This window comes from Rhodococcus spongiicola, assembly GCF_004011835.1.
Classification (GTDB): domain Bacteria; phylum Actinomycetota; class Actinomycetes; order Mycobacteriales; family Mycobacteriaceae; genus Prescottella; species Prescottella spongiicola.
In genome coordinates, this window is record NZ_RKLN01000001.1 from 632,834 (window position 1) to 748,176 (window position 115,343).

Annotated in this window: 104 protein-coding genes, 6 tRNA genes, 3 pseudogenes and 1 riboswitch (2 of these 114 running past the window's edge); of the genes and pseudogenes, 49 read left to right on the plus strand and 64 right to left on the minus strand. The window is 66.6% G+C overall.

The features are described from left to right. Together EF834_RS02950 and EF834_RS02955 are read right to left on the minus strand one after the other, a co-directional pair. Window positions 1–783 carry the 5' portion of a cryptochrome/photolyase family protein gene (locus tag EF834_RS02950; RefSeq protein ID WP_127945609.1) on the minus strand. 549 nt of this gene lie to the left of the window's left edge, so only the first 783 of its 1,332 coding nucleotides appear in the window; it begins with the start codon at window positions 781–783; its stop codon lies off the left edge, out of view. A 12-nt stretch (window positions 784–795) separates the two neighbouring features. Further along, window positions 796–1,458: an FCD domain-containing protein gene (locus EF834_RS02955; protein ID WP_127945611.1), complete on the minus strand. Its 663-nt coding sequence runs from the start codon at window positions 1,456–1,458 to the stop codon at window positions 796–798. Between the two features lie 397 nt (window positions 1,459–1,855). Here EF834_RS02955 and EF834_RS02960 point away from each other — a divergent pair, with 397 nt between their 5' ends. The 5 genes from EF834_RS02960 to EF834_RS02980 all read left to right on the plus strand — a co-directional run bounded on the left by EF834_RS02960 (window position 1,856) and on the right by EF834_RS02980 (window position 8,016). After that, a complete protein-coding gene (locus tag EF834_RS02960; RefSeq protein WP_235870967.1) occupies window positions 1,856–2,326 on the plus strand; it encodes a MarR family winged helix-turn-helix transcriptional regulator in 471 nt (156 codons plus the stop codon). A 141-nt stretch (window positions 2,327–2,467) separates the two neighbouring features. Then, a complete protein-coding gene (locus EF834_RS02965) occupies window positions 2,468–4,858 on the plus strand; it encodes a lysylphosphatidylglycerol synthase transmembrane domain-containing protein (protein ID WP_127945614.1) in 2,391 nt (796 codons plus the stop codon). A 151-nt stretch (window positions 4,859–5,009) separates the two neighbouring features. Next, complete coding sequence (locus tag EF834_RS02970) at window positions 5,010–6,089, plus strand: alpha/beta hydrolase (RefSeq protein ID WP_127945616.1); 1,080 nt, start codon at window positions 5,010–5,012, stop codon at window positions 6,087–6,089. Between the two features lie 243 nt (window positions 6,090–6,332). Then, a complete protein-coding gene (locus EF834_RS02975; protein ID WP_127945618.1) occupies window positions 6,333–7,412 on the plus strand; it encodes an alpha/beta hydrolase in 1,080 nt (359 codons plus the stop codon). 145 nt (window positions 7,413–7,557) lie between these two features. Then, window positions 7,558–8,016 carry a nitroreductase/quinone reductase family protein gene (locus tag EF834_RS02980; RefSeq protein WP_127945620.1) on the plus strand — a complete coding sequence of 153 codons (459 nt, stop codon included), beginning with the start codon at window positions 7,558–7,560 and terminating at the stop codon, window positions 8,014–8,016. Window positions 8,017–8,129: 113 nt separating this feature from the next. Here the strand turns inward: EF834_RS02980 and EF834_RS18435 are convergent, their stop codons facing one another. The 6 genes and pseudogenes from EF834_RS18435 to pdxH form a co-directional block, all read right to left on the minus strand. Continuing rightward, the gene (locus tag EF834_RS18435) at window positions 8,130–8,507 is read right to left on the minus strand and encodes an FKBP-type peptidyl-prolyl cis-trans isomerase (RefSeq protein WP_328590542.1); all 378 of its coding nucleotides are present in this window, start codon (window positions 8,505–8,507) and stop codon (window positions 8,130–8,132) included. Next, a pseudogene (locus EF834_RS18440) lies at window positions 8,502–8,852 on the minus strand (FKBP-type peptidyl-prolyl cis-trans isomerase); the annotation flags it as partial. The gene EF834_RS18435 and the pseudogene EF834_RS18440, both read right to left, overlap by 6 nt. Window positions 8,853–8,880: 28 nt before the next feature. Next, window positions 8,881–10,179 (minus strand): citrate synthase, encoded by a 1,299-nt coding sequence (locus tag EF834_RS02990; RefSeq protein ID WP_127945624.1) that lies wholly within the window; start codon window positions 10,177–10,179, stop codon window positions 8,881–8,883. Between the two features lie 57 nt (window positions 10,180–10,236). Further along, the gene (locus tag EF834_RS02995; protein WP_235870968.1) at window positions 10,237–11,169 is read right to left on the minus strand and encodes a carbohydrate kinase family protein; all 933 of its coding nucleotides are present in this window, start codon (window positions 11,167–11,169) and stop codon (window positions 10,237–10,239) included. Beyond that, the gene (locus EF834_RS03000; RefSeq protein ID WP_127945626.1) at window positions 11,162–12,442 is read right to left on the minus strand and encodes an MFS transporter; all 1,281 of its coding nucleotides are present in this window, start codon (window positions 12,440–12,442) and stop codon (window positions 11,162–11,164) included. Before EF834_RS03000 ends, EF834_RS02995 begins: the two co-directional genes overlap by 8 nt. Next, window positions 12,442–13,092 (minus strand): pyridoxamine 5'-phosphate oxidase, encoded by a 651-nt coding sequence (gene pdxH, locus EF834_RS03005; RefSeq protein WP_127945628.1) that lies wholly within the window; start codon window positions 13,090–13,092, stop codon window positions 12,442–12,444. Before pdxH ends, EF834_RS03000 begins: the two co-directional genes overlap by 1 nt. Before the next feature lie 287 nt (window positions 13,093–13,379). Between pdxH and EF834_RS03010 the strand changes: the two genes are divergently transcribed. From EF834_RS03010 to EF834_RS03025, 4 genes are all read left to right on the plus strand, one after another. After that, complete coding sequence (locus tag EF834_RS03010) at window positions 13,380–14,507, plus strand: citrate synthase 2 (RefSeq protein WP_127945630.1); 1,128 nt, start codon at window positions 13,380–13,382, stop codon at window positions 14,505–14,507. 86 nt (window positions 14,508–14,593) lie between these two features. After that, on the plus strand, window positions 14,594–15,712 hold the full coding sequence (gene serC / locus EF834_RS03015; RefSeq protein ID WP_127945632.1) for a phosphoserine transaminase: 1,119 nt from the start codon (window positions 14,594–14,596) through the stop codon (window positions 15,710–15,712). A 188-nt stretch (window positions 15,713–15,900) separates the two neighbouring features. After that, window positions 15,901–16,761 carry a septation protein SepH gene (gene sepH, locus EF834_RS03020; protein ID WP_206615161.1) on the plus strand — a complete coding sequence of 287 codons (861 nt, stop codon included), beginning with the start codon at window positions 15,901–15,903 and terminating at the stop codon, window positions 16,759–16,761. Window positions 16,762–16,766: 5 nt separating this feature from the next. Next, on the plus strand, window positions 16,767–17,480 hold the full coding sequence (locus EF834_RS03025; protein WP_127945636.1) for a DUF6928 family protein: 714 nt from the start codon (window positions 16,767–16,769) through the stop codon (window positions 17,478–17,480). A gap of 232 nt (window positions 17,481–17,712) precedes the next feature. On the opposite strand, the gene EF834_RS03030 is transcribed toward EF834_RS03025, so the two are convergent. The 3 genes from EF834_RS03030 to EF834_RS03040 form a co-directional block, all read right to left on the minus strand. Then, the gene (locus EF834_RS03030; RefSeq protein WP_408014450.1) at window positions 17,713–17,991 is read right to left on the minus strand and encodes a DUF2537 domain-containing protein; all 279 of its coding nucleotides are present in this window, start codon (window positions 17,989–17,991) and stop codon (window positions 17,713–17,715) included. Next, on the minus strand, window positions 17,988–18,794 hold the full coding sequence (locus EF834_RS03035; protein WP_127945638.1) for a TrmH family RNA methyltransferase: 807 nt from the start codon (window positions 18,792–18,794) through the stop codon (window positions 17,988–17,990). The genes EF834_RS03030 and EF834_RS03035 overlap by 4 nt, the downstream gene beginning before the upstream one ends. A gap of 90 nt (window positions 18,795–18,884) precedes the next feature. Continuing rightward, on the minus strand, window positions 18,885–20,069 hold the full coding sequence (locus EF834_RS03040; RefSeq protein ID WP_127945640.1) for a thiolase family protein: 1,185 nt from the start codon (window positions 20,067–20,069) through the stop codon (window positions 18,885–18,887). A gap of 108 nt (window positions 20,070–20,177) precedes the next feature. Between EF834_RS03040 and EF834_RS03045 the strand changes: the two genes are divergently transcribed. From EF834_RS03045 to EF834_RS03055, 3 genes are all read left to right on the plus strand, one after another. Beyond that, window positions 20,178–21,395, plus strand: coding sequence for an acetyl-CoA acetyltransferase (locus tag EF834_RS03045; protein ID WP_127945642.1), 1,218 nt, complete (start codon window positions 20,178–20,180; stop codon window positions 21,393–21,395). Between the two features lie 101 nt (window positions 21,396–21,496). Then, window positions 21,497–23,029: a carotenoid oxygenase family protein gene (locus EF834_RS03050; RefSeq protein WP_127945644.1), complete on the plus strand. Its 1,533-nt coding sequence runs from the start codon at window positions 21,497–21,499 to the stop codon at window positions 23,027–23,029. Window positions 23,030–23,038: 9 nt separating this feature from the next. Beyond that, window positions 23,039–24,043, plus strand: a complete 1,005-nt coding sequence (locus tag EF834_RS03055) for a winged helix-turn-helix transcriptional regulator (protein ID WP_127945646.1) — start codon at window positions 23,039–23,041, stop codon at window positions 24,041–24,043. A 66-nt stretch (window positions 24,044–24,109) separates the two neighbouring features. Here EF834_RS03055 and EF834_RS03060 read toward each other — a convergent pair whose 3' ends face one another. Both EF834_RS03060 and EF834_RS03065 read right to left on the minus strand, forming a co-directional pair. After that, the gene (locus EF834_RS03060; protein WP_127945649.1) at window positions 24,110–24,538 is read right to left on the minus strand and encodes an Rv0880 family HTH-type transcriptional regulator; all 429 of its coding nucleotides are present in this window, start codon (window positions 24,536–24,538) and stop codon (window positions 24,110–24,112) included. Window positions 24,539–24,573: 35 nt separating this feature from the next. Further along, on the minus strand, window positions 24,574–26,064 hold the full coding sequence (locus EF834_RS03065) for an NCS2 family permease (RefSeq protein WP_127945651.1): 1,491 nt from the start codon (window positions 26,062–26,064) through the stop codon (window positions 24,574–24,576). Between the two features lie 81 nt (window positions 26,065–26,145). Between EF834_RS03065 and EF834_RS03070 the strand changes: the two genes are divergently transcribed. Further along, complete coding sequence (locus EF834_RS03070) at window positions 26,146–26,391, plus strand: DUF2530 domain-containing protein (RefSeq protein ID WP_127945654.1); 246 nt, start codon at window positions 26,146–26,148, stop codon at window positions 26,389–26,391. Window positions 26,392–26,427: 36 nt separating this feature from the next. On the opposite strand, the gene EF834_RS03075 is transcribed toward EF834_RS03070, so the two are convergent. The 3 genes from EF834_RS03075 to EF834_RS03085 are packed head-to-tail and all read right to left on the minus strand — an operon-like array spanning window position 26,428 to window position 30,544. After that, the gene (locus EF834_RS03075; protein ID WP_127945656.1) at window positions 26,428–26,982 is read right to left on the minus strand and encodes a phosphatase PAP2 family protein; all 555 of its coding nucleotides are present in this window, start codon (window positions 26,980–26,982) and stop codon (window positions 26,428–26,430) included. Beyond that, window positions 26,979–29,720: a sacsin N-terminal ATP-binding-like domain-containing protein gene (locus tag EF834_RS03080; RefSeq protein ID WP_127945658.1), complete on the minus strand. Its 2,742-nt coding sequence runs from the start codon at window positions 29,718–29,720 to the stop codon at window positions 26,979–26,981. The genes EF834_RS03075 and EF834_RS03080 overlap by 4 nt, the downstream gene beginning before the upstream one ends. Next, window positions 29,717–30,544, minus strand: a complete 828-nt coding sequence (locus EF834_RS03085) for a DUF3027 domain-containing protein (RefSeq protein ID WP_235870970.1) — start codon at window positions 30,542–30,544, stop codon at window positions 29,717–29,719. Before EF834_RS03085 ends, EF834_RS03080 begins: the two co-directional genes overlap by 4 nt. Before the next feature lie 70 nt (window positions 30,545–30,614). On the opposite strand from EF834_RS03085, the gene EF834_RS03090 reads away from it, so the two are divergent. The 3 genes from EF834_RS03090 to EF834_RS03100 all read left to right on the plus strand — a co-directional run bounded on the left by EF834_RS03090 (window position 30,615) and on the right by EF834_RS03100 (window position 33,781). After that, window positions 30,615–31,433 (plus strand): glutaminyl-peptide cyclotransferase, encoded by an 819-nt coding sequence (locus EF834_RS03090; RefSeq protein ID WP_408014452.1) that lies wholly within the window; start codon window positions 30,615–30,617, stop codon window positions 31,431–31,433. 90 nt (window positions 31,434–31,523) lie between these two features. Continuing rightward, window positions 31,524–33,257 carry an MFS transporter gene (locus tag EF834_RS03095; protein ID WP_127945662.1) on the plus strand — a complete coding sequence of 578 codons (1,734 nt, stop codon included), beginning with the start codon at window positions 31,524–31,526 and terminating at the stop codon, window positions 33,255–33,257. A 26-nt stretch (window positions 33,258–33,283) separates the two neighbouring features. Then, window positions 33,284–33,781: a DUF2771 family protein gene (locus EF834_RS03100; RefSeq protein WP_235870971.1), complete on the plus strand. Its 498-nt coding sequence runs from the start codon at window positions 33,284–33,286 to the stop codon at window positions 33,779–33,781. Between the two features lie 75 nt (window positions 33,782–33,856). On the opposite strand, the gene EF834_RS03105 is transcribed toward EF834_RS03100, so the two are convergent. Beyond that, the gene (locus EF834_RS03105) at window positions 33,857–34,270 is read right to left on the minus strand and encodes a cold-shock protein (RefSeq protein ID WP_127945666.1); all 414 of its coding nucleotides are present in this window, start codon (window positions 34,268–34,270) and stop codon (window positions 33,857–33,859) included. A gap of 158 nt (window positions 34,271–34,428) precedes the next feature. Next, a pseudogene (locus EF834_RS03110) lies at window positions 34,429–34,823 on the minus strand (MarR family winged helix-turn-helix transcriptional regulator); the annotation flags it as partial. Window positions 34,824–34,917: 94 nt separating this feature from the next. On the opposite strand from EF834_RS03110, the gene EF834_RS03115 reads away from it, so the two are divergent. From EF834_RS03115 to EF834_RS03125, 3 genes are all read left to right on the plus strand, one after another. Continuing rightward, window positions 34,918–35,172, plus strand: a complete 255-nt coding sequence (locus EF834_RS03115) for a hypothetical protein (protein WP_408014453.1) — start codon at window positions 34,918–34,920, stop codon at window positions 35,170–35,172. 11 nt (window positions 35,173–35,183) lie between these two features. Continuing rightward, window positions 35,184–35,573, plus strand: a complete 390-nt coding sequence (locus EF834_RS03120) for a YccF domain-containing protein (RefSeq protein ID WP_127945668.1) — start codon at window positions 35,184–35,186, stop codon at window positions 35,571–35,573. Between the two features lie 298 nt (window positions 35,574–35,871). Then, window positions 35,872–36,071, plus strand: a riboswitch (cyclic di-AMP (ydaO/yuaA leader). 7 nt (window positions 36,072–36,078) lie between these two features. After that, on the plus strand, window positions 36,079–36,717 hold the full coding sequence (locus EF834_RS03125; RefSeq protein ID WP_127945670.1) for a transglycosylase family protein: 639 nt from the start codon (window positions 36,079–36,081) through the stop codon (window positions 36,715–36,717). Between the two features lie 91 nt (window positions 36,718–36,808). On the opposite strand, the gene EF834_RS03130 is transcribed toward EF834_RS03125, so the two are convergent. Further along, window positions 36,809–36,997, minus strand: coding sequence for a hypothetical protein (locus EF834_RS03130; protein WP_031937314.1), 189 nt, complete (start codon window positions 36,995–36,997; stop codon window positions 36,809–36,811). Between the two features lie 60 nt (window positions 36,998–37,057). Between EF834_RS03130 and EF834_RS03135 the strand changes: the two genes are divergently transcribed. The 3 genes from EF834_RS03135 (at window position 37,058) to EF834_RS03145 (ending at window position 41,807) form a co-directional block, all read left to right on the plus strand. After that, window positions 37,058–39,367, plus strand: a complete 2,310-nt coding sequence (locus EF834_RS03135; protein WP_127945672.1) for a helicase-associated domain-containing protein — start codon at window positions 37,058–37,060, stop codon at window positions 39,365–39,367. Between the two features lie 100 nt (window positions 39,368–39,467). Next, the gene (locus tag EF834_RS03140; protein ID WP_127945674.1) at window positions 39,468–41,126 is read left to right on the plus strand and encodes a DNA repair helicase XPB; all 1,659 of its coding nucleotides are present in this window, start codon (window positions 39,468–39,470) and stop codon (window positions 41,124–41,126) included. Between the two features lie 12 nt (window positions 41,127–41,138). Beyond that, window positions 41,139–41,807 (plus strand): DUF3239 domain-containing protein, encoded by a 669-nt coding sequence (locus tag EF834_RS03145; protein ID WP_127945676.1) that lies wholly within the window; start codon window positions 41,139–41,141, stop codon window positions 41,805–41,807. 39 nt (window positions 41,808–41,846) lie between these two features. Here EF834_RS03145 and EF834_RS03150 read toward each other — a convergent pair whose 3' ends face one another. Next, on the minus strand, window positions 41,847–42,059 hold the full coding sequence (locus EF834_RS03150) for a hypothetical protein (RefSeq protein ID WP_235870972.1): 213 nt from the start codon (window positions 42,057–42,059) through the stop codon (window positions 41,847–41,849). 532 nt (window positions 42,060–42,591) lie between these two features. Between EF834_RS03150 and EF834_RS03155 the strand changes: the two genes are divergently transcribed. Then, entirely contained in the window at window positions 42,592–44,175 is a 1,584-nt protein-coding gene (locus EF834_RS03155) for an alpha,alpha-trehalose-phosphate synthase (UDP-forming) (RefSeq protein WP_127945680.1), read from the plus strand. A 9-nt stretch (window positions 44,176–44,184) separates the two neighbouring features. Further along, on the plus strand, window positions 44,185–45,111 hold the full coding sequence (locus EF834_RS03160; protein ID WP_127945682.1) for a sigma-70 family RNA polymerase sigma factor: 927 nt from the start codon (window positions 44,185–44,187) through the stop codon (window positions 45,109–45,111). Here the strand turns inward: EF834_RS03160 and EF834_RS03165 are convergent. Then, on the minus strand, window positions 45,080–45,679 hold the full coding sequence (locus tag EF834_RS03165; RefSeq protein ID WP_127945684.1) for a carboxymuconolactone decarboxylase family protein: 600 nt from the start codon (window positions 45,677–45,679) through the stop codon (window positions 45,080–45,082). The genes EF834_RS03160 and EF834_RS03165 overlap by 32 nt on opposite strands. Before the next feature lie 129 nt (window positions 45,680–45,808). Between EF834_RS03165 and EF834_RS03170 the strand changes: the two genes are divergently transcribed. Beyond that, window positions 45,809–46,993, plus strand: a complete 1,185-nt coding sequence (locus EF834_RS03170) for a pyridoxal phosphate-dependent aminotransferase (RefSeq protein ID WP_127945686.1) — start codon at window positions 45,809–45,811, stop codon at window positions 46,991–46,993. Further along, window positions 46,990–48,006, plus strand: a complete 1,017-nt coding sequence (locus EF834_RS03175) for an AraC family transcriptional regulator (protein WP_127945688.1) — start codon at window positions 46,990–46,992, stop codon at window positions 48,004–48,006. The genes EF834_RS03170 and EF834_RS03175 overlap by 4 nt, the downstream gene beginning before the upstream one ends. Before the next feature lie 75 nt (window positions 48,007–48,081). On the opposite strand, the gene EF834_RS03180 is transcribed toward EF834_RS03175, so the two are convergent. Further along, entirely contained in the window at window positions 48,082–49,125 is a 1,044-nt protein-coding gene (locus EF834_RS03180) for a zinc-binding dehydrogenase (protein ID WP_127945690.1), read from the minus strand. Window positions 49,126–49,310: 185 nt separating this feature from the next. Next, the gene (locus tag EF834_RS03185) at window positions 49,311–50,393 is read right to left on the minus strand and encodes a 3-deoxy-7-phosphoheptulonate synthase (RefSeq protein ID WP_127945692.1); all 1,083 of its coding nucleotides are present in this window, start codon (window positions 50,391–50,393) and stop codon (window positions 49,311–49,313) included. A gap of 343 nt (window positions 50,394–50,736) precedes the next feature. Between EF834_RS03185 and metE the strand changes: the two genes are divergently transcribed. After that, a complete protein-coding gene (gene metE / locus EF834_RS03190; protein ID WP_206615162.1) occupies window positions 50,737–53,013 on the plus strand; it encodes a 5-methyltetrahydropteroyltriglutamate--homocysteine S-methyltransferase in 2,277 nt (758 codons plus the stop codon). Between the two features lie 13 nt (window positions 53,014–53,026). Here the strand turns inward: metE and EF834_RS03195 are convergent, their stop codons facing one another. The 6 genes from EF834_RS03195 to EF834_RS03220 all read right to left on the minus strand — a co-directional run bounded on the left by EF834_RS03195 (window position 53,027) and on the right by EF834_RS03220 (window position 59,934). Beyond that, window positions 53,027–53,908: an NAD(P)-dependent oxidoreductase gene (locus EF834_RS03195; protein WP_127945694.1), complete on the minus strand. Its 882-nt coding sequence runs from the start codon at window positions 53,906–53,908 to the stop codon at window positions 53,027–53,029. A 25-nt stretch (window positions 53,909–53,933) separates the two neighbouring features. Continuing rightward, window positions 53,934–54,509: a GNAT family N-acetyltransferase gene (locus EF834_RS03200; protein WP_127945696.1), complete on the minus strand. Its 576-nt coding sequence runs from the start codon at window positions 54,507–54,509 to the stop codon at window positions 53,934–53,936. Between the two features lie 225 nt (window positions 54,510–54,734). Then, window positions 54,735–57,164, minus strand: coding sequence for an ATP-dependent Clp protease ATP-binding subunit (locus tag EF834_RS03205; RefSeq protein WP_127945698.1), 2,430 nt, complete (start codon window positions 57,162–57,164; stop codon window positions 54,735–54,737). A 176-nt stretch (window positions 57,165–57,340) separates the two neighbouring features. Then, entirely contained in the window at window positions 57,341–58,123 is a 783-nt protein-coding gene (locus EF834_RS03210) for an IclR family transcriptional regulator (protein ID WP_127945700.1), read from the minus strand. 84 nt (window positions 58,124–58,207) lie between these two features. Then, complete coding sequence (locus EF834_RS03215) at window positions 58,208–59,035, minus strand: DUF6282 family protein (protein ID WP_127945702.1); 828 nt, start codon at window positions 59,033–59,035, stop codon at window positions 58,208–58,210. A 5-nt stretch (window positions 59,036–59,040) separates the two neighbouring features. Continuing rightward, window positions 59,041–59,934, minus strand: a complete 894-nt coding sequence (locus EF834_RS03220; protein ID WP_127945705.1) for a nitrilase-related carbon-nitrogen hydrolase — start codon at window positions 59,932–59,934, stop codon at window positions 59,041–59,043. A 159-nt stretch (window positions 59,935–60,093) separates the two neighbouring features. Between EF834_RS03220 and EF834_RS03225 the strand changes: the two genes are divergently transcribed. The 5 genes from EF834_RS03225 to EF834_RS03245 all read left to right on the plus strand — a co-directional run bounded on the left by EF834_RS03225 (window position 60,094) and on the right by EF834_RS03245 (window position 65,346). Further along, complete coding sequence (locus EF834_RS03225; protein WP_268960901.1) at window positions 60,094–61,107, plus strand: alpha/beta hydrolase; 1,014 nt, start codon at window positions 60,094–60,096, stop codon at window positions 61,105–61,107. 824 nt (window positions 61,108–61,931) lie between these two features. Then, the gene (locus EF834_RS03230; RefSeq protein WP_127945709.1) at window positions 61,932–62,579 is read left to right on the plus strand and encodes an ABC transporter permease; all 648 of its coding nucleotides are present in this window, start codon (window positions 61,932–61,934) and stop codon (window positions 62,577–62,579) included. Further along, on the plus strand, window positions 62,572–63,612 hold the full coding sequence (locus tag EF834_RS03235; RefSeq protein WP_127945711.1) for an ABC transporter ATP-binding protein: 1,041 nt from the start codon (window positions 62,572–62,574) through the stop codon (window positions 63,610–63,612). Before EF834_RS03230 ends, EF834_RS03235 begins: the two co-directional genes overlap by 8 nt. A gap of 56 nt (window positions 63,613–63,668) precedes the next feature. After that, on the plus strand, window positions 63,669–64,364 hold the full coding sequence (locus tag EF834_RS03240) for an ABC transporter permease (RefSeq protein WP_164874050.1): 696 nt from the start codon (window positions 63,669–63,671) through the stop codon (window positions 64,362–64,364). Between the two features lie 25 nt (window positions 64,365–64,389). Further along, window positions 64,390–65,346 (plus strand): glycine betaine ABC transporter substrate-binding protein, encoded by a 957-nt coding sequence (locus EF834_RS03245; RefSeq protein WP_127945715.1) that lies wholly within the window; start codon window positions 64,390–64,392, stop codon window positions 65,344–65,346. 79 nt (window positions 65,347–65,425) lie between these two features. Here EF834_RS03245 and EF834_RS03250 read toward each other — a convergent pair whose 3' ends face one another. Next, window positions 65,426–65,965, minus strand: a complete 540-nt coding sequence (locus EF834_RS03250) for a VOC family protein (RefSeq protein WP_127945717.1) — start codon at window positions 65,963–65,965, stop codon at window positions 65,426–65,428. A gap of 5 nt (window positions 65,966–65,970) precedes the next feature. Further along, the gene (locus tag EF834_RS03255) at window positions 65,971–66,852 is read right to left on the minus strand and encodes an oxidoreductase (protein WP_127945719.1); all 882 of its coding nucleotides are present in this window, start codon (window positions 66,850–66,852) and stop codon (window positions 65,971–65,973) included. Window positions 66,853–66,938: 86 nt separating this feature from the next. Between EF834_RS03255 and EF834_RS03260 the strand changes: the two genes are divergently transcribed. Further along, window positions 66,939–67,832, plus strand: coding sequence for a pseudouridine synthase (locus tag EF834_RS03260; protein WP_127945721.1), 894 nt, complete (start codon window positions 66,939–66,941; stop codon window positions 67,830–67,832). Between the two features lie 92 nt (window positions 67,833–67,924). Here EF834_RS03260 and EF834_RS03265 read toward each other — a convergent pair. From EF834_RS03265 to EF834_RS03300, 8 genes are all read right to left on the minus strand, one after another. After that, window positions 67,925–68,001, minus strand: a tRNA-Phe gene (locus EF834_RS03265). A gap of 56 nt (window positions 68,002–68,057) precedes the next feature. Beyond that, window positions 68,058–68,131, minus strand: a tRNA-Asp gene (locus tag EF834_RS03270). Window positions 68,132–68,189: 58 nt separating this feature from the next. Then, window positions 68,190–68,266 (minus strand) — tRNA-Phe (locus EF834_RS03275). A 56-nt stretch (window positions 68,267–68,322) separates the two neighbouring features. After that, window positions 68,323–68,396 (minus strand) — tRNA-Asp (locus tag EF834_RS03280). Window positions 68,397–68,445: 49 nt separating this feature from the next. Continuing rightward, window positions 68,446–68,518 (minus strand) — tRNA-Glu (locus EF834_RS03285). 114 nt (window positions 68,519–68,632) lie between these two features. Further along, the gene (locus EF834_RS03290) at window positions 68,633–69,289 is read right to left on the minus strand and encodes a TetR/AcrR family transcriptional regulator (protein WP_127945723.1); all 657 of its coding nucleotides are present in this window, start codon (window positions 69,287–69,289) and stop codon (window positions 68,633–68,635) included. Between the two features lie 590 nt (window positions 69,290–69,879). Further along, window positions 69,880–69,952, minus strand: a tRNA-Lys gene (locus EF834_RS03295). 174 nt (window positions 69,953–70,126) lie between these two features. After that, the gene (locus EF834_RS03300; protein WP_127945725.1) at window positions 70,127–70,705 is read right to left on the minus strand and encodes a hypothetical protein; all 579 of its coding nucleotides are present in this window, start codon (window positions 70,703–70,705) and stop codon (window positions 70,127–70,129) included. A gap of 170 nt (window positions 70,706–70,875) precedes the next feature. Here EF834_RS03300 and dusB point away from each other — a divergent pair, with 170 nt between their 5' ends. From dusB to phoU, 4 genes are all read left to right on the plus strand, one after another. Beyond that, on the plus strand, window positions 70,876–72,018 hold the full coding sequence (gene dusB, locus EF834_RS03305) for a tRNA dihydrouridine synthase DusB (RefSeq protein ID WP_127945727.1): 1,143 nt from the start codon (window positions 70,876–70,878) through the stop codon (window positions 72,016–72,018). A gap of 64 nt (window positions 72,019–72,082) precedes the next feature. Then, window positions 72,083–73,024, plus strand: a complete 942-nt coding sequence (locus EF834_RS03310) for a DUF5996 family protein (protein WP_127945729.1) — start codon at window positions 72,083–72,085, stop codon at window positions 73,022–73,024. Window positions 73,025–73,184: 160 nt separating this feature from the next. Continuing rightward, entirely contained in the window at window positions 73,185–75,173 is a 1,989-nt protein-coding gene (locus tag EF834_RS03315) for an LCP family protein (protein ID WP_127945731.1), read from the plus strand. A gap of 73 nt (window positions 75,174–75,246) precedes the next feature. Continuing rightward, window positions 75,247–75,936, plus strand: a complete 690-nt coding sequence (gene phoU, locus EF834_RS03320) for a phosphate signaling complex protein PhoU (protein WP_127945733.1) — start codon at window positions 75,247–75,249, stop codon at window positions 75,934–75,936. A 33-nt stretch (window positions 75,937–75,969) separates the two neighbouring features. On the opposite strand, the gene EF834_RS03325 is transcribed toward phoU, so the two are convergent. From EF834_RS03325 to EF834_RS03335, 3 genes are all read right to left on the minus strand, one after another. Then, window positions 75,970–76,683, minus strand: coding sequence for an ABC transporter ATP-binding protein (locus EF834_RS03325; RefSeq protein ID WP_127945735.1), 714 nt, complete (start codon window positions 76,681–76,683; stop codon window positions 75,970–75,972). Beyond that, window positions 76,680–79,421: an ABC transporter permease subunit gene (locus EF834_RS03330; RefSeq protein ID WP_127945737.1), complete on the minus strand. Its 2,742-nt coding sequence runs from the start codon at window positions 79,419–79,421 to the stop codon at window positions 76,680–76,682. The genes EF834_RS03325 and EF834_RS03330 overlap by 4 nt, the downstream gene beginning before the upstream one ends. A gap of 61 nt (window positions 79,422–79,482) precedes the next feature. Beyond that, a complete protein-coding gene (locus EF834_RS03335; RefSeq protein WP_127945739.1) occupies window positions 79,483–80,703 on the minus strand; it encodes an ABC transporter substrate-binding protein in 1,221 nt (406 codons plus the stop codon). 278 nt (window positions 80,704–80,981) lie between these two features. On the opposite strand from EF834_RS03335, the gene EF834_RS03340 reads away from it, so the two are divergent. Continuing rightward, on the plus strand, window positions 80,982–82,004 hold the full coding sequence (locus tag EF834_RS03340) for an endonuclease/exonuclease/phosphatase family protein (RefSeq protein WP_127945741.1): 1,023 nt from the start codon (window positions 80,982–80,984) through the stop codon (window positions 82,002–82,004). Between the two features lie 25 nt (window positions 82,005–82,029). Here the strand turns inward: EF834_RS03340 and pstB are convergent, their stop codons facing one another. The 6 genes from pstB to EF834_RS03370 all read right to left on the minus strand — a co-directional run bounded on the left by pstB (window position 82,030) and on the right by EF834_RS03370 (window position 87,966). Next, complete coding sequence (pstB, locus tag EF834_RS03345; RefSeq protein ID WP_127945743.1) at window positions 82,030–82,806, minus strand: phosphate ABC transporter ATP-binding protein PstB; 777 nt, start codon at window positions 82,804–82,806, stop codon at window positions 82,030–82,032. Between the two features lie 95 nt (window positions 82,807–82,901). Then, window positions 82,902–83,807 (minus strand): phosphate ABC transporter permease PstA, encoded by a 906-nt coding sequence (gene pstA / locus EF834_RS03350; protein WP_127945745.1) that lies wholly within the window; start codon window positions 83,805–83,807, stop codon window positions 82,902–82,904. 3 nt (window positions 83,808–83,810) lie between these two features. Beyond that, complete coding sequence (gene pstC / locus EF834_RS03355) at window positions 83,811–84,863, minus strand: phosphate ABC transporter permease subunit PstC (protein ID WP_127945747.1); 1,053 nt, start codon at window positions 84,861–84,863, stop codon at window positions 83,811–83,813. A 60-nt stretch (window positions 84,864–84,923) separates the two neighbouring features. Beyond that, window positions 84,924–86,042 carry a phosphate ABC transporter substrate-binding protein PstS gene (gene pstS / locus EF834_RS03360; RefSeq protein WP_127945750.1) on the minus strand — a complete coding sequence of 373 codons (1,119 nt, stop codon included), beginning with the start codon at window positions 86,040–86,042 and terminating at the stop codon, window positions 84,924–84,926. 226 nt (window positions 86,043–86,268) lie between these two features. Next, on the minus strand, window positions 86,269–87,189 hold the full coding sequence (mshD, locus tag EF834_RS03365) for a mycothiol synthase (RefSeq protein ID WP_127945752.1): 921 nt from the start codon (window positions 87,187–87,189) through the stop codon (window positions 86,269–86,271). Then, the gene (locus tag EF834_RS03370) at window positions 87,190–87,966 is read right to left on the minus strand and encodes a winged helix-turn-helix transcriptional regulator (RefSeq protein ID WP_127945754.1); all 777 of its coding nucleotides are present in this window, start codon (window positions 87,964–87,966) and stop codon (window positions 87,190–87,192) included. A 140-nt stretch (window positions 87,967–88,106) separates the two neighbouring features. Between EF834_RS03370 and EF834_RS03375 the strand changes: the two genes are divergently transcribed. The 4 genes from EF834_RS03375 (at window position 88,107) to EF834_RS03390 (ending at window position 91,273) form a co-directional block, all read left to right on the plus strand. Then, window positions 88,107–88,889: an LmeA family phospholipid-binding protein gene (locus EF834_RS03375; protein ID WP_127945756.1), complete on the plus strand. Its 783-nt coding sequence runs from the start codon at window positions 88,107–88,109 to the stop codon at window positions 88,887–88,889. Between the two features lie 344 nt (window positions 88,890–89,233). Then, window positions 89,234–90,067 (plus strand): sulfurtransferase, encoded by an 834-nt coding sequence (locus tag EF834_RS03380; protein WP_127945758.1) that lies wholly within the window; start codon window positions 89,234–89,236, stop codon window positions 90,065–90,067. 5 nt (window positions 90,068–90,072) lie between these two features. After that, the gene (locus EF834_RS03385) at window positions 90,073–90,378 is read left to right on the plus strand and encodes a DUF1416 domain-containing protein (RefSeq protein ID WP_127945760.1); all 306 of its coding nucleotides are present in this window, start codon (window positions 90,073–90,075) and stop codon (window positions 90,376–90,378) included. 295 nt (window positions 90,379–90,673) lie between these two features. Beyond that, window positions 90,674–91,273 (plus strand): FABP family protein, encoded by a 600-nt coding sequence (locus tag EF834_RS03390; protein ID WP_408014468.1) that lies wholly within the window; start codon window positions 90,674–90,676, stop codon window positions 91,271–91,273. Between the two features lie 68 nt (window positions 91,274–91,341). Here the strand turns inward: EF834_RS03390 and EF834_RS03395 are convergent, their stop codons facing one another. From EF834_RS03395 to EF834_RS03420, 6 genes are all read right to left on the minus strand, one after another. After that, window positions 91,342–91,644: a putative quinol monooxygenase gene (locus tag EF834_RS03395; protein ID WP_127945764.1), complete on the minus strand. Its 303-nt coding sequence runs from the start codon at window positions 91,642–91,644 to the stop codon at window positions 91,342–91,344. Window positions 91,645–92,088: 444 nt separating this feature from the next. Then, a complete protein-coding gene (cydC, locus tag EF834_RS03400) occupies window positions 92,089–93,816 on the minus strand; it encodes a thiol reductant ABC exporter subunit CydC (RefSeq protein WP_127945766.1) in 1,728 nt (575 codons plus the stop codon). Beyond that, the gene (cydD, locus tag EF834_RS03405; protein WP_127945768.1) at window positions 93,806–95,545 is read right to left on the minus strand and encodes a thiol reductant ABC exporter subunit CydD; all 1,740 of its coding nucleotides are present in this window, start codon (window positions 95,543–95,545) and stop codon (window positions 93,806–93,808) included. The genes cydC and cydD overlap by 11 nt, the downstream gene beginning before the upstream one ends. 13 nt (window positions 95,546–95,558) lie before the next feature. After that, entirely contained in the window at window positions 95,559–96,596 is a 1,038-nt protein-coding gene (gene cydB / locus EF834_RS03410) for a cytochrome d ubiquinol oxidase subunit II (RefSeq protein ID WP_127945770.1), read from the minus strand. Between the two features lie 9 nt (window positions 96,597–96,605). Beyond that, a complete protein-coding gene (locus EF834_RS03415) occupies window positions 96,606–98,111 on the minus strand; it encodes a cytochrome ubiquinol oxidase subunit I (RefSeq protein WP_127945772.1) in 1,506 nt (501 codons plus the stop codon). A 155-nt stretch (window positions 98,112–98,266) separates the two neighbouring features. Continuing rightward, complete coding sequence (locus EF834_RS03420) at window positions 98,267–99,127, minus strand: aminodeoxychorismate lyase (protein WP_127945774.1); 861 nt, start codon at window positions 99,125–99,127, stop codon at window positions 98,267–98,269. An 86-nt stretch (window positions 99,128–99,213) separates the two neighbouring features. Here EF834_RS03420 and ygfZ point away from each other — a divergent pair, with 86 nt between their 5' ends. The 4 genes from ygfZ (at window position 99,214) to EF834_RS03440 (ending at window position 102,329) form a co-directional block, all read left to right on the plus strand. Continuing rightward, entirely contained in the window at window positions 99,214–100,344 is a 1,131-nt protein-coding gene (gene ygfZ / locus EF834_RS03425) for a CAF17-like 4Fe-4S cluster assembly/insertion protein YgfZ (RefSeq protein ID WP_127945776.1), read from the plus strand. Continuing rightward, entirely contained in the window at window positions 100,341–100,985 is a 645-nt protein-coding gene (locus EF834_RS03430; RefSeq protein ID WP_127945778.1) for an MOSC domain-containing protein, read from the plus strand. Before ygfZ ends, EF834_RS03430 begins: the two co-directional genes overlap by 4 nt. Before the next feature lie 2 nt (window positions 100,986–100,987). Next, entirely contained in the window at window positions 100,988–101,941 is a 954-nt protein-coding gene (locus EF834_RS03435; protein ID WP_127945780.1) for an asparaginase, read from the plus strand. Window positions 101,942–102,128: 187 nt separating this feature from the next. After that, window positions 102,129–102,329: a DUF3073 domain-containing protein gene (locus EF834_RS03440; protein ID WP_127945782.1), complete on the plus strand. Its 201-nt coding sequence runs from the start codon at window positions 102,129–102,131 to the stop codon at window positions 102,327–102,329. A gap of 270 nt (window positions 102,330–102,599) precedes the next feature. Here the strand turns inward: EF834_RS03440 and purM are convergent, their stop codons facing one another. The 3 genes from purM to EF834_RS03455 form a co-directional block, all read right to left on the minus strand. After that, window positions 102,600–103,679, minus strand: a complete 1,080-nt coding sequence (gene purM, locus EF834_RS03445; protein ID WP_127945784.1) for a phosphoribosylformylglycinamidine cyclo-ligase — start codon at window positions 103,677–103,679, stop codon at window positions 102,600–102,602. Window positions 103,680–103,831: 152 nt separating this feature from the next. Continuing rightward, a complete protein-coding gene (gene purF / locus EF834_RS03450) occupies window positions 103,832–105,412 on the minus strand; it encodes an amidophosphoribosyltransferase (protein WP_127945786.1) in 1,581 nt (526 codons plus the stop codon). A gap of 179 nt (window positions 105,413–105,591) precedes the next feature. Then, entirely contained in the window at window positions 105,592–105,978 is a 387-nt protein-coding gene (locus EF834_RS03455) for a sterol carrier family protein (RefSeq protein ID WP_127945788.1), read from the minus strand. Window positions 105,979–106,060: 82 nt separating this feature from the next. Here EF834_RS03455 and EF834_RS03460 point away from each other — a divergent pair, with 82 nt between their 5' ends. Further along, window positions 106,061–106,498: a PPOX class F420-dependent oxidoreductase gene (locus EF834_RS03460; RefSeq protein ID WP_127945790.1), complete on the plus strand. Its 438-nt coding sequence runs from the start codon at window positions 106,061–106,063 to the stop codon at window positions 106,496–106,498. A 28-nt stretch (window positions 106,499–106,526) separates the two neighbouring features. Next, a pseudogene (locus tag EF834_RS18710) lies at window positions 106,527–106,580 on the plus strand (hypothetical protein); the annotation flags it as partial. Window positions 106,581–106,606: 26 nt separating this feature from the next. Here EF834_RS18710 and EF834_RS03470 read toward each other — a convergent pair. From EF834_RS03470 to purS, 6 genes are all read right to left on the minus strand, one after another. Further along, on the minus strand, window positions 106,607–108,388 hold the full coding sequence (locus EF834_RS03470; RefSeq protein ID WP_408014455.1) for an alpha/beta hydrolase: 1,782 nt from the start codon (window positions 108,386–108,388) through the stop codon (window positions 106,607–106,609). Window positions 108,389–108,410: 22 nt separating this feature from the next. Continuing rightward, window positions 108,411–110,690, minus strand: a complete 2,280-nt coding sequence (gene purL / locus EF834_RS03475; protein WP_127945794.1) for a phosphoribosylformylglycinamidine synthase subunit PurL — start codon at window positions 110,688–110,690, stop codon at window positions 108,411–108,413. Between the two features lie 489 nt (window positions 110,691–111,179). Beyond that, window positions 111,180–112,487, minus strand: coding sequence for a M18 family aminopeptidase (locus EF834_RS03480; protein ID WP_164874051.1), 1,308 nt, complete (start codon window positions 112,485–112,487; stop codon window positions 111,180–111,182). A gap of 40 nt (window positions 112,488–112,527) precedes the next feature. After that, window positions 112,528–112,878 (minus strand): VOC family protein, encoded by a 351-nt coding sequence (locus EF834_RS03485; protein WP_127945797.1) that lies wholly within the window; start codon window positions 112,876–112,878, stop codon window positions 112,528–112,530. 56 nt (window positions 112,879–112,934) lie between these two features. Beyond that, window positions 112,935–113,615 (minus strand): phosphoribosylformylglycinamidine synthase subunit PurQ, encoded by a 681-nt coding sequence (purQ, locus tag EF834_RS03490; RefSeq protein ID WP_127945799.1) that lies wholly within the window; start codon window positions 113,613–113,615, stop codon window positions 112,935–112,937. Then, window positions 113,612–113,848, minus strand: a complete 237-nt coding sequence (gene purS, locus EF834_RS03495) for a phosphoribosylformylglycinamidine synthase subunit PurS (RefSeq protein ID WP_127945800.1) — start codon at window positions 113,846–113,848, stop codon at window positions 113,612–113,614. The genes purQ and purS overlap by 4 nt, the downstream gene beginning before the upstream one ends. Before the next feature lie 141 nt (window positions 113,849–113,989). On the opposite strand from purS, the gene EF834_RS03500 reads away from it, so the two are divergent. Beyond that, the gene (locus EF834_RS03500) at window positions 113,990–114,637 is read left to right on the plus strand and encodes an MBL fold metallo-hydrolase (protein ID WP_127945801.1); all 648 of its coding nucleotides are present in this window, start codon (window positions 113,990–113,992) and stop codon (window positions 114,635–114,637) included. A gap of 40 nt (window positions 114,638–114,677) precedes the next feature. On the opposite strand, the gene EF834_RS03505 is transcribed toward EF834_RS03500, so the two are convergent. Beyond that, window positions 114,678–115,343: the 3' portion of a DUF2334 domain-containing protein gene (locus EF834_RS03505; RefSeq protein ID WP_127945802.1), read on the minus strand. It continues 39 nt past the right edge of the window; the window shows 666 of its 705 coding nt (coding positions 40–705); its start codon lies beyond the right edge, outside the window; its stop codon occupies window positions 114,678–114,680.

The window sequence follows — 115,343 nt, forward strand, 5'->3', positions numbered from 1 at the left end:
GTCCGCGTAGAAGTCGCGCCACGCGAGCTGACGCCGGTACTGTTCGGCACCACGTCCGCGCCGGTCGCCCAGGTCCGCCAGCATCGTGCGGGGATGGATGTTGCCGAACTTCAGGTACACCGACATGCGACTGGTCGTGTCGAGGTCCGGGCGGTCGCGTTCCCCGTCGTAGCGAACCAGATCGTCGGCGCAGAATTCTCGCCACCGCGCGAGCGCTGCTGTCTCACCGGCCGCGATTCCCGGCTGAGACGGCATCGGAACAGCCGCACGCAGATTCAGACCGCCGACGTCGTCGGGGTCGATCCACTCGAGCATATCGGTGCCGGTCCGGGCGGGGGCGCGCCAGCCATGTTCGAGCCACCGCTCGAACCACGGTGTGAACACCTTGTACGCGGCGCCGTTGTCCTTTCTCACCCGCCCCGGGCTGATCGCGTACGGCGAGCCCGTGGCCACCAACTCCACCTGTTCCGCCACCGCCGCGTCTCGCTTCCGGCCGTACGGCCCGTAGTCGGCGCTGACGTGCACTTCTCGCGCACCAACGATCTTCGCGACCCGCGGGACCACCTCGGCCGGATCGCCACGAACCACCAGGAGACGCCCCGACAACTGGTTGTCCAGAGCGGACAGGCTGCGGTACAGGAAGTCTCGCCGGGGGCTACCCGAGGGCCCGAGCAACCGGTCGTCCAGGACGAACACTGCCAACGCGCGCTCCCCCGCCACGCTCAACGTCGGCAGGTCGGCTAGGCGTAGGTCGCGCCGGAACCATACGAGAGATTCGGTCACGTCGCCTCCCGGTCACGCCTCGACCCCCGCGATCAGCAATGTCGTGGTCAACTCGATATGCCTGCGCAACTCGTCGACCGCGCGGTCGGCGTCACGATCGACAGCGGCCGCAGCGATGCGCGCGTGTTCGGCGTCGACGTCGCGGTCCGCCGACTTGTCGTCGCCGACACCCCAGCAGCGGTACACCTCCGACACATCCCTCAGGTTCTCGGCAATCCGCACCAGACGGGTATTCGGGCACGCCCGAAGAAGAACACTGTGGTAATTGCTGTGCGCCGACAACCACTCCTCGGCTACCCGCCCCTCGGCATCCACGGCCGGCGTCCGCGCAAGCGTGTGACGGGAATCGAGCACCGCCGACTCCCACTCGAGATCGCCGTGCGCAATCGAACGACGCAACACCTCCGTCTCGATGAAGACGCGGGTTTCAGTAAGTTCCAACAGGTCCAGCACAGATACCGGTACCACCCTGAAGCCCATCTGCGCCTCTGACACGGCGAGCCCCTGCTCGACGAGCCGTGGGAGCACCTCGCGCAAGACGCCGGTGCTAACGTCGTAACGCTCCTGCAGCCGACCGAAGGCGAGCTTCTCGCCCGGAGCCAGCGCGCCGCTGAGGATGTCGGCCCGCAAGCGCGCATGAACCCCGTCTGCGCGGGTGCCGCTCGCCTGTGCCATGCCGCAAGTACAGGCCGATCCGAAACGGGAGTCAAGTTTCGGAATTCCGTTGCATCTCCTCATAATTAGCTGAACTACCGATACAACTCCCGGCGACCGCCCCAAGTCACGGGGGGACTACCGACACACCAGCCGATTCCACGTCGGTCCTTGCGAAAGACACTGTTGGCTAACCGCTTTCGAGATACCAAGCCAATCATTGGCACTAATTCGCTATCGCTGGAATGCATTCCGATACCAGAGTCGGACCAATCGATGTCGGTACCCTTTGGCCGCGGGCTCGGGCGAGCGTTGCCACCATTGCAACGGACCTACAACCGGCGGCGAACGAGCTCGCAGCACCTTCCGGCCGATGCGAATCGGTGAACAATGTTCACAATGAACTAGCATCACCGCTATGTCCGTTCTGTCCGGTCATTCCGATCGCTACGAGGCCGAGGACGCGTTGGCACGCGCCTACGTGCTCACCGAGCACCTCTCCACGTCTCTTCAGTCGGGTACCAGGCTGTTCGGACTGACGACGGCGAGAATCCGGGCACTGCTTTGTGTCCTGGAGAACCCCTCGATGACGCAGCGTGATCTCGCAGCCAACCTGCGGTGCAGCAGACGACAAGTGACAGCGCTCGTCGACGCGCTCGAGGAGTCCGGCCACCTGCGCCGCGACCCGCATCCGACGGACCGACGCGCCCATATCGTCGCCCTCACCGAGCGTGGTCGCAGCGACGCGGACCGGATACGCCAGTTGCGGACGGACACCGCTCGACGCCTGTTCGGAGGGGTCCCCCCGCAGGACCTCGACGCCTTCGTCAGGGTCGCCGACAGACTGATCGACGATTACGCGAACTCGATCCCGCGGACTGGAGAGTGACGAGGATGTGCGGAACCGAAGTACTCGACGGGCACAATACTCAGGTGAGCGCAACCGCAGTGGTCGTGGACGAAGGTCCGGATGCGCCCGCTTCACTCGAACGCGGGCTGCACCCGTCCGGCATACGGTTGGTGACGACTCTTGCGAGTTGACGGACGCGAGATACCGGTCACCGGCAGTCTGCTGCAGCCGCTGGTCCGACGGACCAGCGATATCTTGCGCGTCTTCGTCGCCTTGATCCTGCTCGCGGCGGTCATCGCCGGCTCGCTGATCACCCGAAGTGAGTGGGAGGCGCTCGAAACGTCGGTGTCCAACATCGTCGGCATCCTGCCACCGGAGTTGTCGGATACCGTCTATCTGCTGTACGGCGTCGCGATCCTGGCGCTGCCGTTCGCGATCCTGATTCAGCTCATCGTCGGCCGACACTGGAGGCTGCTCGCGGGTTATGCGGCGGCCGGCCTCGTCGCGGGTGTGGCCCTGTCGTTCACCGGGTCAGGTCTCGCGGCCCCGCAATGGCACCTCGACGTCAACGCCCAGCTGAATACCTTCCTCGCCCAGTTTCTCGACGACCCCCGGTGGATCGCGATGCTCGCGGCGGTCCTGACGGTGTCGGGGCCGTGGCTGCCCAAACGCTGGCGCCGCCTGTGGTGGGCCCTTTTGCTGCTCTTCGCTCCCATACACCTGGTCGTCAGTTCGATCGTGCCCGCTCGTTCGATGCTGGGTCTGGCTGTCGGGTATCTCGTCGGCGCGATCATCGTGCTCGCGGTCGGAACCCCAGCCCTCGAGGTTCCACTCGTATCGGCGGCCGAGGCCCTCGAGCGCCTGGGGCACCGGATCACTGCATTTCGGGTGATCGCTCCCGCGGGCAGTGGACCCCTGATCCTCGGCGCGTCCCGCGACGGACAACCCGAGTTGGTCGTGGAGCTGTATGGAAAGAATCAACGCAGCCGCGGGGTGATACGTCAGGTCTCCCGATGGCTCGCTTTCCGCAGTAGCGAGAGCGTGCCGGCCCACGCCTCGCTCGCCCGTGCGGTCGAACACCGCGCGCTCATGGGCATCGCCGTGGCGGATCTGGATCTGGCGGCCTCCAAGCCGATGGCCGTCACGGCCCTCGACCGCGGATGGGAGATGTTCGTCCGGCCCTTCTCGCGGGGCGCCTCCCTGCACGCGCTCGTCTCGGACCAGGCACGTCCGCACGATTCCCTTCTCGAGAAGGTGTGGGGGGCGCTGGTCGACCTGCATGCCCGCCAGATCACACATGGCGATCTGCGGGCGTCGGAGATCCGGATCGACGACGGACGACCCCTGTTCGACGGCTTCACGCATGCGGAGCTCGGCGCGTCCGAGGCGCAGATCCAGTCCGATACCGCTCAACTGCTGCTGACCACCGCGTCGTTGTTCGGCGTCGAACCGGCCGTGAAAGCCGCGCTCGCCGCGCGCGGTCGCGACCGGGTCCTGGCGGCCTCAGGACGCCTCACGAAGTCCGCCATGCCGGCGCGCCTGCGCAAGCCGATCCCCGACTCCTCGGCGCTACTCGGAACGATCCGCGACGAGGTGACCCGCCAGACCGACATCGAGAAGATCACCCCTGAGCAGGTCACGCGCTTCACTCGCAATCAGATCATCCAGTTGGTCCTGCTGATCGGCCTGGTCTACGTGGCCTACCCGTTCATCAGCCAGGTCCCCGCCTTCCTCACCGAACTGAGGACCGCGAACTGGTGGTGGGCACTCGCCGGCCTGATCGTGTCCGCACTGACCTACATAGGAGCCGCGGCCGCGCTGTGGGCTTGTGCCTTCGAGCTGGTGCGGTACCGCTACCTGCTGATCATGCAGATCGCCAACACGTTCGCGGCGACGTCGACCCCGGCCGGTGTCGGCGGCCTGGCGCTCAGTGTGCGGTTCTTGCAGAAAAACGGCCTCGGAGCAGTCCGCGCGACGGCCGCGGTAGCCCTACAGCAATCCGTCCAGGTCATCACCCACGTCTCGCTACTCATCCTCTTCAGCGTCGCGGCCGGACGGGATGCCGATCTTTCCCACTTCGTCCCGAGAGGCACCCTGCTCTACCTCATCGTGGGCATCGCGCTCGGTGCGATCGGCACCTTCATGTTCATCCCCAAGGCGCGGCGCTGGCTGCGCACCGAGGTACGGCCGCAGCTCACCGAGGTGCTGGGATCACTGGCCCAACTGGCGCGGAGCCCGAGTCGGTTTCTGCTGATTGTGCTCGGCAGCGTGGGTACGACGCTCGGCGCTGCATTGGCACTGTGGGCCAGTGTCGAGGCGTTCGGGGGCGGAACCACGTTCGTAACGGTGACGATCGTGACGATGATCGGCGGCACTCTCGCGTCGGCTGCGCCGACCCCGGGCGGAGTGGGGGCGGTGGAGGCCGCCCTCATCGGTGGCCTGACCGCCTTCGGGCTGCCGGTGGAGGTCGCGGTACCGTCTGTCCTGCTGTACCGCGTCCTCACCTGCTGGCTGCCGGTGTTCTGCGGCTGGCCTACGTTGCGTTGGCTGCAGAAAAACGACATGGTGTGACCGCCACGTACCAGACAGTTCCAAAAGAGAACACCAATTTCGGACAACCAGTAGCAAAACCGGACATATAACCGATACCAAAAGTGATATACACATCCGGAGACCGTGGAGCTGACCGCTGCTCCCGGCCGACCATCGAAGGCGAGAAGGAATGCGTGTAACCAAGAAGCCCGGCCGGCTCAAAGCGTTGATCGGCGCCACCACGGCGACGGTCGCCGCGCTGCCCGCCATCTTCGGGGCCGGCATGGCCTCGGCGGAGACGCCGGCGCAAAGCGACGCTGAGCACATCGAGGCCTCCGCGCAGGAGAACGACGGCACCTACCTCGTGTCTGCGACGCCTGGCAGCACGACCAACAAGATGCGGCTGGTCGTCCGGTCCGCGTCGATGGGCCGCGACATCCCGCTCGAGGTCATCCGCCCCGCGGACACCTCGCAGCCGGCACCCACGCTGTACCTCCTCAACGGCGCCGGCGGCGGCGAGGATGCGGCGTCGTGGCAGCGGCAGACCGACATCGTCACCTTCTTCAAGGACAAGCAGGTCAACGTCGTCACGCCGATGCAGGGCGCGTTCACCTACTACACCGACTGGCAGAAGCCCGATGAGGCCTTGCACGGCGTCAACAAGTGGGAGACCTTCCTGACGGAGGAACTGCCGCCGGTCATCGACTCCGCGCTCGGCACCACCGGCGTCAACGCCCTCGCCGGGATCTCGACGTCGGGCACCTCGGTGTTCAACCTCGCGATCACCAAGCCCGGCCTGTACAACGCCGTCGGCGCGTACAGCGGCTGCGCCGGCACTGCCGACCCGGTCGGCCAGACCTACATCCAGATCGTGATCGGTGCCCGCGGCGACGCGGACATCGAGAACATGTGGGGCCCGGTCGACGGCCCGGACTGGATCGCACACGACCCGATCATCAACGCGGAGAAGCTGCGCGGCACCCCGCTGTACGTCTCGACCGCCACCGGCCTGCCTGGCCCGCACGACACGCTCGACAGCAAGGGCATCAACGGCAATATGGTGACCCTGGCGAACCAGGTCATCGTCGGCGGCATCATCGAGGCAGCGACCAACGAGTGCACGCACCGCTTGGCCAACCGTCTCGCCGAGCTGCAGATCCCGGCCAACTTCGACTTCAAGCCGGCCGGCACCCACTCGTGGGGCTACTGGCAGGACGATCTCCACAACTCGTGGCCGATGCTGGCCGAGGCGATGAACACCCCGGTGTAACTCGCACGACCTGACAGACACGACCTGACAGAAAGGGCGCCCCGGCCTCGGCCGGGGCGCCCTTCTTGGTTCTGGTGCTTGGTCCTGGTGATCCGGCTGGTCTACCTGACCTTCCCGTTCATCCAGCAATCTCGGACAACCTGTAGCAAATCGGGACATATAGCCGATACCGAAAGTGATATACACATCAGGACACCGGGGGGGCTGACACCTGCTCCCGTCCACTACCGAAGGCGAGAAAGCATGCGTGTAGCCAAGAAGTCCCATCGACTCAAAGCGGTGATCGGCGCCACCACGGCGACGGTCGCGGCACTGCCCGCCATCTTCGGGGGCGGCGTGGCCTCCGCGGAGACGCCGGCAAAGACCGACGCCGCGAACATCAAGGCCTCCGCGCAGGCGAACGGCGGCACCGAGCTCGTGTCCGCGACGCCTGGCAACGCAAGCAACAAGATGCGGCTGGTCGTCCGGTCCGAGTCGATGGGCCGCGACATCCCCTTCGAGGTCATCCGCCCGGCGGACACCTCGAAGCCGGCGCCCACGCTGTACCTCCTCAACGGCGCCGGCGGCGGCGAGGATTCGGCGTCGTGGCAGCTGCGGACCGACATCCCTGAGTTCTTCAGGGAGAAGCAGGTCAACGTCGTCACGCCGATGCAGGGCGCGTTCAGCTACTACACCGACTGGCAGAAGCCCGAGGAGGCTTTGCACGGCGTCAACAAGTGGGAGACCTTCCTGACGGAGGAACTGCCGCCGGTCATCGACTCCGCGCTCGGCACCACCGGCGTCAACGCCCTCGCCGGTATCTCGACATCTGGCACCTCGGTGTTCAACCTCGCGATCGCCAAGCCCGGCCTGTACGAGGCCGTCGGCGCCTACAGCGGCTGCGCAAGCACCATGGACCCCATGGGCCAGACCTACATTCAGATCGTCATCGCGGCGCGCGGCGCCGCTGATGTCGAGAACATGTGGGGGCCGATCGGCAGCGAAGACTGGATCGCACACGACCCGATCATCAACGCCGACAAGCTGCGCGGTACCGAAATCTACCTCTCGTCAGCGACCGGGCTGCCGGGGCCGCACGACACCCTCGACAGCGAAGGCATCAACGGCAGCATCCCCCGCCTGGCCGAGCGCGTGATCGTCGGAGGCATCATCGAAGCCGCGACCAACGAGTGCTCCCTTCGCATGGCTGGTCGTCTGGCCGACCTGCAGATCCCGGCTGTGGTCGATTTCAAGCCGGCCGGCACCCACTCCTGGGGCTACTGGGAGGACGACCTGCACAACTCGTGGCCGATGCTGGCCGCGGCGATGAACACCCCGGCGTAATTCGCACGACCTGACAGGAGGGGCGCCTCGGCTTCGGCCGGGGCGCCCTTTCGTCTCGACTCGGTGCACAGAGGCTTTGCCTCGAGTCGGTGCGCAGTGGTTCATACTGCGGTTGTCAACTGACGTCGAACGGAGGGAATCGGTCATGAGCTTTACCCATCCCCGCGGAACCCGAGGTGGACGGCAGCCGGGTGGACGCATGATTCGCTGGGTGAACAAGTTCGCGATGCGCAGCATACGGCGCAGCAGCGGGAAGTTCATGGGCGGGGACGCATTGGTTCTCACCACCGTCGGCCGCAAGAGTGGGCAGCCGCGCTCCACCCCCGTCAGCTGGTTCCAGGGGCTGGACGACAGTTGGGTCGTCGTCGCCTCCGCCGCCGGGGCTCGCTCCAACCCCGCCTGGTATCACAACCTGGCCGCGCACCCCGACCAAGTGACGATCGAGATGGCCGGACAGTCGATAGCCGTGACCGCACGGGAATTGCACGGCGAGGAGCGGGACCGGACATGGGAGACGATCAAGACGACCTATCCCCGGTTCGGTCAGTACCAGCAGAAGACCGACCGTCTCCTCCCGGTCATCGCCCTGACCCGCCGGTCCTGATCTTCGAGCCCCGCCGGTCCTGATCTTCGAGCCCCGCCGGTCCTGATCTTCGAGCCACGCAGGCCCCGCACCTACGAACGGTGCGGGGCCTGCCTGGCTCGTGCTGTCGACTGTCAGGTGTCGAGCAGGTCGATCACGAACACCAGCGTCTTACCCGACAGCTGATGGCCACCACCGGCGGGACCGTACGCGAGCTCCGGCGGAACCGTGAGCTTGCGACGACCGCCGACCTTCATGCCGGGGATGCCCTCTTGCCAGCCCGGGATCAGCCGACTCAACGGGAACTTCACAGAGTCGCCGCGCAGGAACGACGAGTCGAACACCTCGTTCGTTTCGTACTCGACCCCGTGGTAATGCACGTCCACGATCCCACCAGGCTGAGCCTCGGCGCCCTCGCCGACGGTGATGTCCTCGATCACCAGCTCGGCCGGGGCGGGGCCCTCGGACGGCGCGATGACCGGCGGCTCAGGCGGTACGACAACGTCGAGCAGGTCGATCACGAACACCAGCGTCTTGCCCGACAGCTGATGGCCACCACCGGCAGGACCGTACGCGAGCTCAGGCGGGATGGTCAGCTGGCGACGACCGCCGACCTTCATGCCCGGGATGCCCTCCTGCCAGCCGGCGATGAGCCCTTGCAACGGGAAGGCGATGGACTCGCCGCGGCTCCACGACGAGTCGAACTCCTCGCCGGATTCGAACTCGACACCGACGTAGTGCACCTCGACCTTGGCGCCGGGCGTGGCCTCCGGGCCGTCGCCGATGACGAGGTCTTTGATTACGAGTTCGGTGGGCGGGGGACCCTCCTGGAACTCGATCTCGGGCTTGCTGCTCATGATTTGTCCGATCGGTCGGGCGGAACGGTCAGCGGGCCGATAGGTCGACGTAGCCGCGCTGGGTGTAGCCGGTGTAAATCTGACGCGGACGGCCGATCTTGGTCGCCGGATCCTCGTGCATCTCACGCCAGTGCGCGATCCAGCCGGGCAGGCGGCCGAGCGCGAACAGAACCGTGAACATGCGCGTCGGGAAGCCCATCGCGCGGTAGATCAGACCTGTGTAGAAGTCGACGTTCGGGTACAACTTGCGATCGATGAAGTACTCGTCCGTGAGCGCCGTCTCCTCGAGGTTCATCGCGATCTCGAGGAGCTTGTCGTCGCCACCGAGCTTGTCGAGCACCGAGTGCGCGGTCTGCTTGACGAGCGCGGCACGGGGATCGTAGTTGCGGTAGACGCGGTGACCGAAGCCCATGAGCTTCACGCCGTCTTCCTTGTTCTTGACCTTGCGGACGAACTCCTTGACGTCACCGCCGCTGGCAGCGATCTCGTCGAGCATCTCGAGCACAGCCTGATTGGCCCCACCGTGGAGCGGACCCCACAGCGCGTTGATGCCCGCGGAAACCGACGTGAACAGGTTCGCATCGGAGGAGCCGACCATGCGGACCGTCGACGTCGAACAGTTCTGCTCGTGGTCGGCATGCAGGATCAGCAGCATGTCGAGGGCCTTGGCGACCTCGGGGTCGACCTCGTACGGCTCGGCCGGGAAGCCGAACGTCATGCGGAGGAAGTTCTCGACGAGGCTCAGCGAGTTGTCCGGGTACAGGAAGGGCTGACCGACCGACTTCTTGTAGGCGTAGGCCGCGATCGTGGGCAGCTTCGCGAGGAGCCGGATCGTGGACAGCTCGACCTGCTCCGGGTCGTCCGGGTCCAACGAGTCCTGGTAGTAGGCGGACAGCGCGTTGACCGCACTCGAGAGCACCGGCATCGGGTGCGCGTTGCGCGGGAAACCGTCGAAGAAACGCTTGAGGTCTTCGTGTAGCAGGGTATGGCGACGGATCCTGTCGGTGAATACCTCCAGCTGTGACTGCGTGGGCAGCTCCCCGTAAATCAGCAGGTAGCTGACCTCGATGAACGAAGAGCGCTCGGCGAGTTCCTCGATGGGGTACCCGCGGTAGCGGAGAATCCCCTTCTCGCCGTCGATGTAGGTGATAGCGGAACTGGTGGACGCGGTGTTGACGAAGCCCGGGTCGAGCGTCGTGTAACCCGTGTCGGCAAGGAGCTTGCCCAGCTCGATGCCGTCGTTGCCTTCAGTCGCCTTGGCGATGGACATCGTGTGCTCGCCACCGGGGTAGCTGAGTGTCGGCTTGTTGTCATTCTCAGCGGGCACGGAAGGATCCCTCTCAAACTCAGACCAGCGAGTAACTTCGTAGCGTTCAAGTAGAAACTAGTCGCCCGTGAGCTGCGATGCCCACGGAGGGTCCGCCCCAGGCCGCGAAACCGTGACCGCTGCGGCACGAGCGGCGAATTCCAGGGCGCCCTGCCATTGTCCCCCGTCGAGCGCCGCCACCGAAGTCCTACTGAGAAGTTCGTGATCGGCGAACCAGTGCAGTAGCGCACCGTGAACCGTGTCACCAGCACCGATGGTGTCCGCCACCGGTACCCCGCGCCCGGGAACCTGCACGTGCAGACGCGGAGTCCGCACGCTCAGCCCGTCTGCGCCATGCGTAGTGACGATCGCGGCGACGCCACGTTCGAGCCACTGCTCGGGCGTCGTCCCGTCCAACCCCTGCCCCAGCCAGTACACGTCGTCGTCGGAGACCTTCACGACGTCGACCGCTGACAACAGGTCGACGAAACGCCGACGGTAATCGTCGGGGAATACCGCAGGACGGATGTTCGGGTCGAGAACGGTCAACCGTCCCTCGTCGTGGCTGCGGCACAGCAGATCGGCATAGACACTCGCGCCGGGTTCGAACACGAGTGACAGCGTCCCGAACGACACCGCGGCTACCGACTCGGGAAGCGGACCGGGTCCGGTGACCAACCGATCGGCGGTGCCGTCGGCGTAGAAGGTGTAGCGCGCACTGCCGTCGGGGTCGATACCGGTGACCGCGAGCGTGGTGGGCTCGGGTCCACGCTGGACGAGTTCGACGTTCACTCCCGATGCGGTCAGTGCCGCGATCAGTTGCTCCCCGAACGGGTCGGTGGAGATGCGCGAACAGAAGCCGACCGGACTGCCGAGGCGTCCAACGGTCACCGCCACATTGAACGGTCCGCCGCCCAGACGAGCCCCGAACGTCTGGGCACCGGTCGGCACGAGATCGACGAGGGCCTCACCGCACACGGTGATCGTCGGGCAGATGCCCACCTCAGACACTCTCAGGCACTCCTTCTCTGCTGACGCGGTACCGCACGAATGCCGGGAAGGCCAGGACGGCGACGACGACTCCGACCACGACCAGGACGCCTCCGCCGGCCGCCGCGACCGCGGTGCCGAAGTAGTATCCCGCAACACCGTGCAGGACGTCGCCGATGCGTGGGCCACCGGCTACGACGACCGTGAACACCCCCTGCAGTCGTCCGCGCATGTCGTCGGTGGCCACTTGCTGGAGCATCGTGTTGCGCAACGCCATCGAGACCATGTCGACGGCACCACCGAACGCAAGGAAGGCGAGCGCGAGCCCCAGCAGGATCACCGACGTGCCGGGCTCGGAGAAACCGACGACGACCCCGAACCCCACCATCGCCAGGCCCCATAGCGCGACACAGACCACCACCGCCCGCCCCTGAAAACGGATCCGCGGCAGCCATCCGGAGAACACCCCACCGAGTACCGCGCCCGCCGACATCGCAGCGAACAGCAGACCGAGCGCGATTCCACCGTCCAGCGGGTCCCCGAAGGAGTCGTGGGCGATCTCCGGGAAGAGCGCGCGCGGCATACCGAATACCATCGCGACGATGTCGACGACGAACGACGCCAGCAAGATCTTCTGGGTCGCGAGGTAGGCGAATCCCTCCCCCACTACCCGCAGGCCGGCGCGGCGGGCCGGACCGGTCGGCGGCAGCGCGGGCAACTTCATCACCGCCCACAGTGTCGCGAGCAGTGCGATCGAGTCGATCAGATACACCTCGGCCAACCCGATCACCGGGATGAGGACACCGGCGAGCAGCGGTCCGGCAATGGCACCGAACTGCATCACCGTGATGTTGAGCGAGTTCGCCGCCGGTAGGTCCCGCGCCGGCAGCAGCCGCGGGATGATGGCGCTGCGTGTGGGCGAGTTGACCGCGAAGAACACCTGCTGCACAGAGAACAGAGACAAGAGCAGCCAGACGTTGTTCAGGTTCGCGGCGGCCTGCAGCCACAGCAACAGCGACGTTCCGATCAACCCGAGCGTCGTGATGATGATCAGTTTGCGGCGGTCCATGACGTCGGCGAGCGCCCCGCCCCACAGTCCGAACAGCACCAGCGGCACGAGGCCGAACAGACCCGCAAGCCCGACGTGGGCGGAGCTCTGCGTGATCGAGAAGATCTGCAACGGCACCGCGACGACAGTCAGCTGGCCCCCGATGACGGTGACGATGCCGCTGACCCACAGCCGCCGATAGTCGGGGTTGCGAAGCGGAGTGACGTCGGCGAGCAGTCCACCCATTACGGTTGCAAACGCTCGACCATCCACGCGTCGTCGATCAAGCGGGTACGGACGCGGTTGTGCATCCGGTTGGGTCGGCCCTGCCAGAACTCGACCGACTCCGGCCGGATCCGGAACCCACCCCAGTACGGGGGGACCGGGACGTCGGAGTCAATGGCGTGCCGTTGTCCCGCGTCGACGAGTTGGGCCTCGAGATCCGCACGCGACGCGATCGGCCGCGACTGCCGCGAGGCCCACGCACCCAGGCGCGAGCCACGCGGGCGGCTGTTCCAGTACTCGGCCGTGACCTCGGCGCTGGTGCGTTCCACGGGGCCCCGGATCGTGATCTGGTGAGCCAGTGGAATCCACGTGAACGTCACCGACGCATACGGCGTCGCGGTGAGTTGTCTGCCCTTGTCGGATTCGTAGTTGGTGAAGAACAGCACGCCGTCAGCGCCGATGCCCTTGCACAACACGGTCCTGGTGCACGGGTGGCCGTCGGCATCGACGGTGCCGAGCACCATCGCGTTGGGCTCGGGAAGTCCCGCCTCGACCGCCTGCTCGATCCACCTGCGTGCCAGCGCCACCCAACCGCCGTCGAGCCAGGTTGGCTCCAGATCAGGCTCGACGACGGGCCGTTCGGGCCCGATCTCGCCGTAGCTCGTCCTCATTGCGGAGAGATCGGAGCTCCGGGAACCTCTGCGACGGGAATCTGACGACACAGGTGCAGACGCTACTCCCGGGTACGCGCTGGCCAGGCCACCGGCAGGACCGGCTAGAGTTTGGGCTGTACCCGGCGACAGTCTTCGTTCCTCCCGGGTGAGCACAGGGAAGCACGAAATGCGTGGATGGGCGCGGACCAGTCGGACGGATCGCGGATCGAGTGGTCGAAAGCCGAATCAGCACAAGGCAGTGCGGCTCTCACGGGCGGCACGGGGATGAGGAGAGTCCAGGAGCAATGGCACCCAGCGCTGCAGTACCCGAGGATTTCGTCAGTGGCCTCGAGGGCGTCGTCGCCTTCACCACCGATATCGCCGAGCCGGACAAGGATGGCGGCGCACTGCGCTACCGAGGCGTCGACATCGAAGATCTGGTAGGCCGTCGGGTCACGTTCGGCGACGTGTGGGCGCTGCTGGTCGACGGCAAATTCGGTGAGGGCCTGCCTCCAGCCGAGCCGTTCCCGCTCCCCATCCACACCGGTGATGTCCGTGTCGACGTACAGGCCGGCCTTGCGATGCTTGCCCCGATTTGGGGCTACCAGCCGCTCCTCGACATCGACACCGATACAGCACGCGAGAACCTCGCCCGTGCCTCGGTGATGGCGTTGTCGTACGTCGCGCAGTCTGCGCGCGGCATATACCAGCCGGCCGTACCGCAGAAGGTCATCGACGAGTGCGGCACCGTGACCGCGCGCTTCATGACCAGGTGGAAGGGCGACCCGGATCCACGACACATCGAAGCCATCGACGCGTACTGGGTCTCGGCTGCCGAACACGGCATGAACGCGTCCACCTTCACCGCGCGCGTGATCGCCTCCACCGGAGCCGACGTCGCGGCGTCGCTGTCCGGCGCGATCGGCGCGATGTCGGGCCCGCTGCACGGCGGTGCCCCGGCCCGCGTGTTGCCGATGATCGAGGAGACCGAGCGCACCGGCGACGCCCGCGCGCTCGTCAAGGGCATCCTCGACCGCAAGGAAAAGCTCATGGGGTTCGGCCACCGGGTGTACCGGGCCGAGGACCCGCGCGCCCGGGTGCTCCGCGACACCGCCAAGCGCCTGAACGCGCCCCGATTCGAGGTGGCCGCGGCACTCGAGCAGGCCGCGCTCGCCGAACTTCGCGAGCGCCGCCCGGATCGCGCGATCGAGACGAACGTCGAGTTCTGGGCGGCAGTGATCCTCGACTTCGCCGAGGTTCCCGCGCACATGATGCCCGCGATGTTCACCTGCGGTCGCACCGCCGGATGGTGCGCGCACATCATGGAGCAGAAGCGTCTGGGCAAGCTGGTCCGCCCGGCCGCGATCTACACCGGCCCCGAACCCCGCACCCCCGAATCGGTCGAGGGCTGGGACCGGATTTCGGGCAACTAGAACCGCTGGTCGTCCGACCAAATCCGAGCACTACAGGCACCAGCACTACAGGCACGAGCACTACAGGCAAAGGACAACCCGCACCGATGAGCACACCGATCATCCCCGCCGACCTCAAGCCCAATGACGGCCGCTTCGGTTGCGGACCGTCCAAGGTCCGCCCCGAACAGTTGCAGTCCCTGGTCGATGTCGGCGCTTCGGTGTTCGGCACCAGCCACCGGCAAAAGCCCGTCAAGGACGTCGTCGCACGCGTGCGCTCTGGTCTGCGCGAGCTGTTCTCTCTGCCCGACGGCTACGAGGTCGTCCTCGGTAACGGCGGCACCACCGCGTTCTGGGATGCGGCTGCGTTCGGCCTGATCCGGGAGCGTTCGCAGCACTTCACCTACGGCGAGTTCTCATCGAAGTTCGCGGCGGTCGCAAAGAACAACCCGCTCATCGGTGACCCGGTCGTCGTCTCGAGCGACCCGGGTAGTGCACCGGAGATCGTCGCCGACGGTTCCGTCGACCTCATCGGATGGGCCCACAACGAGACCTCGACGGGTGTCGCCGTGCCGGTGACTCGTCCGGCAGGCTCGGAGAACGCGCTCATCGCGATCGATGCGACGTCGGGTGCCGGCGGTCTGCCGGTCAACCCTGCCGACGCGGACGTCTACTACTTCGCGCCGCAGAAGTGCTTCGCCGCCGACGGTGGCCTGTGGATCGCCCTGATGAGCCCGGCTGCGCTCGAGCGCGTCGCCGAGATCAAGGACTCGGGCCGCTGGGCACCAGATTTTCTGTCGCTGCCGATCGCGATCGACAACTCCACCAAGGACCAGACTTACAACACCCCGGCGCTGGCAACGCTGCTGCTGTTCGCCGACCAGATCGAATGGATGAACAGCAACGGCGGCCTGGACTGGACCACCGGCCGTACCAAGGACTCGTCGTCGCGCCTCTACCAGTGGGCGGAGGCCTCCGAGTACGCGACGCCGTTCGTCGCCGATCCAGCGTTGCGGTCTCAGGTCGTCGGCACCATCGACTTTGCCGAGTCGGTGGACGCCGCTCAGGTCGCGAAGGTCCTCCGGGCCAACGGCATCGTCGACACCGAGCCGTACCGCAAGCTCGGCCGGAACCAACTGCGGATCGGCATGTTCCCGGCGATCGATCCCGCCGACGTCACCCAGCTGACCAAGAGCATCGATTGGGTCGTCTCCCAACTCGGCTAGTTCTCACCCTCGGCAAGACACCTACGACTCAACGACGGCCGACTCACCGACGGCTGTGAGTCACTGAGGGCTGCGACACGCGAACGGGGAGACACGCGGTGTATGCGTGTCCTTCCGGGCTCGACCGTCACAGATGAATTACAGTCGATCTTGGAATGATCGCGGTAGGCGCGATGAGGAGGACGAACGTGCGAGAGCTGCGAGTGATCGGACTCGAACCGGGCGGCGCGCATGTGGTGTGTTCGGAGCCCGAAACGGGAGCGAAGTTCCGGATTCCGGCCGACGACAAGCTCCGCGCCGCTTCGCGCGGCGACATCGCGCGGCTCGGTCAGATCGAGATCGAGACGGACAGCCAGATGCGGCCCCGCGACATCCAGGCACGGATCCGCGCCGGCGCCTCCATCGAACAGGTCGCCGAGGAGTCGAGTGTTCCGCTTTCCAGAGTGGAGCGCTTCGCCTACCCGGTCCTGCTCGAGCGCTCCCGAGCCGCGGACATGGCCAAGGGCGGTCACCCGATCCTGCCCGACGGCCCGGCTGTAGACACCCTCGCCGAGATCGTGGGGCAGGCGTTTCGTGCCCGCGGCCATGACCTCGACGCCGCCGCATGGGACGCCTGGAAGGACGAGGAGGGCCACTGGGTGGCTCAGCTGCAGTGGCAGGCCGGACGCACCGTCAACGCGGCGCACTGGCGGTTCCAGCCGGACTCGCACGGCGGTAATGTCACGGCGCTGGACGACACTGCAACCCAGCTCGTCGATCCGGACTTCGGTCGGTCCCTGCGCGGGCTCGTGCCCGTTCCCCAGGACGGCGCGTGCGGTCTGGCCGAGTTCGAGCAGGACCACCAGGACGATCACGACGCAGCGGCAGAACCCCCGATCTCGTTGGCAGACGATGCCGTCGACGACGACATCATCGAGGTCGCCGACGGTGCCGAGCCCGAACCCAAGGTCGCGCCGCAGCAAACGCCCGGAAAGGACAAGCGCGGCAAGCCGGCCCTTCCGTCCTGGGACGACGTCCTGCTGGGCGTTCGGAGTAACGGACGCGGCTGACGCCGGTGTCGGGGGTCAACGCTTCCACGCTCTGGTACGTCGACGTCGACGATCCCATCGCCGCTCTGCGGGATGCGACGCCCGACCGAGACGCTGCACAGGCGCTCGCCGTCCAGTTGCACCCGGGTCTCGAAGTGACACGTCTTGGAGACGAATCTCTCTCCGAAGCAACGGAGCTCGAAGAGGGAGAGATTGTCGTCGGGTGTTTTGCCGGGGTCTCGATCGTCCGAACGGGCGAATCGCTCCCCCCGGCACCCTCATCTTTAGTCGAACACTGGATCGACCCGACCGGCTCCCGCCATACCTATCTGTACTCCTCGAGTTCTGTGACGGGAGTCGGTTCGTGGGGCGCGTTCGCGCACTGGGACGGTGCGGAACTCAAACGATCGTTCAGCGCCACACCGATTCACATCATCGAGGACCTCGGCCTACCCCAGGTGTGGGAGCGCCCGTTCTGGGCGGGCGAGCACCCCATGCAGCCGTCGGTCGACGTACTACCCGATCCACAGACACTGCCTTTCGATCCGGCCGAGTTCGCCGAGGCAGCCTCCCGTGCGTGGCTGGGTGAGGAGCTGAACCCTGCATCGATCAGCGTGTCCCGGTTCGCCATCTACCCCGCCGGCGATATCCCTGTGTCGGTGCAGCGCCTCACCGGCCGTGAGCAGACACGTCCGAAGCGGCGGTCGCTCCTCGCACGCCTGTTCCGCGACGGGCACTGAGACAGGGACAAACGAAACGGCCCAGCCAGGTCTGGAACCTAGTTGGGCCGTTCTCTCACTGTGACGGATCTAGTGGGCTTCGAGATCGGTTCGGGCGCCGAGTCTGTTGGCTACTTCCCTTCGTCTTCCTCTCGTCCCAGATACGCGATCACGGGTTTGCCTTCCCCGAGTGCAGATCTTTGATCGTCTTCCGGACTCCAGCGACGACGAGCGCGGCCCAGGCACTGAATGGTCAAAACGCGCCGACAAGCAGCGCGGTCCATCCGGACACCACTCCCACGGCCACACCGTAGACAACCCATCGCCACACCGGGGCGCGCCGCCACCGCCACAGGGTCGGCGCTGCACCGCCGACAACCACCAGGTTGAATCCCGCGCCGAGCAGCGGATGGATGTTCGCCAGAGCAGTACCGAACGCGACCACGCCGACGAGCGTGAAGATCGCGGCGAAGGCGCTGACGAGCAACCCCGTGCCCCACGGGGTCGGCTCGGCCTCGGTACCCACCGTCACGGCGCCGTCCGTGTACGTTCGTAGAACGCCATAGCCGCGGCAGTCGAGACATTGAGCGAGTCGGTGCCCGGTGCCATCGGGATTCGGGCACGAACATCGGTGGCTCGCATGGCGTGTTCAGTCAACCCGGGCCCCTCCGCACCGAGCAGAACCGCGACCTTCTCGCCGGTCATGGCGTGTGCAAGCGGTACCGCCGTTGGGTTCGGAGTCAGCGAAATCAGCTGGAATCCTCTGTCACGCAGAACGTTCAGACCGCGTGGCCAATCCGGTACCCTCGCAAACGGCACCCTCAGCACGTGCCCCATCGACACCCGCACCGCCCGGCGATAGAGCGGGTCGGCACACGCGGCACCGAAAAGGATTGCGTCCGCACCGAGACCCGCGGCGTTGCGGAACATCGAACCGATGTTCTCGTGGTCGTTGACGCCCTCGAGGATCGCTACCGTCCGAGCTTCGCGAAGGACATCCTCGAGGTCCAGCACGGGCGGACGGTGGGCCGCGGCCAGCACGCCCCGGTTGAGATGGAATCCGACCACCTCCGCCATGACCTCGGCGGAGGTTCGATAGAACGGTACGTCGACTTCCGTAAGGTCCTCGGACAGCTCACCGAGCCGTCGGTCGACCCCCAACAGACTGATCGGCGAGAACCGGGACGCCAGCATCCGCTGCGCCACCAACACACCCTCGGCGATCACCAACCCCTTGCCCTCGGGCAGGTCGGGTCGGCGGTCGGACGAGTTGAGATCTCGATAATCGTCCAACCGCGGGTCGGACGGGTCTGCGATGTCGATGACGTGAACCACGGATCTATCGTGCCGTATGCCGTCTGGCGGCGCGGTGGCCGTCGGTCCAGCCCACGCACCGGACCTGGCGGTTCGTGCCGGCCGGACGCATCATTCGAGTCGGCGCAACACGAGGGCCGATCCCAGCCCGAGTGCGGCCGGGATCGTGACAAGTGCATGCTCACCGTCGACTCGACGCAACGTGTCGAGCGCGGTGACGAGGAGGTTGCCACCGGTCGCGCCGAGCGGGTGACCGACGGCAAGGGCGCCACCGGTCGGATTCACACAACGGGGATCGAGATCGAACTCGCGCATCATCAGCAACGGACTGACCGCGAAGGATTCGTTGGCCTCGACGGTGTCGAGGTCCCGGGCCTCGATACCGGCCCGGCGCAGTGCATCCCGGGCAGCATCGATGGGAGCATCCAGCAACGGAGAACGGACGGCGCGATGTGAGACCGCCACGATCTCGGCGACGGGTCGGCAGCCGAGTCGGCTCGCTGCCGAAGGGTGCGCGATCACAGCCGCCGATGCGCCGTCCGCGAGTTGAGGTGCGGTCGCGATCGAGTGCAGACCCGCGGACGGGCGTTCGAGCGTCGGGATTCTTCGCTGCACCCGACCCCACCCGGCGTCGTCGCCGAACAGTGCCGGCAGCGCTGCAAATTGTTCGACAGTGGCCTCGGGGCGAGCCCCCTCATCTGCGGTGAGAAGCACGTCGTCGCCGGATCGGGCCGGGACCACCGCGTCCGAGGGCGACGCCTTCAACGCACGGTGATGTGATTCGACGGCCCAGGAGTCCAGGGCATCCCGGGTGATGCCATATGCGGCGGCGGTCGCGTCCGCCGACACGCCGATGGTCACGAAGCCGGTGGACTCCCCCAGGTCTTGATCTGTCGCGATCGCCGGGTCATCCGAGAGCAACGGCACCCGCGACATCGATTCGACACCGCCCGCGACGAGCACACCCGCCTGCCCGGCGACGACCTTCGCAGCAGCGGTCGCGAGTGCCTCTATTCCTGAACAGCACAGACGCGAGACGACGGTGCCACCGACCGTGTCCGGCCACCCGACTGCCAGAGCCGATGCCCGGGCGATATTGCCGGCCTGCTCTCCGCTGACGGTGCTCACGCCGAGGACAATCTCGTCGACGATCGACGGGTCGAGGGAGCGTTCGTCGAGCGCGGTCAGCAACTGCCCGAACAGTGCGTGTGGACGGATGCCGGCGAGCGAACCACCCTCACGCCGTACCTGGCCGCGGGGTAGTCGGACGGCGTCGTAGACCATTGCCCTCGTCATCGAGTCACCACCTCTGACCTTCCTCGCGAATTTGTGGCCCGTATCACTCTGTTAGTTGTAGTCTCGACCCAACGGAACCGCAAGACCTGCAGGAAGAACCCGGCTGACATGACTGTTGACACGATCCGAGTAATCGGTGGCTACCAGACGGACTTCGCCCGAAACCTCACCCGGGAGGGGCTCGACATCGCAGACCTCGTTCGCGAGGTCGTCGAGGGCACCCTCGCTGACGCCGAACTCGACGCCGACGCCGTCGGCGTCGTGCACGTCGGGAACGCGTTCGGCCAACTGTTCACGGGCCAGGGGCACCTGGGCGCCATGCCGGCGTCGGTGGTCCCCGACCTGTGGTGTGTGCCCGCGAGCAGACACGAGGGCGCCTGCGCGTCGGGGTCTCTCGCACTCCTGGCAGCGATGGCGGACCTCGAGTCCGGCCGCTACGACTGCGCCCTCGTGATCGGGGCAGAACTCGAGAAGACCGTGCCGACCGATGCGGGAGCTCGGCACATGGGCGCCGCGGCGTGGGTGGGACGCGAAGGGCAGAACGCAAAGTTCATCTGGCCGTACATGTTCGACCAGATCGCCGACGAGTACGACCGGCGGTTCGGTCTCGACGACCGGCATCTGTGGGCCATCGCGGAACTCAACGCGCGCAACGCCGGCCGCAACCCTCTCGCGCAGACCCGGCACTGGCAGCGTGACGCGGCATCGTTCAGCAGCGACCCGGTGGCCAACCCTCCTGTCGAGGGCCGCCTCCGCAAGGCTGACTGCGGGCCGATCACCGACGGCGCCGCCGGGGTTGTCCTGGTACGACCCGATCACCCTGCCGCGCAGCGGAGTCCCGCAGTGCAGTCGAAGATCCTCGGGTGGGGCCACCGGACAGTGGGACTTTCCTTGGCAGACAAACTCTCCCGAAGTAGCGGTGACAAGTACGTGCTCCCACATGTGCGCGAGACCATCAATGACGCGTTCGCTCGCGCCGGCATGACCGACGTCGGCGACCTCGACCTGATCGAGACTCATGACTGCTTCACCATCAGCGAGTACCTCGCCATCGACCACTTCGGTATCACTGCGCCGGGCGAGAGTTGGCGAGCCGTCGAGGAGGGCGCCCTCGAGATCGACGGACGGATTCCGGTCAATCCCAGCGGCGGCCTCCTCGGCGTCGGGCACCCGGTCGGTGCGACCGGTATCAGGATGCTTTTCGACTGTCACCGGCAGGTGACCGGCCGTGCGGACGCAAATCAGGTGGAGGGAGCACATCGCGCTGCAATGCTGAATATCGGCGGAAGTACGGCAACGACAGCAAGTTTCATTCTCGGACGCTGACACTCTCGGGCACTGACATTTTCGGACACTGACATTTTCGGACACTGACATTTTCGAACACTGACACTCTCGGATACTGATCGGCACAGGAGACGAAGAACATGGAGATCGAGGTACTCGGGCGCGCACTGACGACGCTACCCGCGGACGACGACCACCCCTACCGGACCGGAGCCTGGCGCCCCCAGAGCATCGAGCGAAGCGCCGACGCTCTCGAGGTCGTCGGGGAACTGCCGCCGGACCTCGACGGGGTCTACCTGCGTAACACCGAGAATCCGGTACACCCGGCACTCGACGGCAGGTACCACCCGTTCGACGGTGACGCCATGATCCATGCGGTCGGCTTTCGCGACGGAAAGGCGTTCTACCGCAACCGCTTCGTGAAGACCGACGGCTTCCTGGCGGAACAGGCCGCGGGAGGTGCTCTGTGGGCCGGCATCGCGGAGCGTCCGGAACGCTCGATCCGTCAGGACGGTTGGGGCGCACGCGGAAGGATGAAGGACGCATCCAGCACGGACGTGGTCGTGCACAACGGTGTTGCGCTCACGAGTTTCTGGCAGTGCGGCGACCTCTACCGGCTCGAACCGACGACGCTCGAGACCCTGGGCAAGGCGACCTGGGGCGGTCAGTTCCCGACCAGCCAAGGAGTGTCGGCACACCCCAAGGTCGACGACCGAACCGGTGAAATGTTGTTCTTCAACTACGGAACCGAGGCGCCGTACATGCACTACGGCGTCATCGACTCCGACGACCGTCTGGTCCACTACGTCGACATCGAACTGCCCGGTCCCCGACTGCCGCACGACATGGCATTCACCGACAACTACGCGATCCTCAACGACTGCCCGTTGTTCTGGCTGCCCGAAGCGCTCGCAGCGGGCAAGTACAGGCCGAAGTTCCATCCGGACATGCCTCTGCGGCTCGGCGTGATTCCACGGCGCGGAACGTCCGACCAGATCCGCTGGTTCGAGGCCTCGTCCACGTACGTCCTGCACTGGACCAACGCATACGAGAGCGGCGACGAGATCGTCCTCGAGGGCTTCCATCAGGAGTACCCGGAACCGGAGGACAACGGCGAGGGTGGGATCTACCAGCGACTGTTCCGGTCCCTCGCGCTCGACCGAATGGGCACACACCTGCACCGGTGGCGCCTGAACCTACGCACGGGCGAAGTACGGGAGGAACGCCTTTCGGAGACGGTGACCGAGTTCGGGATGATCAACCCCCACCATGCCGGTAGGCAGCACCGCTACACCTACTCCGCGACCGGCGTCCCCGGCTGGTTCTTGTTCGACGGTCTGGTCAGGCACGACACGCTCACCGGCCGCGAGGACCGGTACTCGTTCGGCGAAGGCGTCTTCGGTAGCGAGACGGCGATGGCTCCTCGCGTCGGCGGGAAGGGCGAGGACGACGGGTATCTGGTGACGATCGTGTCGGACGTCGACAGAGACCTGTCGGAGTGCTTGGTGTTCGACGCCGCCAACGTCGCCGACGGCCCCGTGGCGCGGATCCGGTTGCCGGAGCGCATATCCAGCGGTACGCATTCGACGTGGGCGCCGGGGGCGGACCTGCCGCACTGGCGGGCCTACGACGACCCCACGGTGGCGATGGGGTTCGATCGACCCGGACTATAGTCCTGAGAGATGCCCGATGAGCTTGCGCCCGATGCCGGACCGACGTCTCCGTCGGCCGGGCGCAAGCTCGACCCGGGCGGAGACAACGCGATCGCCGTGACGCTCGGCCTGCTCGGCGACGAGTGGAATCTGTGGATACTGCGTCATTCCTTCCAGGGCGCCAAACGCTACAGCGACTGGATGCGCATCGGCGGAATCTCGCACGCGGTCCTGTCCTCGCGGCTCGCGACCCTCACCGGGGCAGGGATACTCGACCGAATTCGTTATCGGGACAAGCCACCTCGGTACGAGTACCGCCGCACAGCATGTGGTCAGCAGTTGTGGTCGGTTCTGTTGACCGTGTGGTCGTGGGAGTTGCGGTGGACACCCGACGAGGGCGTCCTACCGCTCATGCGTCACATCACCTGCGACAGCCACTTCACCCCACTCCTGTTGTGCGCGTCCTGCGGCCGTCCCGCGGGCTTGGGCGACGTCGTCGCCGAGATGGGACCCAGCGGCGGATGGACCCGTAGTGTCCCCGCAGCAACGAGCCGACGTCGATCCAGCGGTGCCGCCCGTATGCCACGGGTGGTGCCGCAGACCATGGAACTGCTCGGCAACCGGTGGTCGGCCGCGATGCTGGGGGCCGCGTTCTTCGGCGCCACGCGCTACAGCGAATTCGCCGAGCGGATGCAGGCGTCTCCTACCATCGTGGCGGATCGACTGCGCACGTTCACCGAACTCGGCGTTCTACGCGAATGTCCCAACACAGAACGCGCCGACCGGGTGACGTACCAATTGACCGAGAAGGGCCGGGCCTTCTTCCCGGTCGTGGTGTCGATGATCGCGTGGGGTCAGCGCTGGTTCCGGGCGCCCGAGGGCGACGCGATCGCCTTCGCGCACACCACTTGCGGAGACGCATTCACTCCACGGCTGGCGTGCAGTGAATGCGGTCTCGAACTGGACGCGCCAACGGTTTCGGTGGAGAGCCGAACCACGGACGTTCCCCGCGGCCGGACACCGAATACCTTCTGACGTCGCGGCGGTCGGAACGAAAAAACCTGGGCCCGAATCTGTTCGAGCCCAAGTCACAACAGTCGGTCAGTCGTTCTCGACGAGGGACGTGAGGATGACCACGGCATCACGAAGGGTCGCGCGTTGCTCGTCATCGAGGTGTGACAGCTTCTCGGTCATCCAGGCCTCGCGAGCCTGAGTTTCACTTTCCATGAGGGCCTGACCCGCGCTGGACAGCGAAACGATGATCTGGCGCCCGTCGGTGGGATGCGGTGCGCGATCGACCAGTCCGAGATCGCCGAGCGAGGCGATGACTCGGGTCATCGACGGCGGCTGCACCTTCTCACGGGCGGCGAGCGCACCAGGAGTCATGGCACCCTCGGTGCTGAGTGTGGCGAGGGCCGACAACTGCGTCAGCGTCACCTGCGCATCGCTCCTCCGCCCACGCAGGTGTCGCGTCAAACGCACCACCGCAAGGGAAAGGTCGCTGGCAAGGGCGCGAGTATCCGATGTCACAGGTCCAAACAATACGGGAACTCGAGCCCTCTCAATCACGTAACGGCGTCAGTAATCGGGCCAACCGCGAAGTATGCGACGAACAGCACCGCGATAATCCACAACAGCGGATGCACCTTCTTGGCGTTCCCGCCCGCGGCCGCGATGGCCACATACGAGATAAACCCGACACCGATGCCGTTGGCGATCGAGTAGGTGAACGGCATCGTGACAATCGTGAGGAACGCCGGCAAGGCGATCGAGAACTTGCTGAAGTCGATGTCGCGAACCTGCCCGATCATCAACGCGCCCACCACCACCAGAGCCGGAGCGGCCGCCTCGATCGGGACCACCGAGTACAGCGGGGTGAGGAACATCGCGGCCAGGAACAGTACGCCGGTGACCACGTTGGCGAGACCGGTGCGCGCACCCTCGGCGATGCCGGACGCGGATTCGACGAACACCGTGTTGGACGACGCGGACGCGCCGCCACCGACGACGGCGCCGGCACCCTCGACGACGAGGGCCTTGCCGATTCCGGGCAGGTTGCCGTCCTTGTCGGCGAGACGGGCTTCCTTGCCGAGGCCGGTCATGGTGCCCATCGCGTCGAAGAAGTTGGCGAGTACCAGCGTGAAGACGAGCAGGCTCGCGGCGAGGACGCCGATACGGGTGAACGCACCGAACAGGCTGAAGTCGCCGACCAGGCTCAGGTCGGGCATCTGCGCGACGACGTCGGGTAGCGCGGGGACGCTGAGGTTCCAGCCCTTGGGATCGACACCCTTGGATGCCCCGATGTCGAAGACCGCCTCGAGGATGGCGGCCAGCACGGTGGTGACGACGATGCCGATCAGCAGGCCGCCGCGGACCTTCCGCACGACGAGCGCGCCCATGAGCAGGACGCCGAAAATGAATACGGCGGTCGGCCATGCGGAGATCGAACCCTCGATACCGAGGCCGACGGGGACGGTCGTGCCGGCGGCGTCCGGAACGCGACGTACGAAGCCGGCGTCGACCAGGCCGATGAACGCGATGAACATGCCGATACCGGCGGCGATCGCGGCCTTGAGCTCACGCGGGATGGCGTTGAAGACCGCGGTGCGGAAGCCGGTGACCGCCAGCGCGACGATGATGATGCCGTCGATGACGACCAATCCCATGGCCTCGGGCCACGTCACCTGCGGCGCGATCGACACCGCGAGCAGGCTGTTGATGCCCAGACCCGCCGCTATGCCGAACGGGTAGTTGGCGACGATGCCGAAGATGATGCTCATCAAGCCGGCTGCGAGCGCCGTGACGGCGGCGACCTGGGTGACCGGAAGGATGTTGCCGAGCACGTCCGTCTTCGCGGCGGCGTCATCGGCAGAGAAGCTCCCGAGGATCAGCGGGTTGAGAACGACGATGTACGCCATGGCCACGAACGTGACCAGGCCGCCGCGGACCTCTCGGCTGATGGTCGATCCCCGCTCGGTGATCTTGAAATAGGTATCGAGCAACCGCGAGGGTGTCGACTGCCTAGTGGGCTCGGGGGCATTCTGGGTGACCGCCATGTCGTTCTCGAGTCCAATCGCCGGAATGTCGGATTTCGTTCATGGCAGAGTAGGGCACCGAGGGCCGGGTAACTTACTCGTGTGACCGAGATCCATCGCACGACGCTCGTGGAACGCCTGTCCGACCCACGCCCGGTGGTCGCTGTCGGCACTCTCGCGTGGGTGCTGGCGACCGTCGTCGTCCTGCTGGCCGGAGAGCCCTGGAGCGGTGCGCTACCTGTCTGCTACGCGGGAACTGCCTTGGGGGTCCTGGGATTCGGCGTGTTCCTCGTTCAGCGAAGCGCAGCTCGACGCGGCAAGCGCGGCGCCCAGCGCGGGCTCGACTGAACGCCCCGGCCGTCGCGGTTCCAGCCGTAACGAACGTCACACACCGTTCGACCGTGTCACCGGCGCGCGGCGGCGTCGGACCGCCCAGATCCACAAACCTGCCCACACGACCCCGAAGGCCCAGCCGGCGAGCACATCGGTGAGCCAGTGGGCGCCCAGATACACCCGTGACGCTCCGACTGCGAGGGTGTAGCACGCGAGCAACACGAGGAGGCTGATCCGTCGCACGCCGGGGGTGACGAACCGCACCACGACTGCGCCGAGCACGCACGCGAGGATCGCGGTCATCATTGCGTGCCCGGACGGGAACGAGTAGGTGTCGAGCTCGACGAGCCGTGCCGACGCCGGCGGTCGCATTCGGCCGAACAGTAGCTTGAGCGAACTCATCAGCGCCCAGCCCGTCAGCATCGCGCCGGAAACCATCACGGCCTCGGCCCGGTGTTGCCGACGCAGCAGCAAGATCGTCACGACGGCGACGACCGCGAACACCGCGACCGTCCCGCCGCTGTGGGTGACCACGGTCATGATGTCGGTGAGCAGCGGCGCACGGTGTTCGAGCATCCACTGAAGCACCGACTGGTCGACCGTCATGATCCTTCCCCGACCTGCCACCGACGCAAGTGTGTGCGTCCCTCGTCGTCCACCCACCAGGGCACCGCGACATCACCCTCGACGGCGCCCCGTGTCCGGACGACGAGGGCGTCGTGGACGACGACGGGTCCGGTCGGTAGGTGCATCCCGAGCGCGGCACACGCCAGCACCGCTCCGGGTTCGCGGTCCCACGAGCTGACCTCCCCGTCTCCCAGGATCTCGGCGTCGATCGCGGTGGACGCGAGCGGCAGGTCCAGCAGATCGGCGAGCGCCGGAGCAGTCTCGAACGCGCCGAGCACGATCCGCTCTGGTGGGATGGCCGCTCCGAGGTGTGCCCGGTCGAGAACCAACGCGTCCTCGGGGTCGACGACGGTGCCGGCGAGACTGCGAACCCGCGAGGGCAGGATCAGCTCGTCGAGGTCCAGCACATGCCTCGACGCGGCAGCGCCGAGCAGCCGGTGCGTGCGAGCCACGACGTCGGGGGTGACGGTGCGCGTGGCATCGGCGAGCCGGTCCAGCAGGACACCGGCCAACTCGGTGTCGTCGATGACCGCCGGTGCAAGCGCCGCGGCCAGCGCGGGCGCGGCCGGGTGGTCGAGGACGTCGAGCAGACCGGCGAAGGTGTCGTCGTCGCGCGCACGCAGCACAGCCAGCGGTCGACCGTCGATCCTCGCGTGGCGGCGCAGCCACCACGCCGTGTAACCGTTGCGGTCGGCGAGCGCGGCTGCTGTCTCGGGGTCGTCGGCCAGCAGCGTGAGGGCCTGTGGCCACCGGCTGGGATCGACCAAGTCCAGGTCGCGGACCGCGACGAGCGTGTCCGGGTCGTCGTCGAGGGTGTCCCACCAGGCGTCCTCGTCGTCGAGATCGTGCTCGGGACCGGTGGGAAGCTCCGCGCGCAGCACCGCAAACCCCCAGCCGACACCGAGAGCGCGCAGCGGCTCCTCCCCCACTCGAGCGACCAGGTCGGCATCGACGGTGCCGAACGGCGAGTCCTCGACGAGGACGTCCGCGAGCGGTGCGCCCGGCAGCAGCAATTCATCGGCGGGCACCAGTTCGCCGTCGGCGGCCGGCAGCGGCAGCTCACCGAGCCACGCCGGTCTCGCGTCTGGCTCCGCGAGACCGACGAGCGCGAGCACGGCGGTCGCCAATTCGGTTGCCGTGGTTGGGTCGTCGTAGTCGAGATCCTCCATCCGCGCCTTCAGCGCCGGGTCGGACAGCAGGTCACCGGCAGTCGCCCGCTCGGCGCCGAGACGGTTCAGCAGCGGATGTGCGGCGCCGGGGTGGACCAGCCGCACCCAGTCGAGTGCCGTTCCGGCATTGCCCAGTGCGCCCCCCAGGTCGGTACCGGTGACGGTCGTCCGTGGCCCGGTGACGGTACGGCCGTCAGCGAGCGGAACCGGGATCGCCGCAAGTTCTTCCACTGCGATCGCATCTACGACGATCGGCTCGATCGCGGTGTAGAGCGCGTGCCACCACGACGGCTCCCGGTCATGCCCACCTAGGAGTTCGGCGATGCGTGCCAGTCCGATCCGGTGCACGTCGACGGCCGCGAGCGCGGAGGCGTGTCGCGGCCCGGACAGGTGCGGGTCGACGAGATCGGGCACGACATCCGCGAGGGCGCCGGCCAACTCGGGAGTCAGCCCGGAGACGATCGTGGCGCGAGCGGGCGCGAGGTCGCCGGCGCCGGCCGCCGGTAGCCACGCGTGGGTACGAAGTTCGCGGAGCAACGCCTCGCGCAGCACCGCGTCGACCTCGCTCCGGGCGAACCCCGGCAAGGGCACGAGGTCGGGGCGCTGGTCGCTCGGCAACGCAGCCGCGAAGTCGGCGTACCCACGGACCAGATCGGTCAGGCCCGTCCCGGGCAGGATGCGCCGACGGTCGGGCTGCATCGCGACGTCGGCGATCAGTAGCGCGGGGATGGACAATTCCTCGTCGGAGCGGGTCGGCGCCCGCAGCACATCTCCGGTCAACGGCTGTAGGCGCCCGTCGGCCACCGGCACCAGCCATCGCGCGGCCTTCGTCACGTACTGCCACCAGGTGGTGGGACCGATGGTGACCTCGATGAGCCCACCACCGAGATCGCGCTCGGTCCGGTGTAACCGCGCCCCGTCGATCTCGATCGACTCGAGGGCCGGCAGTTCGAGGAGCAGGTCGACTGCCTCGGCGGCGAACCCCGCGAGCACGGCGTCGACGTCCACGTCGGAACGCAGTCGCAGGACCACTTCGGAGTCGAACCCCACGGGTGGACGCTCGTCGATAGGCCACGCCAGCCGGAGCACCGGTGCGCCGGAGTCGGGAACCTCGAGTCCGGCAGAAGCGAGTTCGATGCGGGTGCGTTCCGACGAGAAGGCCAGCGAGCCGCTCGAGGAGCGCAGTTCGACATCGTCACTCACCGCGAGCACCGAGGTGAAACCGACCCCGAATCGCCCTACTCCTGTGGACTTTCCAGACGCTCGCAGGGCAACCAGGGCGTGAACTCCATCGCGGTCCAACGGTGCACCGGTGTTCGCGATGCTCAACACGTCGCCGTGCAGTTGTACCCGCAACTTGCCCCGCGCGCCGGCGGCCATAGCGGCGTCGGCGGCGTTCTGGGCCAGTTCAGTGAGAACGCGGTCGCGGTAGCCGGCACGGACGAGATCGGCCTCGGCTGCAACGTCTTCACGTAGACGGGTCGGCGAACCACGCCACGCAAGGAGCGTCCCCTCCCGGAGCGCGGCGGTATCGAAGGGGTCCGTCAGTTGCCCGATGCCGAATCCAGCGGGGGCTCGAGTTCGGTCGGCGTACCGGGCTCCGCAGGGGCCTCGTCGACCGCGGGTGCCTCCACGACCTCGACCGCGGCGTCGTCGTAGGCGTCGTAACGGGGCGTGCCGGTGCCGGTGGGCAGGGTCGTGTCGGAATGCGCGCCACAGCCGAAGGCCGCGTTGACCACGTGCCCGTCGGCGGCCATCTCGTTACCGCAGACACCGAACTCGGCTCGCAGCACCCCGGAGAGCGGCAGGTAGAAGCCGCACAACTCGCACGTCGACGGCGCGGCCTTCGCCATCTCCGAGTCGGGCCCGTACTCGCCTTCGCGCCAGCGTTGGGCGCAGTCGAGTCGGCCTTCCCGGCTCATGACCTGTTTACGTCCCAGCCCCACCTCGTAGGCGACCGCGTCGATCTCGGGGTCACCGGTGGCAAAGTAGCCAGGCACTAGGCGCGGATCGTTCTCCGGCGGTGCCAGCAAGTCTCCGGGAGAGAGGTCGCCGGGGCGGACCCGCTGGTTCCACGGCACCCAGTCGGGAGCCACGAGTGCGTCCGGTCCTGGAAGGAGCGCAAGCTCGCTGATCGTGACGTGATCGGAGTCCGGGGCGGCGGCCAGCACGACGGCCCACTGCCAGCCGTTGTAGCCAGGCAGCTTGGCCTCGAATCGGTGCGTGGCGGCGCAGTCGTCCTCCGCGGTGACACCGAGGTGATCACCCACACTGCCCTCGTTCAATTCGACGAGCGCCGCGCGGGCACGCTCGACCGCTCGAGCGAGTACGGGGCGCACGACGGCGTTCTCGGGAGACGACGCAACACTCACGGCATCTATCTTGCCGCACTCTGTCCCGCCTGCGCGCGTCCGGTCTGGTCGGGCCTGTCATGCTGGTTCCGTGAATCCCCGCCGCGCCTCACGCCTACTCGCGATCGCAGCGTTGTTTCTGACCGCCGTCTTGCTCGCCGGGTGCTCCGGGGGCTCCTCTGCCGCACCGCCGGCGGGCACGGTCATCGCCGAGCGCCTGCGGACGGAGATCATCCGCGAGCTGCCGCACGACCCGACCGCGTTCACCCAGGGCCTCGAGATATCCGGCGACACCCTCTACGAGAGCACCGGACGCGTCGGCCAGTCGTGGGTGCGGGCCACGTTGCTGGACTCCGGCGCCGAACTGGCGCGTGCCGACCTGATGCCGCCGTTGTTCGGGGAGGGCATCACGGTCACCGGGGACACGCTGTGGCAGATCACGTGGAAGAACGGGGTCGCGATCGCCCGCGACCGCACCACCCTCGCCCAGCAGCGGCAGGTCCACTACAACGGCGAGGGCTGGGGTCTGTGCGCGCAGGCTGATCGGCTGGTGATGAGCAACGGCTCGGACGCCCTGGCGTTCCGGGATCCCGTGTCGTTCGACGTGATCGGGTCGGTCGACGTCACGCTCGACGGACGACCGATCGACCGGCTCAACGAACTCGACTGCAATAGTGACGGTTTCGTGTACGCCAACGTGTGGACCACGGACCAGATCGTGAAGATCGACCCAACAACGGGTGTCGTGGCGGCGCAGATCGATGCCTCGAACCTCGAGGACGCGCTGCCGTCGGACCAACGCGATGGCATCGACGTCCTCAACGGCATCGCGCAGGTCCCCGGCACCGACCGGTTCCTCGTCACCGGGAAGTTGTGGCCGCGCATGTTCGAGGTTCGTTTCGTCTCCTGAACGGGCCGTGCACGGTTCTGACACGTCCGTGCAACAGGAAACAGACCGCCCGGGTCGAACAATGTCCACGGACTAGGCCAGAATTGGGGAGTGACCGGACCCCGCGAACCCCACGACGCGTACCGGCGTGGGCAGGAACCGGGCGGCCCCGCGCCTGAACGGCATCCCGGCTACGACAACTACCCTCCGTCACGACGCACCGCAGCGCGCCGGACGCCGCTGCCGCCGCTGCATCCTGTGAACCAGCCGCCTCGCTCGGTGCCGGGACGCAGCGCCGCAGCCCCGGGCGAAGGCGTGCCCCCGGGCGAAGGCGTGCCCCCGGGCGAAGGCGTGGCCCCGGGCGAAGGCGTGGCCCCGGGCGAAGGCACAGCCGCCGATGCCGACCGTGGTGCGCCGAAGCCACCGCCGATGCCCCGCAGGCTCACGGTCACGCGGGTCGCGGCGATGCGTAGCCGCGAGCTGACCAACAAGGGCATCGCCAGCTTCCGCCGAGCGGCTACTGCGGACGGCGCCGACAAGTCCGGGCTGACGGCGCTGACGTACGCGGTGATGGCGAACTTCGCGACCGATGCGACGATCGCCGTCGCGCTCGCCAACACCCTCTTCTTCTCCGCTGCGACGGGCGAGGACAAGACGAAGGTCGCCCTCTACCTGTTGATCACGATCGCGCCGTTCGCAGTGATCGCGCCGCTGATCGGCCCGGCCCTCGACCGGTTGCAGCGAGGTCGACGGATCGCGCTCGCGTCGTCGTTCGCGCTGCGGACAGTGCTCGCGGTCGTGCTCGTCTTCAACTTCGACAGTTGGGCGCTGTACCCGTGCGCACTCGCGATGATGGTGCTCAGTAAATCGTTCTCGGTGCTCAAGAGCGCGGTGACGCCACGCGTGCTGCCACCGGAGATCGACCTTGTGCGGGTCAACTCCCGCTTGACCGTGTTCGGCCTGGTCGGCGGCACGATCGGGGCCGGTGCGCTGGCCGCCGCGGTGGCCTTCGTGACCGGATCCTCGACCGGTGTGCTGTGGTTGACGGTGCTGGTCACCGCATTCGGGGCGTACCTGAGCATGCGGATCCCGGCCTGGGTCGAGGTCACCGAGGGTGAGGTCCCGGCCACACTGACCTTCCACGGCGACAACTCCCCGACCGAACTGATCGACGTCGGTACGACCAGCAAGCCTGGCAGGCGCCGTCAACCACTCGGCCGCGCGGTGGTCACAGGGCTGTGGGGCAACGGCTCGATCCGGGTCCTCACGGGCTTTCTGACCTTGTACATCGCCTTCGTCGCGAAGGCCAGCACCGGCCATGACGCGCTGATGCAGGCCGCGATGCTCGGTCTCGTCGGCGCCGCCGCAGCGATCGGCAACTTCGCCGGCAACGCGACCGGCGCCCGCCTCGAACTGGGCCGGCCCGCGGTCCTGGTGCTGCGGTGTACCGCCGCGGTGACGCTGGCCGCGATCCTCGTGGCGGTAACCGGTAACCTGCTCGCGGCGGTGTTGGCGGCGTTCGTCGCGTCGGCCGGTAGCGCGCTCGCGAAGGTGTCGCTGGACGCGTCACTGCAGCAGGACCTGCCGGAGGCGTCGATCGCATCCGGATTCGGCCGTTCCGAGACCGTCCTGCAGCTCAGCTGGGTGCTCGGCGGCACGCTCGGCGTCATGCTGCCGACCGACCTATGGGTCGGCTTCACGGTCGTGTCGGTGGTGCTCTCGATCGGCCTGATTCAGACGATCCTGACTTACCGTGGGGCGACCCTGCTTCCTGGCCTGGGCGGCAACCGTCCCGAACACGTCAACCCCGAGACCACCGTCGGCCACAACCGCCGCACCGACTGACCCGAGAACGAGAGACGAAATCGATGATGCAAGCCCGGACAAAGCAGATTCTCGCGCTGATCACAGCGGTGGTGGTGGTATCCGCGGCGGGTCTAGCAGGGGTCGTGGCCTACCTCGTCGGGAACGCGGAGGAGAGGCTGCCGACCATCACGGCGTTCGCGAAGCAGGAAACCGCGACCGTCGAGCCCGGCTTCTGCGACCAGATGCTGCGGTGCGCGGGACTCGAGGTCATCGAGCTCCCGGTACCGGAGGGTTATCCCTTGCAGCTGTCCCTGCCCGAGGAAATCGCGAACTCCGATTGGCGTCTGAGCGTCCAGATCGGCATCCCCGAGACGCGCGAGGTGTTCGAGGGCTACCAGGACTACAAACCCGGCGAGGCGTACGCGGTGACCATCCCCGGCGCCGAGGGCGAGCAGTTGATCGGCGCGATCATCCAGCTTCCCGCCCAGGGCGGGCTGGCGCCGGTTTGGGCCATCCAGACGGTGCCGCTGCCGGGCGGTGGAGTAGTCGTCCCGGCGTCGTAGTCCCACTTATCCGAGTCCACCAGCTATCCGACCACACACGGGAGCCCTCCGGTTTCGACCGGAGGGCTCCAACTTTCAGCTGTCGAGTTCGCGGGCGACCGCGCGCACCACCTCGGAGATCCGCTGCGCGGTCTTGCGGTCCGGGTACTTCCCCTTACGCAAATCCGGCTGGATCTTCGCCTCCAGCAACGTGATCATGTCCTCGACCATGCCGTGCAGTTCGTCCGGCGTGTGCTTCCGGGACGGGGCCGCGTCCCGGCGGGAACCGCCCTGCCGGACCGAGGGCGCCGGGCTGAGCACCCTCACACTCAGTGCCTGGGGACCGCGGCGGCCGGCGGCCATGCCGAACTCGACCCTTTGCCCGGCCTTGAGGCCCTCGACGCCTTCGGGCAACGCGGAAGCACGGACGTAGACATCCTCCCCTTCTTCCTGCGACAGGAAGCCGAAGCCCTTCTCGACGTCGTACCACTTCACCTTGCCGGTAGGCACCGCGTTCACCCGCTCATCTGAACTGTCGCACCCCGTTTGAGTGCGCGCGTGGATCATGCAAAACAACGCGCCCCACCTGGAGTGCGGGACGCGCGTGAGAGCCCAAGTATACCGGCAGCGGCGGAGGTCCGGCCCAGTACCGGTCGGTTGGTTGGTCTTCAGTCGGCGCCGTCTTCCCTTGCTACCCGGGCCAGTTGGTCGACGGTCGCGGACGGTCGACGCATGGCCTCGAGAATGGCGGAGAGTTCTTCGTGTCCGAGGACCTGAGCGAGGCGGCCGGCGAAGGCTGCGTGTGCCGGGTCGATCCGGGAGATCGCGCGGCGCCCGCCTGCGGTCGCCGTGACGAGTTCGGCCCGGCGGTGGGCCGGGTTGGGCTGGTATTCGGCCAGCCCGGCGTCGACGAGCAGGTCGGCGATCCGTTGCACCCTCTGCTGGGTGATGCCCATCTCACGAGCGATCCAGGCGACGGACAAGGGCTGATCCAGGACGGCCCGAGGATCTGCCATCGCGCAGCGGTCAGACCGGCCGGACGTGCGAGGCCCACGGCGACGGCGCACCCGAGAACGGTCGACAACTTCGCCGCCACAACGGACCCCGTGCCCCGGGGTACGGCCATCGCGCCAACGCTGGTGGCCTACCGTTGTGATGTGACGAACGGATCGAACCGCGCCGACACCAGCGCACCCGCAGCCAGCGCATCCACACGGCCGGGCAAGGGGTTGCTCTATCTCGCCCTCGGCTGTTTCTTCGTCGGGATCGCTGCCATCGTGGCGATCTTCTTCGTCCACGCGCTCACCGACGGCGCTCCCGGCCTGACGCTCTACCTGCTCACCCTCGCCTGCCCGCTCGGATTCGTCCTCGCGGTCGCGTACGCCCTCCGTTCCGGCCGTCGCAGTCGCTGAAAGGAACGACCATGCGGATCCTGCTGAACATCATCTGGCTGATCTTCGGCGGCCTGTGGCTCGCGCTCGGTTACTTCGTCTTCGGCCTGCTCATGTGCGTGCTCATCATCACGATCCCGTTCGGCATCGCATCGTTCCGCATTGGCCTCTACGCGCTCTGGCCGTTCGGCAAGACCGTGATCGATAAGCCGACGGCGGGTGTTGCGTCGCTGATCGGCAACGTCATCTGGCTGATCCTGGCGGGTATCTGGCTGGCGATCGGCCACATCGCCTCCGCCATACTGATGGCGATCACCATCATCGGCATCCCTCTCGCGATCGCGAACCTGAAGATGATCCCGGTCTCGCTGATGCCGCTCGGCAAGGAGATAGTGGACGCGGGATCAGATCCCCGCAATTAGACCTCCCGGCCTGCCGCCTGAATATTCCGAAATGTGGGACACACCTGTCCGATTTTACTGTGATCTCCTTCACATAACGTAGTGATAACGACAAGGTGTCGGACTGTGACCAAATCTCCTCACGGCACGTCCACCTGCGGTGATGGCTTCCTGAGTCGGTTTCAATATCCCCACTCCCTGTGACCGACCTCGTTATCAACTGGTGACATTCGGCCCCAGATCGTCGTACCGTCGGTTCCGGCCGGTACCTCGGCCACGTCCGGACCTTCCGCGCCAAACCCCGTCCAGTGGGTCCGGAGGCAACCACGAACCATCCATGGACGGGGACGGGGGACCCAAAGGTCCTCCGGGAGTCCCGAGGAGGGACACCCCGAGGCATCGGGAGAGCGATCTCCCTAGGGGTGAAGCCGAAACCGCTACAGCAATGAGCGGCAAGGCCGGGCGACCTCTCAGCCCGAACCCGACAGCTGACCTCGTAGGCGCGTGCGGAGAGGAACGGATCGACATGAGCGGACGTCATCGCAAACCGACCAACACCGGTCGTACCGTCGCAAAGGTCGCCGTCACGGGCGCCATCGTGGGCGCGGGTGGCATGGCCTTCACCGGCACCGCGGCCGCCGCCCCCGATTCCGACTGGGATCGCTTGGCACAGTGCGAGGCCGGCGGCAACTGGGGCATCAACACCGGCAACGGCTACCACGGTGGCCTGCAGTTCTCCCCCGCCACGTGGAACGGTCACGGCGGCGGAGAGTTCGCCCCGACCGCCTACCAGGCCACCCGCGAGCAGCAGATCGTCGTCGCCGAGCGGGTGCTCGCCAACCAGGGCTGGGGCGCGTGGCCGTCCTGCTCCTCAAAGCTCGGCCTCACCAGTGCGGCGACGCAGCGCGACGCCCCGGCCACCCCAGCCCCGGCACCCACCCCTGCCCCGGCCCCGGCCGCTGAGCAGGCCCCGGCTCCGGCCGCCGATCACCCGGCGGCTGGCGTCTTCAGCCAGATCGACTCGCTCATCGACGCCGCCAAGGAACGGGGCATCGCGATCGACCAGCCGGTCCTCGACACCTACGAGGCCGCGAAGTCGTTCGACCTGAGCAAGCTGAACCTGCAAGACATCGCCGGCAACATCGCGAACGCGTTGCCTCGCTGACCCGAAACAGGCTGACCCGAAACACGGGCTGACCCGAAACGCAGAAAGGGCCCCTCACCGACGGTGAGGGGCCCTTTCGTATGCGCGTATGTCAGCGGTTGATCACGGTGTGCGGGTGCACGTACGGCAAGGAGTCCACCGGGAGCGGGAACTCCGTCTCCTCGCCGAACGGCGAGAGGTTCCCGGCACGGCTGGACGACAACTCCGTAACCGCGTGATCTCCGTCCGCGGTTTCCGGCCACCCTGGATCGACATAGCGCTTCTTCGAATTGTTAGCCACGCGCCCATTTTGGCAGGAGCCCGCGCCGTGGTACACCCCAGGTCATTAATCTCATAGTCGATGACCTCTACGCATGGCACCGAGGGCGGCTCGGGAACCGCGCACCCAGGGATGGCACCGACCCTGACCGACTGGTTGACCGACCGCACGGATGCCGAACTCACTGAACTGCTGCGACTGCGTCCGGACCTGGCCGTGCCCCCACCTGCGACCTGCGCCGTGCTGGCCGGCCGCGCCGAGCAACGAGCCTCGGTGATGCGTGCCGCCGACACGCTGAACACACTCGAATTCGGCCTGCTGGAGGTCCTGTCACTCGAACAGGCCGACCAGACCCCCGTGGCGCGCAGCCACCTGGACGACGCCTTTGCAGATCGCGCATCGAAGAAAAGCCTCGACAAGGCGCTGTCCCACCTGCGCAGCCTCGCGCTGGTGTGGGGCGACGGCGGCCGTCTCCGCATCGCGCGGGCCGCGGCCGACGCATTGCCCTGGCGGACCGGCCGCGCCCACACCGGAACCGACGCGATGACCGAGACCGAGATCCGGGCTGCGCTCGCAGAGATCGAACCGAGCGAGCGCGATCTACTGACCACACTCGCCCGGTCGTCGCCGCTCGGCCGCACCCGCGACGCTGCGCCCGGGACCTCACCGGACCGGCCCGTCCAACGTCTGCTCAGCCGCGGACTGCTGCATTGGATCGATGCCGAAACCGTCGAACTGCCGACTCAGGTGGGTCAGGTGCTGCGCGACGAGGCCGTCTACGATCCCGCGTCGCCGACCCCGCCACCGTTCGCCGGGCGCAAACAGAAGCTGACCGACGTGAACGCTGCGGCGGCCGGGGAAGCGATGGAACTGATCCGGCACTGTGAGGACCTCGTCGCAGCGCTCGGCGACGCCCCGGCACCAGCCCTCAAGGCCGGCGGTCTCGGTGTGCGGGAACTGCGGCGGCTGTCGAAGGCTGTCGGGATCGACGAGGCGCGGATCGGCCTGCTCCTCGAACTGCTCGCCGGCGCCGGTCTGATCGCCAGCGGGATCCCTGAGCCCACGCCACCCACCGACGTCGACGAATACTGGGCGCCGACGGTTGCAGTCACCGGATGGCTCAGCGCCGGCACCGCTCGCCGCTGGGCGACCATTGCCGGGGCCTGGCTGGCATTGCCGCGTCGGCCGTGGATGATCGGCAGCCGCGATACCACTGACAAGCCGATCTCCGCGCTGTCCGAGGAGGTGCGGGCCCCCGGTGCACCGCAAGAGCGCAGGTTCCTGCTCGAACTGCTCGCCGACGCCGGGGCGCGGGACCTGCCGGCGAGCGAGGCGAGTCGGCTACTGGCATGGCGACGCCCCCGCTGGGCGGGCCGACTGGGTCCGCACATCGTCGAACGCATGCTCGACGAGGCACGAACACTGGGCCTGGTCGCGCACGGAGCACTCAGCTCCCCGGGCAAAGCACTGCTGCACGGCGGCGATGCAGTGGCCGAATTGGACGCGGCCCTCCCCGAGCCGATCGACTACGTGCTCGTGCAGGCCGACCTCACCGTCGTCGCACCCGGACCGTTGATCCCGGAACTAACCGAGCAGATCACGCTCGTGGCCGACGTCGAATCCGCGGGAGCGGCGTCGATGTACCGGATCAGCGAGTCCAGCATCCGCCGCGCGCTCGACGCCGGACATACCGCGTCCGAACTGCAGACGCTGTTCGCGACCCGGTCCAAGACCCCTGTCCCGCAGTCGCTGATCTACCTGATCGACGACGTCGCCCGCCGGCACGGCCGGCTCCGGGCCGGGGTCGCGGCCTCGTTCATCCGCTGCGAGGACCCGGCACTGCTCGCGGAGGTGCTTTCCTCCCCCGTCGCCGACCAGCTCGCTTTGCGCTCCCTCGCCCCGACCGTCGTCATCTCTCAGGCCCCCCTCGGGGAGGTCCTGGCTGAGCTGCGGGCCGTCGGATTCGCCCCGGCCGGCGAGGACTCGAGCGGCACCCTGGTCGATCTGCGCCCGCGCGGGGCCCGGGTTCCCACCCCGCGGACGGCACGGGTGCGCGCGCCGGCGGTTCCCACCGACGAGCAGCTCGAAACGCTGGTGCGGTCGCTGCGTGCCGGGGATCGGGCGGCGGAGTCCCTCGGGTCCTCTGGACCATCGCTACGCAGCGACGGCACCCGCGCCTCGACCGCGGCGACGATCACGCTGCTGCAGACGGCGACTGCAGTACGTCGACAGGTCACGATCGGCTACGTCGACGCGCAGGGTGTCGCGTCGCACCGCATCGTCCAACCGGTGAGTGTCGGTGGCGGGCAGCTGGACGCGCTCGATCCGACGACCGGTGAGACGCGCCGCTTCATGCTGCACCGGATCACGTCCGTCGCGCTCACGGACTGACCGTCTCGACGAGCGATCTCTTCCGACCGAGGCAGGCCATATGGCAGGACGCCACCGTCGCCTGGACAATGGTTTGGTTACCGTCTGTGAGGAGGCGCAAGTGACCGACGGCCCGCTGATCGTCCAGTCCGACAAGACGTTGCTGCTCGAGGTCGAGCACGAGCGTGCCGATGAGGCGCGACAGGCGATCGCGCCGTTCGCCGAACTCGAGCGCGCCCCCGAACACGTTCACACGTACAGGATCACCCCACTCGCACTGTGGAACGCCCGCGCGGCCGGACACGACGCCGAGCAGGTTGTCGACGCCCTCGTGACGTTCTCCCGGTTCGCCGTGCCGCAGCCACTGCTGGTCGACATCGTCGACACCATGGCCCGCTACGGCCGCCTGCAACTGGTGAAGAACCCGGCGCACGGCCTCACCCTGGTCAGTCTCGACCGCGCCGTGCTGACCGAGGTGACCCGACACAAGAAGATCGCCCCGATGCTCGGCGCGAGGATCGACGACGACACCGTCATCGTCCATCCCAGCGAGCGCGGTCACCTCAAGCAGGTGCTGCTCAAGATCGGCTGGCCGGCCGAGGACCTCGCCGGCTACGTCGACGGCGAGGCCCACCCGATCGACCTCGCCTTCGAGGAAGGCCACTGGCAGCTGCGCGACTACCAGAAGATGGCGGCCGAATCGTTCTGGGCCGGCGGCTCCGGTGTGGTGGTGCTGCCCTGCGGTGCGGGGAAGACGATCGTCGGCGCGGCGGCGATGGCCGAGGCGAAGGCGACCACCCTGATCCTGGTCACCAACACCGTCGCCGGACGGCAGTGGAAGCGCGAGCTGATCGCGCGCACCTCGCTCACCGAGGAGGAGATCGGCGAGTACTCGGGCGAGAAGAAAGAGATCCGTCCGGTCACGATCGCGACCTATCAGGTAATCACCCGCAAGTCGAAGGGTGAGTACAGGCACCTCGAGCTCTTCGATTCCCGCGACTGGGGCCTGGTGATCTACGACGAGGTGCACCTGCTGCCTGCACCGGTGTTCCGGATGACCGCCGACCTGCAGTCGCGCCGCCGTCTCGGTCTCACCGCGACGCTGGTCCGGGAGGACGGGCGCGAAGGCGACGTGTTCTCGCTGATCGGGCCCAAGCGCTACGACGCCCCGTGGAAGGACATCGAGGCGCAGGGGTGGATCGCACCGGCGGACTGTGTCGAGGTGCGGGTGACCCTGACAGACGCCGAGCGAATGGAGTATGCGACCGCCGAACCGGAAGAGCGCTACAAGTTGTGTTCGACGGCGCACACCAAGATCGCGGTCGTGAAGTCGATTCTCGACAAGCACCCGGACGCGCCCACCCTCATCATCGGCGCGTATCTGGACCAACTCGAGGAGCTGGGCGAAGCCTTGGACGCCCCCGTCATCCAGGGTTCCACGCGAAGCACCGAACGCGAGGCGCTGTTCGACAAGTTCCGAGCAGGCGAGATCCAGACGCTGGTCGTGAGCAAGGTCGCGAATTTCTCGATCGACCTGCCGGAGGCATCGGTGGCGGTGCAGGTGTCGGGCACATTCGGCTCGCGACAGGAGGAGGCACAGCGGCTGGGCCGACTCCTGCGTCCGAAGCATGACGGCGGTCAGGCACACTTCTACTCGGTGGTCGCTCGGGACACGCTCGACACCGAGTACGCCGCCCACCGTCAACGCTTCCTTGCCGAGCAGGGCTATGCGTACCGCATCACCGACGCCGACGACCTGCTCGGCCCGACCCTCGGATAGGACCTCTCACCCGTGCGACGCTTCGAGTTCCCGGTCGACAGGCATCACGCCAAAGCAGTAAACGAGACCATCGGCGACATCCGGCACCTGCAGTGGTCCGCGGCGCTGATGGCTGTCCTTCTCGGCGCCGGGTCGGCATGGCTGTTCGTCCTGGGTCGGCCCTGGTCGTACATCGTGGGAGTGGTGCTGGCGATCTGCGCGCTGACGTCGCTGTTCATGGTGGTGTGGACCCCTCGCAAGGTGGGGAGCGTCGAAGACCTGTACGCGAAGGGCGAGTTGGTGCCAGCGGTCGTCTCGGAGATCCACCCCCGCGGCTACACCCTGCTCGCGCTGGTCGACATCGCCAAGCCCGACACCGCCAAGCCGCACTACGCCCTCGTGGCCCGCACGGTCCGGGCGCTGCCGGGCAAGGGGTACAGCGTCGGAGCGCGGATACCATCGACGTCGGTGCTGGGTGACCGCTCGACCCGCTCTCGAGGCGAGACGTATCAGATGGCGAGCATCATGCCGATCGCGTGGGGCACCCGCGACAGCAAGGTCCTCGCGCAGGCCGCGTCGCAGATCGACGGTGTCGAATGGAACCTGCTGAGCGAGAACATCTCCAGTTCGAAGAAGGTGCGCACGTCGGACGGGCAGTTCGTGCTGCTCGATCCGGCCGACCTCCCCGACGAATTGCATTGATGGGATTCGTCGTTCGGGACTCCCGCAGCGGCGAACCCCTCAGATCATCAGCGCCGCAAGGCTGACGCCACCGACGCTTATCAGGCCGACCGTCACCGCGAGGGCCACCGACCCCATCAGGATCAGTGTGGCCAGGGCCGGCACCACTGCGACCACGAACATCAGGGAAGCCCACCACAGCACCGTCCGGACGGAGTTCGATAGCCCAAGATCCAAGTCCCGCAACATGCTCGTCTGGGCAGTACTGGACATCGGCTGTGTAATCGACCCATTCGCGCGGAGTTCCATGAGGTGACCTCCAGTCAGGGGGTCACCTCAGTGTCTCGCACTTCAACGGTTTTCGCAGCACAGTTTCCCGAGGAATTCCGCATTGTCCGCTCTGTCCCGTTCGCCACACGGGGCGAACCGCGTTGAACCGCGGACGATCTCATTGCACTTGTCAATTGGACTGGAATGCGCGCGCTCTGGCTGGATACCGCGACAGGCGCATGCAAAGACAATGCTGCCCAAAGCTTTTCCCTACCACTCTGAGCGCCCGCGACGTGTCCCGTGCCGGACACGTTTGGGCGTGGGAAAGTTGCCGGAACCCCGAATCGTTGATACAACAACTCTATTCCGACAACTGGAGATCTTTCCGGTCCCGTCGGAAGGCGTGGGTAGCCTCGCCAGCGGTCATCCCGATAGGTTCGCCGATTTCCGGAGGGATTCGGGCACTCGGCTTGCGGATCCCGCGAGCGAGGATTCGCGCCGTCCGAGGACGCACCGACCACGGGAGAGTCGCTCGATGATGGATCTGTCCGACCAAAGCGCCACCGTCCTGTCCGATTTCGTCGTCGTGGCCAACCGGCTCCCAGTCGACATGGTGGAACGATCCGACGGCACCACAACGTGGCGGCGCAGTCCCGGTGGACTGGTGACCGCTCTCGAACCGGTACTTCGCAGACGGAACGGGTGCTGGGTCGGATGGCCGGGCGTTTCCGATCGCGACGTCGATCCCTTCGTGCATGACGGTTTGCGCGTGCGCCCGGTTCGCCTCGATGCGCCGGACGTCGAGGGCTTCTACGAGGGCTTCTCCAACAGCACACTGTGGCCGCTGTACCACGATGTCGTGGTGAAACCGACGTTCGACCGGCACTGGTGGGCGGTGTACCGGGACGTGAACCGTCGTTTCGCGCACGCCGCCGCGTCCGCCGCCGCGCCCGGGGCGACGGTCTGGGTCCACGACTACCAGCTACAGCTGGTCCCGCAGATGCTCCGCGAACTGCGCCCGGACGTCACGATCGGGTTCTTCCTTCACATCCCGTTCCCACCGGTCGAGCTGTTCGCTCAATTGCCGTGGCGAAGAAACGTCATGGAGGGCATGCTCGGCGCCGATCTGGTCGGGTTCCACCTCCCCGGTGGGGCCCAGAACTTCGTCGTCCTGGCCCGGCGGATGCTCGGTCTCGAGACCGCCCAGGCCGGGGCTGGGCGCGGTGAAGTCCGGCACGAAGGGCGGACCGTACGGGTCGGCGCCTTCCCGATATCGATCGACGCGGCCGACATGGTCGAGCGGGCCCGCAGCGAATCGGTCCGCCGGCGGTCGCAGGAGATCCGCGAGGATCTCGGCAATCCGGATCACATCCTTCTCGGCGTCGACCGACTGGACTACACCAAGGGCATCGATCTGCGTCTGGATGCGGTAGGCGAGCTGTACGACGAGGGCCGACTCGATCCGAGCCGCACCGTGATGGTCCAGCTCGCGACTCCCAGCCGCGAACAGGTCGAACAGTACGCACTCATGCGGAACTCGATCGAGACGCAGGTGGGACGCATCAACGGCGACCACGGCCAGCTCGGCCACCCCACCGTGCACTACCTGTACCAGCCGGTGGACCGGGACGAGCTGATAGCCCTTTACGTCGCGGCCGACGTCATGCTGGTCACGCCGCTGCGGGACGGCATGAACCTCGTCGCCAAGGAGTATGTGGCGTGCCACCCAGACCACGACGGCGCGCTGGTGCTCAGCGAGTTCACCGGTGCCGCCTCCGAGTTGCGTCGGGCACACCTCGTCAATCCGCATGATCTCGACTTGGTGAAGAACACGATCGTCGCCGCTCTCGAGCAGTCGGACGAGGAGCGACGGAACCGGATGGCCGCACTGCACGCTCAGGTGACCACGAACGACGTGCATCGTTGGGCACAAACATTTCTCGACACCCTCGCCGCTACGAGCGAACAGGCTCCACCCCGGGGACGCGAGGACGCATCCCCCGCATGGCAGATCCCGTCGACAGCGCCGTTCTCGTCGAAGGAGTCTCGCCTCGACGCCACCGCCGCGGGACGGCTTTCCACGCTGCCTCCGTACGAGCCGGACCCGACGCCGTCGTAGGATCGTGACATGGGTGTCGCGACACTGGCGGACTCGTTCGAGGAGCACCGAAGTCACCTGCTGTCCGCGGCGTACCGCCTCACCGGAAGCGTCAGCGACGCTGAGGACGCCGTGCAGGAGACGTGGCTCCGCCTCGCCGATGCCGACGTCGCAACCATTCGTGACCTCCGGGCATGGCTGACAACGGTGGTCGGGCGGATCTGCTTGGATCGACTTCGGTCCGCCGCGGTCCGCCGCGAGAACTACGTCGGACAGTGGCTGCCTGAACCCATCGTGACCGACGTGGCGCCGTCCAGGTCTCCAGACCCGCTGGATTCCGTTGTCCGCCAGGAGGACAACCGCATGGCGGCGATGGTCGTCCTGGACACGCTCTCCCCCGACCAGCGAGTGGCCTTCGTTCTGCACGACGGCTTCGCGATCCCGTTCGGAGAGATCGCAAAGGTTCTGTCGATCAGCGTGCCCACTGCGCGACAACTCGCGTCCCGCGCCCGCCGGGCGGTGGCAGATGCCCCGCCGCCGGTCTCGGAGACAGAACACGCCGAGGCCGTCACGCGGCTGATGGCAGCGCTGTCGAGCGGCGACCTCCAGGCCGTTCTCGCCGCACTGCACCCGGATGCGGTCACGGTCGGCGACGCAAATGGCACCACCACCACCGCTCTCAACGTGATCACCGGGGCCGACCGCTCGGCTCGCTTCTTCCTGGGCCTGGCCCGCAAGTACGGACTGGAGACGATCCTCGGCGCGGTCCCGGTGCTCGTCAACGGCCGACTCGGGTTCCTCAGCCCCAGCTCCCCCGGCGACGAGACCCACCCCGGTATTCCGGGGCGGGTCACCGCCTTCACCGTCCACGACGGCCGCGTCTGGGCTGCCTACGACATCGCGAACCCGGAGAAATTCGGCGGGATCAGGATTGCCGCTCCGCCTCGGATGCGGTAGATGCGTCCCACGGCACCCGGCACGCGTCACCCGAGTTGAAGCCCTGGTCGTGGATGCCCAGTGCCGAGTTCATACGCGCACGCATGTTCTCGAGCGCGATCTGATACGTCAGCTCGACGACGCCGTCGCGTCCGAAGCGCCGCTCGAGGTCGGCCACCTGCTCGTCGGTCGCGCTCGTCGGGGTCTCGGTCATCGCGTCCGCGTATGCGATCGCGGCCCGCTCGTCGTCACTGTAGAGCGGGGACGTGTCGTACTCGCCGATCTGCTGCAGTCGCTCCACGTCGAGACCGTCGAGACGCTGCAGCATGGCGCCGAAATCGATGCACCAGGAGCAGTCGACGGTCCACGCCACCCGATAGACCGCGATCTCACGGATGTTGGGGGCCAGCACCGTCGACGCCTTCTGTGCGCCCATCTCGTGACGTGCCGAGACAGTGAACAGCTTGCGATGATTGGCGAGCACGGCGAACGGTTCGGGGACCTCCCCGAACTGCCGTCCGGCGTACCAGTACGCCGCCTTGACCATCGGTCCGGCCTCCTGCGGGCTCACCGCTTGAATTCGAGCCATGACTTCCTCCATCGTCCGCGTCAGGTCGGCCCGCCGGTTGCGTGCCGTCTACTCCGTAGACGAGACAGCACCGGAGAACGTGACACCGCCGAGATCGTGGGCCATCTGGGCCCTCGCTACGCTGGACAAATGCCCTCAGCGCCCCGTTCCCGTACCGTCTCGCGACTGCAACCCTTCGGGTCCACGATTTTTGCCGAGATGACGGCCCTCGCCACCGAGCACGATGCGATCAACCTGGGCCAGGGCTTTCCCGACACGGACGGTCCGGAGTCGATGCTCGAGGCCGCGCGGCAGGCCATCGCCGATGGTCTCAACCAGTACCCGCCGGGGCCGGGCATGCCGGTGTTGCGGCACGCGATCGCCGCCGACCGGCTCGCGAGGTACGGGATCGCCCACGACCCCGAGCGCGAGGTGCTCGTCACCGTTGGGGCCACGGAGGGCATCAGCGCCGCAATTCTCGGGCTTGTCGAACCCGGCGACGAGGTAGTGCTCATCGAGCCGTACTACGACTCCTACGCGGCGGCCGTCGCGCTCGCAGGCGCGACCCGGCGATCGGTGCCGATGGCGCGGGACGGTGACCGCTTCGCACTCGATCTCGATGCACTGCGCGCCGCGGTGACCCCGAAGACCCGGATGCTGGTGGTGAACTCACCGCACAATCCGACAGGCACGGTGCTCACCAGCGCCGAGATGTCCGCGGTGGCGGAATTGGCTTGCGAGCGCGACCTGCTCGTCCTCAGCGACGAGGTGTACGAGCACCTCGTATTCGACGGCCGTACCCACACTCCGATGGCTTCACTGCCCGGCATGTACGAACGCACCGTCACTGTCTCCAGCGCCGCCAAGACGTTCAGCGTGACCGGCTGGAAGACCGGATGGGCGTGCGGCCCCGGCGAACTCGTCGACGCCGTGCGCGCCGCGAAGCAATTCATGTCCTTCGTGGCCGGTGGCCCGTTCCAGCCTGCGGTCGCACACGCGCTCGAGCACGAGCAGGCGTGGATCGTTGAAATGCGCAACGGATTGCAACGCAAGCGCGATCTACTGGCCTATGCCCTACGTGACGCCGGATTCGGCGTGTACTCGGGCGGAGGCACCTACTTTCTCTGCGCGGACATCACGGGGTTCGGCCTCCGTGACGATATCGAGTTCTGCAGGACGCTTCCCGAACGCGCTGGGGTGGCGGCGGTTCCGCTCAGCGTGTTCACAGACCACCCCGATCAGTGGAATCACCTGGTGCGCTTCGCCTTCTGCAAGCGGGACGAGGTCCTGGTGGAGGCAGCGAAACGACTGGGCCGACTGGAGGTGTCTGGGTGAGCCTGGCAACCATCCCGTCGGACTTTCTCCGACGCTCACTGCGCCTGGCCGAGGCAGCGGGTGCCGACTTGGCGTCGACGCTCGACACGTCCGGTATCGACGTGGCCGCGCTCGACGACCCCCGGGCGCGGCTGACCCCGGAACAGGTCACTGCCGTCACCCAGGCCGCCTGGCAGATGACGGACGACGAACTGTTCGGGCTCGGTGCGGCGCCGGTGCCGCGCGGGACATTTCGGCTGATCTGCCTGGCACTCATCCACCGACCCGACCTGGGCAGCGCGCTCGAGCGGATGGCAGACGTCACCCGTGCCCTCCCGGTCCCGCCACTCACGCTCGTTCACGGCGAGGATTCGACGCGGCTCGAGGTTCGCGTGGACGTCCGCGGCGACGTCTATGCACCGGAGTTCGTCGACGAGGCTTTTCGGCTCGTCACCGATTTCGAGTTGATCCTGCTGCACCGCTTCGCAGCCTGGCTCGTGGGTCGACGCTTGAAGCTGCGCTCGGTGCTGATCCCCTACCCCGAGCCCGAACCGCAGTTCGCGAAACACTACGACGCGATCTTCGGCGTGCCGGTGACATTCGGCGCGCCGGTGGCGTCCCTCGAGTTCGACAACGCCATTCTGCGAGCTCCGATCATCCAGGACGAGCGGAGCCTCGCGGAGTACCTGCGCGAGTCCCCGAACCTCTTGTTGTCCGAACGTGACTACGAGAGCACGGCGTCGGCGCAGGTTCGTCGAGTGCTGGAGATGGGAGTTCAGGGTCGCACCTGCACCGCGGAAGAGATCGCGGAGATGCTGTCGATCAGCGTCCCACACCTGCGCCGGCTGCTCCGGCAGGAGGGAACGTCACTCAACCATCTGCGCGAGGAAGTACTGCGCGACGCCGCGATCGCAGCGCTCCGTCGCGGCGAGCCCGTCGACGAACTGTCCGCCCGGCTGGGCTTCTCCGAGCCGAGCGCGTTCCGCCGAGCGTTCAAGCGATGGACGGGCGCGACGCCCGGTGCCTACCGCTAGACGCCACCGCACCGCATATTGCATGGGCGGGTCCCGGTCTCGGGCAATGACAGGACCCGGCCCATGCGAATCGACTCAGGGCTGCACGAGGATCCGGATCGGATTGCCTTCCTGGGTGCGCAGCTTCTCGATGCCCTTCGCGACGTCCTCGAGCGGGACGATCTCGCTGACCGACCGGGACAGGTCGAGTCGACCACGGGACACGAGTTCGGCGAGGGTTTCGATGTCCGCGTTCTTGTAGCCGAGGTGCCCCATCACTTGTTTCCTCGTGAACGCCAGCGCCGCGCTCGGACCGGCTGAGACTTCCTCGCCGCTCATCCCGACCACGATCAGGCGCCCACCAAAGTCGAGGCAGCGAAGCGCCTGCTCCGACGTGACCTTCAGGCCGACCGAGTCGAACGCGACGTCGAGGAGTCGGCCACCGAGGGCCTCGGCCACCTTCTGAACCAGGTTCTCGTCCCGTGAGTCAAATGCGTAGTCCGCGCCGAGTTCGAGCGCCCGCTCCCGCACTGCAGGGTTGATGTCGAACGCCAGGATCGGGGACGCGCCGACGACGCGCGCCAATTGGACGATGTGGGTGCCGATTCCGCCGACACCCCAGACGCCGACAGCTTCACCGACGGCGACCTCGCCAGTACGCACGACCGCACCGAACGGAGTGGACACGGCGTCGGCGAGCAACGCCGCCTGCTCCATGGACACGTTGTCGGGAATCTTCGTCAGGCCGACCGCCTGGGCTACCGAGTACTCGGCCCACGCACCGTCATAGGCGAAGGCCATCAACTGGATATTCAGGCAGTTCACGATGTCACCGCGACGACAGCTGCGACACTTCATGTCCGGTCGGCCTGCCGCGAGGATCACCCTGTCCCCGATCTCCCAGCCCTCGACCCCGGGCCCGAGCTTCGCGATGGTGCCGGACGACTCGTGTCCCTGCGTCACGACCGGGACGAGGGCGGGGAAAATGCCGTCGAGCAGGCTCAGGTCGGAGTGGCAGATCCCGCAGTAGGCGATCTTGACGAGCACCTCGCCGGGGCCGGGTTCGGGGATCGGGACATCCTCCACCACATTGGTTTTCGTATCTGCATGGAATCGCGCCGCGCGCATCGTCTCTGCCACCGTGTGGTCCTTTCAAAGCCGTGAGAACGGCTCATTCGAAGAACGCGCGCGGCCCACGGAAGTGCGCGTTCCACGGAGCCGAAGGGTCCGAACGCTCCAACCCTACGCCGAAGCGGTGCTGCTCCACGGCCCCGGCCGCGGAGCAGCACCAAGGAGAGCGCGACCGCGCGTCCGTCGTCCTCGAATCACGCGCCCTGGCGGCGGGAGGCGACGGCCTCGGCGAGACGCTCGAGCGTCGCCGCGGTGGTGTTCCAGTCGATGCATGCGTCGGTGATCGACTGACCGTAGGTGAGTTCGTCGCTGCGCCCGAGGGTCAGGTCCTGGCGTCCGGCCTCGATGAAGCTCTCGAGCATGATGCCGACGATGTCCCTGTCACCGGCCGCGACGCGCTCGGCGACGTCGGCGGCGACGTCGACCTGCTTGTTGTGGTCCTTGCGGCTGTTGCCGTGGCTGGCATCGATGACGACCCGCCGCGGCAGATCGGACTTGCGCAACCGCGCCATCGTGTCAGCGACGGTGGCGGCGTCATAGTTAGGCCCATCGGTGCCGCCGCGCAGGATGACGTGGCAGTCGGGGTTGCCGACGGTTTGGATCAGTGCTGCCTGGCCCTCGAGGTCGGTGCCGGGGAACACGTGGCTCGCCGCCGCGGCGCGAACGCCGTCGACGGCCACCTGGACGTCGCCCTCGGTGGAGTTCTTGATCCCGACGGGCATCGACAGCGCACTGCACAGCTGGCGGTGAACCTGGCTGGCCGCGGTGCGGGCGCCGATCGCACCGTAGGTGACCAGATCGGCAATGTACTGCGGCATGATCGGGTCGAGGAACTCGCAGCCGACGGGCAGGCCGAGTCCGGAGATGTCGAGCAGCAGCTTGCGACCGATCCGCAGGCCGGTGTTGATGTCGTAGGTGCCGTCGAGGTGCGGATCGTTGAGCAGCCCCTTCCACCCGAGCGTGGTGCGCGGCTTCTCGAAGTAGACGCGCATGACGATCTGCAGGTCGTCTCGCAACTCCTCGGCCTTCGCCGCGAGTCGGCGCGCGTAGTCCATCGCTGCCTCGGGGTCGTGAACCGAGCACGGGCCGACCACCACGATGAGGCGGTCGTCGCCCCCATCCAGGATGTTGATCGTGTCGGCACGCCCGGAGCGAACGGTGGCCGTTGCCACCTCGTCAGGGGTGTGCTCGGCACGCACGACGGACGGCGCCACGAGCGGGCTGATGCTGACGGTGCGCTGATCGTCGAGGCGCTGGTCGTTGGTGAGAACTGTCATCTCGGTTCGGTTTCCTATTCTCAGGCCGACCCTCGAAGACTTGAAGAATCCCAGCGAGCCGGCCCGTCATCCGGCTCTCGGGTGGGAGATTGTCAGCGCGCGGTTACGCCGACCGACCCACCCGGGGCCGGCCTGGTAAACCAGAAATAAGTCGCTGACACGCGGCCCACGTTAGCGGGTCCGGTTCGGCCACGCACCATCACCCCCGGCGAACGAGACAACGATCACAGCATCCACACGAGGTCACGATCGCTTCGTGATGGACGAGCGAGGGTCGACCGGCGCCTATGCTGGGCGGTGCAGATGGTTCGGCTGGCGCGGCCATGAGCAACCGGAGAGCAACGTGACCCTCGCTTTCACCGCAACCGTGCTGGGCTCCCCGCGAATCGGGCCCCGTCGCGAACTCAAGAAGGCCGTCGAGTCCTACTGGGCCGGGAACCTCGACGCCTCTGCGCTCGAGTCGGTCGGCAGGGACCTGCGCCGACGGACCTGGACCGAGCTCGTCGACGCCGGGATCGACTCTGTCCCCGTCAACACCTTCTCGTTCTACGACCAGATGCTCGACACCGCCGTGATGCTCGGCGCGTTGCCCGAGCGGGTCTCCGGGATCGACAGCGAGTTGGATCGTTACTTCGCGGCCGCTCGCGGCACCACGACGATCGCGCCGCTCGAGATGACGAAGTGGTTCGACACCAACTACCACTACCTGGTCCCCGAGATCACCCCCGCCAGCCGGTTCACGTTGAACGCGGCGAAGGTGCTCGGTGAGGTCGAGGAGGCCCTCGCGCTCGGCGTCCCGGCGCGCCCGGTCGTGATTGGACCGGTCACCTTTCTCCTGCTGTCGAAGTCCGACGACCGCGCGCCCCTGGACCACCTCGACGACGTCGTGCCGCTGTATGCGGAACTGCTGGGACTCCTCGCCGACACCGGCGTGAAGTGGGTCCAGATCGACGAGCCCGCACTGGTCGCCGATCGCACGGCAGCCGAGCTGGAAGCGACCCGCTCGGTGTACGACCGACTCGCCGCGCTGAACCATCGTCCCGCGATCCTGGTCGCGTCGTACTTCGGTGATCTCGGTGATGCGCTGACCGCACTCGTCGAGACCGGTGTGGAGGGCATCGCCGTCGACCTCGTCGCCGGCTCACTCGACCACGTCGTCGCGACGCCGGGAATCGAAGGCAAGCACATCGCCGCCGGTGTCATCGACGGCCGCAACGTCTGGAGGAGCGATCTCGACGGCTCCCTGACTGCCCTCGAAACCCTCCGGGATCGTGCAGGTTCGGTAGCGGTTTCCACATCGTGCTCGCTGCTGCACGTGCCCTACACCCTCGACGGCGAGAACGGACTCGACCCCGCACTCCGGTCATGGCTGGCCTTCGGTTCCGAGAAGATCCGTGAGGTTGCGACGCTCGCGACCGCCGTGCGCTCGGGACATGCCGCGATCGGTGACCAACTCGCCCAGTCCCGTGCCGCGGCCGAGACGCGCGCCTCCGACCCGCGACTGCACGACAACGCGATCCGCGCACGGCTCGCCGCACTGACGGATTCGGAGCGCAGCCGGACCCCGGCACCGGACCGTCGGACCGCACAGGATTCCGAGTTGTCCCTGCCGAAGTTGCCGACCACCACGATCGGCTCATACCCGCAGACGACCGCGATCCGAGTGGCACGCGCAGCCTTGCGCAAAGGTGAGATCGGCCAGGCGGAGTACGTGCGCCGGATGCGCGCCGAGATCGCCGACGTCGTTGCACTCCAGGAGGATCTGGGGCTGGATGTGCTGGTCCACGGTGAGCCGGAGCGCAACGACATGGTGCAGTACTTCGCCGAGCAGTTCGACGGGTTCTTCGCGACCGCGAACGGTTGGGTGCAGTCGTACGGCAGCCGGTGCGTCCGCCCACCGATCCTCTACGGCGACGTGCGCAGACCGAAACCGATGACCATCGAGTGGATCTCGTACGCGCAGTCGCTCACCGACAAGCCGGTCAAGGCCATCCTCACCGGTCCGGTCACCATCCTCGCCTGGTCGTTCGTTCGCGACGACCAGTCCCTGGCGGAGTCGGCCGACCAGATTGCGCTCGCGATCCGTGACGAGACCGCCGACCTGGAGACGTCCGGAGTGAGGGTGATCCAGGTCGACGAGCCCGCGCTGCGCGAGTTGCTGCCGTTGCGCGCCGCCGACCAATCCGCCTACCTGGACTGGGCCGTGGGCGCGTTCCGGCTCGCGACATCTGGCGTCGCCGACACGACCGCAATCCACACCCATCTGTGCTACTCGGAGTTCGGCGACGTCATCGGTGCAATCGCGGGACTGGACGCGGACGTCACCTCGATCGAGGCGGCACGGTCGCACATGGAGGTCCTCGACGATCTCAACGCCGTCGGCTTCGACCTGGGCGTCGGCCCCGGTGTCTACGACATCCACTCGCCGCGAGTGCCGTCGGTCGACGAGATCGCCGGTTCGCTGCGGGCCGCATTGGGGGCCGTGCCGGCCGAACGCCTGTGGGTCAACCCGGACTGTGGCCTGAAGACCCGCCGACGAGCCGAGGTCGAATCGTCACTGCGCAACATGGTGGACGCCGCACACTTGGTGCGCGCCGAGCACGGTTGGATCTCGACCTGATCGAGGTGGACGCCTACTCGCCGGCCAGTCCGGCGCGACGACGAGTCGCCTCGGTGATCGAGCACCAGTCCTGATCGGCCTGCCCGTGGGCGAGGGCGTCGAGGAACAGATCCTCGAGGACGCTACCGAAGGGCAGGCCCAACTGGGCCTCGCGGGCCTGGGACAGTGCCAGCCGAACGTCTTTGAGCCCCAACGCGAGCCGGAACCCGGCCGGCTCGTATCGGCGCTGAGAGATCATCTTGCCGTAGCCACCGTAGACCCTGCCAGGGAAGAGGCTGTCATTCATGACTTCCATCAGCAACTCGGGCGAACCGCCGACCTTCTCGGCCACCGTCGTCGCCTCGGCCATCGCCTGAATCGCATTCGCGATCAGGTAGTTTCCGAGGATCTTCACGGTGTTCGCCTGCTTGGCGTCGTCCCCGACCCGCCAGGTACGACGCCCGATCACGTCGAAAAGCGGGGCGACCTCATCGATCGCACCGGCATCTCCTGCGGCGACCACGGTCAGTTCCCCCGCCTCCGCCACCTCGGGCCGGCCGAACACCGGAGCCGCTACGTAGGAGACGCCCTTTTCGTTCAGAGCGGCCTCGGCCTCCGCGGACATGCCGGGACTGACGGTGGCCAGATTGACGTGCACCGAACCGTGTTTTGCGGCTCGCAGCGACGACGTCGACAACACCGAGTCCGCGAACGCCCGATCGTCAGCGAGCGAGCTGACCACGACGGACTTGTGCAACACGGCGGACAGGTCAGGCGCCTCGGACGCTCCGGAATCGACGACACTCGCCGCCTTGCCGGGGCTACGGTTCCACACCGTCACGTCGTACCCGGCGCGAGCGATGTTGCGCGCCATGGGACGCCCCATCCTGCCCATTCCAAGGAATCCGATGTCCACGGCAACCTCCGGCCCGAAATCGCGGTCACACGGTTGGATCCACTGTAGCGCCGTGAGATGGACAAGGTGCACCGTGATCCGCTGCCGGAATGCCCTGATTCAGGTCCAGCACCATCGTCCCGGGCAGGGTGTCGCCGCCTGCATCCACGAAGCCCAAGGATTCGTACAAATTCCTTGCAGGATTGCCATCCTCGACGCTCAAACTGACACCCGCGTTTCCTCGACTACAGGCGACCGAGATTGCATCGTTCATGATTTCCCTGCCCAACCCCGAGCCACGTACAGACTCCTGTACACATACGCTCAACTCACCGATCTGGGGTTTCACGAATCCGTAGCCGGGATCCTCCGAGGGCAAGAAGACTATCCACACCACGCCAACCCAACGGGCGCGATGAAATGCAACTACTCCGAAGTCGCCCCGTTCCGGGACCACTGTGGCGTAGTGCGCGAACTCGGGGTTCGAAAGAACGTCGCGTTCGCGGAACCGCGCTTCGTTCCAATTGAGATTGATGAGCGTGGCTTCGAGGAGGATCGCCTCATCGCCCGACCGGAGGTCACGCTTCCGCAGTCCGAGTCGACCACTAGCCGAATTCGACATCCAGGTTCCTCCCGCAGCGGAATTCTCATCATCGTGGACCGGAGATACCGGCAACCGACTCGACCTCCATGGTGCGGAGGTTGTCGGCGAAACCTTATACGTCTCCGGTTCGATCCAGGTCGCCGCCAAGAACGGACGAGACGATCAGCAATTCGAACCGCGGATACGACGAAGGGCGGGACAGGTGAATACGGCCCACCTGCCCCGCCCCGACGGTCTCGCCTATCAGCTGACGACGAGATCCAGTTCGTCGTCGGTGACCTTGACCGTGATCCGGCCGCCGGCGTCGAGGACGTCGTCGAGCAGCAGATCGGCGATCCGGTCCTCGACCTCACGCGCGATCGTCCTGCGCAGCGGGCGCGCCCCGAACTCGGGCTGGTGCCCTTGCTCGGCGATCCAGTCGACCGCATCGGGTGTGAACTCGATGTCGATGTCCTTGGCCCGCAGACGGTCCCGGCTCTCGCTGAGTAGCAGATCGGTGATCAGGTGCAGCTGCTGGGCCTCGAGCTTGCGGAAGATGACGATCTCGTCGATCCGGTTGAGGAACTCCGGCCGGAACGACTCTCGCAGGCGGCCCATCACCCTGTCACGCAACGGCTTCTCGGCCGCAGCGGCGTCGCCAGTGGTGAAGCCCAGTGCTCCACCCTTGCTCGAGATGATGTCCGATCCGAGGTTGCTGGTCATGATCAGGACGGTGTTCTTGAAGTCCACCGTCCGTCCCTGACCGTCGGTCAGCCGTCCGTCGTCGAGCACCTGCAGCAACACGTTGAACACGTCGGGGTGTGCCTTCTCGATCTCGTCTAGCAGGATCACCGAGTACGGGTGCCGTCGTACCTGTTCGGTGAGCTGGCCGGCCTCGCCGTAGCCGACGTAGCCGGGGGGCGCCCCGACCAGCCGGCTCGCGGTGTGCCGCTCGCCGAACTCACTCATGTCGAGCCGCAGCATCTTGCTCTCGTCCCCGAACAGCGAATGAGCCAACGCCTTCGCGAGCTCGGTCTTGCCGACACCGGTCGGACCCAAGAACAGGAAGCTGCCCACTGGTCGACGCGGATCGCCCATACCGGTCCGGCTGCGCCGCACCGCCCGTGCGATCGCCTCGACCGCGTCTTCCTGCCCGACGACTCGCTGGTGCAGCTCGTCCTCGAGCCGGCGCAGGCGTTCCTTCTCCTGCCGCGTCATCTGGCTGGCCGGAATCCCGGTCGCCCGAGCGACGATCTCCGCGATGTCGTCCGCGGTCACCGATGGTGTCTCGACAGCGATTTCACCTGTACGCGACTCGGCAAGACGCTGCTCGACCCCGGCGATCTCGTCACGCAGGTGCGACGCACGCTCGTACTGCTCGGCCTCGACCGCGGCTTCCTTGTCCTTCTCGAGCCGCGTGATCCGCTGCAGCAGGGCTTTCGCACCCTGGCCGGATACGCCGATTTGCAGTCGCTTTCGTGCTCCTGCCTGGTCGAGCAGGTCGATCGCCTTGTCCGGCAGGTAGCGGTCAGCGATGTAGCGCGACGACAGATCGACAGCGGCCGCGATCGCCTCGTCGGTGTACTGGACACGGTGATGGTCCTCATATTGCTCACGCAGCCCGCTCAGGATCGCCTTGGCATCGTCGGGAGTCGGTTCGTTTACCGTCACCGGCTGGAACCGCCGTTCGAGCGCCGGATCCTTCTCGACGTGCTTGCGGTATTCGTCGAGCGTGGTCGCGCCGACGACGTGCACCTCGCCGCGGGCCAGCCTCGGCTTGAGAATGTTACCGGCATCCATCGCGCCCTCGCCGCCGGCTCCTGCACCGACGATCGTGTGGAGCTCGTCGATGAAGACGATCAACTGACCGTCCTGTGAGACGATCTCGTCGACCGCCTTGGTCAGCCGCTCCTCGAAGTCACCGCGGTAGCGGGTTCCGGACAGCATGCCCGCCAGATCCAGCTGAACGATCTTCTTGTCCGCCAAGGCCTCCGGAACGTCGCCGCTCACGATCCGCTGCGCCAGTCCCTCGACGATGGCGGTCTTGCCGACACCGGCCTCTCCAACCAGGACCGGGTTGTTCTTGGTCCGTCGGGCCAAGATCTCGATGGCCTGCTCTATCTCCCCACTGCGGCCGATGACCGGGTCGACGCCGCCCGAGCGGGCGCGTTCGGTCAGGTCGGTACCGTACTTGTCGAGAGTGGGAGTACTCGAATCTTGCTGCGGCATGTCCGGACCCGAAGCAATCGCGGACTGCATCGATTCCGGTGTGACCCCCGCCGACGCCAGGACACGTCCCGCGGTCGAGTCACCACCCGAGACCAACGAGAGGAAAATGTGCTCGGGGTCGATATACGTCGAGCCCAGTGAACGAGCGATCTGGTGGGCCTCGAGCAGAGTCCGACGGCCTGCGGCCGTGACGGTCGGTGCGGTCGACACCGCTTCGCGACCTCGCGGTAGGCGCGCCTCCGCACTCTTCGAGATCGCCTCCGGATCTCCACCCACGCGCTTGACAATGTCACGCACAGGGTCCTTGTCCGCGGCTACGTACAGGATGTGCAGCGCGTCGAGACTCGTATCGCCCCGGCCGGCAGCGAACCGCGCGGCGTCCGCCATCAACTGCTGAGTGTCGTTGCTCATGAGACGGGTGATGTCGATCCGGCCGGACCGTTCGGGCCCGAAGAATGCCTGCATTCCGCAGCCTCCTCCAAGATTGAGTCTGATTGACTCATGGAACATGCATCACGGAAATTCAATTCCCCGTTCGAAAAGGTGTGAGAGCCACCACAACCGGCGCACCACCCGTCAACCGCGAGCACGCGCAGCGCATCCGCTCCCACAGATGGCGGTCGGTACGCAGATCCCAAGGCTCAGGCAACCGTGCCTTCCCCGGCTTCTTGCAGCAGCTGGGAGATGGTGTCGGCGGCGGCGCGCACCTCGCGACCCACCTTGTCTCGACCGCGCCCGAGCCGGAACTTGGGAGCGGAGACGTTAACCGCCGCAACGACACGGCCCCGCGAGTCGACGACCGGCGCCGCGGCCGCCACCAGACCGGCCTCGAACTCCTCTTCCGACCACGCATAACCCTGCCTTCTGGCGCGAGCGAGACGGGCGAGCATCTCGTCGATGTTTCGGGGGGACGCCGGTCCTGTCGGCTCGAACCGCGCGTCTTGCAGCAGTTGTCGGACCGCGGCGTCCGAGTGGCCCATCAGCAGGGCGTGCCCCGCGGAGGTCGAGTGCACCGGAGACGATCGCCCCACCCAACCGATCACCTGGATCATCGAGGGCCCATCCTCCGACAACACGGTCAGTACGTGGTCGCCCTGCAGCACCGAAAGGTGCGCCCGTTCGCCGATCCTCGACACCAACTGGCGCAGGATGGGGGCGGCGATGTTGACCAGCCGGTGGTTGCCGGCCGACTCGGCGAGCGTGAACAGCCGCCAACCGAGCCGATACGCGAGCGTCTCCGGGTCCCGATCGACGAATCCGGCCTCAGCGAGGGTCTTCAGCGACCTCGACACCTGGCTCTTTTCTCGCCCCACCGCCCGCGCGACCTCCCCGACCCTCAGGCTGTCACCCTGGCTACCTGCCGCTCCCAGAGCGATCAGGATGTCGAGCGCTCGCTGCACACTCGTCGACGCTTCACTTGCCATGGTCGCCACTATGCGACACCGTGGCAACAGGAACAACTTCTGTTGCAGATAGTGCAACGCTTTCGAGAAGGCAGAGGTCGCATGTCAGGGCGTGACCAGCGCCTCCGGGATGTCCGACGCGCAGCCGATCAAGGCGCTACGGTCGAGCCCCTCCGCGGCGAGCGCTTCGATCAGCATGAGCAATGCCTCCGGCGGCGGGGGACTGTCCGGTTGCCCCGCGTCGGAGGACAGGATGGTTCGGTCGTACCCGACCGTGCGCACCAGCGCCGCCAGTCGGGCGGCGTCCATGCCCCGCTGATGGAGTAGCTGGAAAGCGGTGATCTCGGCGAAGGCCCCGTGCTCGGTGAACGCCACAGCCTCGTGGGCACTCATCGCCGGGACTGTGTACGACGGGTGCGTCAACAGCAGACGCCGCACCCCCGCGGCCCGGGCTGCCGGGATCAACCACGCGACCTCCTCTGTGCTGAGATGTCCGGTCGCCAACACGGCATCTGCCTCGGCGATCAGATCGAGCACCTGGAGCACCCGCTTCTCGACAGAATCGTCCACCGGTGGAATCGCGTAGGTCGTCGCGTCGAGGCCAGTGCGGGCGCAACACAGCCGCGGCAACCCGGCGGCATGCTGCGTATGGGCGTCCGCGGTGGGCATCCAGATCACCCGCGCCCCCATCATCAAGGCCGCTGCGACCGCCGCCGGGTTGATTCCACCGACGTGATGGTTGAGCGCCTGACCGCCGTAGACTTTCAGTCCGAGTCCGGCGTTGGCGGCCTGCGCACGGCCGGCGGTGCCGTCGTAGTGCCCCTTCAGAACGCAGCCGGAGAACCCGGCATCGGCGTACCAACGAAGAATCTGGGCGTCGTCACCACTGCGCTCCCAGACATCAGGGGCGGCGTGAACGTGCAGATCAAACATCTGAATCAAACATTGATGTTGGTCGCGTGAGTTCGCGAAAGCTCGATCGGGAAACGAGGCGCGACGCCGCTCAGAGCGTCACCAGCCTCGCGGATCAACCGTTGCACCTCGTGTTCGATGAGGCCGAGGCGTGCCTCGGCGATCAACGGCACCTCCTGCCGACGGCGCCGCGCAACCGGCACCTCGATTTCCCTCACTAGTAGGTTCGGTTCCCACAGTGGAGCCTCCGCGACAGTTCGCCCATCAGGGTCGATCACTCGAGATCCGCCCCAGAAGGTGGCGCCGTGCTCGTCACCTACCCGATTGACGAACACGACCCAGCATTGCTGCATCCGCGCAATGAAGGCCATCAACCGACACCAGTATTCGATGATGTCGTGCGAATCGGAGCCGAGGACGGCGGCACTGTTGGTGGGCACGAGCAGCACCTCGGCGCCATCCTGCGCTGCCAGCCACGGTAGGGCGGGCTGCCACGCGTCATTGCAGATGAGTGTCGCTATACGGCCGAAGCGGGTGTCGAAGGCTCGCATGCCCTGGCCGGGACTGCTGCCCTTGCGCTCCTCCCACACCGCATAGTTCGGCAGATACAACTTGCGGTGGACGAAATGCGTTCGGCCACCTGAGAAGTATCCAGCCGAATTGTAGGTGCGGACGCCTCCGTCCTCGTAGAACCCGGCTACCACGTCCACCGCACCGGACGAAAGCTCAGCGATTCGCGAGTCGGAGGAAGAAACCGCGCGCTCGGCGGCCTGCGCTAGCGGATTGCCGTGCAGCGACAACTCTGGGAAGACGACCAGATCGGCGCCGGCGGCCGTAGCCTCCGCGACAGTACTTCGTGCGAGGGCCAAGTTCTTCTCGATGTCCCCCCTACAGTCCACCTGCGCCAATGCGATCCTCACGAAATCAACCTCCTCACTTGTCGTATTGGCACCCATGTATGGCATCGCCGAGGGCTATACACAATGCTCGTTGCTGAGTCAGCAACGCTCAGCACGTATATCCGAGTTGCGTATACAGCAACGATGATTGTCCGAGAGGCAACGCGCCCCCCACGATGAGTGACGAACACGATCGCGGCCTCATCGGAACACCGGGTTCGCACCGACGACACCCTTACATCCCCTCGAGCGTCGCCGAATCAGGAGAAGACTCACATGATCATCCGGCCCCTACCCTTCTTCAGCAGCGGAAGCCGCCTCGACGCCGACCTGCACCTGCCCGACGACGACGGCGCGGGCGCCCCGTACCCGGTGGTGGTCGCTGCGTCCGGATACCAGGGGCTCAAGGTCATCCATCCCGAACGCTTCGCCCGCGCCCTCACTCCCCTCGGCTACGCCGTGCTGGCCTTCGATTACCGCGGCTTCGGCCAGTCCGAGGGAGAACGTGGGCGTTTGCCACCGCAAGACTGGGCCGAGGACGTACGCGCTGCGGTCGACCGCGTCGCCGCTGTGAAAGAACTCGACGCAGACCGCATCGCGCTGGTCGGCTGGGGACTCGGCGGCGGCGTCGTCGTCGCCGAGGCAGCTGAGGATCCTCGCGTGCATGCAGTGGCCTGCCTCAACGGGGTCGCCGACGGCACTCGTTCCACCCGCAATATGCACGACGAGGAATCCTGGAACAGACTGCTCGAGCGGATCGACGCCGATCGCGGGCGCCGCGCCGAGTACGGACGCTCCGAGATCACTTCACCTTGGGACATCGTCCGCCTCGATCTCGACGGTCAGACCGACACATACGTCGGCGACGAGTTGTACAAGGCGCCCGGGTTCGGTTCCGGTGTGAGCCTCGAATCGGCGGACATGCTGCTGCGGTTCAGCCCCGAGCGGGTCGTCGGCCGAATCGCACCGCGCCCGATCCTCATCATCCACGGCGATCAGAACGAGCTGCACCGCCCGGAGGAAGCACAGTCGATGTTCGACCATGCGAACGAGCCGAAGCAACTGGTGTTCCTCGAAGGTCACGGCCACACCGAGTTCATGTTCGACGACCATCCGACGTTCAAGCGGATCGTCGATACCCTCGACAAGTTCCTGACGAACGCTCTGCAGCCTCAGCCGCCCACGGCGGGCTGACCCCACCGACCGAGTGGGTCACGTGAGACGCACCTACCCGCGCGACCCACTCCACCACTCCCCGGTTCGCCCCGAGGGTACGCACCGAGTTCGGCCGCTCCGGATACCAAGTGAGTATGTGTCTGCCGGGAGACCTATCGTCGGGGCGGAGCCCGGACACAGCGCCCCTTCCGTTGCCGTAGGTGACCAACACCCTCCCCGCTGTGGCCCCGGTCGTCGGCGACAGCATCGTCCGTGCGGACGGTTTGTGCTGCTCGCACCAACTCGCAGATCTCGCCGACCGCCGTGGCCGGCAACTGGCACATTTACCGGTGTACCGGTTTCTGCGCCGCGCATGGGTGTCCTCGGCGGACAGATCCGACAGAAGGGACAGAAGGTCTAGGCGTTGTAAATCACCCGTATCCCAACTGTTGCACTCTTTGCATCACATCATGGCCTTTGTTTACACACGAAAGTTAGCCTCATCACATGATTACCGGACCGGCGCCGGGCAGGAGCAGCGAAGATCATCGCTGCCTTCGAGGCGCTGGCGGTCGACGTGTCGATCACCGAACCGCACGGCGTGCCTGTTTCGGGGATCGCACGAGCGGCCGACCGCGATAGGACAACATTCCAGCGTTCGCACGGCACGTGAGCACAGCCCGCGCGAAGTTCACCCGAGTACGCCTGCGACACCAGCGAGCCTGAACCAGCTTTGCGTTCCATCATCGGACCACGAGGAGACATGATCATGCGAATCTCTTCGGCTTCCGTTCGGCGGCCGCCTTCCGTCAGGACTCCCATAACCGGCGTCGACGTCGGTTCCCTCGCTGGCGAGCGGTGAGATGAGTCTGTTCGAGTACATCTCCGACAACGCTCTACGCCTGGCGTTCCTGACTCAGCAGCACATCGAGTTGGTGCTGCTCAGCGTCGCCATCTCGGCAGCGATCGCTATCCCCCTCGCGTTCATCGGCGAACGCTGGCCCGTCGTCCGGAACGTCATGCTCTCGACCACGGCCACGATGCTGACGATCCCATCCTTCGCTCTGTTCGCGCTCATGATCCCGGTGCTCGGGTTGGGCATCGCACCCACGATCGCGGCGCTGGTGATGTTCGGGATGTTCCCAATCCTGCGCAACACGATCACCGGTATCGAGAGCGTGGACCCCGCCGTCGTCGACTCCGCCCGCGGGCTCGGCATGGACGGGAGACGGCGGATGCTCACGGTAATCGTTCCCCTGGCCTGGCCCGTGATCCTCAACGGCATCCGTACCGCCACCATCATGCTGGTGGCCACCGCCGCCATCGGAGCGGCCGTGCGAGGCCCTGGGCTCGGCGAGCTCATCTTCCGGGGGCTGTCCCGCATGGGTGGCGCGAACGCCCTCAACGAGGCGCTAGCCGGAGTGCTGGCCATCGCGCTCGTGGCGCTCGTCCTCGATCTCGTCTTTCTCGCCATCTCCAAGCTGACGACGCCCCGAGGTATCAATGTCTGAGCACACCTTCGCCGGAGCCGACACCATGATCCATCTCGATCAGGTGACCAAGCAGTACCCGGGACAGGACCGCCCCGCGGTCTCCCCACTGACGATGGAGATCGAGAACGGCGAGTTCGTGGTTTTCGTGGGCCCATCCGGCTGCGGGAAGACGACCACGCTGCGGATGATCAACCGTCTCGTCGAGCCGACCTCCGGTGATATCTGGATCAACGGCCAGAACGTGACTCACGCCGACGTCAACGAGCTACGGCGGGGAATCGGCTACGTGATCCAACAGATCGGACTGCTCCCACACCTGACGATCGCCGACAACATCGGGCTCGTCCCCAAGCTGCTAGGTATCCCGAAAACCGAAAGGCGCAGCCGTGCAGCGGATCTGCTTGATCTCGTCGGACTAGACCCCAAGACCTACGCGACCCGATACCCGCGGCAGTTGTCGGGCGGACAGCAGCAGCGCGCGGGCGTGGCCCGAGCACTCGCGGCCGATCCGCCGATCATGTTGATGGACGAGCCGTTCGGCGCCGTCGACCCGATCGCTCGCGAGAAGCTGCAGGTCGAGTTCCTGAAGCTGCAGGAGAAGATCCGCAAGACCATCGTCTTCGTCACCCACGACATCGACGAGGCACTGCGCCTGGGTGACCGCATTGCGATTTTCGATGTCGGATCTCGCCTGGCGCAGTTCGACACACCACTCAACGTCCTCACGAACCCGGCCGACGACTTCGTTCGCGACTTCGTCGGCGCCGGCGCCTCGGTTCGCCGCCTGTCGTTGTTGACCGTCGGTGACGTCCTCGCCGGAACCGTCGACGACGACCACTCGATTCCGTTGCACGACGCCGTCCAGGTGACGCTGAAAAGCACCGTCCACCAAGCGCTCGAACTAGTGCTGTCCGCTCGCGCCGACGGCGTGTGCGTCGTCCCTGATCTCGTGGTCGACGGCTCTTCCACCGAACCAGCGGGATCGACGAAGTTCATTGCACTGCAGGACCTTCTGATGACGGCATCCAACACCCCCGGCGACCCGCGATGAGCCTGAACGCCCTCGACTATTCGACCCGGCCGCGCAGGTCCGCATCACGGTGGATCATGCCCATCCTCATCGTCACGCTGGTCGCTGGGACGTTGATCTACACCCAGGTGGCCGACCTGGACTCGAGCGAGGCCCGCAGCCTCGAGCTGTCGCGGATCCTGCTCGATCTGCGTCAGCACATTCAACTGGTCGCAGTCTCGACCTTCTTGACGATCGCCATCGGCGTACCTCTCGGAGTGATGTTGACGCGGCGCAGCGCCCGCCATCTGAGCGCCCCGATCCTGGCCGTCGCCAGCGCCGGCCAGGCGATTCCGTCGATCGGACTGCTGGTGCTCCTGGCCATCGTATTCGGCGTCGGCTTCAAGATGGCCGTCGTCGCGCTCGTCGTCTACGCGTTGCTGCCGGTGCTCCGTAACACGATGGTCGGAATCCGCCAGGTCGACCCGGCGATCGTGGACGCGGGGCGCGGGATGGGGATGAACTCGTGGGAGATCCTCCGCGGGATCGAACTCCCCCTGGCGACGCCCGTGATGCTCGCCGGTATCCGGGTAGCGCTCATCCTCAATGTCGGTGTCGCCACCCTCGCCACCTACACCAATGCGGGCGGACTCGGCTCGATCATTGCGGCCGGGATCCACCTCAACCGGCTACCCGTGCTGGTCGTCGGAAGCCTGCTGACCATCGCGCTCGCCTTGACCGTCGACTGGGCGGCCTCGATCGCCGAGCAAATGTTGCGGCCCAAGGGGATCTGATCCAGGAGGAAGGACCTGACAACCCATGTTCACGAAGGCATTGTCCGCAGGGGCTGTTGTCCTGTCCCTGACGCTGAGCGGTTGTGCCCTGACCGCCAACAGTCCCGCGGAAGTTTACGGCACCGGCGGCGGCGGGGGCGTACTCGACGGCGCCAAGGTGACCGTCGCGTCGAAGGCCTTCACCGAACAGCTCATCCTGTGCGAGATCACGGCTCAGCGCCTCGAATCGCAGGGCGCCAACGTCAATCGCGTCTGCGGGATGACGGGCTCGAACACCGTCCGCGCCGCCGAGGTCAGCGGCAACGTCGACATGTCCTGGGAGTACACCGGCACCGGGTGGCTCACCCATCTCGGAGAACGGGAAGTGATCACGGATCCAGAGGAGCAGTACACCAAGGTTCGTGATGAGGACCTGGAGCGCAACCAGATCGTCTGGCTACCCCCGATGCCCGCGAACAATACCTATGCCGTCGCCGTCAAGACCGAAACCGCGGCGCGCCTGGGGCTCGAGACGCTCTCCGACTATGCGAACCTTGCCAAGTCCGATCCGAACGCCGCGCGGTTCTGCGGTGCGTCAGAGTTTCTCGGACGTGACGACGGATGGCCGGGACTGCAGCAAGCGTACGGATTCTCGTTGCCCCGCAACGACATCGCAGAACTTGCCGACGGCGCCATCTACAATGCCGTCGCCACGAACAACCCGTGCACGTTCGGTGAGGTCTTCGCGACCGACGGTCGTATCCCGGCACTCGGACTCACCATACTGACCGACGACCTCCACTTCTTCCCCGTCTACAACGGTTCACTGACGGTGCGTGAGAGCACTCTCGACGAGTACCCGCAGATCGCGCCGGTCATGGCACCGGTGAGCGCGCTACTCGACGACGAGACGATGCGCCAACTCAACGCGTCGGTCGACGCCGACGGCCGTACCCCCGAGGAAGTCGCGGGTACCTGGCTGCACGAGCACGGTCTCGCCTGACCGGCTCCTCGGTGACCGGTACCTCAGGCGTCGTGGATCGCGATCACCGGACCTCCACCGCTTTCGAGCCGGCTGCGGGTCATCCGCCGGCGCGTGCCCTACGCACCCGCTCCCACAGATGACGGTCGGTGCGCGGTCCCCCGTGGGTGTCGGCACCATAGCGCGCGATCTCAGCGTCGATGTCCAGCGGACGCGTGGGCGGTTGCGCGGAAACCAGTTCGTCGACCACGAGTTCATCTGGCACCAGCCAGCACACCTCGAACTCGATCCCGTCCGGATCGCGCCCGTACACCGCCTTGGTGGAGGAGTGGTTGCTCGCCCCGGTCAGCGCATCGGCGGCGCGCAGGCGGTCCCGTATCTCGGCCAGACCGGCGAGCGTGTCGATCTCCCACGCCACGTGGTAGAGGCCGACGTTGCCCGCTGTCACCTCGCTGGTCGGATTCTGGCTCTGGAACAAACCCAGATCGTGGTCGTTTACCGAGTCCGGCGCCTGCAGGAACACCCCACCGGGAAATCCGCCCGGTAGCTCGGTGAACCCCAGCACATCCCGGTAGAAGGCCAGGCTGCGCTGCAGGTCGGACACGTACAGGACGGCGTGGTTGAGTCGCTCGATCGCCATCGGAGTCATTCTCCGAAGTTGTAGTCGACACCAGTGAGCTGCTCCGACAGCGACCACAGTTGTCGCGCAACGGTTTCGTCGTGCGACTTCCGGTTCGATTTCACGACCTTCGGGTAGCCGCGGGTTTCGAACAGCGACGAGGGACCGAGGTAGCTGCCACCGACCGCGTCGGGCACGGTGGCCGCGTACAGCATCGGCAAGGTGCCCATCTCTGCCGACTGCGCGATGATCGGCGTGGCCAGGGCCATGATCCGCCCCGTGACCGACTCCGTGTGCGTCTGCAGATTGGTCGCCGCGTACCCCGGATGCGACGCGAGCGCCTTCACCTTCGAACCCGCGGTCGCGAGCCGGCGCTGCAACTCGTAGGTAAACAACAGATTGGCCAGTTTCGACTGTCCGTAGGCAGGCCAGCGTTTGTACGGGCGGCGCTCCCAGTTCAGGTCGTCGAGGTCGATGGTGCCGATGTTGTGCATCGCGCTCGACATCGTCACGACGCGGTCGCGAACCTTGTCCAGCAGCAGACCCGTCAGTGCGAAGTGACCCAGATGATTTGTGCCGATCTGCATCTCGAACCCGTCAGCAGTGCGGTACAGGGGCACTGCCATGACTCCTGCGTTGTTCACCAGCACGTCGAACGCCTCGATCGAACCGGCGAACTCGCGGACCGATGCCAGATTCGCAAGATCGAGCTTGCGTACCTCGGCACGGTCGCCGAGTGGCTCCGCAACTGCACGTCCTTTGTCGACGTCTCGGCACGCCAAGATCACCTTCGCGCCCGCTTTCACGAGAGCCTTGGTGGCTTCGGCTCCGAGACCGCTGTTCGCGCCGGTCACCACGAAGGTCCGGCCCTGCTGATCGACTATGTCCCCCGCCGTCCATGTAGTCATGGTCACAGCCTACGGAACGGTCCGATTTCGCGGGAGTGCAGACCCGGAACCTCCAGAGACGCGGACCGGACAGGTACCGTCGGGACGTGTCCATTGCTCCCCTACGCGTCCGTGACGGCCTCAACCCGACACGACTGCGCCTGCCGAACCCGGGCAGATGGGAGACGATGCTCGCCTTTCTGCTGGAACGGTTCGCGTCCGACACGACGCGGGTACTGCAGAAGGTCGAGGCGGGCGAGGTCGTCGACGAGCGCGGCGCCCCGATCACCGCGGCCACACCGTACCGGCCGAACGGGTTCCTCTACCTCTACCGAGACCCACCGGTGGAACCCCGCGTGCCCTTCGAGATCGAGATCCTGCACCGCGACGCCGATCTCCTCGTGGTGGACAAGCCGCACTTCCTCGCGAGCACGCCGCGCGGCGCGTACGTCGTAGAGTCGGCGCTGGTGCGGCTCAGGCGTGACCTCGACCTACCGGAACTGACCCCCGCGCACAGGCTGGACCGGATCACCGCGGGCGTCCTGGTCTTCACGATCAGAACCCAGGCGCGGCGCGCCTATCAGTCACTCTTCGACGAGCGCCTGGTGACGAAGGAGTACGAGGCACTCGCGGCCTTCGATCCGAGGCTTCGTCTCCCCCGCACGGTTCGGAGTCGAATCGTCAAGGAACGCGGCGTCTTACAGGCACGTGAGGTACCGGGGACCCCGAACGCCGAGAGCCGTGTAGAGCTGATCGAGGCGCGGGGCAGCATCGGGCGCTACCGACTCCTTCCACGTACCGGCAAGACACATCAGCTACGCCTACACATGAGTTCGATCGGGATCCCGATCCTCGGCGACAACTTCTATCCGGCGTTCTACGACGTAGCCCCCGACGACTACTCGAACCCACTGCGACTGGTAGCACGCAGTATCGAGTTCGACGACCCGTTCACTGGTACCCGCAGGCGATTCGAGAGCCGCCGCACGCTCACTGCGTGATAGGGGACGGCGACACAGCCAGTGCCGAGATCGGCTCGCGGCACTTGCCAGGTTGACGGTCGGCCATGCGGCGGGTGTGAACGATTGGGCCGTGGTGGCCAGGGCCGGGATCGAACCGGCGACCTTCCGCTTTTCAGGCGGACGCTCGTACCAACTGAGCTACCTGGCCGGACGGCACCCGAACCGAATGCCTATTCGTGCTGCACCGTTTCCGATACAGAGAAGCGACCCTGACGGGACTCGAACCCGCGACCTCCGCCGTGACAGGGCGGCGCGCTAACCAACTGCGCCACAGGGCCTTGCTTGATACTGCATGTGAAGATGTACTGCTCTCACGGAGGTCGAATCGACTTCCAGTGGTGGCCAGGGCCGGGATCGAACCGGCGACCTTCCGCTTTTCAGGCGGACGCTCGTACCAACTGAGCTACCTGGCCGGACGGCACCCGAACCGAATGCCCATTCGTGCTGCACCGTTTCCGATACAGAGAAGCGACCCTGACGGGACTCGAACCCGCGACCTCCGCCGTGACAGGGCGGCGCGCTAACCAACTGCGCCACAGGGCCTTGCTTGATACTGCTATTCAACTGTAATGGCGCATCAACGAGTGATGCGTACCCCCTACGGGATTCGAACCCGCGCTACCGCCTTGAAAGGGCGGCGTCCTAGGCCGCTAGACGAAGGGGGCCCGCCGGATCACTCCGGCCAGTACCCTCAACGGCGTTCCGTTGGGAGCTTGGATAGCTTAGGGCACCAATTTCACAAACCACAAATCGCCTGATCAGCGCGCATATACGCCAATTCAGCCGGGCACAGCCGCATCCAGCTCGACGGGCCAACCCTGACGGCGCCACTTCTCCAACCACGAATCCGAGGCCATACCCGCGAGAACCACCTCGAGTGACTCTTCGAACCTCGCGCGGAGGTCGACCTGTTGAGCCGTGAGATCGGACAGGTATCGCTGGCCGGCGAGGCTGGCCGCAAGCACTCGGGTGAACTTCTCGACGTCGACACCCTCCCGGACGAGACCTTCACGATCGGCCCGCTGAAGGAGTTCACGAGCCGAGCCACCCCATACCCGGGCACCACCGCTCTGCACGTCGGCGTAGAACTCAGGCTCGATGATCAGCCGGAACTCGGCACGCACGATCGGGTCGGACAGGAACATCCTTGCGACATTGTCGATAAGGCCGTGCAGAATCTGGAAGGGATCGAGATCGGCTCGGGCCATCCACCGGGCCGTCATCTGATGGTATTTCTCGAGGGCGGCGGCGAGCACCGCACGCCCGAGTTCCTCCTTCGACTCGAAGTGGAAGTACATCGCACCCTTGGTCGCGTGGGACCCCTCGAGGATCGCATTCACCGACGCCGCCGCATATCCGCGCACACCGAACTCGACTGCTGCAGCTTCGACGATCGCAGCGCGGGTCCGTCGCGCACGCTCCTGTTGACGTGCCATTGCGCTCTTCGCCTCCGAAAACCGTAGGACTCGCCGACGCTCGGTCAGCTTCCCGCCCGACAACCAGACTAGTCCCCTTGTCCGGTCGCTTGAAACGCAGAGGCCCTGATCTAGCCACTTCTTACTACCGCTACAGAAACACACCAAGTGGTATAGTTTTCAACGGCTCGGGCGTGCTGCAGGGGGGCGCGCACCCGAGCCTTCTACTCGAGAGGTCAGGCTCCGATTCGTCAGAGACCGAGGCTGTCGTACTCGCACAACCGCCCCGCGAAGCGGCGCGGAACCGGGGCCCAAATGTTGGACGGTTGGCGGACGCGACCGATCCGGGCGAGGCGCCACCTCAGACCGACCAAAGCTAGGACAGTTCCGGACCTGCGCAACATTCTGATTCACCCTCCCCAAGATCGGCTTGGTCGGACTTGTCCAGACTGCCGCGCCGGGCCGACGAGGGGAACGTCACAATTACCTATTGGAGTACCTGCTTCTCTAGCGGAGACCGCTAGATCTCAACCCGATCAGGGTGGGGTTGTTGAGGAAGCCGTCACCGTCCGCACACACCCGAAGGGGATTTACACGGCGGACGCTCCAGGTGCCCCCACCAGGGCTCGAACCTGGGACCCACTGATTAAAAGTCAGCTGCTCTACCAACTGAGCTATAGGGGCGTGCGGACGAATGCTAGCGGACAACGGGGCGGAGTGCACATTGGTTCGCGCAATGGCCCAGTCGCGTCGCGAGTCGCCCCGAGCGAAGACCGTCAGTGCAGGTGGGAGGCTCTTTGCTCCGCGAATTGACGGTCCGCTGAACCTGCCGGCTCAGCCCCGGCACTTCGGGACCGGTCAGATTTCCGGCCCCGGTGACTCTCCCGGCGACTGCGGCTCTCGCTGGTGCAGGTCGCCGCGGAGCTTGGCCACCTCTTCGCCCCGCATGCGGTATCGCCTCAAGAAATAGACCGCGGCGAGGAACACAAGTACACCGATGATCGCCCCCCACAGTGACGCCCCACGGAAACCGGGTGCGTCGACATCCAGGGTGCGCTCCCCCGCGTGGGCGGCACTGCTGCCTCCGAGGACGACCGTGAGCGTCAGCAGATTGGGAAGCGCGACGACGACACCGAGGATCAAACCCGCGGTCACCCAGAACCTGGCGTGTTTACGTCGACGCGACCGCCACGCAAAGTAGAACAGCAACAACGAGAGCGCGGTGCAGACCACCCCGAACAGCAAACCCAACAGGACGCCTGTCGAGAAGCTGCCGGAGGACAGTGACCCCACCTGGTGGCTCCACCACCTAGGGAGGAAGGCGGCGAGCACGAAGTACGCGACGATGAGTGCGGCAAGAATCGCGAGCGCCCAGATTGCCTTCTTCACCCAGGCCGGTCTGTGCGCCTTCTCGGCCGAGCTCATGTTCGCGGCCATGGCGCGATTGTGTGCCCCTACCGACCAGGACGCAAGGCCTTCAGTAGGTAGCGCAGTAGGTAGCGGTTGTCCTGACAGGCCACGACCACTGGCCAGACAGCTATTCTGTGCCCGGTACCGGTTCCCGGTGCCGGCACCGTCATCTCTCGAAGAATTTGCCCGAGGTCTTCATGTCACCCCTTCGCATCGGTTCGCTCGAGCTGGGCAGCCCAGTGGTGTTGGCCCCTATGGCGGGCATCACGAACGTCGCGTTCCGGACGCTCTGCCGCGAACTCGAGCTCGAACGCGCCGGCAGCACCGCGGGCTTGTACGTGTGCGAGATGGTGACCGCTCGCGCGCTCGTCGAGCGGCACCCGGTGACGATGCACATGACGACCTTCGGACCGACGGAGACGCCGCGGTCACTGCAGCTCTACACGGTCGATCCCGAGATCACGTACGCCGCGGCGAAGATGATCGTCGACGAGGACCTTGCCGACCACATCGACATGAATTTCGGCTGCCCGGTCCCCAAGGTCACCCGCAAGGGTGGCGGATCGGCCCTGCCGTACAAGCGCCGCCTGTTCGGTGAGATCGTCGCCGCCGCGGTCCGCGCGACCGAGGGCACCGATATCCCCGTCACGGTGAAGATGCGCATCGGCATCGACGCCGAGCACCACACCCACCTCGATGCCGGACGCATCGCCGCCGCCGAGGGTGCCGCTGCTGTGGCGCTGCACGGCCGCACCGCCGCGCAGCGCTACTCGGGCACGGCGGACTGGAGCGAGATCGCCCGCCTGAAGGAGCACGTCACCGACATCCCGGTCCTTGGCAACGGCGACATCTTCGCTGCCGAGGACGCCGTCAAGATGATGGCCGAGACTGGCTGCGACGGCGTCGTCGTCGGCCGCGGCTGCCTGGGTCGGCCGTGGCTGTTCGCCGAACTCAGTGCCGTGCTCAACGGCAAGCAGATGGCAACCCCGCCAAATCTTGGTGAGGTCACCGCGATCATGCGCCGACACGGTCGGCTGCTGGCCGACCACCACGGCGAGGACCGTGGCATGCGTGAGATGCGCAAGCACATGGCGTGGTATCTGCGCGGGTTTCCAGCCGGGTCGGATCTGCGCAACAGTCTGGCTCGGGTTTCGTCGCTCGCCCAACTCGAGGATCTACTCGGCCGACTCGACCCGACGGTCCCGTTCCCTGCAGATGCAGAAGGCCCCCGCGGAAGGCAGGGTTCGCCTGCCGCAGTGGCCCTGCCCGACGGTTGGCTCGACGACCCCGAGGACACCCTCGTACCGGTCGGGGCCGACATCATGCACTCCGGCGGATGACGCCCGCGCACCCTAGAATTGGAGCGCTGTAGTTCCTCGTAGGGGTTTTCCGGAGGGAGACGCCGTGACCAACGCATCAGCCGATTCGGGAGCCTGGCCCGCACTGCGAGTGGCGGATTGGGAACCCACCCGCGACACCCTGCACATGTGGACGCAGATCGTGGGGAAGGTCCGCCTCGCTCACGCACCACTGGTGAACCACTGGTGGCAGGTGCCTTTGTACGTGAGCGCTCGGGGACTGACAACGTCGGCAATCCCGTACGACACCCGGGTCTTCGACATCGAGTTCGACCTGTCCGGACATCAACTCACCATCCATGACAGCAACGGCGCACACCGTGAGTTCCCGCTCGAACCGATGCCGGTCGCCGACTTCTACCACCGAGTGATGCAGGCGCTTCGCGAACTGGGCATCGATACCCGTATCCAATCGACACCCAACGAGGTCGATCCGGCGATCCCGTTCGCCGAGGACACTGTCCACGCCTCCTACGATCTCGCCGCCGCGAACCTGTTCTGGAAACAACTCATCCAGGCCGACCGCGTTATGCACGAGTTCCGCTCGAACTTCGTCGGCAAGGTCAGCCCGGTGCACTTCTTCTGGGGTTCGTTCGACCTCGCCTGCACGAGGTTCACGGGGCAGCCCGCCCCTCAGCATCCCGGCGGCGCCCCCAACGTCGGCAACTGGGTGATGGTCGAGGGCTACTCACACGAGTTGTCGAGCTGCGGATTTTGGCCCGGTGGCGGCGAGGAGGGCGCGTTCTACGCGTACGCCTACCCCGAGCCGGAGGGCTTCGCCGACCACCCGGTCCTTCCGGAGCAGGCCTTCTACAGCGCCGACTTCGGGCAGTTCCTGTTGCCGTACGAAGCGGTCCGTACCGCATCCGACCCGGATGCGACTCTGCAAAAGTTCCTGCAGACCACCTACGAGGCCGCAGCCGACAACGGGCCTTGGGACCGCGCCGCGCTCGAGTGTGATCCACGTCGCTGGGACAGCGTGCGCTGACGCCTCCACCTGCGACACCTCCCACACCGCAACTACCAACCAATCGCACCGCCGGTTTGGCCGTGTCGAGCGCCGATGTCCGCGCATATCTACATCAGTATCATTGCGGCATCGTCGAGCAACGGTATCAATTTGGAGTCGGAGAGGGCAGGGCGAATAGGTGGGTGACGAGCACTATCCCGGTCGCGGTGCGCCAGAAGGCCGCGCCCCCTGGGAACGTCCCCTCGCCGACCACCAGTACCGCGACCAACAGGCCGGTCGACGGGGCCGTCGAGCACTCGACAGCGAAGCAACTGAACCAACCGAGCGACTGTCCGTCGCCGACCTGATGGCAAAGATGGGCCGCCCGGTACCGCCGTCCTTCAACGGCGCGCACCGCGAGGGGCCCGAGCCCGTCCAGGAGCCCGGCTACCCCGCCGTGCACGCACCCGAGTCGGGCCAAGGCGCATCCACCGAGATCATTCCGGCGGTCACCGACGGTCCCCCCGCATTCGACCCGCGCGCAGAACCTGACCAACACGGGGAACGGTGGTTCGCCGAGCCCGAACCGGATCCGGTGGCCCCAGCCTGGGCGGAAGAGACCGCGAGCCCCGCCGCACCTCAGTCGGTCGGCGCACCCAACCGCACCCGGCTCGCGGCGAGCCGGGACCGCAAGCGGCGCAAACTGCTGCTGGCCGGACGGTCCGCAATCGCCTTCGTAGCGGTGCTGGCACTACTCACGACCGGCGTCGTGTGGGGATACCTACGCTCGACCGAGGGCCGGTTCTCGCAGGTATCCGCTCTCGACACCGATTCCACCGACATCATCGACGCGGGTGGGCAGACCGGCGACGAGACGTACCTGATCGTCGGCACCGACACCCGCGCGGGCGCTGCGGGCGAGGTCGGGGCCGGCACCGTGGCGGACGCCGAGGGCGCGCGATCCGACACCGTCATGCTCATCACCGTCCCTGCCGACCGAAGCCGCGTAGTGGCGGTCTCCTTTCCTCGCGACCTCGACGTCCAACGACCGCAGTGCGACGGCTGGGACAACGATACGGGCACCTACACCGACGAGACGTACCTGGCCGCGGACGGTGAGAAGCTCAATGCCACCTATGCACTGGGCGGGCCCAAGTGTCTGGTCAAGGTCATCCAGAAGATGTCGGGGTTGAAGATTGGACACTTCGTCGGCATGGACTTCGCGGGGTTCGAGAGCATGGTCGACGAGGTCGGCGGTGTCGAGGTGTGCGCCCCGCAGCCCATGATCGACGGCGAACTCGGCGTGATCCTGCCGACTGCGGGCACCCAGACCCTCGACGGCAAGCAGGCGCTCGACTACGTACGTGCCCGTCACATCGTGTACGAAGGCAGCAGCGACTACGGGCGGATCAAGCGACAGCAGTACTTCCTCTCGGCGCTGTTGCGCGAGGCGATGTCGAGCAAGGTGCTCTTCGATCCGGGCAAGCTCAACGGCTTCATCAACGCGTTCTCGGAGTCAACATTCGTCGAGAACATCGATACCAAGTCGCTGCTCACCCTCGGCCAATCGCTTCGCAACGTCGACGCCGGCGCGGTCACGTTCATCACGGTCCCGACAGACGGCACCAACGATCGGGGCAACGAGATACCCCGCCTCGACGACATCGAGAACATCTTCCAGGCCATCATCGATGACGAGCCACTGCCCGGCGAGAAGCGCAGCGACGAGGAGACCCCGCCGGCCGAGCCCGTCCCGAGCCCCGAGCAGACCCTGCTCGCGGTCAGCCCGGAAGAGTTGAACCTGCAGGTTTCGAACGGCACGGGTCAGTCCGGGCTGGCCTCCACAACCGCCGACGGGCTCGCCGCATACGGCTACCAGATCTACAACATCGGGAACTACGACGAGACCAGCACCGAAACGCTCGTCCGCTTTCCGCCGGGATATGAGGCGGAAGCGGCGACCGTGGCGTCGTCGATCCCGGGCGCGGTGCTCGAGCAGGCGTCCCGCCTCAACAACATCGTCGAGGTGGTCCTCGGCACCGACTTTCGCCGCACCGTGACGGCACCGGCGGCAGCCGGTACGACCGTCGACGCGGGGCCGACTCGCATTGCCGAGGTCGAGCAGATCGAATTGCCGGCTGATCTGTCGGTGACCAACGCGACCGACAACCCGTGCGCGGAGCCCTGAGCCGCCGGGCATTCATTGGACGTTCACCGGAATGTGGCGACATGGTTTCCGCCGCACCGTAAAGTGTGATCTCATGCGCGTCGCCTACAACGAACAGATGACCGAGCTGGCGGATCTCCTCGGCGAGATGGCCGGCTTGGCCGGGGCGGCCATGGAAAAGGCCACTCAGTCGCTTCTGCAAGCAGATCTCGAGCTCGCCGAACAGGTCATCGGTGAGCACGAGAAGATCACCGAGCTCAGTGTCGCCGCTGAGGAGCGAGCCTTCGCGTTGCTCGCCCTGCAAGCGCCGGTAGCCGGCGACCTGCGGTCGGTGGTCAGCGGGCTCCAGATCGTCTCCGACATCGACCGCATGGGTGCGCTCGCACTGCACGTCGCCAAGATCACGCGCCGTCGCCACCCCAATTACGTCCTCCCCGAGGAGGTCAACGGCTACTTCGCCGAAATGGGCCGCATCGCCGTAGCCCTCGGCGCCAGTGCAAAGGAAGTCCTCGAGACCCGTGATCCCGAGCGCGCAGCCAAGCTGCGCGAAGAGGACGACGCGATGGATGATCTCCACCGCCACCTGTTCCGTGTAATCATGAACCCGGAGTGGAAGCACGGCGTCGCCGCTGCCGTCGATGTGACGCTGTTGGGCCGTTTCTACGAGCGTTTCGCCGACCACACCGTCGAAGTCGCTCGCAGGGTCATCTTCCTCGTCACCGGCAAGATGCCGGAGGAACCGCAAAACGAGTCCGAGGACCTCACGTCTTACACCCAGCCGTAGACGGCGAGGCCGCAACGGTGTACCTGCGTGCTCTCAGTCGCTGTCTCCCATAAGGTACGCCCGCTGTACGGATTCGAGGTCTGCGGCGATCTCGGCTGCCGTGCCTTCACGGATGACGCGACCGCGGCGCATCACGTAGACCCGGTCTGCCACCTCGAGCACCTGTCGGACATGTTGCTCCACCAACAGCACGCCGACACCATCCGAGGTCGCTGCGGAGCGCACCACCGCGAGCAGCCGGCTGACGATCTGCGGTGCGAGACCTAGCGACAGCTCGTCGGCGAGCAGCAGGCGCGGCCTGCGCGCCAATGCGCGAGCGAGCGTGAGCATCTGCTGTTCGCCACCCGAGAGTAGCCCCGCCGGTCGACGCAACAGTGGGCGCAGATCCGGGAAGATCGCGCATGCCGAGTCGGCGGAAACCCCTGCCAGACGCAAGTTCTCGGCCGCCGTGAGAGCCATGATCATCGATCTTTCCTCGGTGACGTAGCTCAGACCTCGTTTCGCCAGCTGCGCCAACGACGCCCGCCGCGCCTGCCCGAGCGCCCGGACCTGACCGGAGAGCGGGGTCAACTCCCCCGCAGCGGTGCACATCGTCGTGGACTTACCGGCCCCGTTGGCGCCGATAAGGGCCACCACCTCGCCGGACCGAACCGTCAAGTTCACGTCCCGGCACACCGTGACGCCACCGTATCCTGCACTCACACCACTGAATTCGAGGACGCTCGTCTGCTGATCGATCGCCGTCATGGCGTGGCTCCTGTCATCTCGCTGTCGTCGTGCGTTCCCAGATAGGCCACCCGCACCCTCTCGTCGGCGGCAACCTCCTGCGGAATCCCGTCCGCGATCACCCGGCCGCCTTCGAGGACAACGATCCGGTCGCATGTCGACATCACCAGATCCATGTCGTGCTCGACCAACAACACTGCCGCCCTGCGGCGGTCCGCGAGCATGCGGATGCCGTCCGCCAACTCGCGGCTCTCCACCTCGTCCAGTCCAGCGGCGGGCTCGTCGAGCAGGACGACCGAGGGACCTGCCGCGACCGCTCGCGCAATCCCGACGAGTCTTCTTCTCCCATAGGAGAGTTCGCCAGGCATCGCGTCGAGATCGTCTTCGAGCTCGAAGTCGACGACCGCCGCGGACGCCGTTGCCGAGAAGCGGTGTCGGCCGGGACGGATCAGATCCGTCAGCCATGTCCACCACCGACTGTCGTCCGCGCCGGCATGGATGTTCTCGGCAACCGTGATGTCCTCGAACAGCTCGAGTGACTGGAACGACCGCCGCATCCCCGCCTTCGAACGCCGTGCGGCGCTCCACTCGATCACGTCGACTTCGCCGAGCAACACCTGCCCCTTTTCCGGAGCAACGAAGCCGGTGACGGCGTCGATCACGGTGGTCTTGCCGGCGCCGTTCGGGCCGATGAGCCCCACCACCTGCCCTGGGGCTACTTCGAGGCTCACCCCGTCGACCGCTGTCACACCCCCGAAACGCACCGTGAGACCACGCACCGCGAGCCCGCGCGGCGGTACCGGGTCGAGATCGAAGTCCCGCACCTCCTGCAGGTCGTGCACGTAACGATGCCGTGGGCGGTCCCGCCGCAACCGACGCTCGACCACGCGACCCACGCGGGAGAGCATGTCGGCGATGCCGTTCTGATTGGTCAGCAGGATCACGATCAGCACCACGCCACCGACCAACGTCGACACCACCCCGGAGGCCCCGCCGCCCTCGAACAGCCGGCTCAGCAGCGCACCTGGAGCGAGCAGCCCGCCGATCACGGCGCCGAGCACATATCCCAGGCCTCCGGAAACGGCCTGCACCACGGCGTTGATCGACGCGAAGACGTTGAACTCGAAATAGGTGACGGCAATATTGCGCAGCCCCAACAGGATTCCCGCAGCGGCAGCCAGCCCGGCGGCCAGCGCGAAGGCGTAGATCTTGACGGCGAACACGCTGATCCCCAGTGACGCGGCGGCGCGCTCGTTGGTGCGCACCGCGATCAGCCGCCGTCCGGTTCGCGAACGCCGCAGGTTCGCAACCATGAGGGCACACACCACCAGGACGAACAGGCACAGCAGCGCCCACCGCTCGGGGTGGTGGGCGGCCGAAACGTCGAATCCGAGCAGACTCACCGAGTCGATTCGCACGGCACCCTGCACCCTGTCACCGGTGAACGTGGGGTTGTTGAACACCATCTCCTGGATCGTGAAGCCGAGACCGAGTGTGACGACGGCAAGATTGACACCTCGCGTCCGCAAGGCCGGGAGCGCGAACAGCACACCTACCAAGATCACCCCGACGATGGCGACCAGCGCGGCAGGGATCAGCGGCCACCCCGCCTGCCCGATCAGTCGCGCGGCGACCAGAGCGCCGAGTCCGCCGACGGTGTACTGCGCCAACGACAACTGTCCCGCGAACCCGGACAGCACCACGATCGACAGCAGGAACACCGCCGCGGCGATCGTCGCCGTCAGCGACCGCAACCAATCACCGCCCGACCCGACTATCACGCCGATCACGACGACCGCGACAATCGCTGCCGGCCAAACGATCCGCCCCGTCCCCAGTCTCGGGAGCCGGTCGGTCACATGGCTGCGCAGCGGCAGTCCCTTCCCGCGTACGACAAGAACGACGAGGATCACCAGGAACGGAACCGCGCGATTGATGCCTGTGAGCGTTTGCATGCCGAGCAGATCGCGGATGTCGTCCTGATAGAGAACGACGACGCTCTCACCCACGCCGAGGAGAAGTCCGCCGAGCAACGTGAGCGGAAACGACCGGAATCCACCGAGTAGCGCGGCCGCGAGGCTCGAGACCGTGACGATGACGACGAACGCAGTGGGCGTAAGTCCGGTGAGCGGCGCGACGAGAATGCCCGCTGCGCCCGCCAGCCCGCCGCCGACCGTCCAGGTCAGTGCGGCCAGCCGCTGCGGCGACCACCCGAGAGCGGCCGTCGCACGCTCGTTCTCGGAGGCGGCCGTGATCGCCAGTCCCACGCGGGTGAAGCGGGTCGCCGCCCACAGCGCCACCGTCGTTGCCACCGCGATGCCGAGCAGGATCAGACGGTCCTGCTGCACCACGATGCCACCCCAGTGGTAGACGTCGTTCGGCAGGAAGGACCGTACCCGGGTCGATTTCGATCCGTAGAACTGCTGGACTCCGGCCTGGAGGATCACCAAGAGCCCGAGTGTCGCGGCGAGTCGGACGATCGGCGCCGCCGTCGCCAGCCAGCGCAACACCAACTGGTGGAACAGGAATCCGATTCCCGCGACCGCCAGCACGGCCACGACGAACGACGTCAGGAGCGACCAATCATACTCACGCTGAAAGGTTTCCAGACAGATGTAGGCCGCGACCATCGCCATCGCGCCCTGCGCGAAGTTGACCACGCCCGATCCGCGGTAGACCAGCACCACCCCGTGCGCGAGCAAGGCGTAGGCTGAGCCGGCGCCGAGCCCGAGGATGGCGAACTGCAGCAGTTCCGTCATGCGAACCTCCGGGGAGACCGGTGCGGGCCCGGTTCGCTGGGCCGGACCCGCACCATCAGGGCTACTGGGTACGCAGGTCGAACATGTTCGGGTCGGTGACCACGACGTCACCGTCGAAGGTCATCTTGTACATCATCGTGTTGGACACCCTCTGGAAGATGCCGAACGGCTCCACCGCATTCGGAGTCCAGGCCGGCACCAGATCGAGCATGTCAATGTCCTGTGCGTTCTCGAATCCCTGCATGACCGTGGTCGAGTCGATGGTCTCCAGCGTCGAGGCGATCTCACCGAATGCGCGGACCGAGAGCCACGAGAAGATCTCGGTGCCGTTCAGATTCTGTCGTTCGAGATCCTCGCTACCCGCGGCGCGCATGTCGTCGAGGAACGGCACCAGACCGGGGAAGTCGTCGGTGCTCGACGACGGTGCGGGCACCGGACTCGTGTAGATCGCCGACGTCGCGAAGGTGCCGAGGTTCAGCAGGTCTTCCTCCGTGAAGCCGGTTGCGGCCAGCGCGAATCCGAGATCGGAGCCCAGCTGCTCGAACGCGTCGGCGATCTGGTTCGCCTCGGTGGCCGGGAGCGCCATGATCACGCCCTGCGCGTCATTGCGCTCGGCCGCGGCAATGAACTGTGTGTAGTCGGTCGCTCCCGCACCGACCGCCACCTCGTTGACGATCTGGGCGCCCTTGGCTTGGACCGCCGGGCCCAGCAGCTGGTTGAGCATCGCCGCGACCGGTGAGTCGGGACGCATCAATGTCAGCTTGGTCTTGTCCTGCGACACCAGCGCATCGACGTTCGCGTAGAGGGTCAGCAGCGATCCCGCGAACGGTGTGAACACATTGGGCGTGGAGAAGTCCGCGATGGCCATGGGGTTCATGCCGATCCGCGGGATTCCGGCCGTCGCGAGAATCTCGGACACCGAATCCGGCGAGGCCGGTGTGAAGTCCGCGAGCGTCGCGGTCACCCCCTCGCTGACCATCTTGTTTGCACAGTCGACTTCCTTGTTCGGATCACCCATCGAGTCACACTGGATCAACTCGAGCGGACGCCCGGATACACCGCCGCGGGAATTGAACGCCTCGATCGACGCCGTCATGCCGGCAGCCTGGCTCGCGACGGACAGGCCCCCGGCCTCGATCGAGAGGATCTGGCCGACCTTGATGGGCTCGCCGGTCGCGGCGTTCATTGGCGTTGCCTCGGAGCCGTCGCTGGCGCAACCCGAGGCCACGAGACCGACGGCAGCGAAGGCTGCGATGGCCGGAGCAAGGGTCTTCAGTTTCACGTGATGTCCTTCCCGGTGGGCACTGCACTTCCGGACCGGGCACCCCGACTCGAACCACACGCCGTCCCCCCTCGGCGCCGCCTGGTGCCCTTCCGACTTGACGCAGGAGCGTAGTTAAAGATCGAGCAATGTTTGGGCGATTCGGACAATTGCCTGCATGTCGCCGGTGGCCATGAGGGCGTGGAACATCCACCGACGCCTAGCGCACCTGTGGTTACCTTTCCCACAGGAACCCGTCTCAGCCGCCGAGCTCCATGGAAGCGGGGGATGATCGAGAGATGATTGACCAGCGCACGGCCCGCAACATGGCCCGGGTCTTCGCGGCATTCTGCGGCGCGCTGGGCGCGGCCGGACTGATCGCGTCCATGATTGCTGTGGACGAACGCTTCCCCGTCCTGCTGGCCGCGATGACCCCGACGCTGCTCGTCGTTGCCCTCGTCGGCGCCGTTGTCGCCGCGTTGGCCAAGGAGTGGGCCGTCCAGGCGGCCTGTCTCGCCGTCTGCGCGGTCGGCGCGGCTGCGCTCGCCCCCCTCTACATCCCGGGGGCCGGCGGCATCGATCCCGCCGAAGCCACCGGTCCCACGGTTCGTCTCATGCAAGCCAACATCAAAGTGGGACAAGCGGATCCCGTCGACCTGGTTGAAACGGTTCGCGGCCGCGAAGTGGACATTCTCACTGTGCAGGAGATCACCGACGAGTCGGTAGACGGGTTGCGCGCGGCCGGACTCGGCGAGCTGCTGCCACATCAGTTCGTCGTCTCCGACAGCCCCGACGGGTTGGGTGGCGCGATCTACAGTCGCTTCCCGCTGTCGAATACCCGTGAGCTCACGGGGTACCTGTCGGCGAATCTCACTGCGGACGTCGACGTAGGGCTCGAGGAATCTCTTGCCCTCATCGCGGTCCACCCCGCACCCGCCGTCCTCTTCCCCGCCCGGATGTGGGCCGCAGAACTACGGGGTGTGCACAGCGAGATGACAGCGAACACCTTGCGTGACAACGTCGTCGTGAGCGGAGATTTCAACGCGAGCTACCCACAGCGTCAGTACCGGGACCTGCTCACCGACGGCTATGTCGACGCCGCCGACCAGGTGGGCGCCGGATTAGTGCCGACCATGCCGGCCAACAGGTGGTTTCCCGCCGTGACCGGCATCGACCGCATCATCACCAAGGGCGCCGTCGTGACCAGCCTCGAGCGCATCGAGATCGTCGGATCCGATCATCACGGCCTGGTGGCCGACATCCGGTTGCGTGATCCCGCAGATCCCGGTGCCGTGACACCGCCCACGATCGTGCGGCCGTGACACAGCCCCGCGATCAGGCGGCCGCTCAGCCGAATCGGCCCGAGATGTAGTCCTCGGTCGCCTTCTTGGAGGGGTTCGAGAAGATCTTCTCGGTGTCGTCGATCTCGACCAGCCGACCCGGCTTACCGGTGGCCTCGAGGTTGAAGAACGCCGTCTGGTCACTCACACGCGCAGCCTGCTGCATGTTGTGCGTGACGATGACGATCGTGAAGTCCTGCTTGAGTTCGGTGATGAGGTCCTCGATCGCGATCGTCGAGATCGGATCCAGCGCCGAACACGGCTCGTCCATCAGCAGCACGTCGGGTGAGACCGCGGTGGCACGTGCGATGCACAGGCGCTGCTGCTGACCACCGGACAGGCCACCGCCCGGCTTGTCGAGACGATCCTTGACCTCGTTCCACAGGTTCGCGCCCCGCAGCGACCGCTCGGCAATCTCGTCGAGCTTCTTCTTGTCGCGCACGCCCTGGAGCTTGAGCCCCGCCACCACGTTGTCGCGGATCGACATCGTCGGGAACGGGTTGGGACGCTGGAACACCATGCCGATCGTCTTGCGCACACCCACCGGGTCGACATTGGAGCCGTAGATGTCCTCTCCGTCGAGCAGGACCGAGCCCTCGACTCGGGCACCTGGCGTCACCTCGTGCATGCGGTTGAGCGACCGCAGCACCGTCGACTTGCCGCAGCCCGACGGACCGATGAACGCGGTGACACTGCGCGGGGGGACCGACAGCCCGACATCGGCGACGGCGTGGAACTTGCCGTAGTAGATGTTGACGTCCTTGAGATCCAGACGCTTGGCCATTCAACGGCTCCCTAGTGGTGTGGGCGTTAGCTCGAGTATCAACTGACAGGGTTCGGGACGTGGGCCGATCGGTCCGATCGACGCGGTTTCGGTACTCACTGTTTGCGCACCGACGTGAAGTGACCGATCACCTTCGCGATCACATTGAGGAGCGCGATCAGCAGGATCAGGGTCAGCGCCGCGCCCCAGATCCGGTTGGAGCCGGCATCGGTCGGGTTGTTCATCTCCGCGACCATCACACCCGGCAGGGTGCCCATCTCCCCACCGAACAGGTCGAAGTTGATGAATGGGGCGTAGCCGACCAGGATCAGCAGCGGAGCGGTCTCACCGAGCACACGGGCCAGGGCCAGCATGACACCGGTGATGATGCCCGGCAGCGCGGTCGGAACGACGATGCGCGCGATGGTCTTCCACTTCGGTACGCCCAGTGCGTACGACGCCTCCCGCAGGTCGGTCGGCACGACCCGCAACATCTCCTCGGTGCTGCGGACCACCACCGGAACCATCAGCAACACCAGGGCGAGGGACACTGCGAACGCCGACTTCGGGAAGCCGAAGGTCGCGATCCACAGCGCGTAGATGAACAGGGCTGCGACTATCGACGGGACACCCGAGAGGATGTCCACCATGAAGGTCGTGAGTTTGCCGAGACGCGAGTTGCCTGCGTACTCAACGAGGTAGACGGCTACGAACAGGCCGAGCGGAACAGCCAGGATCGCGCACACGAGTCCCTGCATGAGGGTGCCGACGAGGGCGTGGTAGACACCGCCACCCATGGCGGAGGCGGACAGTCCGCTGAACGAGTTCGTGAACCACGTCTGCGACGTGATGGCCGGCAAGCCCTCGACGACAACTGTCCACAGCACCCACACGAGCGGCACGAGTGCGACGACGACAGACAGAGAAACGAGGATCGTCGCGGTGAGATCGGTGACTCGGCGCCGGATCCCGACGCCCTGGAACGCGGGCGCCTTGATCGGCTTGTCGAGAACGCTGGTCATCGGTCAGTCTCGCTTTCCTGCGATCGCGGCGCGGGCGGCCGCATTGACCACGAAGGTGAGCACGAAGAGGACCAGACCGGCGGCGATGTAGGCGCCCGCCTGGATGTCGTTGTTGAACTCGGCGTATCCGAGCGCGATCTTGGAGGCGATCGTCGAGCCGGAATCGTTGAGCGAGAGCCATGTCGCCGGTATCGAGGTGGTCCGCAGGATCATGTACAGCGCCATCGTCTCACCCAATGCGCGCCCGAGGCCCAGCATCGATCCGCTGATGTAGCCGGACTTACCGAACGGAATGATCGTGGTGCGCACCACTTCCCAGCGGGTGGCTCCGAGCGCGAGCGCCGCCTCGATGTGCGACTTGGGAGTTTGTGCGAAAACCTCGCGAGTGACCGCCGTGATGACGGGCAAGATCATCACCGCCAACACGATGCCGGCGGTGAAGACGGTGCCGCCGGCGTCGATCGAACCGGAACCGTCCGCAAAGAAGGGGATCCAGCCGAGCTGCTCGTTGAGCCACATCGCGACCGGCGCGGCGGCGGGCGCGAACACCAGCAGACCCCACAGGCCGTAGACGATGGACGGCACCGCGGCGAGCAGATCAATCGCGTATGCGAGAGGTCGCGCGAGGCGCGGCGGCGCGTACTCCGTGAGGAAGATCGCGATACCCAACGCGACCGGCATCGCGAGGATGAGCGCAAACACCGAAACCTTCACCGTCGTGATGAACAGGTCCATGACGCCGAACGCCATGTCGTCGATGTTCGTGGTTTCCCACACCCGACTGGTGAGGAAGTTGGCCTCGTTGCGCTGGAGCGCGGGGACCGCGCGCCAGACCAAGAAGACGCCAACCGCCGCGACGAGCAGTGTGACGAAGGCCGCAGACCCCGACGCTAGTGACCCGAAGATTCGGTCCGCAGGACGCGTGACCGTCTTGCTCTTCGTTGCTTGTGAAGATGTGATCGGGGCCTCCGGAATGCCGCTCGGACCGCCCACCTCGGCCCCGCGGTCCGCGGGGCCGCTGGCGCGTGGTGTCGACTGTGTACTCGCGTCAGTCATCTGCGCTCATATTTCTCTGTCCGAATATAGACGGGCGGTCCGAGGGTTGATAATTCGAGATCAGCCGATGGCCGCGATCGACTCGTCGAGCTTGGCAACGAACGATTCCGGCAGCGGCACGTACCCCTGCTCACCCAGGGTCTGCTGGCCCTCGTTCGCGGCGCTGGTCAGGAACGACTTCACCGCAGCAGAGGTTTCGGCGTCGTAGCCGGCAGAGCACACGATCTCGTAGGTCGCCAGGACGAGCGGGTAGGCGCCGGCCTCGGTGGTGCCGTAGATCGACGTCAGGTCGAGCGTCATGTCACCCGTGCCCGAGCCCGCGAACGCCGCGTCCTCGATGGCCTTCGACGCTGTCTCCAGCGACAGCTCCACCGGGCCGGATCCGGTGTCGATCTGCGCGGCCGGCAGGTTCTGCTGATCGGCGAACGACTTCTCGACGTAGGTGATCGAACCGGGATCGGACGAGACGGCCTGCGCGACACCAGCCGAGCCCTTGGCACCTTCACCGACACCACCCACGAAGTCCGAGCCCGCGCCGGCGGTCCATGCACCGTTGGACGCGGCCATCAGGTACTTCTGGAAGTTGTCGGTGGTGCCCGAGGAGTCGGAACGGGAGATCGGGCTGATCTCCTCGTCCGGCAGCGCAGCATCGGGGTTGAGCGCGGCGATGGCCGGATCATTCCATCGCGTGATTCCACCGTTGAAGATCTGTGCAATGGTCTCGCCGCTGAGTACCAGGTCGTCGACGCCGTCGAGGTTGTACGCGAGCGCGACCGGACCGAACACCAGGGGCAGGTTCCATGGGTCATTGCCCGCGCAGCGCTCCTTGGCCAGTTCGGCCTGCTCCCCCGAGATGGCGGAGTCGGAGCCCGCGAAGTCGACCTGGTCCGCAATGAACTGCGTGCGACCGTCTCCGGAGCCGCTGGGGTTGTAGGCGACGTTGACGGACGCGCCCTTCTGCTGGCAGGCTGCGATGTAGCTGGAGGTGAACTGGTCCATCGCGTTCTTCTGCGCGGACGAGCCTGCCCCGGAGAGCCTTTCCTTACCCTCGCACGACGCCTCCGATGCGGAGGTGTCGACGGTCGACGATCCAGCGTTGTTGTCGCTGCCGCACGCCGCCAGGGTCATGGCGCCGACGGCCACCACTCCGAGTAGTGCGCCGTTTCGCTTGAGGTTCACCCTTGTCCTCCGCTGTTCTAGCGTCTCGCCCGCAATCGGGCGGCATGGAGGTGCGGGCCGTACATGTCCGCACCGGGCAGCCCTGCGCTACCCAGCCCAGAAACTAAGGAACCGCGGTAGCCAGTTGGGCCCTGTCCGGTGAACGGGAGATGAACACCCCAGGGGAATTTCGCGACCTACGTCACACAGGCGGCCACACCAATCAGTCAGGCCCCGACGCGCGCGATCAAGCTCGGGCCGCGTACGCGACGTCGATGTGGAACGGCTCGAACCCGAGCCGCTCGTACGTGTGCAGCGCCGCGGTGTTGTCACCCTCGACGTACAAGAGCGCCGTGCCGAGACCCCGGTCCCGCAGGTGGTGCAACCCCGCCAGGGTCAGCACACGGCCCAGGCCCCGCCCCTGAGCCTTCGGATCGATCCCGACGACGTAGACCTCCCCCAGCGCGAGGCTGCCGTTCTCCGGCGGGTGCACCTTGGTCCAGTGGAAGCCGAGCAGACGGCTCGTGTCCCCTCCGGTATCTCCGCCACCCGGGTATGCGAGGAACAGCCCCTCCGCGTCGAACCATGCCTCGGCGCGACGCTCGTCGATCTCGCGCTGTGTCCACGTCCCCTGCTCCGGATGCCAGGCGAACGCCGCCGCATTGACCCGTAGCAACTCGGCGTCATCCTCATGGCCACGGTAGGTCCGCAGTGTGACCCCGTCGGGGACGACGAGGTCGGGCAGTTCGGGTGTCGTCAGCGAACGCCGCAGCTGCAACAGCTCACGGGCACCGACGAGGTCGAGCCGCCGCGCGACGGCGATCGCAGCCGGAAGATTGCCGTGCGCCCATACGCGAGTGTCCGGCCCGCCCGCCTGCAGCACCTCCGCGACCAGCCGCCCACCGATGCCGGCACCGCGGGCCGACGGATCCACGACAACCTCGGCCATCGGCGGATGGTCGCCGTGACCCGGCTCGAGCTGGGCGTAGCCGACGACCTCGCCATCGACGATGCTGACCAGGTGCCGAGCGTTGCCGGATCCGTCGAGAGCGTGCACAGCCTGCTCGGACACCGGTGCGGTCCCGTCCTCGACGGTGGCTCGGTCGATGAGACGGCGCACCACCTCGACCGCCGGTGAATCGATCCAGTCGAGCTGTTGGCTCTTCATCTAATACGCCGATTCGTTGGTAGGGGTCAGGTCCGCGGTGTCCGACTCCGGCTCCGAGTCCAAATCCGAGTCGGTAGGTTCGCCCTGAGTCCCGGACCGGTTCGTGGTACGCGCGGGACGCACCGCCTTGTATCCAACGTTGCGGACGGTGCCGATGAGGGACTCGTACTCGGAACCGAGTTTGGCGCGCAGGCGCCGCACGTGAACGTCGACGGTGCGGGTGCCGCCGAAGAAGTCGTAGCCCCACACTTCCTGCAGCAGCTGAGCCCGGGTGAATACCCGTCCCGCGTGCTGGGCCAGGTACTTGAGGAGCTCGAACTCCTTGTAAGTCAGGTCGAGGGGGCGGCCGCGCAGTCGCGCGGTGTACGTACCCTCGTCGATCACCAGTTCGCCGAGAGTGATCCTCCCCGCCGATTCGGGACTTTCCGGACCGCCGTTGCGGCCGACGAGCAGGCGCAGCCGCGCATCGAGCTCGGCAGGTCCCGTCGTCGGGAGCAGGATGTCGTCGAGACCCCAGTCCGAATTGACCGCGACAAGGCCGCCCTCGGTGAGCACCGCGACCACGGGGACTGCCGATCCCGTACTACCGAGCAGCCGACACAACCCGCGAGCAGCCGCCAGGTCGGTTCGCGCATCGACGATCGCCACGTCCGCAGAACCCGCCTCGAGCAGGGACGACACTTCTGTCGGAGCGGGGCGCACGGAATGCGACAGCAGAGCCAACGAGGGCAGCACCGTCTCCGGATTGGGGTCGGAGGTCAGAAGAAGTAGCTCCACTCAACCTCCCTCTCTCGCGGCGCGGGTGCCGGCGAAGGACCGACACCGAGTGGACCGACGTTCTTGTTCGCGGACAGATTAGCGCGACTTCGCAGCTTACCGTCCCACCGGTACCTGGCATCGCCGGTAAGAATGGTGCAGTGCGGAAACTGATAATCGGACTGGCGTGCCTTATCGGACTCGTTGTGGTCGTCGACTTCGGCGCGGCCGCCTACTCCGAGTACCAGGTCTCGCGTGCCCTGCGCGAGGGCGGCTCCCTCACCGCCGACCCAGAGGTCACCATCCACGGATTCCCGTTCCTCACCCAGGCGTGGAACGGGAAATACAACGACGTCGAGGTGCGGGCGCGCCAGGTGCCGAACGAGATGATCGGGGACGTGACGATCGAGGCGACGCTGAACGGGGTGTCGGTCTCGGCCGCCGAGATCGTCGACGGGTCGGTTCACGAGGTACCGGTGGACCATCTGGAAGGTCGGATGATGATCGACCCCACCGATCTGGGAAAGTTCCTCGGCATTCCCGACCTGCAGGTTTCCGCTCCGCCGGCGGACAGGTCCGACGGCACCGGAGGCTCCGGAGGCTCCGGCTCCCCGACCACCGGCGGCATCGTGTTCACCGGAACCGTGCCGGTGGGCCCGCTGCAAGAGTCGGTCAGCGTACAGGCCGACCTGGTGCTGCGCGGCGAACAGTTGATGATCGTCGCCACAGACTTCTATTTCGGGCCGGAGGGACAGGAAGACTTCTCGGTACCCGCTCCACTTCGGCAAGGCGTGCTCGACCGGTTCACCAAGACGATCGACCCGCAGTCCCTGCCGTTCGGCATCATTCCCACCGACGTCTACGCACAGGGCTCGCAGATAGTGATCGAAGGATCGGGCGACGACCTGATCATCAACCTCGACGAACTGCAGACGAAGGTGTGACTCGGGTCTTCTCGGACCCGGAGGCCCCAAGCCGTCGAGAATTGGGTACGCTGCACCACGTGTTCGCCAACCACGAGCTCATGCTCACCCGTCGCCGCGCAGTCGATCTGTGCCGCCTCGGTGGTTGTTGCTGTCCCTGCTGTTGATCGCGGCGGTCGACTCCTCGTCCCGTAACCAGCGTTCACATCGCTGACCGACGTTTCCCGTCCGTGATCGGTGACCTGCAGAATCCGCCCGCATATGGCCTGATTCCCGGGACCACCCCATCAAGATCCGCTCGAGCCATGCTCGCGCACCCTGTATCACAATTTCCCACTCGCCGTACGAACCCGAAAGGACAATCCATGGCTCGCTCCGACGTCCTGGTCTCCGCAGACTGGGCCGAGCAGAATCTCAGTGCCCCCAAGACCGTCTTCATCGAGGTCGACGAGGACACCGCCGCGTACGACGGTGGCCACATCGAGGGCGCGATCAAACTCGACTGGCGGAAGGACCTGCAGGACGGCGTGCGCCGCGACTTCCTGAACCAGGAGCAGTTCTCCGCGCTCCTGTCCGCGAAGGGCGTCGCCAACGACGACACCGTGGTGCTCTACGGCGGCAACAACAACTGGTTCGCGGCCTACGCCTACTGGTACTTCAAGCTGTACGGCCACAATGACGTCAAGCTGATCGACGGTGGCCGCAAGAAGTGGGAGCTCGACGGCCGTGCGCTGTCGAAGGAGACGGTCACCCGTCCGGCCACCGAGTACAAGGCCGCGACGCCCGACACCTCGATCCGCGCGTTCCGTGACGACGTCATCGCCGCGATCGGCTCGGCCAACCTGGTCGACGTGCGCTCCCCCGACGAGTACTCGGGCAAGATCCTCGCTCCGGCGCATCTGCCGCAGGAGCAGGCACAGCAGCGCGGCCACGTCCCGGGCGCCATCAACATCCCGTGGAGCACGACCGCGAACGAGGACGGCACCTTCAAGTCCGACGAGGACCTCGCAAAGTTGTATGCGGACAAGGGATTCGACGACTCGAAGGAGACCATCGCCTACTGCCGTATCGGCGAGCGCTCGAGCCACACCTGGTTCGTGCTGCAGGAGATCCTCGGCAAGAAGAACGTGAAGAACTACGACGGCAGCTGGGTCGAGTACGGCTCGCTGGTCGGCGCACCAATCGAGTTGGGAGCATAAGAGTTATGTGCGGAGCACCTGTTCAGACCCAGACCTTGCCCGCTGGCGTGAACGTCGAGACGGAGACGGTCATCACCGGCCGTGTGCTGTCCGCCGATGGCCAGCCGGTCGGCGGCGCGTTCGTCCGACTGCTCGACGGCACTGACGAGTTCACCGCCGAGGTCGTCGCCTCCGCGACCGGCGACTTCCGCTTCTTCGCTGCCCCTGGCGACTGGAAGGTGCGCGCGCTGTCCAGCTCCGGCAACGGCGATGTCCGGCTCAGCCCGTCCGGCGCAGGCGTCCACAATGTCGATGTGACGGTCGCCAAGTAGATCGTTCCTTGCCGTGGCCGAAGAGGGGCGTCGTTCCGACAGGAACGGCGCCCCTCTTCGATTTGACCCTCAGGACCCGGTCTAAGATGGGCGCCGTGGTCATTTTCTTCGAGGTTCTGCTTGTTCTTGCCGCACTCCTGATCACCTGGTTCTCGCTGTACGTCGTGTACCGGCTGGTCACCGACAAGCCGTGAGTCAGGGCCGGGAAACGGACCCCGAGTCGACGCCTCAACACCGTGACGGCGCCGATTCGCACGCAGTCCGGGGTAGCGGTGACCGCGCGGTCGCAGGCGCGGTGGAGCGTGCGAAGGAGACTGCGGGGCGCAACATCACGAACCTGCCGGATCTGCCGTTGACCGACACCGCCAACCTGCGCATGGGGCCGGACCTGCATCCCGGCATGCTCGCACTGCTGCCGATGGTGGGCGTGTGGCGTGGCGAGGGCGAGGGTCGCCATCCCGAGACCGGCGACTACCGCTTCGGTCAGCAGATCGTCGTCTCACATGACGGCGGCAACTATCTGTCGTGGGAGTCGCGTTCGTGGCGTCTCGACGAGACCGGCGGCTACGCGGGTCCGGATCAGCGCGAGACCGGCTTCTGGAGGGTTTCCGGCGACGGTGCCCCCGGCAGCGAGAACGAGGAAGTCCTCGAACTCTTGCTCACGCATGCCTCCGGCGTCGTCGAACTGTTCTACGGTGAGGCGCTGACGCAGTCGTCGTGGGAACTGGCGACCGACGTGGTGATCCGTAGCCAATCCGGTGAGCTGATCGGTGGCGCCAAGCGCCTGTACGGCATCGTCGAGGACGGCGACCTGGCCTACGTCGAGGAGCGTGTCGTCGCCGACGGCCCACTCGAACCTCGCTTCTCCGCTCGTCTGCAGCGCTACATCGGCTGAGAGACCGCTACATCGGCGAGAGACTACGGACGCTGATCGTGAGTCGCCGATGTGGCCACGAAACCGACTTACGTGGATTCTGAGATCGCCTTCAGAATATGCACCACCGGGGCACCCGTCAGGTGCTCCCCGAAGGTCTCCATCCACGCCTTGAAGTGCGGCGTCTGCAGGTGAGCGTCGAACGCCTCCGGACTCTTGTAGCGCTCAACCACGACGAAGGTTCTGTCGACGGTTGTGGATTCGAAAATCTGGTACGAGACGCAGCCCTCCTCGTTGCGCGAGGCCACCTCCAGTGGCGGGAACCCGTTTCGCACCACTTCCTCGGAGCCCGGCTTGGCTTGAACGGATGCGACGACATGCAAATCGGACATCGGTACCCTCTCGTAACCCAGCCACGGCGGGCCGGCCTGGATACCCATCAAGCTACTCGCCGAGTCCGTCGCTTCCGCGACGCTTCTCGGCGCGTCCGCAGCGCTACATCGGCTGAGTTCCCCGAACAGCAGCGACCCCCGAACCCGTCCATTGGCGACGCTCGGGGCGTCGCAGATGGGATTCCGGCCTGGACATGGCCGGAGGGTTCGGGGGTCGGGTAACTGCCTGGGATTCGCCAGCCGCAAGGCGGTCAGTGAATTCCGAGAGCTCCGCGGCTAGCTGGCAGCCACCTCACGTGTCCGTTTGTCATTCAACTTCAGACCACCTCCTTCCTCGTGTACGGAAGAAAGTACGCCCTCCCCCGAACTGTCGGCAATGGTTTTTTCAGTCAAAAGGGATCGGGGACAGGCGAACCGATCATGTCGGCGGAGCCGAGGCGGTGGTCAAGCGTGGCGAGCAGGATCGAACCCGACCGGATCGTCGGCACGGTCCCCCACGTCACCCCGGTCGCTGCCAACTGTCACGACTCTGTCCGCCCGCGTTTCCGGGGGCAGCTGATGCGTGACGAGGACCACCGTCCGATCTGCCTCGACCAGGGAGGACTCCCGGTCGAGGAGGGAACGAAGGATCGCCGCGCCGTCCGCGGCGTCGAGATGTTCGGTGGGCTCGTCGAGCAGCAGCACCCGGGCCGGCGACACCAGCGCCCGCGCGAGCAGCAGTCGTCGGCGCTGTCCCCCCGAGATCGCTCGGGCACCACCACCGAGCGGCGTGCGCACGCCGCGTGGGAGCTGGTCGACCCACTCCCCCAGGCCGACGGCACGCAACGCCTCGAGAGCGGCGTCGTCGGTCAGGTCACCCCGGGCCACCCGGAGATTCTCGAGGACCGACGTGTCGAAGATGTGGGCGTCTTCCGCGAAGAAGCCAATCGTGCGACGCAGGTCGTCCGGCCGGTAGTGCTCGAGCGGTGGTCCGTCAGCCGACACGGTCCCACCGCGGGGCGGCACCAGTCCGGCCAGCGTCATCAGGAGCGTGGTCTTACCGGCACCGCTGGCACCGACAACCGCGATACGGCTTCCCGGAGCGATGTCCAGGCTGACGGATGCGGTCGCGCGTTCGCTCCCCGGCCACCCACAGCGCAGCTCGCGGGCACGAATGTGGCCGGGCCCGGACGGCACCTCCGTCCCTTCCGGTCGTGGCTCGCCGGCGCGGTCGACGAGAGCGAGAATCCGCCCCGACGCGATCCGGGCCCGGGTCAGCGCGACAGCAGCCGCCGGCAGCGCGCCGGTCGCCTCGAAAGCGGCAAGCGGCACGAGCACCAGGATCGCGAGCGCCATCGGCGTCATCCCGCCGGGTGTGCCGCCGTCGGGTCCGTAGAGCGTGATGCCGATGAGCAGCGCACCCAGGACACTCGCCCCGATCGCGAGCGGCGTCGCGGCAGCAGCGAACGCCGCCTGCATCGTCGCGCGATCAGTGGCGCGGACGGCCGCCCGGTTCGTGGTTTCGGCGCGTCCGAGGACATCGCCGAGGCGACCGGCCACCCGTAGTTCGGCGGCGTGATCGAGCGCGGTTACGGCGGTCTCGCTGAACACTGCCGACTCAGCCGCGCTCTCCGACTCGGCCAGACGGGCCGCACGCGCTGACAACCACGGTGCGAGTACCCCAGAAACCAAGAGCGATGCCGCCAGGACGAGTGCGGCGCCCGGCGAGATGAGGCCGAGCAGCACGACCGCGCTCAGCGCCAGGACGGAGGCGACCGCGATCGGGATCAGTGCCCGCACCACCACGTCCCCAAGCGCATCGACGTCGGCACCGGTGCGGGCCAGCAGGTCTCCGCGTCGAAGACCCCCCGCGGCGGCCGGGTCACCGTCGGCGAGACGTCGATAGATCATCGTCCGCGCCGACGTCGTTCCACGGAGCGCAGCGTCGTGCGTCGCAAGACGCTCGAGGTAGCGGAAAACGCCACGGGAGATACCGAGGGCGCGCACGGCGACCACCGCCACCGTCAGGTCGAGCACTGGAGGCATCTGCCACGCCCGGGTGATCAGCCAGGCCGACAGAGCGGCGAGGGCGAGGGCGCTGCCCAGGGTCGCGACACCCGCGGCGATGGCGGCCAGAATCCGGCGCGGTGACAGGTCGAGCAGGCGGATCGCCCGCAGCAGATCACGATTCATGCGTCGCGTCGCCTTCCTTCAAGGCTTCGACTTCGATCACCCGATCACCGATGGCCAACACACTGGGCCGGTGGCCGACCACGACCACCGTGCGTCCGGCTCGGGCGAGTTCACGCAACGAGGTCAGCACCGTCCGTTCGGTGTCGTCGTCGAGGTGTGCGGTGGGCTCGTCCAGCAGTAGCACCGGCCGCGGCGACACCAGCAGTCGCGTCAGGGCCAACCTCTGACGCTGACCGAGGGACAGTCCCAGCCCACCGGCCCCGACCATCGTGTCCCATCGGCGCGGCAGTTCGAGCAGCACCGAATCGAACCCCGTTGCGCGACAAGCCTGTTGGAGAACGTCCGACTCGAGGTCGACGTCACCGACCAGTGCGAGGTTCTCCGCGAGCGTCCCCGGAACGATCACCGGATGCTGTGGCAGCCAGGCGATCTGCGCCCACCACTGCGCTGGATCGAGTTCGGCTACGTCGACACCGCCAACCCGGACCGAACCGTCGTCGGGGGAGGTGAGACCGAGAACCGTCTGCAATGCGGTCGACTTGCCGGACCCGTTGGCGCCGGTGAGCACCGTCACCTCGCCAGGGGCGCATCGTGCATTCAACCGGTTGGGGGCGGTGCCCGATCGCGAGCGTACGGTCAGCCCAGCGAGTTCGACGACGGCACCGCTCGCGTCGACCACGACGGTGCCGGACTCCTCGCGCCGCGGCGATCGGTCGAGCACACCGAATGCCCTGGTGGCGGCCGCGAGACCGTCCTCGGCAGCATGGAACTGCGCACCGACCACGCGGAGCGGCAAATACACCTCGGGAGCGAGAATCAGCGCGACGATGCCCGGTTCGAGGTCCATGTCGCCGAAGACCAGGCGCAGGCCGATGCTGACCGCGATCAGCGCCACCGACAGTGTCGCAAGCAGCTCGAGCACCATCGACGACAGGAACGCTACCCGCAGCGACGACATCGTGGTCTTGCGATGTGCGTCGCCGAGTTCCCGGATGCGGGCCGCCGGCCCGTGCTCGCGTCCGAGCGCCCGTAGTGTCGGCAGCCCGGCGATCAGATCCAACAACTGTCCCGACAGCCGAGTCAGCGCGGCCAAGGTCTGCTCGGACTTCCCCCTGGTGAGAAGTCCGATGAGGATCATGAACACCGGGATCAGCGGCAGCGTGACGACGACGATCATCGCCGAGGTCACATCCTGGAAGAGGATCACCACGAACGTCGCCGGCGTCAGCGTCGCCGCCAGGATCAGCGCGGGAACGTAGCCGGTCAGGTACGGCGCGAGTGCTCGCACTCCCCTGGTCAAGACCGTCGCGATCTCGTCGCGGCGCGGGTCGAGCTCTCTCGGCGGCATCCGCACCGCCGCCCGTAGCACCTCGACCTCGAGTTCCGAGACCACCCGGTTGGCTGCCCGGTGCGTGTACCGCGCGTGCAGCCAGGCCACCAGCACCCTCACCGCCACGGCGATTGCCAGCAGAATCAGATCGGTGCGCCATTCCGCGACGGTTCGCCGGTCCGATGTGATGACCCCGGCGAGGATCGTGCCGATCAGCACAGCCGAGACGATCACCATCGCGACGTTGACAGCCGACAGCACCACCGTGAGAACCAGGTAGCCGCGCGCCGACGCCGAGTACTTCCACAGCCGGGGATCGACGGGACCTCTGCGTCGTCCCGCCTCTTCGCGCCCCGCCCGTCGTTGCGATCGGGCGGGGCGATCGGTCCGAGTGCTCATCCGACCCCGATGCTCATCCGGCCTTCGAGGATCCGGCCTTGGTTGGCAGCCCGATCGACGGCGGGATGTGCCTGGTGGAGATTCGCTTACGGAACACCCAGTACGTCCAGCCCTGATAGATGAGCACGATCGGAGTGAGGAACACGGCGGCCCAACTCATCACCATCAGCGTGTAGTGACTCGACGACGCATTCTCGATCGTGAGGCTGAACGCCGGGTCGGTCGTCGACGGCATCACGTTCGGGTACAGCGACGCGAACAGCAGTACGCTCGTGGCGATTACGGCGAGCGTCGTGAATGCGAATGCCCACCCTTCGCGCTCGGCCCGGGCCAGGAATGTGATGGCGATGACGGCAATGGCGGCGACCGCCACCAGGATCCAGGTCCAGCCCTTGCCGTAGGCCAGCTGGGTCCACAGCACGAACCCACCTGCGATCGGCACAGTGGGGATGGCGAGTTTCTTCGCCAGATCCGCGGCGTCGATGTGGACGTCGTCGGCTGTCTTGAGAGCGATGAACACCGCACCGTGCAGCGCGAACACCAGCGCGGTGGTGATCCCACCGAGCAGCGCGTACGGGTTGAGCAGGTCGAAGAAGCTCGACGTGACCTTCTTGTCCGCGTTGATCGCGACGCCGCGAACGATGTTCGCGAACGCGACGCCCCACAACACGGCCGGCACCCAGGAGCCGATCATGATCCCGAGATCCGCTCGCCGGCGCCATTTGTCGTCGTCGATCTTTCCCCTCCACTCGATCGCGCAGATCCGCAGGATGAGTGCGACCAGGATGATCAGCAACGGCAGATAGAAGCCGGAGAACAGCGTTGCGTACCAGTCCGGGAAGGCCGCGAACAGCGCCCCGCCACCGACGATCAGCCACACCTCGTTGCCGTCCCACACCGGCCCGATCGTGTTGATGAGCACCCGCCGACGTTTGTCCGTCTTGCCCAGCACCGACATCAGCATGCCGACGCCGAAGTCGAAGCCCTCCAACACGAAGTAGCCGGTGAAGAGCACCGCGATGAGAATGAACCAGAATTCTTGCAGTCCCATGACGGTCTCCTAGTACGCGAACGACAGTTGCTCTTCTTCGGACTCAGGCTCCCCCGGTCCGCCGCCCTTCGGTCCCTCGCCCGGCGGGTACTCGTCGTGCGGCGACGGGCCCTCGATCGCGTACCGCCGGATCAGGTAGAACCACACGACCCCGAGCGCGCCGTAGAGCAGAGTGAACACGATCAGTGACGTCAGGACGAGTCCGGCCGGATGGTCGGAGACGCCCTGGTCCACGGTGAGCCGGATCAGGTCGACTCCGGTCGGGTTAGGATGCACCACCCACGGTTGACGACCCATCTCCGTGAAGATCCAGCCGGCACTGTTGGCGAGGAACGGTGTCGGAATCGCGATGAGGCACAACCACTTGAACCAATTCTGGTCCGGGACGCGGCCCCTGCGGGTGACCCACAGACCGGCCAACGCGAGTGCGAGCGCGCCGACACCGAGGCCGATCATCGCGCGGAACGACCAGTAGGTGACGAACAGGTTCGGACGGTAGTTTCCGGGACCGAACTGCTGTTCGTACTGGGCCTGGAGGTCCTCGACACCCTGCAGGGTGACGCCGCTGAACTTGCCCTCCGCCAGCCATGGCAGCACACCGGGCACCTCGAGAACGTGTGTGACGCTGTCGCAGTTGTTGTGGGTACCGACGGTCAGGATCGAGAAGTCCGGATCGGTCTCGGTGTGGCACAACGACTCCGCCGACGCCATCTTCATCGGCTGCTGCTCGAACATGAGCTTGCCCTGCATGTCACCGGTGTAGATGATCGAGACACCGGCGATGATCATCACGAGCATGCCGAGTCGAGCTGCTGGACGGAACATCTCACGCGCATCCCGGACCAGGACCTCGGATTCCTCAGGTGTTGCAGTCTTGGACTTGCGCATGTTGCGCACCATCCACCACCCGGCGATGCCGACCACGAACGTCGCCGCGGTCAGGAAGCCGCCGGCGACCGCGTGGAGATACGCCGCGACCGCGGTGTTGTTGCTCAGCAGCGCCCAGATGCTCTCGAGTTCTGCGCGTCCGGTCTCCGGGTTGAAGCGAGCACCGACCGGATGCTGCATGAACGAGTTCGCGACGATGATGAAGTACGCCGACGCGTTCACGCCGATCGCGGCCAGCCAGATCGTCGCGAGGTGAACGCCCTTGGGCAGGCGGGTCCAGCCGAAGATCCACAGGCCGAGGAACGTCGATTCCAGGAAGAACGCGACGAGGCCCTCGAGTGCGAGGGGTGCCCCGAAGACGTCTCCGACGAATCGGGAGTACTCGCTCCAGTTCATGCCGAACTGGAACTCCTGCACGATGCCTGTCGCGACGCCGATCGCGAAGTTGATGAGGAAGAACTTGCCGAAGAACTTGGTGAGGCGGTACCAGTGGTCCTTCTTCGTCACCACCCACATGGTCTGCATGATCGCGACCAACGGGGCCAGTCCGATCGTCAGTGGAACGAAGATGAAGTGATAGACGGTGGTGATGCCGAACTGCCACCGGGAGACATCCAGGACATCCATGGCTACTCCGAAAACTCGACCCGTACGACAGGCTTCGGGATCGAGACGTGGGTGGCCGCTCGATCCCTGTTCACAAAGCTACTGCGACGTGAACATGCCCGCAGAGCTTGCTACTACGAAATGTAGTAGACCGTCCGGTTCAAGCCCAACTGGGGTCAGCCGACCCCGACCTCCTCCACCGCCAACTCGACCATCGAGGCCACATCTTCGGCGGCGGCCGAGGGCGGTAGCGCGACGCCGTCCAGGGTATGCACCCGAGCAGCGAGGGTTACGCTGGACACCATCCAAACCCCCTCCGCTGCAAGGAGATCGTCGGGGTACAAGGCTGCGTACTCGCACACGTACCCCTTGTCCGGCGCCACCTCGAAGAGAGCCTTCTGTGTGGTGCCGGCGAGGATGCCCTGCTCGGGCGGTGGAGTGATCAATTTCTTACCCCGAGCGATCACCACGGTCGACCTCGGACCTTCGAGAATCCTGCCCTCGCTGCTCGTGAAGACGACGTCGTCCACACCCCGTGCCTGCGCATACCGCAACGCTGCCATGTTCGTGGCGTACGACAACGTCTTCGCGCCTGCCAACTCCCACGGCGTGGTAGCAGACATGTCCACCGAGATGCCCCGCGGCAACGTCATCGCCGAGATCCCCTCTCGCCGGGCCCGCACTACCCGTTCAGCCACCGGGCCCACTGTCACGAACGCTGTCGGCGGCCCGCCCGACTCGCGTCCACGGGTCAGGACCAGGCGCATCCACCCTTCGCGGTCGCCTCCCCACTCCCGAACCGCCACCCCGGCCGCGTGCGTCCACGGTCCCGGCCCGATCCACGGCAACTCGAGGGCACGCGCCGAAGACTCCAGCCGCGCCAGGTGCAGCGCGGCCTTGCACGGTCTGCCGCCTCGCACCAGCAACGTTTCGAACACGCCGTCACCGCGAACCACGGCAAGGTCGTCTGCGTACAGGAACGGCGCGTCGGCGTCGCGTACCTGCCCGTCCAGCGTCACCAGCACCTGATCAGCCATGCCGACCACGATAGCCAGATCTGGCACGACCGGTAGTTCGGTGACGGTCGTCTGGCATGCGCGAATCCCGCTCATAGAATGGGACCGTGGCCGACACTCCGCGCGTTGCACCCAGTCCCCTGCTGTCCACACCCGGCGCCGTGCCGCCTCCCGAAGGTTCACCCGACACCGGCGTCGCGTGGCACTACGGCGACCCGTTCGCCGAGCAACGCGCTGCAACCGGGTCGGTTGCGGTCGTCGACCGCTCCCACCGGTTCGTCATCGCAATCTCCGGCGACGAGCGCCTGACGTGGTTGCACACCATCTCCAGCCAGCACGTCGAGGCGCTGCCCGACCGGACGAGCGCCGAGAACCTGGTGCTGGACGTCAACGGACGGATCGAGCACCACTGGGTGCAGACCGACGTCGACGGCGTCACGTGGATCGATACCGAAACCGACCGGGGTCCCTCACTGCTGAGTTTCCTGAAGAAGATGGTGTTCTGGGCCAAGGCCGAACCCCGTGACGGCAACGACATGGCGGAACTGAGCCTGATCGGTCCCGATACCAACTCCCCCGCCGTCCTCGCGGCGCTGGGCATCGCCGAACTGCCGCGCACCTACGAGGTGGTGCCCCTGGCCGGCGGCGGATTCGTGCGCCGCATGCCTTGGCCCACAACGGACTCGTTCGACCTGCTGGTACCGCGCGCCGACCTGACCCGGTGGTGGACCGCACTCACCGAGGCAGGGGCACGCCCGGCTGGGTCGTGGGCCTTCGAGGCCCTGCGAGTGGCCGGCCACCGGCCACGGATCGGCGTCGACACCGACGAGCGGACCATTCCCCACGAGGCCGGCTGGATCGGCGGCCCCGCCGAGCACGGTGCCGTCCACCTCGACAAGGGCTGCTACCGCGGCCAGGAGACCGTCGCGCGCGTCCACAACCTCGGCAAGCCCCCGCGACACCTGGTGATGCTGCACCTGGACGGTTCCGCTGAGGGCCGCCCCGAGGTGGGTGAGGCGGTGACCGCGGACGGCCGCACCGTGGGGCGTCTCGGCACCGTCGTCGACCACTTCGAGTGGGGACCCGTCGCGCTCGCACTGGTGAAGCGGACCGTGCCCGCCGACACCGCGCTGGTGGCCGGACCATGTGCCGCGTCGATCGACGCGGACTCGGTGCCGGCACACGACGAGGAGCAACCCGGCCGGGAGGCCGTCGACCGGCTGCGTGGCCGACGGTGACCGGCCGGGTGGAGGCGGTGTGTGTCGTATTCGCCGAACGCGACACCCCGAGCAAGCGTGCGCCGCGTACCGCCATCGACAAACGTCCCGTCGACGGTCCCGTGCTCGTCACGCCGGACGGGCTCACCGGTGACTACGTGTGTGACACCAAATTCCACGGCGGCCGGGACAAGGCGGTCTACGCCTATTCCGCAGCCGAGGCCGACCGCTGGGGCCGCGAACTGGGCCGGGCGCTCGCACCGGGCTGGTTCGGAGAGAACCTCCGACTGGCGGAGGTGGCCACGACGGACGCGGTGATCGGCACCCGCTGGCGGATCGGGAGCACCGAACTCGAGATCACCCATCCGCGGGTGCCGTGCGGAACGTTCGCGCACTGGACCGGCGAACCCCGGTGGATCGAGCGCTTCACCGCCCGCGCCGACGTCGGCGCGTACCTGCGGGTGCTGGCACCCGGACACCTGCAGGCCGGTGATCCGGTCGAGATCTTGTCGGTTCCGACACACGGCGTGACCGTTCGCGACGTGTTCGTCGGCGACGACCCGCACAAGCTGCGGGTCCTCCTCGCCCAGCAACCGAATCTCGCCGCGGTGGCCGAAACGCGCATCCGGAAGTTCCTGAATCGTGTGGGAGAGCGAGTGTAGTCGTGAGCGTCGAACTGGTGGAGGTTGTTCGGTCCGGGTTCCGGGAATGCGTTCACCGCGGGTCGCTCGTGGTGTTGGCGCCCGACGGTACGACGACACTCTCGCTCGGCGAGGTTCACACCCCCATCTACCCGAGGTCCTCGAACAAGCCGATGCAGGCGGTGGCGTTGCTCCGCAGTGGATTCGCCCCCGGGTCGAGCGAGGAACTGGCGATCGCGTCAGCGTCGCACGACGCCGAGCCCGAACACATCGAGCTCGTCGAGAAGCTCCTGCATCGGATCGGCCTCGACGAGACCTACCTGCTGTGTCCGCCGGACCTGCCGGCCAACGAGATGGCCCGCGCGGCGGTACTCGTGACCGGGAAGCCTCGGCGCGCCGTCTACATGAACTGTTCAGGCAAACACGCAGCGATGCTCGCCGCATGCGTAGCCAACGACTGGCCGCTGGACTCGTACCTGGACCCGACCCACCCGCTGCAGCAGATGGTCATCGAGACGATCGCCGAACTCAGCGGCGAACCGGAGTCCGAACTCGGCATCGACGGTTGCGGGCTGCCGATCATCCCCGTCTCGCTCACGAACCTGGCACGGGCGTTCTCGACGCTCGTGACAGCCAATGGCGACACGCCCGAACATCGAGTCGCCGAAGCGATCCGCATGCACCCGCACCTGATCTCCGGAACTAGCCGCGACGACGCGCGACTGATGCCTGCGGTGCCGGGACTGCTGTGCAAGGCCGGGGCCGACGGCGTCCATGCCGGGGCGTTGCCGGACGGCACCGCGTTCGCACTCAAGATCGACGACGGTCACGAGCGTGCCCGCCTGCCCCTGACCGCAGCCCTACTGCATCGGCTGGGTGTGACGTGGTCGGAGGATCATGCGGCGCTCGCGTCGCAGCCGGTCTTCGGCGGCGGCGCCCGGGTAGGCACAATACGAGCTATCCCCGGTGTGTTCTAGCCTGCACAGTTCTCACATCACACCAGTTCACGGGCCTACTGAGACGAACTAGACACAGCAGGTAGCGGGACCTGGAGGCGGAACGGACTTTTCCACGCTAGAGTGTTGGTCAGGAAAACATTCAACACTCAACGCGGGGCCGCCAAATTCCCCAGGCCGCCCCGCGAAAAGCGCGAGGGGGTCAGCCATGGGCCGCGGCCGGGCTAAGGCAAAGCAGACCAAGGTTGCACGGGAGCTCAAATACAGTTCTCCGGCCACGGATTTCGACAGCCTGCAACGAGAGCTCTCCGGCAACTCGTCGCGAAACGGCATCCTCGCGGATCAACGCGCCGATCAGGATGGTCGCTCTCACTTGGAAGAGGACGACTACGAGGATTGGCGACGCTGAACGTCGAACCGATACGTCTGAAAGCACCCTAATGAGGGGGAGCCATCCAGGGCTCCCCCTCATTAGTGGTACTCGTGTTGGTGTACGTGATCATCCCGGACGCCCGACGACGGTCGGGTGTCCGTGCGTGTTCGAAGTCCACCGCACTCGCGTTCCGGGGACCTCGGCTACAAGCCAGCTACCTACATGCCAGCTACCTTGGCGATCCGGTGCCCACCGGACCTGACGCGCAAGCGGTTCAGAAGCAGCTCTGTTCAGAAGCAGCTCTCTTCAGAAACGCGGATGATCGCCAACCAGAGCGGCGCGAACCGCGTCGGCGTCAGACGCCTTCCTGACGGTACCGAGCGTCCAGCAGTCGATATGGCGGGCCGTGAGGACCGCCAGCGCCCGATCCACATCTTCCGGCGCGACGATCGCGACCATGCCGACACCCATGTTGAATGTCTGCTCCATCTCGGCACGCTCGACGCGACCACGCTGCGAAATCAACGTGAACACCGGCGCCGGGCTCCAGGTGCCGCGGTCGAGTTCGGCGACCAAGCCCTTGGGCATCACGCGTGCGAGGTTGTTGACCAGGCCACCACCGGTTACGTGGCAGAAGGTGCGCACGTCGGCCTCGGCAGCGAGCGCAAGGCAGTCCTTTGCGTAGATCTTGGTGGGCTCGAGCAGTTCCTCACCGAGCGTGCGGCCGAATTCGTCGACGTGACCGGTCAACGACATGCGGTCGATCTCGAGCAGCACCTTGCGGGCGAGTGAGTAGCCGTTGGAGTGCAGGCCCGACGAACCCATGCCGATCACGACGTCACCGGGGCGGACCCGGTCCGGTCCCAACACCGCATCGGCCTCGACGACACCGACACCTGTTGCCGAGATGTCGTAGTCGCCGTCCGCCATCACGCCGGGATGCTCAGCCGTCTCGCCGCCGAGCAGCGCGCAGCCGGCCTGGATGCAACCCTCGGCGATGCCGCCGACGATCTCCGCGACCCGCTCCGGTACGACGCGGCCCACGGCGATGTAGTCCTGCAGGAACAGCGGCTCGGCCCCACACACGACAAGGTCGTCGACCACCATCGCGACGAGATCGAGACCGACGGTGTCGTGCTTGTCCATCGCCTGGGCGACGGCGAGCTTCGTGCCGACGCCGTCGGTGGAGGCCGCGAGCAGCGGCTCCTTGTAGTGACCCTTGAGCGAGAACAGACCGGCGAACCCACCGAGACCCCCCATTACCTCGGGGCGGCTGGCCTTCTTCGCCAGCGGAGCAAACAGCTCGACTGCCCGGTCGCCCGCTTCGATGTCCACTCCGGCGGCGGCGTACGAAGCGCCCTGCGTGCGGGTACTGTCCTCGGTCATTGGGTTCTGGCTCCAGCCTTGATTTCGGTGAACGTCTCCACTGACGCAATCACGGAAGTCACGCATACGCATGCATGCGCGTACGCGGCAAATACCTCGATTGCGCCCTTACGCTACCGGAGTGCACGAGGCACGCCGGAACCGTCCTGCGCTCAGGGGCGGGACAGCACGTCGGCGTTGTCGTTGTCGTGCGAGATCGGGTTCCCCGCGGCGGACTCCAGCATTCCCTCGAGGACGTTCTTGCCCATCCCCTCGCTCGGCAGCGCGATCGGGTAGGTCCCGTCGAAGCACGCCTTGCACAGGCGTGTCGAAGGCTGCTCGGTCGCGGCAACCATGCCGTCGATCGAGATGTATCCGAGCGAATCGGCACCGATCGAGCGCCGCACCCCCTCGAGCATCTCATCGAGAGTGTCGTTCGCTCCGCTGCCCTCGGCACCGTTCGCGATGAGTTCGGCAGGCGAGGCGAAGTCGATTCCATAGAAGCACGGCCACTTGACCGGCGGAGAAGCGATCCGCACGTGGATCTCGAGCGCACCGGACTCACGCAGCATTCGGATCAGGGCACGTTGAGTGTTACCGCGGACGATCGAGTCGTCCACGACGACGAGACGCTTGCCGCGGATAACTTCCCGCAACGGGTTGAGCTTGAGCCGAATACCCAACTGGCGGATCGTCTGTGACGGCTGGATGAAGGTGCGCCCCACATAGGCGTTCTTCATCAGGCCCTGACCATAAGGGATGCCCGAGCCCTGTGCGTATCCAACCGCGGCGGGCGTACCGGACTCCGGGACCGGGATCACCAGGTCGGCTTCGGCCGGGTGCTCCTTGGCAAGACGGCGGCCGATCTCGACGCGAGTCGAGTGCACCGAACGTCCCGCGATCACGCTGTCGGGACGAGCCAGATACACGTACTCGAACACACAGCCCTTGGGCTCTGGGTTGGCGAATCGCGATGATCGGACACCGTCGGCATCGATCGCGAGCAGTTCACCGGGTTCGATCTCGCGGACGAAGGAGGCACCGACGATGTCGAGGGCTGCGGTCTCGCTCGCGACCACCCAGCCGCGGTCGAGGCGGCCCAGGCACAGTGGGCGAATCCCGTACGGGTCACGCGCCGCATACAGCGTGTGCTCGTCCATGAAAGTCAGGCAGAACGCGCCACGCAACGTCGGCAGCAGCATCATCGCGGCCTGCTCGAGCGTGCTGTCGGCGGCTTCGTGCGCGAGCAGGGCGCCGACTACGTCGGAGTCCGACGTCGCAGCACCCGGGCGCTTGTCGTCGATCAGTCCGAGCTCGCGGGCACGCTGCGCGAGTTCGGCCGTGTTCACGAGGTTGCCGTTGTGGCCCAGCGCGACGCCGGTGCCCGCGGCCGTGGTCCGGAAGATCGGCTGCGCGTTCTCCCACGTCGTCGAGCCCGTGGTCGAGTAGCGGCAATGGCCGACGGCGACGTGCCCAGGCATCGCGCCGAGGGTCTGCTCGTCGAACACCTGACTGACCAAGCCGAGGTCCTTGAAGACCAGCACCTGCGAGCCGTCGGCGACCGCGATGCCGGCCGCCTCCTGGCCGCGGTGCTGAAGGGCGTAGAGCCCGTAGTACGAGAGCTTGGCGACTTCCTCGCCCGGCGCCCAGACTCCGAAGACGCCACACTCCTCACGAGGTTCGTTCTCGTCAGCCTCCGGCGTGGTCGTAGCGAGAAGGTTCCGGCTGTTGACCGACAGGTCGGCACGAGTCACTGCAGGCGCTCCCTTAGGGGCTTCGGTGCGGGGCGAGCCCATTCTAACTACCGCGAGCGCATCAGTTGACGTTCGGTGGGCTGACTTTCTGCGAGTCGGGCAATGCCACGGTTGTCACAGACCACGGTTGTCACAGGCCACGCCTGTCACCGGCCGTGCTTGTCACCGGCCCTGCTTGTCTACAGACGCAGCAGCGGCAGCCAGTGGCCGACCTCCCGGGCCCGGCTCCCCGACACGTCCAGCGAGCCGGCCGCGGCGGCATCGTCGAACCCCAGCCGTCCGGTCACCATCAGCAGCCACGTTCGCGGATCGGTCTCGACGACGTTCGGTGGTGTGCCGCGCGTGTGCCGCGGACCCTCGATGCACTGCACCACGACGAACGGCGGCACCCGCACCTCGACGCTCGAACCGGGTGCTGTGTGTTCGAGCGTGCGGGCACTGAGTCGGACTGCAGCGGCCAGTTGTGCGCGCGCCGGTACCACCTGGTCCTCACCCCGCAGCCACGGTCCGACGGCGATTAGAGCGCTGCGAAGTTCGGCGGGATCGACGGCGCGACGAGCTGGCATGGGCATGGAATCTAACCGACGCTGCCGCCCCCAGCTGCCATCCTCGGGGAACAAGCCCGCATACAAAGCCGTTGCACAGGTCATGAGCACCGAGGTGAGCACGCCACGTCCGCTTCTCGATCTCGTTGCATCGCAGAACAAGGCGGTTCTCGTAACCGTCAAGCGCGACGGTAGGCCGCAGCTGTCGAACGTCATGTACGCGTGGGACCCGGACACCCGTACGGCGCGGGTGTCCGTGACAGCGGACCGGGCAAAGACCCGCAATGCAGCGCGGGACCCGCGGGTCTCCCTGCACGTGAGCTCGCCCGACTTCTGGAGCTACGCAGTGGTCGAGGGCGACGCGGATCTATCGCCCGTCGCCGCGGACCCGATGGACTCGACGGTCGGCGAGCTCGTCGAGCTCTACCGCGGCGCCACCGGAAGCGAGCATGAGGACTGGGACGCGTTCCGGCGCGCGATGGTCGACGAGCGCCGGCTGGTTCTGCGGATCAGCACCGAGCGCATCTACGGGATGGCCTAGCTGCCCCGGCCGGCGGTCACACCGGCGCATCCCTCACTTCTCCGGAGCTCACTTCTCCGGAGCTCACTTCTCCGGAGCTCACTTCTCCGGAGCTCACTTCTCAGGTGCTCACTTCTCAGGGCCGTCGCGCCCGCGGAGCGACTCGAGCACGCCACGGACCCGCTCGGTGTCTGCCTGCGTCCAGCCGTCTGGGTTGGTGACCGCCACCCAACCGTCGAGGATGGTGGTTCCGTAGTTGTGGCCGTGCCCGTCGGGAACTCCGGCCGCGTTCGCCAGGTCCGCACTGACCTGCCAGAAGGTCACGAACGGGAACCACTTCATCGACGGCAGCCGATCGAACCCGGGTGGCTCCGACAGCCAGGCCGGGCGTTTGAAGATGAGGTCGGTGGACCACCACACCACGGGATCGGACGGGTGCTGGATGTACAGCACGCGCGGCTCTAGCCACGGTCCCGGCCCCCCGGGTATGGCGGCGGCGTCGTCGGCGAACCGCACGACCAGACCGTCTGCATACACCGGCTGGATTTCCGGGGTGCCGGGATCCCGTCTATCGGTGAGAGACCGCCACAGCGGATTCGAGTTGGGCGGCCCCACCCAAAGCACGCCGTCGACGGTCTCGCGAATTTCGGCGAGCCCGTTGAAAGCGCCCTCCCCGGCCTGCGTTCCGAGACTCTCGCCGTAGACGTACAGCTTGGGTCGGGTGGCCTCCGGCTTGGTGAGCCACCGGTCGTGGACCGCACTGATCAGCGCATCGCCCGCGGCCGCCGCCTTGCTGCGGTCGGCGAGGAACGAGATCCAACTGGGCAGATACGAGTACTGGGCGGCGACGAGCGCGCTGTCGCCGTTCTCGACGAGTTCGATCGCCTGGGCCGCGGTCGGGTTGACCCAACCGGTGCCTGTAGTGGGGATGATCACGAGCGTCTTGCGTTCGAAAGCGCCGGTCCGCTCCAGTTCGTCGAGGACGACGTTCATGCGGGCCTCGGTGTCCTGGGCCGTTTCCAGCCCCGCATAGACCCGGATCGGCTCCTGAGCGGGTTCGCCGTTGGCTGCAGTCAGTTCGGCGGCGCTGATGCCGCCGGAGACGAAGTTGCGGCCCTCGAATCCGAGGGTGTCCCACGGCGCCAACGACACCGGGCTTCCCGACTTCTCGGGCAGTAGCGGCTGCACCACACCGGGGCGGGTTTCGTTGTTCTGGAGGCTGAACGCCGAGTTGACCGCGTTGTACCCGACCCGCAGGAGTATGCCGTCGACCAGCATGAACACCAGTACCAGCACGACGGCGAGTCCGGCCGCCGATGCGGCCGGACTCGGGATCCTGAGCCAACGGTTGAGTTGGCGTGCCACCCACCGGACGAGGTCACGCAGCACCCGCCACACGGAGATGAGCGCGGCCGCGACGAGCATGCTCAGGCCGAGGGTACGGATGTATCCGGTGGTGGTCGTGCCCTCCGCGTTCATCAGCGCGGACAACTCCCGCTGCCAGCCGGCCGAGTAGACCAGCATGATGGTCGCCGCGAGTAGCGAGAGGATCGGCACGGCCACCTTGACGGGCCGGATGATCCGGTCGGGCAGCGGCCACCAGGATCGGCGGGCCAGGCCGAACTCGTAGACCAACCAGCCGATCGCCGAGCCGACCGCGTATCCGATAGCGGCGCTGATGCCACCGATCAGTCCCTGGTACAGCCAGTCCCGCGGCAGCAGCGACGGCGTCAGCGACCAGCAGAAGAACAGCGTTCCGAACGCGATCCCCGTGAAATCCAGGCTGAGCAGACCCCACGCCCATGAAAGGAATGGATGCCGCTGCTGGAAGTTGGGGACCGCAGGGGGTGCCGGCTGCGGGTTCTCCCGCAGCTCAGTGACCGCCTCTCGTTCGACCCCCGGTTCCGTCACCCATCATCCAATCCGTCACGCATCATCCAAACATTGCAGGGAGGGTCGATTCGAACGACTCGCGCAACTCGGCCATCGTGACCGAGAACTGACCCTGCACCTCGATCGAGTCCGAGCCCTCGTCGACGACGCCGATACGAACCCATGGCAGGCCCCGGGCCGAGCACATTCCGGTGAAGCGGCTCTCCTCGGTACGAGGTACCGCGACCAGCACACGCCCGGCCGACTCGGAGAACAGCGTCACGAACGGGTCCGCATCCTCCGGTAGCAGGATTCGGCAGCCGGTCTCGCCGGACAGTGCGGCCTCTACGACAGCCTGCGCGAGGCCTCCCTCGGACAGATCGTGGGCGGCCGAGATCAGGCCGTCGCGCGAGCCGGCCAGCAGAATGTCTGCCAGCAGTTGCTCACGCTCGAGGTCGACCTGCGGCGGGACACCGCCGAGGTGACCGTGCTCGACCTGCGCCCAGATGGAGCCATCGAGCTCATCACGAGTCTCCCCCAGCAGGATCAGGGTCTCGCCCGGCTCGAGGCCGATGCCGGTCGGGATGCGACGCTCCACATCGTCGATGACGCCGAGCACCGCAACGACTGGCGTCGGCAGGATCGCGGTGGATCCGGTCTGGTTGTAGAAGCTGACGTTGCCGCCGGTGACCGGGATGCCCAGCTTGGCGCAGCCGTCGGCCAGGCCGCGCACGGCCTGCTGGAACTGCCACATCACACCCGGGTCCTCCGGCGAACCGAAGTTGAGGCAATTGGAGACTGCCTTCGGCGTGGCGCCGGTGACGGCGACGTTGCGGTACGCCTCGGCGAGCGCGAGCTGCGCTCCGGCGTACGGGTCGAGCATCGTGTAGCGGCCCGACGCGTCGGTGGCCAGCGCGATCCCGCGACCGGTCTGCTCGTCGATGCGGACCACTCCACCGTCGGCGTTCTCAGCGAGCACGGTGTTGCCACGGACGTAGCGGTCGTACTGCTCGGTGATCCACTTGCGGCTGCACAGCGCCGGCGACGCGATCATCTTCATCAGCGTCGCCTGGAGCTCTTCCGCGGTCTCCGGACGCTTCAGGTTCGCGGTGGTGTCGGCGATCAGCGCGTCCTGGGTGTCCGGCCGCTCGACCGGGCGCTCGTACACCGGCCCCTCGTGCGCGACGGTGCGCGGCGGGACGTCGACGACGGTCTCGCCGTGCCAGTCGATGACGAGTCGCTCGCCGTCGGTGACTTCACCGATGACGGTAGCCAGCACGTCCCACTTTTTGCACACCTCCATGAACGCGTCGACATTCTCGGGGGTGACGACCGCGCACATGCGCTCCTGCGACTCGCTCGACAGCACCTCTGCCGCGGTCATGCCGGTGGCGCGCATCGGGACCTTGTCGAGGTCGATGTGCATGCCTCCGTCCCCGGCCGCGGCCAGCTCCGACGTCGCGCAGGACAGTCCGGCACCGCCGAGATCCTGAATACCGACGACGAGCTCGGCCCGGTACAGCTCGAGACAGCACTCGATTAGCACCTTCTCGGTGAACGGGTCGCCGACCTGCACGCTCGGCAGCTTTTTGGGGCGGCCGCCGGCACTGTCGTCGAAAGTCTCCGAGGCGAGCACCGACACGCCGCCGATGCCGTCGAGGCCGGTGCGCGCACCGAACAGGATGATCTTGTTGCCGGCGCCGGACGCGAAGGCCAGGTGCAGGTCCTCTACGCGCATTGCGCCTGCGCACAGCGCGTTGACCAGCGGGTTTCCCTGGTAGGACTCGTCGAAGACGGTCTCGCCACCGACGTTGGGCAAACCGAGGGAGTTGCCGTAGCCGCCGATACCACGCACGACGCCGTCGACGACGCGGCGCGTGTCGGTGTGGTCGGCGGCCCCGAAGCGGAGCTGGTCCATGACCGCGATCGGGCGTGCACCCATCGCCATGATGTCGCGGACGATGCCGCCGACGCCGGTCGCCGCACCCTGATAGGGCTCGATGTACGACGGGTGGTTGTGCGACTCGACCTTGAAGGTGACCGCCCAGCCGTCGCCGATGTCGACGACACCAGCGTTCTCGCCGATGCCCGCGAGCATCGAGGCGCGCATCTCGTCGGTCGTGGTCTCACCGAAGTAGCGGAGGTGGACCTTCGACGACTTGTAGGAGCAGTGCTCGCTCCACATCACCGAGTACATCGCGAGCTCGGCATCGGTGGGACGGCGACCGAGGATCTCCTTGATGCGGGCGTACTCGTCGTCCTTGAGGCCCAGCTCCTTGTACGGCTGAGCGACCTCAGAACTCGAGGAAGCGTGAGTGACGGTATCTACCTGCGGAGACACGGGGCGTGCGGTCCCTTCCCTCTGAGATGAATCGGCAGGCCGGGCGGCGCGCTGCCACGGCAAAGTCTAGCCGCGGTCACCGACGCACCGCGCACCCGCGCCATGCGCCCAGTCCTCGCCGGTGAGTTAGCCTGCGCACCGTCTCGCGTGCACCACCTGCGCGGGGGCACGGCGGGACGTATTACGCGTGGGCAAGTACCGCAGCCGGCGCCCCGACCGACGCTGCACACGCTGAGGGGCGTTGACAACCTCGGTGCGACGACAACCTCGGTGCGACGACAACCTCGGTGCGACGACAACCTCGGTGCGACAACAGCCTCCATGCCACGACGGCCTCGGCGCGGCATCGCTGAATCGAACAGCGGCCGTTGAAATTTCGAAACCTTCACCTGGACAGTGACCCGAAACCGGCACAGCACCAACGAACCAGGCATCGAGTCGCTCAGCGGCCGCGGATCACCGTGCAGGAGAACGAGACACCGTCCCCCGCTAGCGCACCGGTGTGAGGAAAGCGGCGAGCGCATCGGCGTACATTCGGATGTCTCTCGCGCCCATCAACTCTCGGGCCGAGTGCATCGCCAACTGCGGCGCCCCGACGTCGACGGTCGACAGTCCGGTCCGGGATGCGGTGATCGGTCCGATCGTCGATCCGCACGGTAGATCGGCGCGGTGTACGTACCTCTGCAGCGGGACCCCGGCGCGGTCGCAGGCGAGTGCGAACTCGGCGGCGCCGGCAGCGTCGGACGCGTAGCGGAGGTTCTGGTTGACCTTGAGCACCGGTCCACCGCCCACCTCGATGCGGTGGGCTGGTTCGTGGCGATCTTGGTAGTTGGGGTGGGTCGCGTGCGCCATGTCGCCCGACGCACATACCGACCCGGACATCGCCCGCAGAAAGTCCTCGCGCCCGCCACCACGGAGGAGCACGATGCGCTCGAGCACCGAGTTGAGCAGGTCCGAGAAAGCACCGCGATCGGACATGCTGCCGACCTCCTCGTGGTCGAACAACGCGAGTACCGGGGTGCACTCGCCGGGCTCGGGGACAGCAGCGAGCAACGCCTGCGTTCCGGCGTAACAGGTGCCCTGGTTGTCGAGCCGTGGGGCACTCACCAACGACAGGTCCTCCCCGACCACCGCCGACGGAGCCAGGTCGTGCGTCATCAGCTCCCAGCCGAGGACGGCGTCCGTGTCGACTCCGGCCTCGCCGGCGAGAAACCCGATGAACGAGCGCGACTCGCCGCCGATGCCCCACACCGCGTTCACGTGCCGCTGCGGGTCGAGCTGCACACCCTTGCGATCCTCGGAAAGGTGGATCGCCAGCTGCGGCACCCGCAGGATCGGGCGGTCGACCCGAACCAGCACCTCTTCCACCGTGCCACCCGAACGAACACTCAGCCGTCCGGAGATGCCGAGGTCACGGTCGAGCCACGAGTTGAGCCACGCACCCCCGTAGGGCTCGAGGCCGACGAGTTGCCAGCCGGCGGCGACAAGGTCGGGGTGCTGCTTGACCCGCAAGTTCGGGCTGTCGGTATGACCACCGACGATCCGGAACGGCGATGCCGGCCCGGACTCAACGGTGCCCCCCTTCCCGGTGCTCTCTGTGCTCCACGCGATCAGCGATCCGCCACGGATCAGGTAGTACCGGCCGGGCACCTCGGGCCACGCGTCAGTCTCGCGCAGTTCGGTGAATCCGTTCTCGGCGAGCTCCGCCGCCACCGTCGCACACACGTGAAACGGCGACGGCGACGCGTCGACGAACGAGCACAATCCCTGGGCGTCGGCCTGCGTCATCGATGGCATACCGACAATCATGCAGTACCGGGCTCAGGCAGTCGGGGGCTCAGTGCCCTCCTGCCACGCAGAACTGGTTGCCGTCCGGGTCTGCGAACACGACCCAGCGGAAGCTGTCCATGCTCTGTCGATGCACCTCGGTCGCGCCCGCAGCCAGAAGACGCTCGACCTCGGCGTCGAGGTCGGACGACGACAGATCCACGTGCTGCCGGTTCTTTCCCGGGGTCGAGGCGCTCACCTTCTGGAAGCCGAGCTTGTGACCCCAGCCTGGAACTCCGACCACGTAGAACCAGCCGTCGTTCTCCTCCTCGATCGTGCCGCCGGTCAGGTCGGCCCACCACTTCGCGAGCGGGCCCGGGTCGGTCGAATCGGTTGTGATCATGCCTAGTCCAAGTGTCATGGCGGCACGCTAGCGCGGGGGTCCGACAACCGGGGTACGACTTCGAGTGTCTCAGGTCAGGCGGTCAGGACGCCGTCGAGGACCGAGTAGAACATGCCCAGCCCGTCGTCGCTAGGCCCGGTGAGCGGCTCGGTGGCGTGCTCGGGGTGTGGCATGAGTCCGACGACCCGACCGTTGGCCGACGCGATGCCGGCGATTCCGCGCTGCGAGCCGTTGGGGTTGTCGCCGGCGTAGCGGAACACCACGCGCCCCTCGCCCTCGAGCTCGTCGAGCACCTTGTCGGACGCCTGATAGCGGCCCTCACCGGACTTGAGCGGGATCAGGATCTCTGCGCCGGTCTCGTAGCGCGACGACCATGCGGTGGTGTTCGAGGCGACCTCGAGCCACTGGTCACGGCAGATGAAGTGCAGGCCCTCGTTGCGGGTGAGCGCACCCGGCAGCAGCCCGGCCTCGCACAACACCTGGAAGCCGTTGCAGATACCGAGCACGGGCATACCGCCCGCGGCCGCCTTCACGACCTCGCCCATGACGGGAGCGAAGCGGGCGATGGCACCGCAGCGTAGGTAGTCGCCGTAGGAGAAGCCCCCGGGGACGATGACCGCGTCGACACCGCGCAGGTCGGCGTCGCCGTGCCAGAGGCTGACGGCCTCGCCGCCGGCGAGGCGGACGGCACGAGACGCGTCGACGTCGTCGAGCGTGCCCGGGAAGGTGATGACTCCGATGCGTGCGGCACTCACTGGACTCGGGTTACCTTCCAGTCCTCGATCACGGTGTTCGCCAGCAGCGACTCGGCGATCCTGGCGAGTTCGTCGTCGCTGACGGTGTCGTCGACGTCGAGCTCGAACCGCTTACCTTGGCGGACGTCCGCCACACCGTCGTGACCGAGCCGGGAAAGGGCCCCGGCAATGGCCTGCCCCTGCGGGTCGAGAATTTCGGCCTTGGGCATGACATCGACAACGACACGGGCCACGTGCTGCTCCTCGCTATGGCTGGCTTCCGCCCGGGATCGCACCGGGCATGCGGGAGTTTACCGGGCTGCCCCGTCCGCGCCCGAACCGAGTGAGCGCCTTACACCCGCGCGCTCACCGTTGTGATCACGCATACTCGACTCATGCGACTGACGCACTTCGGCCATAGCTGTGTCCTGGTGGAACTCGACGGCGCAAAGATCCTCTTCGACCCCGGAAACTTCTCACACGGGTTCGAGGGAATCACCGGTCTCGACGCCATCCTCATCACCCATCAGCACCCAGACCACGCCGATCCGGAGCGCCTGCCCGCACTCGTCGAAGCCAACCCTGGAGCGGGGTTGTACGCGGATCCGCAGACGACGGCGCTGCTGGGTGAGCCGTGGACCGCGGTGTACCCGGGCGACGTCTTCAACGTCGGTGAGGTGCAGGTGACAGGCACCGGCGGCACCCATGCGGTGATCCACCCGGAGGTCCCGCTGATCGACAACACCGCCTACCTGCTCGGTGACGCCGAGAGTCCGGCCAAGCTGATGCACCCAGGGGACTCGCTGTTCGTGCCGGAACAGAAGGTCGACGTCCTCGCGATACCCGCAGCGGCTCCGTGGCTGAAGATCTCGGAGTCCATCGATTACCTGCGCGCCGTGCATCCGCGCGTCGCGGTGCCGATTCACCAGGCAGTGGTCGCGCGGGAGGCGCGCGGAATCTACTACGGCCGCCTCGCCGAAATGGGCCCGGGCGGAACGGAATTGCGCGTTCTACCCGAGGAGTCGAGCGTCGAGGTGTCCTGAGCGACATCGGGCAAGGGGGATGTGACCGGAGGGTCGGGCCTCACGCAGCCTCGTGCACCCGGTCCTGCAACGGCCACCGGTAGACGGTGGGCTCGGCGCCGTGGTGCATCGTCAGATCGACGGCGTCGAGTACTGCCTGTCTGGGCCCGGTCATGCCGAGTTGCTTCGCCGAGATCGCCAGGCGTACGAGGCGCCCGCGCCGCGCTCCTCGGGATGCATTCAGCACCATCGTCCGGCACCGCCACGGCTCGGCGCGGAAGCCGTCGCCGAGCCCGATGAGGGTGCCGCGGACGCTCACCCCTTGCGTGAGGTCTCGGATCGTATTCAGGCCCGCGAGCAGTCGAAAGCCGACACTCGGCAACACCGCCACTGCACCAGGGGACGCGACCCATCGGGGCGGAGCGAACAGCCGCGTACGCAGGCCCGTCTCTTCGAGTACGCGGTCGGCGGCCAACAGACGCAGCCTGGCCTCGTGCTCCGGCAGGATCGCGAACTCTGCGCGACGGCTCTTGGTCGCGGCTTGGTCGAAGCCGTGCAGGACGATGGCGTCACCGCGATCGCGGCGCCCGCGCAACCACTCCTGGGTACCCGGATCCGCCGCCAGTCGGTACTCGTCCTCGAGCCGTGGCGCGACCAACAGCGACAGCGGAACGGATCTTCGATCCATCTCTTCGGCGAACCCGGCGGCGAGGTCGCGCGTCTCGTC

Coding starts and splice junctions, on each gene's coding strand:
- serC (WP_127945632.1), top strand. CDS start 14,594: ATGAGCACACCGATCATCCCCGCCGACCTCAAGCCCAATGACGGCCGC.
- EF834_RS03150 (WP_235870972.1), bottom strand. CDS start 42,059: ATGTCCAGTACTGCCCAGACGAGCATGTTGCGGGACTTGGATCTTGGG.
- EF834_RS03480 (WP_164874051.1), bottom strand. CDS start 112,487: ATGCCATCGATGACGCAGGCCGACGCCCAGGGATTGTGCTCGTTCGTC.
- EF834_RS02980 (WP_127945620.1), top strand. CDS start 7,558: ATGAGCTTTACCCATCCCCGCGGAACCCGAGGTGGACGGCAGCCGGGT.
- cydB (WP_127945770.1), bottom strand. CDS start 96,596: ATGGGACTGCAAGAATTCTGGTTCATTCTCATCGCGGTGCTCTTCACC.
- EF834_RS03420 (WP_127945774.1), bottom strand. CDS start 99,127: ATGGCTGATCAGGTGCTGGTGACGCTGGACGGGCAGGTACGCGACGCC.
- EF834_RS03165 (WP_127945684.1), bottom strand. CDS start 45,679: ATGGCTCGAATTCAAGCGGTGAGCCCGCAGGAGGCCGGACCGATGGTC.
- EF834_RS03205 (WP_127945698.1), bottom strand. CDS start 57,164: ATGCAGGCATTCTTCGGGCCCGAACGGTCCGGCCGGATCGACATCACC.
- pstA (WP_127945745.1), bottom strand. CDS start 83,807: ATGACCAGCGTTCTCGACAAGCCGATCAAGGCGCCCGCGTTCCAGGGC.
- EF834_RS03245 (WP_127945715.1), top strand. CDS start 64,390: ATGTTCACGAAGGCATTGTCCGCAGGGGCTGTTGTCCTGTCCCTGACG.
- EF834_RS03120 (WP_127945668.1), top strand. CDS start 35,184: ATGCGGATCCTGCTGAACATCATCTGGCTGATCTTCGGCGGCCTGTGG.
- EF834_RS03380 (WP_127945758.1), top strand. CDS start 89,234: ATGGCTCGCTCCGACGTCCTGGTCTCCGCAGACTGGGCCGAGCAGAAT.
- EF834_RS03385 (WP_127945760.1), top strand. CDS start 90,073: ATGTGCGGAGCACCTGTTCAGACCCAGACCTTGCCCGCTGGCGTGAAC.
- EF834_RS03300 (WP_127945725.1), bottom strand. CDS start 70,705: ATGGCCGCGAACATGAGCTCGGCCGAGAAGGCGCACAGACCGGCCTGG.
- EF834_RS03000 (WP_127945626.1), bottom strand. CDS start 12,442: ATGGGTGGACTGCTCGCCGACGTCACTCCGCTTCGCAACCCCGACTAT.
- EF834_RS02960 (WP_235870967.1), top strand. CDS start 1,856: ATGTCCGTTCTGTCCGGTCATTCCGATCGCTACGAGGCCGAGGACGCG.
- EF834_RS03235 (WP_127945711.1), top strand. CDS start 62,572: ATGTCTGAGCACACCTTCGCCGGAGCCGACACCATGATCCATCTCGAT.
- EF834_RS03500 (WP_127945801.1), top strand. CDS start 113,990: ATGCGACTGACGCACTTCGGCCATAGCTGTGTCCTGGTGGAACTCGAC.
- EF834_RS03050 (WP_127945644.1), top strand. CDS start 21,497: ATGGAGATCGAGGTACTCGGGCGCGCACTGACGACGCTACCCGCGGAC.
- EF834_RS03440 (WP_127945782.1), top strand. CDS start 102,129: ATGGGCCGCGGCCGGGCTAAGGCAAAGCAGACCAAGGTTGCACGGGAG.
- purM (WP_127945784.1), bottom strand. CDS start 103,679: ATGACCGAGGACAGTACCCGCACGCAGGGCGCTTCGTACGCCGCCGCC.
- EF834_RS03040 (WP_127945640.1), bottom strand. CDS start 20,069: ATGACGAGGGCAATGGTCTACGACGCCGTCCGACTACCCCGCGGCCAG.
- EF834_RS03200 (WP_127945696.1), bottom strand. CDS start 54,509: ATGTCGAATTCGGCTAGTGGTCGACTCGGACTGCGGAAGCGTGACCTC.
- EF834_RS03415 (WP_127945772.1), bottom strand. CDS start 98,111: ATGGATGTCCTGGATGTCTCCCGGTGGCAGTTCGGCATCACCACCGTC.
- EF834_RS03045 (WP_127945642.1), top strand. CDS start 20,178: ATGACTGTTGACACGATCCGAGTAATCGGTGGCTACCAGACGGACTTC.
- pstC (WP_127945747.1), bottom strand. CDS start 84,863: ATGACTGACGCGAGTACACAGTCGACACCACGCGCCAGCGGCCCCGCG.
- EF834_RS03460 (WP_127945790.1), top strand. CDS start 106,061: ATGAGCACCGAGGTGAGCACGCCACGTCCGCTTCTCGATCTCGTTGCA.
- EF834_RS02970 (WP_127945616.1), top strand. CDS start 5,010: ATGCGTGTAACCAAGAAGCCCGGCCGGCTCAAAGCGTTGATCGGCGCC.
- EF834_RS03250 (WP_127945717.1), bottom strand. CDS start 65,965: ATGGCGATCGAGCGACTCAACCACGCCGTCCTGTACGTGTCCGACCTG.
- EF834_RS03485 (WP_127945797.1), bottom strand. CDS start 112,878: ATGACACTTGGACTAGGCATGATCACAACCGATTCGACCGACCCGGGC.
- cydD (WP_127945768.1), bottom strand. CDS start 95,545: ATGAGCACTCGGACCGATCGCCCCGCCCGATCGCAACGACGGGCGGGG.
- EF834_RS03170 (WP_127945686.1), top strand. CDS start 45,809: ATGCCCTCAGCGCCCCGTTCCCGTACCGTCTCGCGACTGCAACCCTTC.
- mshD (WP_127945752.1), bottom strand. CDS start 87,189: ATGAAGAGCCAACAGCTCGACTGGATCGATTCACCGGCGGTCGAGGTG.
- pstB (WP_127945743.1), bottom strand. CDS start 82,806: ATGGCCAAGCGTCTGGATCTCAAGGACGTCAACATCTACTACGGCAAG.
- EF834_RS03075 (WP_127945656.1), bottom strand. CDS start 26,982: ATGACGGTCGACCAGTCGGTGCTTCAGTGGATGCTCGAACACCGTGCG.
- EF834_RS03255 (WP_127945719.1), bottom strand. CDS start 66,852: ATGACTACATGGACGGCGGGGGACATAGTCGATCAGCAGGGCCGGACC.
- EF834_RS03290 (WP_127945723.1), bottom strand. CDS start 69,289: ATGGCACGTCAACAGGAGCGTGCGCGACGGACCCGCGCTGCGATCGTC.
- EF834_RS03160 (WP_127945682.1), top strand. CDS start 44,185: ATGGGTGTCGCGACACTGGCGGACTCGTTCGAGGAGCACCGAAGTCAC.
- EF834_RS03215 (WP_127945702.1), bottom strand. CDS start 59,035: ATGTTTGATCTGCACGTTCACGCCGCCCCTGATGTCTGGGAGCGCAGT.
- EF834_RS03330 (WP_127945737.1), bottom strand. CDS start 79,421: ATGACGGAACTGCTGCAGTTCGCCATCCTCGGGCTCGGCGCCGGCTCA.
- EF834_RS03185 (WP_127945692.1), bottom strand. CDS start 50,393: ATGACAGTTCTCACCAACGACCAGCGCCTCGACGATCAGCGCACCGTC.
- EF834_RS03325 (WP_127945735.1), bottom strand. CDS start 76,683: ATGACGGCGATCGATCAGCAGACGAGCGTCCTCGAATTCAGTGGTGTG.
- EF834_RS03455 (WP_127945788.1), bottom strand. CDS start 105,978: ATGCCAGCTCGTCGCGCCGTCGATCCCGCCGAACTTCGCAGCGCTCTA.
- cydC (WP_127945766.1), bottom strand. CDS start 93,816: ATGAATCGTGATCTGCTGCGGGCGATCCGCCTGCTCGACCTGTCACCG.
- EF834_RS03055 (WP_127945646.1), top strand. CDS start 23,039: ATGCCCGATGAGCTTGCGCCCGATGCCGGACCGACGTCTCCGTCGGCC.
- EF834_RS03340 (WP_127945741.1), top strand. CDS start 80,982: ATGATTGACCAGCGCACGGCCCGCAACATGGCCCGGGTCTTCGCGGCA.
- EF834_RS02975 (WP_127945618.1), top strand. CDS start 6,333: ATGCGTGTAGCCAAGAAGTCCCATCGACTCAAAGCGGTGATCGGCGCC.
- EF834_RS02955 (WP_127945611.1), bottom strand. CDS start 1,458: ATGGCACAGGCGAGCGGCACCCGCGCAGACGGGGTTCATGCGCGCTTG.
- phoU (WP_127945733.1), top strand. CDS start 75,247: ATGCGCGTCGCCTACAACGAACAGATGACCGAGCTGGCGGATCTCCTC.
- EF834_RS03210 (WP_127945700.1), bottom strand. CDS start 58,123: ATGGCAAGTGAAGCGTCGACGAGTGTGCAGCGAGCGCTCGACATCCTG.
- EF834_RS03100 (WP_235870971.1), top strand. CDS start 33,284: ATGCAAGCCCGGACAAAGCAGATTCTCGCGCTGATCACAGCGGTGGTG.
- pdxH (WP_127945628.1), bottom strand. CDS start 13,092: ATGAGGACGAGCTACGGCGAGATCGGGCCCGAACGGCCCGTCGTCGAG.
- EF834_RS03065 (WP_127945651.1), bottom strand. CDS start 26,064: ATGGCGGTCACCCAGAATGCCCCCGAGCCCACTAGGCAGTCGACACCC.
- EF834_RS03240 (WP_164874050.1), top strand. CDS start 63,669: ATGCCCATCCTCATCGTCACGCTGGTCGCTGGGACGTTGATCTACACC.
- EF834_RS03230 (WP_127945709.1), top strand. CDS start 61,932: ATGAGTCTGTTCGAGTACATCTCCGACAACGCTCTACGCCTGGCGTTC.
- EF834_RS03155 (WP_127945680.1), top strand. CDS start 42,592: ATGATGGATCTGTCCGACCAAAGCGCCACCGTCCTGTCCGATTTCGTC.
- EF834_RS03395 (WP_127945764.1), bottom strand. CDS start 91,644: ATGTCCGATTTGCATGTCGTCGCATCCGTTCAAGCCAAGCCGGGCTCC.
- EF834_RS03010 (WP_127945630.1), top strand. CDS start 13,380: ATGGCACCCAGCGCTGCAGTACCCGAGGATTTCGTCAGTGGCCTCGAG.
- EF834_RS03135 (WP_127945672.1), top strand. CDS start 37,058: ATGACCTCTACGCATGGCACCGAGGGCGGCTCGGGAACCGCGCACCCA.
- dusB (WP_127945727.1), top strand. CDS start 70,876: ATGTCACCCCTTCGCATCGGTTCGCTCGAGCTGGGCAGCCCAGTGGTG.
- EF834_RS03125 (WP_127945670.1), top strand. CDS start 36,079: ATGAGCGGACGTCATCGCAAACCGACCAACACCGGTCGTACCGTCGCA.